Below are 113,200 nucleotides of genomic sequence, written 5' to 3'. Positions count from 1 at the left end.
CCACCAGTTCCTGGGCCGTGGGCGACGCCTGCTCCACGCGCACGCCCGCCTCGCGCAGATACGGCAGCTGCGGATGCGTCGCGTCGGCGCACAGGACCGCGTCCGCCCCGTGCAGGGCCTGCCAGGCGGGCCAGGAGAGCAGGCCGGGGGCCACCCGGTGGCTGGTGGTGAGGAGGATGACGCGGCCGGGGGCGTCGGCCGGGGGCGTGGTTTCGTTCACCCGTCGAACGTAACCCACGCCACTGACAGCCCCCTCCTCACGCCTTGACGGGCTCCGCTCACACCTGCTCGGGCCCCGCCGCCCCGTCCCCGGACACATCGCGCACCCACGGCGTCTTGGTGTCGGCGCGCTTGGACTTCTCGACGTCCCACGTGCCGTACCGCGGGTTCAGGTCGATGTCCAGCTTCTTGGAGGCGGCGGACAGTGCCTTCCAGAAGGCCGCCTGGCCCTCGGGGGAGTTCATGTCCGCGCCCAGGGTCTTCGCCAGCTTCTGCGCCTCGATCTCCGTACGGAGGCTGTCCTCCAGGCGGGACGGGGCGACGCTGTACTGCTGCAGCCAGCCCTGTTCGAGGGCCTTCTTGCCGCCCGCCTGCTGTTCGAGGCCGGCTCTCATCGTCTGGATCTCGCGGCGGGACACGTCCACGCCCGCGTCGGTCGCCGCCTGGTGCAGGACCTTGTCCAGGACCATCGTGTGCAGCGTGCTGCGGGTGAGGCCGCCGGACTTGGCGATGGCCTGCTCGTACTGCTGGTCGTCCGGGACGGCGGCGCGCTGCGCGTCGCGCACCTCGTTCACCCGGCCCTCCAGCTGCGCCACCGTGATGCGGTCGTCGCCCACGACGGCCGCGGCACCGGGGTGGGCTTCGCTGCCGCAGGCGGTCAGGAGCGGGGCCGCGGCGATGGCGGCTACGGAGAGGGCGAGCGCGGTGCGACGGCGGCGGTGCAAGTGAGCCTCCCGGTCGAGAGATTGTGCGACGGTGCACAAAGTCTTGCGGTGATCGATGTTAGGCAGTGGCCGGTCTATCGGCCACCTATTCGACCAACGATTCCGCAAGAGTTCGGGCACCCACGCCCGTCAGCCCGTCACTACCCGCGCACTTGTCCGAGCCACTGCAACGTACGCCGGATCTCCGCCGGGAACGGATGACCGACCCCGTGCATCCGCTCGGCGTCCAGGAGCAGCCGCGCCAGGGTGTCGTGCGCGGCGGGGCGGTCGCCGAGGGCGAGCAGCAGGTGGCCGATGCGGCGGCGGATCTCCAGGGGGCGTTCGCGGTCGTCGGAGGCGTAGCGGTTCTCGTAGTACGGGAGGAGCGCGCGGTACTCGGCGAGGGCAGCCGCCGGTTCGCCGAGCTGCTCAAGGCACTGCGCCGCCTCGTAGCGGAACTGGAGGGAGTGCGGGTCGGCCTGGCCCGACTCGGCGGCGCGTTCGTCGGCGAGGCGGCGCAGTTCGGGCAGGGCGCGGCGGTACTGGCCGTCGTCCATCAGCGTCGCCGCGTACTGCTTGCGCAGGGAGCGGACCACCGGGGAGTGCTCGCCGTGCTTGGCGGCGGCCGCGGGCAGGATCGAGCCGAGGATGTCGACCGCCTGCGTGATGCGGCCCTCGCCGAGCAGCCGCTTGACCTCGTCGACCGCGTGCACGACGTCCGTCTGGCTGCCGGGACTGCCGTGGCCCTGGCGCTGGTCGGGCCGGTCCGGCTGGATGGCGGGGGCCGACGCCGGTGTCGCCGCGCGGTCGGGCCACGGGGCCTGCGGGCGCAGGAAGGGGCGGGTGGGGTCGAGCGGGCCGCCGGTGGGGATGGAGCGCGCGGGGAGCAGCGGGGCCAGTTCCTCGTAGACCTCCTGGGCGCTGCCGTGGCGGTGCTGGGGATCCTTGGCGAGGAGTCGCAGGACCAGGTTCTCCAGGGCCTCGGGGACCTCGGCGCGCAGCCGGCGGACCGGGAGCGGCGGTTCGTAGAGGTGGCGGTGGAGCACGCCGAGCGCGGTGGAGCCGGAGAACGGGACGTCGCCGCTGAGGAGTTCGTGGAGGAGGACGCCCAGGGCGTAAAGGTCGGTGTACGGGCCCACCGCGCCGCCCATCGCCTGCTCGGGGGCCATGTACGCGGGGCTGCCGATGGGGGAGCCGGTGTGGGTGAGGCGGGTGGTGTCGGTGTCCATCACCGAGGCGATGCCCAGGTCGAGGATGGAGACCGTGCCGTCCTGCTTGACCATCACGTTCCGCGGCTTCAGGTCGCGGTGCACGATCGGCACGGCGTGCACCGCGGAGAGCACGGCGCACAGCTGCGCGGCGATCGCGACGGCCCACTGCCACGGGTAGGGGTCGTGTTCGGCGAGGTGGTCGCCGAGGTCGGCCCCGTCGACGTACTGCATGACGAGGTAGAGGTCCTCGCCCTCGGTGCCCGCGTCATGGACGGTGACAAGGCCCGGGTGGTCGACCTGTGCGGTGACGCGGCACTCGCGCACGAAGCGGCGGCGCAGCTCCTCGGCCTCGGCGCCCGCGACCCGGTCGGGGCGCAGGAGCTTGACCGCGACGCGGCGGTCGAGGCGTTGGTCGTACGCCGTCCAGACCTGGCCCATGCCGCCCTGGCCGATGAGCGTGGAGAGTTCGTAGCGTCCGGCTACGACGCGGCCCCCGATCCCCAGTGTCACGGTCAGCTGCCGCCTTCCTGCTTGCGCAGGTAGTCACTGAGCTCGTCGAGCTCGGCCTGTACTTGGTGGATGCGGGCCGGTGCGGGACGCGTGGGCGGCGGCGGTGTCTGCTGGGCCGGCGGCTGGTGCAGCTGCGTGGGCTGGAGGTGGACGGGGGCGGGACCCTGCTGCTGCGGATAGCCGTAGGCGGTCTGCGGCTGCTGCGGTACGTAGCCCGTGAACTGCGGTCGGCGGTACGGGCTGAAGTGGCGTATGTCCGCGAACAGGTAGTAGGCGACGGCCGCCACCAGCGTGCTCAGGAGGATCACCATGCCCGCGTTGCCCGGGCCCTGGAACTCGTCGGCGCCCGGGTCGACGCCGATCAGCACGACCGCCGTCACGTCGAGCGCGGCCACGATCCCGAACAGGACCCAGTCGTAGGACTTGCGGGTCACGATCGCGAGCCGCAGCAGCGCGCCCCACGCCGCCAGGCCGCACGTCACGACGGCGAGGACCACGAACAGCACGCGCAGCGTCACATGGGTGCCGCCGGAGGGCGGCGGCGGTTGCTGCGGCGCGTAGCCGTGGCCGTGCATGGCTGCTCCTGGTGCCTGATGCAGCCGTACGTGCCCACGGGCGAACGCACGGCCGGAAGTCGAAATACGAACGGATGCAGATTCGAGCGTATAGGCCGACAAGGAGAACCGGTCCCGGGTTGTACCGAACCGTTGCCGTACTGGTCACGTCCTGATCGCGGCCCGGTCCGGAACCTGGTCGCCTCACTCCGGCGGAAGCGTCCCGTCCGTCAGCCCGTCGTGCAGCCCCCGCACCAACTGCTCGCCCAGGCGGCCCGCGAGACGCAGGCTGTCCTCGAAGGCGGCGAGCGCGCGGAACCGCTCTCCGTAGCCGTGCTGTCCGTCGAGCGGCAGGCGGGGCACCTGGAGGCGGCGGACGTCGAGCCGGGCGGCGGTGGAGGCGTAGCTGCTGGCCTGGCGGTTGTTGGCGGTGCCGCGCAGGAATCCGGCGAGGAACCAGGGGTCGATGGCGGCCGGGTCGGGCCGCAGGAGGGTGAGGCCGCGGCCGAGCACGGCGCCCGCCGTCGCCTCGTCGACGACGCGGGCTGCGGTGCCGCCGCCGGACACCGGGATGACGACATCGCCGGTCTCGGTCACCACGGAGTCGCCGCCGACGCCCGTCTGGTCCTCCAGCTGGTCCGCCGCTCCGGAGGGTGCCGTTCCGGCGAGCACGTCGTGCTCGGTGAGCACCGGGACGCCGGGTGCGCCCGAGCCGGTCCCGGTACGCAGCAACAGGGCTCCCCCGCGGGCGAGTTCACCGACCGTGATGAGCGGCCACCGGACGGCATCGGCGGGCTCGGCCTGCGGCGGCAGCAGGTCGGCGGTCCGCCGCACCGCGTCGCCGAGCCGTTCGCGCACCGCCGTCAGCTGCTCGGCGCCGCCGCCCGCCGCCGGTGGCGGCAGGCGCCGGGCGGGGGCCAGGTCGACCTCGTCGTCGAGGAGTTCGAGCACCGGCACGGCGCGGGCGATGCCGGGCCGTTCGTCGAGGGTGCCGTGCCTCTCGAAGTGGCGCCAGACGTCGAGGACGGCGTCCTGCACGGGGCGCCAGGCCTGCCGGTCCCTGCCGTCGGCGGCGGCGAGCCCCGCCGTCTCGACCAGGAGCAGCTCGGGCGAGGCCGGTGTGTTCGGCACGGGGCGGCTCAGGACCCAGATGTGCAGCGGAATGTTGTACGGGGGCGCGGCGCCCGCGGGCAGCGCGATCACGGCGCGCAGGGCCCCGCGGCGCAGGAGATCGGCACGCACCCTGCGCCCCGATCGGCGGGACGCGGCGGCCGGCGGCATCAGGAGGACGGCGGTGCCGCCGTCCTTGACGCGGGCCAACGCGTGCTGGACCCAGGCGAGTTCGGACTCCGTGCGGGCCGGGAAGCCGTACTCCCATCGGGGGTCGTAGGCCAGTTCGTCGTGCCCCCAGTTGCGTTCGTTGAACGGCGGGTGGCACAGCACGGCGTCGGCCCGCTCGTCGGCGAAGGCGTCCGCGCGCAGGGTGTCGGCGGCGGCGCCGCGCACGGTGGCGTCGGAGTGCAGGGCGAGCCTGAGCGCGGTGAGGGCGGCGAGTTCGGGGGCGGCGTCCTGCCCGTACAGGCGCTGTTCGGGGCGGGGCGGGACGGCGCGCAGCAGGGCTCCGGTGCCACAGGCCGGGTCGAGGACGGTCCGCGCGGGGGCTGTGTTCGCGGCGAGCTCGGCGAGTGCGGCCATCAGCTCGGCGGGGCCTGCCGGAGTGAGCGTGTACTGGCGGGGGTTGGCGTCGATGTGCCGGCCGAGCAGGAACTCGTACGCCTGCCGTGCGCCCAGCTCGGCGGCGAGTTCCGCGGCGCCCCTCAACAGCGGGACGGAGGGCAGCAGTTCGGCGGCCCGCGGGATGCGCACGGCTCCAGGCCCGCCCCCGAAGCGCGGGGCGACGACTCCTTCCAGCTCCCCCGGGAGCAGCTCCGCCATCCGCTCGTCCGACACCGCGCTGACCTTGAGCCAGCCGGGATGACGATCGCGTACGAGAAGCAGGGCGCATCCCGCGTGCAGCAGGGCGGCGACCGGGCCCGCCGGGTGTCCCGCGAGCTGCTGCCAGACCTTCTCCCGGAGCGGGACCTCGCCGAGTTTGCCCTGGGTGCGCAGCCACTCCTCGACCGCGGTGAGCGCGAAGGAGGGGCTGGTCTCGGTGCCGCCGACGGGCTTGGGGAAGTCGGCGTGCCTGCGGCGCCAGTTGCTGACGGCGGCGCGGCCGACCCCGGCGAGCCGGGCGATCCCGGCGGCGGTCACCTCTGTCGCGTTGTCCCGCACCGAACCGGCTCCCCTCAGTCCCCTGCCCCACCGCGCGTGGTCGCGTCGCGGCGCTGTGGCGCCGAGCATACCCGTGCATGCAGAACCGCCCGCTTCACGGCGTTAACCCACCATCCACTCAATCTCATGTTGACTCGGTTCACAGGCTCTGCTGAGATGGCGTCAGCACTTTGACGAGCTCCTGTGGGGGGACCATGCATCGCACCACTTTTGTCGCCGTCTGCCTGGCCGCAGCGGCGACGACCGTCGGCCTGACGGCCTGCGGCACCGAATCCGGCAACGCCGGGGACAAGGCCGGGGACAAGACCGAGAAGGCCGAGCCCAAGGGTCCCTTCGCCGGGATGTCCGGCGCCGAGATCGCCGAGAAGGCCGTCGAGACGACCTCCGACGCCAAGTCGCTCCGCATCGCGGGCAAGGTCACGGACGAGGAGACCGGCCTTGGCTCGCTGGACATGGCCCTCGACACCGGTGGCAAGTGCGCGGGCACGATCGGCACGACCGACGAGGGCTCGATCGAGCTGATCATCCCGGGCGACACCGTCTACATGAAGTACGACGAGAAGTTCCTGCGCGCACAGGGCAAGGGTGAGCCCGCCGCCGACACCCAGGCAGCCGTGGACATGCTCGCGGACCGCTGGGTGAAGACGAAGGCGACAAGCTCCGACGCGAAGGACATCGCCGGGTTCTGTGACCTGGACGTCCTGCTCGCCGACTTCCGGGACGTCAACTCCGCGGCGCGCAGGGGCGGCACGACCACGGTCGACGGCACCCCGGCGATCAAACTCACCGAGAACGACGGCAAGGAGAAGTACACGCTCTACGTCGCCACGGAGGGCAAGCCGTATCTGCTGAAGGTCGACCAGACGACCGGCGGGAAGCCCGAGTCCCTGACCTTCAGCGACTACGACAAGCCCGTGAAGACGACGCCGCCCACCGGCGACGTCCTCGACCTGGACGAGCTGGCGGGCTGAGCCTCACAGCACGTGCCGCACCCACACGTTGGGCTCGACGTACACCGCGTACCCGCGCTCGGGCTCGCAGTGCACCGGCACAAGGGCGCCCGGCACCTGGACCGTGCCTGCCGTGTCGAACGGCAGCCCCGTCCACGCCCGCCACTGGGCGGTCGACCCGGACACCGTCATCGACGCGTGCGCCACCTTCTCGATGGTGCCGCCGGCGCGGACGTGCACCCGCAGCCACGGGTCGGCGGGCAGCCCGTCGTCCCGCTTGCGCTGCGCGTACGTGTCGATCTGCGCGGCCGGTTCGAGGTGCTTGGCGTTCGGGCGGACCGGGGCGACGACCTCGGAGAAGCCACGCGAGCGGGCGTTCTCGCGCATCGCGGCGAGCATCCGCCCCGAGACGCCGTGACCGAGGTACTCCTTGGCCACGGTGATCTCGATCGCGCTCACCGTGTCGGGCTTCCTGCCATGCCGCAGGTCGGAGAACGCCCACAGCATGACCTGGTCCCAGCCGCCGTCCGGCAGCTCGCCGCGGCCGTCGGCACGCAGCGCGAACGGCACGCTGAACGCCTTGGCCACGACCGCGCCGCCCTCGTCCGTGGCGACCAGGACGTACTCGGGAAGGTCCTTGACGATCCGCCCGATCATCGACCAGGCGATCGGGTCGTTCCCGATGAACTCCGGCCAGGTGTCCTCCATCTGCCAGAGGGGCGCCGCGAGTTCGGGGCGCTCGGCCAGGGTCGTGATCTTCAGGTCCATGCGGTGGAACCTAGCGGGCATCGGCCGGTCTGTTAAGTGGGTTTATTCCGGCGCGGCGCCTGCAGGTTCGTCGTGGCTGGTCGCGCCCACGCGGCGGAGCCGCACATGTCACAGCCCCGCGCCCCTTCAGGGCGCCTCCGGCAACGCTCGCGGCGCCTCCTCAGCGCGCGTGGAAGCGCCCCGGTGCCGTCGTCGGATTGCCGCCGGACGGCAGCTTCTCCTCGGGGCAGTCCGAGAGGACCCGCTTCATCGCGTCGCGCTCGGCGCCCGTCACCCACACCCCGTACTTCTTCTTCACCGCGACCTGCCGGGCCACGTACGCGCACCGGTAGCCCTTGTCGGGCGGCAGCCAGGTGGCCGTGTCGCCGTCGCCCTTGCCCCGGTTGGGGCCCGCGTCGACGGCGAGGAGGTTGAGCGGATCGTTGGCGAAGGCGATGCGCTTGCTCGGCTCCCAGCCGCCCGCGCCCTTCTGCCAGGCGTCCGAGAGGGCGACGAGATGGTCGATGTCGACCTTGCTCCGGCCGCGTACGAAGCTGACGTCCTTGCCGGTGTACGGGTCGGGCGCGAGCGTCCCCGAGGCCACGTCGCAGTCACCGCCGTCCCGGAACTTCACGTCCTCCAGGTCGCGCTTGAGTATGTCGTCCCGGGTGCCGCAGCCGTTGGAGTCCGTGTCGGCCCAGGCGCTGCCGAACCGCTCCCGTTCGTAACCCGTCCTGGGCGCACGGCCCTTGACGGTGAGCGAGTCGACGGCGGCAAGCGCCGAGCCGGCCCTGGCGTCGGGGCCCGACGATCCGCCTTCGCCCTTCTCATCGGGGGTGCAGCCGGTGACGACGAGGAGCGCGAGCAGCGCGGTGGCCTGGATCCGGGTGGTACGGGTGGTGCGTGGGCTCACCGGGCGGCCACCGTGGCGCCGAGTGCGAGGGTGCCGGGGGTCACGACGTCCGCGTACACGCCGATGCACATGCCGCGCGTGGCGGTGAGGGTCTTCAGGACGCGGTTGTCGGCGGGCAGGCCGCGCTGGGCCTGGGTGGTCATCACGCAGCGCTCGATGCGCTCGGTGACCCGCAGCCGCAGCTCACCGCCGAAGTCGATCTCCCGGCCGACCCACTCCTCCTCCACCCACGGCTCGTCGGTCTCGACCACGATGTTCTTGCGCAGTCTGCGTACGTCGACGGGGTCGGCGTCGCCGAGCAGCTCGCCGAGCGCGCGCAGCGACGCGGTGCCGACGATCGAGACGGCGGCCGCGTCCTGATGACTGACGTCGCTCTCGCGCGCCAACTCCACGCCGGCGCCGAAGAGTTCCGCGGTCCGTGGATCACCGGGCCGCAACGTTTCTCCGTCCGGCGTGGTGACGACGGGACCCTCGTCGTCGTACGCGGCGACATGCTCCAGGAGCCCCGGCGTGCGCCGGAACCGCCGGCTGTTCTTGCCGCTCCCCAGCTTCCCGTCCTCGTAGCGCAGGGCCCACAGCCGGTCCCCGACCACACCGCGCTCGTCGAAGACGAGTCGCTCGTGCGCCTGACCCAGCATCGATTTCACCGGAAAACAGACGAGCCCCACAACGGCGCCGTGCACCATGCCGCTTCCCCTCCCCTGAGCCGAATCTCGGCCTCCGTCACGCTCCATCACGGCAACGGTAACGCGCGCGGGCAAGGGGCGGGGGCACCTGTGGCCACTTACACGCCGCCGATTCCCGGCGTCCGCGCCGCCCCTGGCGCCGCATTACCTCGGACGTAATCGCGCCCGTCCGGCTCTCCCGGCACCATCGTCAGCACACCGCAACGAACCGCCGACCGCGAGGAGTTCGACATGACCGCCGAGAACGCCGAGACCACCGCCGACGCCACCCGCGCCGCCGTCCAGGCCTTCCTCGGCCACCGGCTCGCGGGCGACACCGAGGGTCTCACCGCCCTCTTCGCCGACGAGGTCGACTGGCTGCTCGCCGAGAACCCGGCCGTGCCGTGGATCCGGCCGCGGACCACCGGCGCCCAGTGCGCCGCGCAGGCCGACGAGATGGCCGAACACGTGATCCCGGAGAAGGGCGGCGCCACCATGGACGCGCTGATCGTCGAGGGCACCGACGCCGTCATCTTCGGCAGGCTCTGGGGCACCGTACGCAGCACGGGCAAGTCCTTCGAGGGGCCGTTCGCCCTGCGCCTCACCGTCGAGGACGGGCGCATCACCCGCCACCACCTCTACGAGAACAGCCTGTCGATCGCCGAGGCCTGCACCCCCTGACCGCCCGCCGCACTTGACCTTGCCCCTAGCGGCAGGGTCCGACCATCACCGTCATGAGCCACCAAGAACCGCAGGACCACATCACCCGAACCGTGCTCGTCACCGGGGGCGGTACCGGCATCGGACGCGCCACCGCGCTCGCCTTCGCCGCCGAGGGAGCGCGGGTCGTCGTCGTGGGGCGGCGGGCCGAGCCACTCCACGAGACGGCGGCCGAGGGAGGCGGTCTCATCACGCCGCTCGTCGCCGACATCACCGCCGAAGGCGGACCCGAGCACATCGTCCGTACCGTCCTCGAGACCCACGGACGCCTGGACGTCCTGGTCAACAACGCCGGAGTCGTCCGCACCGCGAGCCTGGGCACCTACACCCGCGAGGTCATCGACCTCCGGCTCGCCACCAACCTCGTCGCCCGGCCCGGCGTGACCATGGCCGTTCCTCAGACCCGGACCGGATCAAGCTTCCAGCCGAGCGTTGCCGCGTAGGCCGTGAGGTCCTCGGGATCGGAGGTCACGACCGTGTCCGTGTGGTGCAGGACTGCTGTGAGGACCACCAGCGCATCGACTGCGTCGGGCTTCTTCTTCGGCGGCAGAACCGCCCGGCCGAGCATCCACCCCGCGCGCCGGTAGTCATCCTCGGCATAGCTCGCCAGGACCCGGCACTGCTTGAGGAACTCGGCCAGTCGGTACTGGCGCGCCCCGCCCCGCCACACCTGCGTCAGCACAGGTCCGGGCACCACCGGCGTGACCCCGGCGGCCCGCCAAGCCGTGTGCAGATACCGCAAGTCCGCGCTGCCTCGCTCCACGGCGATCAGCGCACCACTGTCGTAGACGACATGCGCCGTCATGTGCTGCGCCGCACCTTGCCGAGGAACCGCTCGAGCACCACATCCAGCTCGGCCTTGCGCTCGCTGGTCAGCGGCTCCGGCTCAGGCCAGATGGCCGCGTCCGCCGCCGCATACGCCGCGTTGGTCGCCGCGTCCGCGTCGCGGAACACCGACGCTATGGCCTCGTCCTGCTCGACCGAGGCGAGCACTCTCGACTCGATGTACGCAGACACCGTCATCCCGGCCTGCTTGGCAGCCTGGCGCAGCCGCTCGGCGTCTTCGGGGTCGATGGTGAACGTCACGCGGGTCTTCGTCACACCCCGAAGGTAACACCGCGTATGAACATCTGCCACCCGGTTCCTAGCCGCGCCCCTCCCGCCCCCGCTACGACCCCAGGATCGAGGTAAGGAACTCCCCCACCCAGCCAAGGAGTTCACGCCCGATCAACGGCTTCCCGCCGACCTTCGCCGTCTTCGGGCGCGGGACGAGGATCTGGTGGGTGTTCTCCTTGATGACCGTGCCGGGGTAGAGCCGCTTCAGACGCAGCTCCTGGGACTCGCGCAGTTCCACCGGCGCGAACCGGATGTTGTTGCCCTGCAGCACGATCTCGCCGACCCCGCACGCGCGGGCCAGCATGCGCAGGCCCGCCACCAGGAGGAGATTCTCCACCGGCTCGGGCAACTTGCCGTAGCGGTCGGTGAGTTCCTCGCGCACCGCCTTGACGTCCTGCTCGCTGCTCGCGGAGGCGATCGAGCGGTAGGCCGCAAGGCGAAGCCGCTCGCCGGGTGCGTAGTCGTGCGGGACGTGCGCGTCGACCGGCAGCTCGATCTTGACCTCCAGCGGCGGCTCCTCCTCGACCCCGCCCTCCAGCGACGCGCGGTAGTCGGCCACGGCCTCGCCGACCATGCGTACGTAGAGGTCGAAGCCGACGCCCGCGATGTGTCCCGACTGTTCGCCGCCCAGGAGGTTTCCGGCTCCCCGGATCTCCAGGTCCTTCATCGCCACGTACATGCCCGCGCCCATCTCCGTGTGCTGGGCGATCGTGGCGAGGCGCTCGTGGGCGGTCTCGGTGAGGGGCTTCTCCGGCGGGTAGAGGAAGTAGGCGTAGCCGCGCTCGCGGCCACGGCCCACCCGGCCGCGCAGCTGGTGGAGCTGGGAGAGGCCGAAGTTGTCGCCGCGCTCGACGATCAGCGTGTTGGCGTTGGAGATGTCGATGCCGGACTCGACGATCGTCGTCGAGACGAGCACGTCGAACTTCTTCTCCCAGAAGTCCACCACGACCTGTTCCAGGGCCTGTTCGGACATCTGGCCGTGGGCGGTGGCGATACGGGCCTCCGGCACGATGTCGCGCAGGCGGGCCGCTGCCCTGTCGATCGACTCGACGCGGTTGTGGATGTAGAAGACCTGGCCCTCGCGCAGCAGTTCACGGCGGATCGCCGCGCCGATCTGCTTCTCCTCGTACGGGCCGACGAAGGTGAGCACCGGGTGGCGCTCCTCCGGCGGGGTGGTGATGGTCGACATCTCGCGGATGCCGGTCACGGCCATTTCCAACGTACGGGGAATCGGGGTCGCCGACATCGTCAGGACGTCCACGTTGGCCCGCAGCTTCTTCAGCTGCTCCTTGTGCTCGACGCCGAAGCGCTGCTCCTCGTCGACGATGACCAGGCCCAGGTCCTTGAACTTGGTCTCGGAGGAGAAGAGGCGGTGGGTGCCGATGACGATGTCGACCGAGCCCTCCCGCAGGCCCTCCAGGGTCGCCTTCGACTCCGTGTCCGTCTGGAAGCGGCTCAACGCCCGTGTCTTCACCGGGAATTGGGAGTAGCGCTCGGAGAACGTACCGAAATGCTGCTGGACGAGGAGGGTCGTGGGGACCAGAACCGCCACCTGCTTGCCGTCCTGCACCGCCTTGAAGGCCGCGCGGACCGCGATCTCCGTCTTGCCGTAGCCGACGTCGCCGCAGATCAGGCGGTCCATCGGGACCGTCTTCTCCATGTCCTCCTTGACCTCGGCGATGGTGGTGAGCTGGTCGGGCGTCTCCACGTACGGGAAGGCGTCCTCCAGCTCGCGCTGCCAGGGGGTGTCGGGGGCGAAGGAGTGGCCGGGGGCCGCCATGCGGGCGCTGTACAGCTTGATCAGATCCGCGGCGATCTCCTTGACCGCCTTCTTCGCGCGAGCCTTCGTCTTCGTCCAGTCGGCGCCGCCCAGGCGGTGCAGCGTGGGGGCCTCGCCGCCCACGTACTTGGTGATCTGCTCCAGCTGGTCGGTGGGGATGTAGAGCCGGTCGCCGGGCTGGCCGCGCTTGGCGGGGGCGTACTCGACGACCAGGTACTCGCGGGTGGCGCCCTGGACGGTGCGCTGCACCATCTCGATGTAGCGGCCGACGCCGTGCTGCTCGTGGACGATGTAGTCGCCGGACTCCAGGGTCAGCGGGTCGATCGTCTTGCGGCGGCGGGCCGGCATCCGCTGGCCGTCCTTGCCGGCCGCCTTCTGCCCCGAGAGGTCGGTCTCGGTGAGGACGGCGAGCTTGAGCGCGGGGTCGATGAAACCGAAGTCGATGGAGCCGCAGGACACGTGCACGACGGACGGCGTGAGCTCGCTGAGGTCCGCGTCAAGGCGGGCCGCGATGCCCTCGCCGCCGAGGACCTCGACGGTGCGGGCGGCGGGGCCGTGGCCCTCGGTCACATAGATGGTGCGCCAGCCGTCGGCGAGCCAGCCCTTGGTGTCGGCGAGCGCCTTCGCGGTGTCGCCCCGGTAGGTCTCGGTGGCGTGCATGCCGAGCTTGAGGGTGTCCTCGTCAAGGTCCTCATCTGCCGCGAAGGGGGAGACCGACCACCACATCATGCCGAGGTCGCTCGCGTGGTCGCGGACATCCGCGATGCCCCACAGCGAGGCGGCGCCCACGTCGATGGGGGCCTCGCCGCCGCCGGCGGTCGCGGCCCAGCTGGCCTGGAGGAACTCCTGGGAGGTCGCCACCAGGTCGGCGGCCCGGGTCCGCACCCGCTCCGGATCGCAGACCACGGCCATGGAGTCCTTCGGCAGGACGTCGAGCAGCAGCTCCATGTCGTCGACCAGGACCGGCGCGAGTGACTCCATGCCCTCGACGGCGATGCCCTCGGCGATCTTGCCGAGCAGTTCGCCGAGCTCGGGGTGGGCCTCCGCGAGAGCGGCGGCCCGCTCCCGTACGTCGTCGGTGAGCAGCAGCTCACGGCAGGGCGGCGCCCACAGACCGTGCTCGGCGACTTCGAGGGAGCGCTGGTCGGCGACCTTGAAGTAGCGGATCTCCTCGACGTCGTCACCCCAGAATTCGACGCGGAGCGGGTGCTCCTCGGTCGGCGGGAAGACGTCGAGGATGCCGCCGCGCACGGCGAACTCGCCGCGCTTCTCGACCAGCTCGACACGGGAGTACGCGGCTGCGGCGAGCGCCTCGACGGTCTCGTTCAGGTCGGTGGTCTGCCCCTGGCGCAGGGCGACGGGCTCCAGGTCTCCCAGGCCCTTGACCTGCGGCTGGAGGACAGAGCGCACGGGGGCGACGATGACGGAGACGGGCCCGGTCTCGGGGTCGTCCGCCCGGGGGTGCGCGAGGCGGCGCAGGACCGCGAGGCGGCGGCCGACGGTGTCGGAGCGGGGCGAGAGGCGCTCGTGCGGGAGCGTCTCCCAGGAGGGGTACTCGACGACTCCGTCCGGCGGGATGATCGTGCGCAGGGCGGCCGCCAGGTCCTCGGCCTCGCGGCCGGTCGCCGTCACGGCGAGCACGGTGCGCGCCGTCTCACGGGCAAGGGCAGCCACAACGAACGGACGGGCAGCAGGCGGCCCGACCATATCGATGGCCATGCGGTTGCCGTCCTTGCCGGCCTTGACCGCTTCGGCGAGGGCCGCGTCCTTGACGACAGCGTCGAGCAGACCGTGCAGGCTCATGTGGGCTTTCGCTTTCCGTCCAGGTTCGGGGGCGCGCGGGAGGGCAACGCGAACCGCCCGGCACGTCGCACGGGCCGGGGGGCCTCCAGCGTACGACTCCCCGGTGACAGATGCTGGCTGTCGCCCTCAGGTGCCCCCTGGGGCTCCGCCCCAGACCCCGGTCCTCAAACGCCGGACGGCTGAAACAACCAGGCGGCCCCCGGCAGGCGCGCAAGCACCCGCCGGGGGCCGATTCCCCGCACCCCCGTAGCGGGAGCTATTCGGTCGCGATGGCGTTCAGGACGTTCATCCGGCCCGCCCTGAAGGCCGGGACCAGCGCCGCGAACAGGCCCACGAACGCCGAGCCGATGAAGACCGTGATGATCGTCGGCCAGGGGATCTCCAGGACCTTCAGGCCCTCCAGGGCGAGCAGCTGCTGCGCCGTGGCGCCCCAGCCCATGCCAAGGCCCAGGCCGAGCAGCGCGCCGAAGAGGGCGATGACCACCGACTCCATGCGGATCATGCGGCGCAGCTGGCGGCGCGAGAGGCCGATCGCCCGCATCAGGCCGATCTCCCTGGTCCGCTCGACGACCGAGAGGGCCAGCGTGTTCACGACACCCAGGACGGCGACGATGATCGCGAGGGCGAGCAGGCCGTAGACCATGTTCAGCATCTGGCCGACCTGGTCCTTCAGCGTCTGCTTGAAGTCGGTCTGGTCCATGACCTTGTACTGCGGGTAGTCGGACATGGACGCCTTCAGCGACTTGTACGCCGCGTCCTGCTGCCCCTTGTCCGCCTTGGCGAACATGATCTCGTTCGGCGGCATCCGGTCGGCGGGCACGTATTGCTCGGCGGTCGAGATGTTCACGTACATCGCGCCCGAGTCGATCGTGGCGTCGCTCGAGGTGATGGCCCGGACCGTGATCTCGCCCGTCCGGCCGTGGTCGAAGGCGAGCTTCACCTTGTCGCCGACGGTGATGCCGTGGTCCTTGGCGAAGTCCTCGCCGACCGACATGGAGTCCGGCTTGTAGGCGTCGGCGAGCTTGCCCGCGACCGTCTCGCTGCGCACATCCTGCGCGTACGTCGCGTCGGCGGCGCTCAGGCCGACTTCCTTGGCGACCTTGCCGTTCGGGGGCGTCAGGTCGGCCTTGATGTCCTTGTACCGGGTGATGTGGGCGACGTGGTCGGCCTTCTCCAGGGACTTCGCGGCCTTCGGGGTGATCGCCTGGTCGTTGTCGGACTGGATGATGAAGTCCGCGCCGACCGACTTGTCGAGCTCGTCCGTGGCGGAGGCGACCATCGAGGAGCCGACCACGGAGAGGCAGGCGACAAGCGCGAGGCCGATCATCAGGGCCGCGCCGGTGGCGCCGGTGCGGCGCGGGTTGCGCAGCGCGTTGCGCTCGGCCATCCGCCCGATGGGGCCGAACATCCGCAGGAGTACGGCGCTGATGACGCGGACCACGCCGTTGGCGAGGACCGGGCCGATGACGACGAAGCCGATGAGGGTGAGGACGACGCCGCCGCCGAGGAAGAGCGAGCCGTCGCTCGCCTTGTCCGCCTGGGACGCGGTGTAGAGGCCGTAGCCGCCGGCGCCGGTGAGGACGAGGCCGATGACCGCACGCAGCGCGCTCGCCCTGCCGTCGGCCGGGGTTCCGGCGTCGCGCAGCGCGGCCATCGGGGAGACCTTGGCCGCTCGCCGGGCCGGAAGGTAGGCGGCAAGGACCGTGACGACGATGCCAAGGACCATTCCCACCACGGGAGTTGTCCACTTGACCGTGAGGTCCTGCGTCGACAGCTCCATGCCCATGCCGGACATCAGCTGCATCAGGCCGACGGCGAGCCCGACGCCCGCGCCGACGCCGAGGACCGAGCCGAAGACGCCGAGCAGCAGCGCCTCGACGAGCACGGAGCGGTTGACCTGCTTGCGGCTCGATCCGATGGCGCGCATCAGGCCGATCTCGCGGGTGCGCTGGGCGACCAGCATCGAGAAGGTGTTGATGATGAGGAAGATGCCGACGAGGAAGGCGATCCCGGCGAAGCCGAGCATCGCGTACTTCATCACGTTCAGGAAGCCGCTGACGCTCTCGCGGTTGTCGTCCGCGCTCTCCTTCTGCGTCTTGACCTTGTACGCGGAGGCGTCCGCGCCCATCGTGTCGGTGACGTTCCGCTTGAGTGCCGCGTCGCTGACGCCGGCCTCGGCGGAGACGTTGACGTGCGTGAACCGGCCGGTGGTGCCGAGCAGTTCGCGCTGCGCGGTGGCGGTGTCGAAGTAGACGATCGCGGCACCGGGGTTGGTCACCTTGAAGGTGGCTATGCCGGAGATCCTGGCGGTGTGGTCGCCGGAGACGGCGATCGTGCGCAGTTCGTCGCCGATCTTCAGGTCGTGCTTGTCGGCGGTGTCGGCGTCGATCATCACGTCGGTGGGGCCGCGCGGGGCGTGCCCGGAGGTGATGTCCATCGAACGCAGGTCGTTGCGCGTCCAGTTGCCCGCGATGGTCGGGCCGCCGTTGGTGGGACCGACGTTCTCCTTCTCGGAGTTGACGACGGTCACGCTCTCGCTGCTGACCGCGCCCTCGGCGGACTTCACGCCGTCCGCCTTCTTCGCCTGGCCGACGACCGATGCGGGCATCGACTCGGGCTTGCCCGTGTCGGGCCGGTCACCGGGGTCCGTCGCGGACTTGGAGGTGACGGTGACGTCGGCGGACGTCGCGGCGAAGAGCTTGTCGAACGTCGTGTTCATCGTGTCGGAGAAGACGAGCGTGCCGCAGACGAACGCCACCGAAAGGACCACGGCCACCGCGGAGAGCGCCATGCGGCCCTTGTGCGCGAAGAAGTTGCGCATCGAGGTCTTGAGGACGGTCATGACGTACGCCCCCGCGCGTCGAAGTCCTTCATGCGGTCGAGGACGGTCTCGGCGGTCGGCGCGTACATCTCGTCGACGATCCGTCCGTCGGCGAGATAGAGCACCCGGTCCGCGTACGAGGCGGCCACCGGGTCGTGCGTGACCATCACGATGGTCTGGCCGAGCTCGGTCACCGAGCGGCGCAGGAAGCCCAACACCTCTGCCCCGGCACGGGAGTCGAGGTTTCCGGTCGGCTCGTCGCCGAAGATGATCTCGGGCCGGGAGGCGAGCGCGCGGGCCACGGCGACACGCTGCTGCTGGCCGCCGGAGAGCTCGGTCGGGCGGTGCTTGAGGCGTCCCGCGAGGCCCACCGTCTCGACGACCTGGTCGAGCCAGCCGCGGTCGGGCTTGCGGCCCGCTATGTCCATCGGGAGCGTGATGTTCTCGATGGCGTTGAGCGTCGGAAGCAGGTTGAACGCCTGGAAGATGAAGCCGATCCGGTCCCGGCGCAGCTGCGTGAGCTTCTTGTCCTTCAGGCCGGTGATCTCGGTCTCGTCGAGGTAGATCTGCCCGGAGGACACGGTGTCGAGGCCCGCGAGGCAGTGCATCAGGGTCGACTTTCCGGAGCCGGAGGGGCCCATGATCGCGGTGAACTGCCCGCGGGCGATGTCCACGTCGATGTGGTCGAGCGCCACGACCCGGGTCTCCCCGGATCCGTACGCCTTCACGACCTGGCGCGCCCGTGCCGCCACGGCCGTACGCCCTCCAGTGCCCCCGTGCCTGGGAATGGTTACAGCCGATGTCACGGTAAGTCTCCTAAGTCGGTTACGCGGTAGGTCAGGCGTGTTCGCTACGCATAAAGAGTCTGGTCGGCCAAGGGGGTCTTGCGCGCTGGTGCCCGGCGCAGTCTTTTACTGGGGAAAACCCCACCCCCGGAGCTGTGGTTCTTCCGCCCCCGAGGGCGATTGGTCCGCCCCCGTCGGCATAAAGCCAATCTAAGGACGGGTCCTGGCCTTCTCGTCCTCCAGCGGTACGAACGACCCCCGGTCCGCAGTACGGAGGTTCCCCTAGGGGATCTCCACCCGCCGGTGGAGCCGACCTCGGGGATCACTCCACCCTCGTACCGACCGGACACCGCCCCACCTGCCGAGAAGGTCTCCACCCCCTGCCCCCACCGCGCATCGGGTGAGAAGGTGGCCCGGAGCAATTACGTGCAGGGGGAAGGAATCTCGGTGGGCACTGACGACATACGACGCCGCGGCCCCGTCGTCGCCGCGCTGATGCTCGCCATGGCCCTCGCGGCCCTGGACTCCACGATCGTCTCGACCGCCATCCCGCAGATCGTCGGCGACCTCGGCGGCTTCTCCGTCTTCTCCTGGCTCTTCTCCGGCTATCTGCTCGCCGTCACGGTCACCCTGCCCATCTACGGCAAGCTCTCCGACACCTTCGGCCGCAAGCCCGTCCTCATCGCGGGCAGCATCCTCTTCCTGATCGGCTCCGCCCTCTGCGCGAGCGCCTGGAACATGGGCGCGCTGATCGCCTTCCGCGTCGTACAGGGCCTGGGCGGCGGCGCGCTGCAGGGCACGGTGCAGACACTGGCCGCCGACCTCTATCCGCTGGAGGAACGCCCCAAGATCCAGGCCAAGTTGTCCACCGTGTGGGCCGCCTCGTCGATCGCGGGACCGGCCCTGGGCGGCCTGATCGCCGCGTACGCCGACTGGCGCTGGATCTTCCTGATCAATCTGCCCATCGGGGCGGTGGCCCTGTGGCTGATCGTGCGCCATCTGCACGAGCCGGAGCGCGCGGCGGCCGGCGCCCGGGGGCGCACCGACTGGGCGGGCGCGCTCGCCGTCTTCGCCTGCGGCGGCGTCCTGCTCACCGCGCTCGTGCAGGGCGGCGTCGCCTGGGGCTGGCTGTCCGCGCCCTCGCTCGCGCTCTTCGCGGCGGGCCTCGCGCTCGCGGCCGCCGTCGTGGTCATCGAGCGGCGGGCGGCCGAGCCGATCCTGCCGGGCTGGGTCTGGCGGCGCCGCACCATCGCCGCCGTCAATCTCGCCCTGGGCGCGCTCGGCCTCCTGATGATCGCCCCGACGGTCTTCCTGCCGACGTACGCGCAGTCCGTGCTCGGCCTCGCGCCGATCGCCGCCGGGTTCGTGCTCTCCGTGATGACGCTGAGCTGGCCGGTGTCAGCCGCCATGAGCCAGCACGCCTACCGCAGGATCGGCTTCCGCAACACCGCAATCGTCGGCATCGGCGCGGCCGCTCTCCTCCTCTTCGCCTTCCCGCTGCTCCCCTATCCGGGGCAGGCCTGGCAGCCCGCCCTGATCATGCTGCTGCTCGGCGCGGCGCTCGGCCTCTTCCAACTCCCGCTGATCGTCGGGGTGCAGTCCACCGTCGGCTGGTCCGAGCGCGGCACGGCGACCGCGTCCATCCTCTTCTGCCGGCAGATCGGCCAGACCCTGGGCGCCGCCCTCTTCGGCGCGGTCGCCAACGCGGTGCTCACCTCGCGGCTCGGCGGTGCGGGCTCCCTGGACTCGGTCGCCCACGCCCTGGAGGACCCGACGTCCGTCGCCGACCCCGAACGGCTGCGCCGCGCGGTCGACTCCGCCGTCGACACGGTGTACGTGGGGGCCGGGTGCGCGGCGGTAATCGCCCTGCTCGTACTGGTATTCCTCGCGCCCCGACGGTTTCCGGTAATCGGCGCGAAGACCCCGGAGAACGGGGAGAAAACCGGCCCTACGCCGCGTGAACGCCCCGTGAATAAACCGGCCGAATAAACCGACCCAGCAGTATGTCCAAACCCCTTCGCAGCCCCACTACTTACAAGTAACGTGCTCGGTTCTCACCTCTCGCTCCCTGCGGTCCCGCACCGGACCGACGCCGCGCAAGGAGAACCGGGATGCCGCACCGTCACCACCCTCAGCACCCTCAGCAGCCCCATCCGTCTCAACAGCCGTATGAATCAAGCCAGTTGCAGCAACCGCAACAACCGAAAGGGCAGACACAGCAGCCATATCCGGCAGGGCAGCCGCGGCACGCTCAACAACCGCAGCAGACACAGCAGCCGCGCCGCGCTCAGCAATGGCAGCAACCGCAGCAGCCCTATGAGCCGGAGCAGCGGGAACAGCCGGAGCGGCCAGAGCCCCAACGGCCGTACCAGCCGCAGCAGCCGCAGCAGCCGCAGCAGCCGCGCCACGCTCAACCGCCGCGGCAGGCACAGGAGTCAGAGCCGCAGCCCCAGCCCCAGCGGCCGTACCAGTCACCGCCCATGCGTCTCCCCCGCCACCCGCACCTCCCGCCGCACGACTCGTCCCCGTCCTACCCCACCTATCCCTGGCAGCCGGTCGCACCACCACCCCCACCGCCGCCGCGACCCCGCCGCCACCCGGCGCTCGGCCGCCACAGCGACCTGCGCTTCCTGCGCAGCGCCTACCGCTGGCAGCGCCGCGTCGCCACCCTCACCGCGCTCGGCTACTTCACGCTCTTCCTGGTCCTCTCCGCCTACGCGCCGTCCCTGATGACGGACACCGTCACCGGCGGGCTCTCCGTCGGTCTGCTGCTCGGCCTGTGTCAGCTCCCCGTCACGCTGCTCGCCATAGCGCTGTACGAGTTCACGGCCCGCCGCCTCCTCGACCCACTGGCCCAACGGCTGCGCAAGCTGGCCGAGTTGGAGGCGAACCGATCATGAACACTTCTGTCGTCCTCGCCACCGATTCCGCACAAGCCATGTCCCTGGTGGCCTTCACCGCCGTCGTCACCCTCACCCTGCTCCTTTGCGTCCTGACCGGACCCGACCGCGACGACCTCGGCGAGTTCTACACCGGCTACGGCGCGCTCTCGCCGATGCGCAACGGCCTGGCCATCGCCGGCGACTACATCTCCGCGGCGACCGTCCTCGGCACCGGCGGCGTGATCGCGCTCGTCGGGTACGACGGTGTCGTCCTGGCCCTGAGCACGGCGCTGTCCCTGATGCTGCTGATGTTCCTGCTGGCCGAACCCCTGCGCAACGCGGGGCAGTTCACCATGGGCGACGTGCTGGCCCGCCGGATGCCGGGCCGCGCCGTACGCATCACCGCATGCGCGGCGACACTGGCCGCGCTGATCCCGCTGATGCTGGTCCAGCTGGCGGGCGCGGGCGATCTGCTCGCCTTCATCCTCGGGTTCTCCAGCGAGGGCCTGAAGACGGGCTGCGTCGTCGCACTCGGCGCCCTCATGATCAGCTATGCGGCGATCGGCGGCATGAAGGGCACCGCCCTCATCCAGATCCTGAAGATCGTGATCCTGCTCGGCTCCGGCCTCGTCATCGCCGCACTGATCCTGCGCCGCTTCGACTGGGACCTCGGGGCACTGCTCGCCGCCGCCGAGCGGGGCAGCGGCATCGGGCCCGCCTTCCTCCAGTCGGGACTGCAGTTCGCGGGCGGCCCCAACCCCGGCCTGGACATGATCAGTTCGGAGCTCACGGTGGTGCTCGGCGGTGCCTGCCTGCCGCACGTCACCATGCGCATGTACACGGCGCGCAGCGCACCCGAGATACGGCGCTCGATGTCCTGGGCGGTGTCCTCGGTAGCCCTCTTCGTGCTCATCATCTCCATCGTCGGCTTCGGCGCGACGGCGATGATCGGGCGGGCGGCGATCGCCCAGGCGGACCCGCAGGGCAACACGGCGTATCTGCTCGGCTCCAAGGCGGTGTTCGGCGCGAACGCGTCGACGGCGGAGACCCTCGTCTTCACGACGGTCACCACGGCGATCTTCCTCACGCTGCTCGCCTCGGTCGCGGGAATGATCCTGGCCTGCGCCAACTCGCTGGCCCACGACGTCTTCGCGCACGGCCGCCGCGGCATCACACCGCGTCGGGAGATGACGCTCGCCCGCCTGTCGGCGTTCGCCGTCGGCGGCCTGGCGATCTTCCTCGCGGTCCTGGTGCAGCACCACAATCTGCAGCCGCTGGTGACGCTCTCGTTCTGCCTGGGCGCGTCCGCCCTCGCGCCCGCGCTGGTCTACAGCCTCTTCTGGCGCCGCTTCACCCGCAGGGGCCTGCTGTGGACGCTGATCGGCGGCACGCTGGGCTCCGTCATCCTGATGACGGGCACCAACCTGGTCTCGGGCTCCCCGGTTTCGGCCTTCCCCGACCTGGACTTCAACTGGTTCCCGTTCACCACGACCGGCATCGTCTCCATCCCCCTCGGCTTCCTCCTCGGCTGGCTGGGCACGGTGTCCTCGGGCCGCAGGGAGTCGGAGGAGCAGCGGAGGCAGTACGAGGCGGTGGAGGGCTGGATCCTGGCGGGCATCAAGCGAGGCTGAGGCTGGAGGTCGTTACCCACCCACCCACCCCAACAGCCCACCGGAGCACTCACGCCCACCTGTCCGCCGCGGGGTGCTCGGGTGGGCGGGCAGGAAAAATCGGCGCGAAGCGGCGTCTAGACCGCCCGCCCGGTCAGCGCAGCGAGACTGCTCCGCACATGCTCCATGTGCGCCCGAACCTCCTCCCACTCCTCACCGTGCTCCCGCAGAACCCGCTCGGTCTCCCGGGCAACCCCCTCCTCCCGCACCGCCGCGGCAGCGACCAGCTCCGCGGCACGCGCCTCCGCGTCCTCCTGCCCGTGGCGGGCGGACTCCTCAGCCTCGGCGAAGGCCCGCTCGGCCTCGGACAGGCGGGCCTCCGCCGCGGCCACGAGCGAGGCCTCCTGCGCCTCGGCCGCCGCCTCCCGCAGGGCGATCTCCCGCTCGGCCGCCTCCCACCGCTCGGCGTGCTCCTTCTCCTGCTCCTCCAGGAGCGCGGCACTGCGCTGCCGCATCTCCCGCAGCGCGGCGAGCGCCTCGCCGCGCCACTCCTTCACATCACGGCGGGCCGCGATCCGCGCCTCGTCCGCCGCGGCGCGGGCCGCGAGCAGCCGCTTCCCGGCCCGCTCATCGGCCTCGGCGAGCAGCCCGTCGGCGTACGCACCTGCGGCCTCGCGCACCTCCCGCGCCGCCGCGCCGGCGGCCTCACCCACCCGCAGCGCGTCGGCCTCCGCGGCGGCCCGCAGCGCGGCGGCCTCCTCCTCGCTGACCGCCAGGATCTGCTGAGCGCGCTCGCCGAGCTGCTCGTACGTCTGCGGGGCGAGCCGCGCGACCGCGTCCCGCAGCCGCGCCGCTTCCGCCTCCATGTCCTTGGCGAGGACGGTGAGCCGCGCCGCGCGCTCCCACGCGCCGTCACGTTCCTGGGAAAGACCGGAGGCGTACGCGTCCACCTGCCCGGGCCGGTAGCCGCGCCCGCGCACGGCGACGAAGCCGTACGGCGAGGCCGTTGCACCGCTGCTCATCCTTGAATCCCCTCTCCGAGGCACCACCACGCGCGTATTACGCGATTGGCGCACATCTTGATGGATCAAGCGGATTCGCTCATAACGCGACACTCCACTCATCTCACCCGGTCAAGGATGCGCTATTTCCCGTCAAAGGCCGTAGTCACTCCTGGCGAGCCGCTGCCCCGACGCGCGAAACACCGCAGCGCCGTACGCCTCGACACCTGAGCCACCGCTTCGCGCCGGATCTCTCCCACCCACCCGATACCCCGGGGCAATCGGGTGGGTGGGCGGGAAAGATTCGCCGCGAAGCGGCGGCTCGAAACACGAACGAGGCGCCCGCCCCCAAACAGGGCCGAGCGCCTCGTGTCACCAACCGCCGGGGGCTACAGCAAGCCGTCCCACATCTGCTCGAGCAGCACCGACCACCAGCTCTCCGGAGACGCAAGCGCCGCCGGGTCGAGCGCGGCAAGCTGGCTCTGGAAGTCGACGGTCCAGCGGCCCGCCTGCTCCTGGTTGAGCCCGAACCGCAGCCGCCACATCCGGCCGAGCAGCGCCAGGCAGCGGGTGAACTCGGGCAGCCCCGTGTTCACGAACTGCGGCGGCACCGAAGCCCCGCCGGGACCCGCCTCCACCGGCACGGCCACGATGTTCGCCGTGCCGTACTGGACACAGATCGCCCGGCCGAAGTCACTGCCCATGACGAGGTACGAACCGGCGTCCGACGCCGGCTGCACGCCACGCTCCTGCGCCGTCTCGGCAAGCGTCGGCACCGGACGCCCCGGCTGGGCCTGCGCCCAGAAGAACGGCCCGAAGTCGACGGGCAGACCCGCCACGACGAGCGTGTGCGCCACGATGTCCGGCACGCCCTGCCGGGACACCGCCCGCTGGTCGAAGCGGAAGATGCCGGGCCCGAACGCGCCCGCCAGCTCCTGCGCCACGCCCTCCGGCGGAATCGGCGGCGCGGGCTGCACCTGCGGCAGCGGCGCCCGCACCGGCGCGGGGCGCGCAGGGCCGTCCGCGACCTGGTGCAACTCACCCTGGTGCGCGATCAGTTGCTGCATGCCGCCCTGCCGGGACGCGTGGTCCTTGCCGTACGGGGCGATGGACGTGATCCGCGCCTGCGGCCACGTCTCGCGGATCATGCGGGCACAGTACGCACCGGGCAGCTCGCAGGACTCCAGCTCGGTGTGGAGTTCGAGCACCTGCTGCGGCGGCACGTTCATGCCGCGCAGCTCGTGCAGGATCTGCCACTCCGGGTGCGGCGTGCCGGGCGCCGAGCGGCGGATGAGCTGCTGCTCGGAGCCGTCGGCCGCGCGGTAGCGCAGTACGGCCTGGTAGCCGGGGCCGACGGTCGGCTGACCTGCGGGCGGCTGCGGATAGCCGTACGGCTGGCCCGGCGCGGGCAGCGGCATGCCGGGAGCACCGGGGCCCTGCGGCGGCAACGGCGCACCGGGACCGCCGACCGCGGGTCCGGCCAGCATCGTCGCGGCGTGGTGGACACCGCCGCCGGGGGGCGGGGTGCCGGGAGCGCCCGGGGCACCGGGAGCGCCGGGAGCGCCAGGGGGCTGGGGAGCGCCCGGCGGCTTGATCCCACCGGGGCCACCCATGCTCGGGTCGGCCAGCATCGTTGCGGCATGGTGCACCCCACCCGGAGGCGTACCCGGCGTACCGGGAGGCCCAGGAGGCTGCGGCGCACCAGGAGCCGCGGGAGCACCAGGGGCACCAGGCGCACCCGGAGCTCCAGGAGGACCGGGAGGCTGCGGCGCACCGGGAGCGCCCGGCGGCTTGATCCCACCGGGACCGCCCATGCTCGGGTCCGCAAACATCGTCGCCGCATGGTGCACCCCACCCGCAGGCGTACCCGGCGTACCGGGAGGCCCAGGAGGCTGCGGCGCACCAGGAGCACCAGGAGCACCCGGCGCCGCGGGAGCCGCAGGAGCCCCCGGAGCCCCAGGCGGCTGAGGCCCGTCCGGGCCCAGCGCCGAGACGAGCTGCGTCGGGACATAACCGCCCGCCGGCGTACCCGGAGCACCGGGCCCGGACGGCGGCGGCGTACTCCCCTGAGCCACACCGGGAGTCCCCGGCGCGCTCGGAGGCGGCGGCGTCCCCGCACCGCCCCCACGGGCGGAACGCGGCGGCGCCTCCGCCTTGCTGGTCGCGGCATCGGCGATGTCCCCGGCACCGGGCGGCACGGGACCCGCGGGCCCCTGCGGATAGCCGTACGCGGAAGCGTCCGGCACGCCCGCGCCCGGAGGCGGCGGCATGTTCACCGCGCCACCGGCGGGCGGCGGAGGCAGGTTCGGTCCGGGAGCCGCCGGGGCCTGCGGCGCACCCGCGCCCGGAACGTCAAGGGCGGGCGCCACCGTCGTCGACGGAAGCCGGCTGCCGCCGTGCATCAGCGCGGTCTTGGCCTCCGGCGAAACACCGGGCGGCGGGGTGTCGTCGTCGTCACCGCCGACCAGCGGCGGCGCGAAGACCGTCGCGGGCGCGGGCACCGAACCCTCGTCGCCCGACTGCCCGTTGGTGTCGGTGCCGTCCCACGGAGCGGCACCGGCCGGCGCACCACCGCCGACCCCGGCCGCGGGCCACGGCGTACCGCCACCGGGCGCCTCGGGCGCACCCGGAGCCGAAGCCGCAGCAGCAGGCGGCTGCGTGGAAGCGACCGGCTCGGGAGCGACAGGAGCTGCGGGAGCCGCAGGCGCGGCCGGAGCAGCCGGAGTCGGAGCCGCAGCCGGCGAACTCCCCGCCACACCCGCCCCGTTGGACGCATCCGCCCGCCGATCCGGGATGCCCAGCTTGTCCGCCGCCTCCTGGAGCCACTCCGGAGGGCTCAACAGGAACGACGTCTGATTCAGGTCCACCCGCTCCGGCGGCGCCGGCGCCGGATCCTCCGGAGCCGCGTCCGCGACGCCGTACTCCTCCTCGTACCGGCGAATCACCTCACCGACCGGAAGACCCGGCCAGAGCGTGGCCTCACCGCTGTCCCGCGCGATGACGAGCCGCTGCCTGGCGCCGTCGGACACCGGACCGTTCTCCCGGTCCTCCGCCCACACGACAAAGCCGAGGTCGAACTCCCGGACCCGCACCTCACGATGCTGGTAGCCCGGCACATCGCCGTTGATCCACTCCTCGGCGCGCTCCTGCGCCTGCGCGAAGGTCACCATCGCCAAGTCACTCCCCCACCGGAACGGCGCGCGCGAAGCCGCCGTCCACCATCAGGTTCGCCACGGTCTCCAGCTCCGGCGGATTCCCCGCCAGCCGGGACAAGAACGCGTCGAAATCGTCGCCGCACGGCAGCAGCAGCCGCTCCACCCGCTCGGCCGGCTGCCACCCGGCAGCTTCCGAGACGTCCCGGGCGTCGTCGTACGCGCAGAACCACACCGAACCGATCCGGTCGCCCTTGACCTTCACGGCGAGCAGCCCACCCTGCACGAAGCCCACGCCCAGATAGTCCTTGGTGAGATGGTCGCGCAGACACTTGTTCACGTACACCAGGTCGTTGACCGCGGCCTCGTCCCGCACCGTGAAGAACGGCTGGTCGACCAGGAGACCGAGCTCCGCGTCCAGCGCGGCGCCGACCGGCGCGCAGCCGCCCGCCGCCTTCAGGAACGAGCGGTAGGCGCCGGGCAGCCGGTAGCCAAGGTCCTCCTCGACCCCGAGGATCTCCTGCTCCGACACCGCGACCGCCGACTTCGGCAGCGCCAGATGCGCGGGACGGGTCTCCTGGAGCGGGCGCGTACCCCTCTTGTTCTGGTCCACGGCCGTCGTCGCGATGCCGCCGTGATGGCGAAGGAGTGCCTTCACCTCGACCGGCACCAGCTCCAGGCGGCGGCCGCCCGGCACGTGATGCCAGGTCCAGCCGTGCGGGGTCGCCACCGGCGGGATCGTGTCCCACAGGTCATGCCCCGACGCCGCGAGGGCCGCGTTCGCGGAGACATAGTCCGTGAGACGCAGCTCGTCGACACCGAAGCCCTCCGGGGGCTCGGCGATCTCGGCCGCGGCACGCGCGTAGGCAGAGAAGTCCGGATAGCCGTGCTCGTCCACGCGCACCCCTCTGGGGTGGCGCGAGGCCCGGACCGGATCCGGGAAGTGCACGTTCTGCCCGGCGTAGGCCGCGTTCGGCGGCGCGGCCTGCTGCCCCAGCCGACCTGTCGTCATGGCGGTTGCCCCCTGCGGCACTGTTAATGGTTCTGCGGATCACTGTTGTGCGTACTGCGACGCGTACTGCTCTGTGCACTCTTTCGCGCACTCTTCTGCGTACTACGAATGTCGACAGCCTATGCGTAAGGACGACACCGGTCACCGGGCCTCCGGTTCCATGACCAGCAGCCACCGCGCCGTCACCGTGCGACGAAAGCCAGGCGTGTCGCGCCGCCCCAGCTTCCGCACCACCCGCCCCATTTGGCAGGCTGTCCCCGCAACGCGGGGGCGTGGCACACGCGGTCACTGCCGCGAGTTGCGGGGAGGGAAGCACCACCATGCACACGGCACAAACCGGTCGGTCAAGCCACACACTGTCCACGACAGCGGCTCCCGGCACCGACGAGAGCGGCACCACCGGCTCGGGGGACCCCCGCGTCGGCTGGAGCAGCGCCTCCGCCCACGCGCCCGTACTGCGCCAGCGCCGCGACGGCATCCTGCCCACCGTCGCCGCCGCGCTGTCCGTCCGCGGCGCGACCCTCACCTGCACCGCGGGCCGCGGCGAGGAACCCCCCGCGCTGCACCCGCTCGTACAGGACTTTCTCGACACCCTCACAAGCGGCCAGCGCGAACGCTTCACCGGGCGCTGTGCCGAGGCCATCCTCATCTCCCGGCACCTCAGCGCCGCCGACGGCAGCCGCTCCAAACGCGCGGCACGAAAACCCATGACCAACGGCGAGGCCCGCAAAGCCCTCAAACACGCCAAACTCACCACCCGCCGCATCCGCGAGGACGGCGACCCCCTGCACGGCGGCTTCGCCCGCCCCTGCCGCTCCTGCACCGCGCTCACAGCACACTTCGGCGTACGAGTCGTGGACCCGACCACCCCCGAAGACTGACCCCCCACCGAGCCGCGCTACCGCAACGAGGGCCCATGCACACCGAACAGCAGCACCCCAGCACTGCCGCCAACCCCCGCTTCCCCGTCCCCGTCGACGCCGCCCTGCGCGCGGCCGGCTGGCGCCCCGGACGCTGGGACATAAAGCAGGCGGAGATCTGGGCCGACGTACTGCGCAGCCACACCTCACCCGCGGGCCACCGGCACGCCGTCTTCCCCGCGGCCGTCGAGGCCTGGGCCGAATTCGGCGGACTGCACATCACCCCGCAGGGCCCCGGCCGCCAGATAGCCCCCGCCGCCATGCACCTCGACCCGCTGTACGGCCTCCACATGGCCCGCACCCTGGGCGACCTGGGCCGCGCCCTGGACTCCGAGGTCTGCCCCATCGGCGAGGAGCCCGAGACGCAGGCCCTGCTCGCCATCGACGCGGAGGGCCGCGTGTACTCCCTCGACCACAGCGGCGACTGGTACCTCGGCGCGCATATCGACCAGGCGCTGGCCACCCTCCTGTCGGGCACCCAGCCGGACCGCCTCACGGCGGGCTGAGCCGGCCGCTCCGCGGGGAGTACCGATATTCGCCTGCGACGCCGTCGTAGCTGGTCGCGCCCACGCGGCAGAGCCGCAAATGTCACAGCCCCGCGCCCTACGGGACGCTAGGCAGCACCGCCGACACGCGGAAGCCGCCCGCGTCCGTCGGTCCCGACACGAACACCCCGCCCAGCGCGGTGACCCGTTCCTTCATCCCCACGAGCCCGTTGCCACCACTCGGCAGCCGGGCGTCCGCGGGACCCGCCTCCGGCGGCGGCTCGTTCTCGACCTGCATCGCGATCTCCGCGCCGCGATGCGCGAGCCGCACATACGTCTTCGCGCCCGCCGCGTGCTTGTGCACGTTCGTCAACGCCTCCTGGACCACCCGATACGCGGTCTGCTCCACCTCGGCGGCATACGCACGCGACTCCCCCTCCACGGACAGATCCACCGCCATCCCCGCCGCACGGGACTGCCCCACCAACTCGTCGAGCTCCGCCAGACACGGCCCGTCCTCATCGACCGCACGCGAGGCGGCAGCCGCCGCGGCGAACCCCACCGCGGCGAGCGGCACGGCCTCGGACACCGCCCCTCGCCGCACACCCGCCCCGGAGGCCGCCCCCGACTCCCCGGCGGTCCGCAGCACCCCGAGCATCTCCCGCAGCTCCGTCAACGCCTGCCGCCCCATGTCACCGACCAGGGCGGCATTCTTCACAGCCTTCTCAGGATCCTTACGGGCAACAGCCTGCAAGGCAGCCGCATGCACCACCATCAAGCTCACCCGATGCGCGACAACGTCATGCATCTCCCGCGCGATCCGCGTCCGCTCCTCATTACGCGCCCACTCGGCCCGCTCCTCGGCCCGCTCGGCAAGGAGCTGCAACTCCCGCTCCAGGCTGTCGGCACGCTCCCGCAGACTCTCCATCAGCCGCCGCCGAGCCCCCACGTACATACCGAGCAGAATCGGCGGCGCGGTGACACCAATAGACGTCGTAATCGCAATAAACGGTATGAACCCCTCGGCGAACGCCAGCTCCCCGCTCGCCATGTCCTGCCGCGTCCGCACCAACGTGACGATGAGCGTCCCCAGCAGCGACATCCCCGCGAGCGACCCGATGATCCGCCGCGGCAGCTCGGAGGCCGCCAGCGAATACAGCCCCACGATGGTCAGCACAATCCCCATCTGAGCAGGCGTGATCGCGATCGAGACCAGCACCACCGCGATCGGCCACCGCCGCCGCAGCACCAACGACGCCCCGGCCACGGCCCCGAAGGCCACACCGACCGGCGCCGGAATCCCCGTATCCCCCGAAAACGTGATCCCCTCGGCCCCGCACTCCGCCGCCGAAACCAGCGCGAGCCCCACATCAAGCGCGGCACTGCGCCGCCGCTCCCACCACCACGGCCCGCCCCCGGCCGCCCTGTGGCTCTCCCCCGTCGTGGTCATGCCTTCCAGCCTACGGGCGCGAAGCCCTCCTTTTCCGGCGAGTTTTACGCGCGGTGATCCAGCACACCACTCGCTCGAGAAGAAGCCGCACCATCGCATCGAGGGCCCTCGGTACGGCATAGTGTTGTCCGCGCGCCAAGCCGATCAACAGAATCGGACATAGTGCGCAACCCATCCCGGGTCGTCTAATGGCAGGACAAATGGTTTTGGTCCATTGAATGAGGGTTCGATTCCTTCCCCGGGAGCCGCACAGTTCGGGTCCTGACCGCCCAGGTCAGGACCCGCCCTCATTTCCGCCCCACAACGCCCCGGTATCCTGCGGATGTCCACCCCCCGCACTTTCGAAGCCGAAGGGCACCCCCGTGAGCGCCAACAGCCCGGCAGCCGTCGTCGTCCTCGCAGCGGGTGAGGGCACCCGTATGAAGTCGGCCACCCCCAAGGTCCTGCATGAGATCTGTGGGCGTTCCCTCATCGGGCATGTGCTCGAAGCCGCGTACGCGTTGAGCCCGCAGCGGCTCGTCACCGTCGTCGGGTTCGCCAGGGAGCAGGTCACCAGCCACCTCGGGGTGATCGCGCCCGACGTCCGCACCGCTTACCAGAGTGAGCAGAAGGGCACCGGGCACGCGGTCCGTATCGGGCTCGAGGAGCTCGGTGGTTCCGTGGACGGGACCGTGATCGTGGTCTGTGGGGACACTCCGCTGCTGACCGGTGCGACGCTCCAGCAGCTCGCCGAGACGCACTCCGCCGACGGGAACGCCGTCACCGTGCTGACCGCCGAGGTGCCGGACGCGACCGGTTACGGGCGGATCGTGCGGGACGGCGAGAGCGGCGCGGTGACCGCCATCGTCGAGCACAAGGACGCGACCGATGCGCAGCGCGCGATCCGGGAGATCAACTCCGGGGTGTTCGCCTTCGACGGTGCGCTGCTCGCGGACGCGCTGGGCAAGGTGCGTACGGACAACAGTCAGGGCGAGGAGTACCTGACGGATGTGCTGGGGATTCTGCGCGAGGCCGGGCATCGGGTGGGCGCTTCCGTCACCGCCGATCACCAGGAGATCGCGGGGATCAACAACCGCGTACAACTGGCGGAGGCCCGGCGCACGTTGAACGAGCGGCTGCTGACCGAGGCCATGCTGGCCGGTGTGACGGTGGTCGACCCCGCGTCGACGTGGATGGATGCCACGGTGACGTACGAACGGGACGCGCTGGTGCATCCGGGGACGCAGCTCCAGGGCGCCACGCATGTGGGCGAGGGTGCCGAGGTCGGCCCCAACTGCCGTCTGAAGGACACCCGTGTCGGCGCCGGTGCGCGCGTCGACAACACGGTCGCCGACAGCGCCGAGATCGGGGAGCAGGCGAGCGTCGGCCCGTTCGCGTATCTGCGGCCGGGGACGCGGCTTGGCGTGAAGGCCAAGGCGGGTACGTATGTGGAGATGAAGAACGCGACGATCGGTGACGGTTCGAAGGTGCCGCATCTGTCGTACGTGGGTGACGCGACGATCGGTGAGTGCTCCAACATCGGTGCGGCGAGCGTCTTTGTGAATTACGACGGTGAGGCGAAGCACCACACGACGGTGGGGTCGCACTGCCGCACCGGTTCGGACAACATGTTTGTGGCTCCTGTCACGGTCGGGGACGGTGCCTACACGGCGGCCGGCTCGGTGATCACGAAGGATGTGCCGGCGGGTTCGTTGGCCGTCGCGCGGGGCCAGCAGCGGAATATCGAGGGCTGGGTCGCTCGTAAGCGTCCGGGGAGCGCGGCTGCGAAGGCGGCCGAGGCGGCGTCCCGGAAGCCGGAAGGCGAAAGCTGACCGGAAACAGGTGCGTCTGACACGGCGTACCGTGATAGGTGCACACAAATTCGGCCGACTCGACGCACCGGGACGCGTGAGTACGGCAGCGGGAAGAACTCTCTGAGGAGACAGTGCTGTGACCGGGATCAAGACGACCGGCGAGAAGAAGTTGATGCTCTTCTCCGGCCGCGCCCACCCCGAGTTGGCCGAGGAGGTCGCACACAAGCTGGGTGTCGGCATCGTGCCGACGAAGGCTTTTGATTTCGCCAATGGCGAGATCTACGTGCGGTACCAGGAGTCGGCTCGTGGCGCGGACTGCTTCTTGATCCAGAGCCACACGGCTCCGATCAACAAGTGGATCATGGAGCAGCTGATCATGATCGACGCGCTGAAGCGTGCGTCGGCCCGCTCCATCACGGTGATCGTGCCGTTCTACGGCTACGCCCGTCAGGACAAGAAGCACCGCGGTCGTGAGCCGATCTCGGCCCGTCTGGTCGCGGACCTGATGAAGACCGCGGGTGCGGACCGCATTCTCACGGTCGACCTGCACACGGACCAGATCCAGGGCTTCTTCGACGGCCCGGTCGACCACCTCTTCGCGCTGCCGGTCCTCGCGGACTACGTGGGTGCGAAGGTCGACCGCTCGAAGCTGACGGTGGTCTCCCCGGACGCCGGCCGCGTGCGCGTCGCCGACCGCTGGTGCGACCGTCTGGGCGCGCCGCTGGCGATCGTCCACAAGCGCCGCGACAAGGACGTCGCGAACCAGGTCACCGTGCACGAGGTGGTCGGTGACGTGAAGGGCCGCGTCTGCGTCCTGGTCGACGACATGATCGACACGGGTGGCACGATCTGCGCCGCCGCCGACGCGCTGTTCGCGCACGGCGCGGAGGACGTCATCGTGACGGCGACGCACGGTGTGCTCTCCGGTCCGGCCGCGGACCGTCTGAAGAACTCCAAGGTGAGCGAGTTCGTCTTCACGGACACCCTGCCCGACCCGGGTGACCTGGAGCTCGACAAGATCACGGTGCTTTCGATCGCGCCGACGATCGCGAACGCGGTGCGTGAGGTCTTCGAGGACGGTTCGGTGACGAGCCTCTTCGACGAGCAGGCGTAAGGCTCAAGAGCCTTGAGGATCTTGCTGTAGAGATCCACTTTGGGTGCGGCCTTCCCGCCGGGTAGACTCACTGAGTTGCTCGGCGAGGGAGGCCGCACACGCTTCTGATGAAGCACAGTGTGTGGCTGTCCGTTATCGACGCGCTCTTCGTAGCAGGCCAGTAGTCGTATGGCCGGGTAACCGACCCCCATTCGACATTTCTGACACGAGGAGTGCACATGGCTGAGATCAAGCTCGCCGCCGAGACCCGCACCGAGTTCGGCAAGGGCGCCGCCCGCCGCATCCGCCGTGAGTCCAAGGTTCCGGCCGTCGTCTACGGCCACGGCGCCGACCCGGTCCACGTCACCCTTCCGGGCCACGAGCTGCACCTCGCGCTGCGTCAGGCGAACGTCCTGCTCTCCCTGGACATCGACGGCAAGACCCAGCTCGCGATCCCGAAGGCCGTCCAGCGCGACGCCATCAAGGGCTTCCTCGAGCACGTCGACCTGCTGCTCGTCCGTCAGGGCGAGAAGGTCAACGTCGACATCTACGTGCACACCGAGGGCGAGCTCGCCCCGGGCGGCAACCTGCTCGAGCACGTGCTGAACGCGCTGCCCGTCGAGGCCGAGGCCACGCACATCCCGGAGTCGGTCACCGTCTCCATCGCCGGTCTCGAGGCCGGTGCGACCATCCTCGCCAAGGACATCCCGCTGCCCGCCGGCACCACCCTGAACGTCGACGGTGAGACCGTCGTCCTGCAGGTCCTGGCCGCGCAGGCCGAGGAGGCCCCGGCCGAGGGTGCCGAGGGCGAGGGCGAAGAGGCCGCCGAGGCCTGAGTCGCCCCCCGGCGCTCGACCGAGCTCGACTGACAACCGCCGCCCCGCGCTCCGTGCGCGGGGCGGCGGTTGGGTTATGCGGAGGGCTTATGAAGAGAGCTATGAAGGAGACATGCAGATGACGACGGACCCCGGCGCCCCTTGGCTGATCGTGGGCCTGGGCAATCCAGGCCCCGGTTACGCGATGAACCGGCACAACGTGGGTTTCATGGTGGCCGACCTGCTCGCGGACCGGATCGGCGGCACGTTCAAGCGTGCGGGCCGGGCGCAGGCGCAGGTCCTTGAGGGGCGGATCGGTCCGGTGGGCCCGGCGAACCGCCGTGTGGTGCTCGCGAAGCCGATGTCGTACATGAACGTCTCGGGCGCTCCGGTGACGGCGCTGCGTGACTTCTACAAGGTGCCGGTGGCGAACATCGTCGCGGTCCACGACGAGCTGGACATCGACTACGGCACGCTGCGGCTGAAGCTGGGCGGTGGCGACAACGGCCACAACGGTCTGAAGTCGATGACGAAGGCGATGAGCTCGGACTACCACCGGGTGCGGTTCGGGATCGGGCGTCCGCCGGGGCGGATGCAGGTCGCCGATTTCGTCCTGAAGGATTTCTCGGCGGCGGAGCGCAAGGAGTTGGACTACTTCGTGGACCGGGCGGCCGATGCGGTGGAGGCGCTGGTCATCGAGGGTCTCGAGCGGGCGCAGAGCGCGTACAACTCCTGAGGCACCTTCCGGCGAGTGTTGACTGAGCGCAGTCATATGGCCAAGGATCGCCGCCATGAACGCGCTGCTTCTCGGACGCCGTACGGCTATGGGCGGGCTCGCGGTGCTGCTTCTCGTCGCCGGGATCTGGGCGTCCTGGGGCACCGCGCAGCACGTGATGCTCACGGGTGAGCGGGAGCGCGGGACGATGACGGTCTCGCGCTGCGGTGAGGACGAATGCGTGGGTCGGTACGAGCCCGGCTCGTCCGGCTCCAAGAAGCGCGAGCGGGTCGTGATCGACCGCTCGATCGCGGAGAAGAAGGGCGCGCGGATCCCGGTGGCCGTGAAGCCGGGCACCACGGAGGTGGTCCGCGCGGGCGGCCCCGGCTTCCTCCACGCCTGGCTCCCGCTGGGGGGTGCGTTGCTTCTTTCGGCGGTGGTGGTGGCGGGTGGCCTGCGGCTGCGGCGCACGGCGTGGGCACTGGCCTTGGCGGGCGGCGCGCTGCTGACGGCGTCGTACGTGACGCTGGTCTTCTAGCCGACCGCCCACGTTGTGGGCAGGCGTTCCGCACGGCGGAACGGGTGGGCACAACGCCAACGCCGCCGGGCCACCGATACAGCAAGGGGCCCAGCACCAACCAAAGTGCCGGGCCCCGAAGCAGATCGTCAGCCGGTGTTACGCAGCCCCGCCGCCACACCGTTGACGGTGAGAAGCAAGGCCCGACCCAGCAACGGGTCCGCCTCCTCGCCCGCGGCGGCCGCATCCCGCTGCCGCTTCAACAGCGCCACCTGAAGGTACGAGATCGGGTCCAGGTAGGCGTCACGGATGGCGAACGTCTGCTGAAGCGCCGGCTGCGAATCCAGCAGCTCCTCGCCGCCGGTGACCCGCAGGACCTCCGCCACCGTCAGCGCATGCTCCGCCTCGATCGCCTCGAAGACATGCTTCAGCTCGTCGGGGACGAGCGTGTCCACGTAATGGCGGGCGATCCGCAGATCCGTCTTCGCCAGCGTCATCTCCACGTTCGAGATGAAGTTCTGGAAGAAGTGCCAGTGCTCCTGCATCTCGGAGAGCACCGTGTCCAGACCGGCCTCTCGCAGCGCCTTCAGGCCCGAGCCGACCCCGAACCAGCCCGGCACGATCTGCCGCGACTGGGTCCAGCCGAAGACCCACGGGATCGCGCGCAGGCCGTCGAGCGAGACGCCCGAGCCGGGGCGGCGGGAGGGCCGGGAGCCGAGGTGCAGGTCGGCGAGCTGGTCGACCGGCGTCGACGCGAGGAAGTACGTCGGCAGGTCCGGGTCCTCGACCAGCTTGCGGTACGCGGAGTGCGCGGCGTCCGAGACGACGTCCATCGCCGCGTCCCAGCGGGCGAGCGCCTCGTCGGACTGACGGGGGGCGGTGTGCAGCGCGGAGGCCTGCAGCGTCGCGGCCACGGTCAGCTCGAGGTTCTCCCGCGCCAGCGAAGGCACCAGGTACTTGTCGGAGATGACCTCGCCCTGCTCGGTCACCTTGATCTCGCCCTCGAGCGTGCCCCACGGCTGCGCGAGGATCGCGTCGTGCGACGGGCCGCCGCCACGGCCGACGGTGCCGCCGCGGCCGTGGAAGAGCCGAAGACGTACGCCGTAGCGGTGCGCGACATCACGCAGCCTGCGCTGGGCGCGGTGGATCTCCCACTGCGAGGTGGTGATGCCGCCGAACTTGGAGGAGTCCGAGTAGCCGAGCATGACCTCCTGGACGTCACCGCGGAGGGCGACCAGGCGGCGGTACGACGGGTCGGCCAGCATCTCGTCCAGGATGACGTCGGCGGCGCGCAGCTCGTCCGTGGTCTCCAGGAGCGGCACGATGCCGATCTTCGCCCAGCCGGCGTGCAGGTCGATGAGGCCCGCCTCGCGCGCGAGGACGGCAGCCGCGAAGACGTCGTCGGCGCCCTGGCACATCGAGATGATGTACGACTCGATGACCTCGGGCCCGAAGACTTCGAGGGCCTTCTTGACCGTGAGGAAGACGCCGAGGGTCTTCTCGCCGGCCGCGTCGAGCGGCGCCGGGGACGGGGCGAGCGGACGCCGCGACCTGAGTTCCTTGGCGAGCAGCTTCTGCCGGTACTCGCGCGGCATGTCCGTGTACCGCCAGGACTCCTCGCCGAGCCGGTCGAAGAGCTGCCCGAGCGCGTGGTGGTGGGCGTCGGCGTGCTCGCGTACGTCCATGGTGGCGAGCTGCAGGCCGAACGCGGCGAGCGTACGGATGGTGCGGTTCATCCGGCCGTCGGCGAAGAGTCCGCCCTTGTGCTCGCGCAGCGAGGTCTGGACGAGGGTGAGGTCGTGAAGGAGCTCGCCGGTGCCCAGATAGTCGCGCCCCGGCTCGTGGGCGGTGCCGCGGGCCAGGCGCTGCTTGGTGTTCTCCAGCTTCTGCCGGATGCAGGTGGCCTTGAGCCGGTAGGGCTCCTCGGCGTTGAGCCGCTTGTAGCGGGGGCTGATCTCGGGCAGCAGCTCCAGGTCGAGCTGGAGGGAGGACTTCAGCTCCTCGGTGGCTCCGGTGTAGCGGATGGAGTTGGAGAGGAAGCCGCGCAGCTCGTCGACGAGCTCGAGGGCGTCGTTGATGCCGTGCTCGTGCTGGAGGATCAGGACGTCCCAGGTGACCTGGGGAGTCACGTTCGGGTTGCCGTCGCGGTCACCGCCGATCCACGTGCCGAAGGTCAGCGGCCGGGTGCCCTCGGGCAGCTCGACGCCGACGCGCTCGAGCTCGGCCGTCAGGTCTTCCAGTACGTCCCCGACGGCGCCGGCGTGCAGCTCGTCCAGGTAGTAGATGGCGTTGCGCGCCTCGTCGGCGGGCTCGGGGCGGACCACCCGCAGCTCGTCGGTCTGCCACACCAGGTCGATGTTCTCGGCGAGCCGCGTGTCGTGGCGGCGCCGGTCGGCCTCGATGACCGGGGTCTCAAGGAGCGCGGCGACGCGGCGCAACTTGTTGAGGACGGAGCGGCGGGCGGCCTCGGTGGGGTGCGCGGTGAAGACGGGCCGCACGTTCAGGTGCTGCACGGTCTGGCGCAGGTGGTCGGGGTCGGCGTCCTTGAGCCGGTCGGCCGTACGGGACAGGAGCCCGCCCTCGGCGGCCCGGCGGGCGCGCAGCTCGCGGCCGCGGTGGACCTGCTCGGTCACGTTCGCCAGATGGAAGTACGTGGAGAAGGCGCGGACCAGCTTGGCCGCGGTCTCCAGTTCCGTACCACCCAGAAGGCGGGCGGCTGCCTCGCCGTCCTCGCGGGTCAGGCGGCGGACCTTCTCGACCAGTTCGAGGAGCTCGGGACCCTCCTGACGGACGAGGGTCTCGCCCAGCAGATCGCCGAGGCGCCGGATGTCGGCACGCAGCTCGGTGCTGGCTGTGGTGTTCGTCTGGTCGTCGGCACTGCTCACAGGTGCGGCTCCTTGCAGTGTTGAAGCACGTCAGTTCTGGGAGGGGTACCCGGCCGGATAGGAATCCGTGTTCCGGGGGAAATAGAGAGCGGACCGCGCTGTCCGACCGATTCCAAGGATAAGTGTCACTTCGCGGCACGGGCTCGCGGCCTCTTGCCGCCAGGTTCCGCACTGCCATACTTACGACGCCGTAGGTTACGGGACCGTAGGAACCACGGGAGCGCACGGCTGTGTGCACCCGGCGCCCGCTGTGACCGTTGTAACCCTCAACCCTCGACCCCACAGGGGACGTGCCCATGACCCCATCTTCCGATGCGTACTCCGACACCGATGTGATCGAAGACGCTCCCCGGGCGGCCTCGGACGCCCCTCTGCCATCGGCGACACTCGGCGGCGAGAAGAAGCGCTCGCTGGAGCAGCTCGCGCTGCTCCTGTTCATCACCGTCCCGTTCCTCGCTCTGGTCGCGGCGGTGCCGCTGGCCTGGGGCTGGGGTGTGAGCTGGCTGGACCTCGGCCTTCTCGTCTTCATGTACTACCTGGGGTGCCACGGGATCACGATCGGATTCCACCGCTACTTCACGCACGGCTCCTTCAAGGCGAAGCGCCCGCTGCGGATCGCGCTGGCCGTCGCGGGGTCGATGGCGGTGGAGGGTCCCCTTGTCCGCTGGGTGGCCGACCACCGCAAGCACCACAAGTTCTCGGACGCGGAGGGCGACCCGCACTCCCCCTGGCGCTTCGGCGAGACGGTCCCGGCGCTGATGAAGGGCCTGTGGTGGGCGCACATCGGCTGGATGTTCGATGAGGAGCAGACGCCGCAGGACAAGTACGCACCGGATCTGATCAAGGACCCGGCACTGCGCCGCATCTCACGCCAGTTCTTGTTGTGGACGATCATCTCGCTGGCCATCCCGCCGCTGGTCGGGGGCCTGGTGACGATGTCCTGGTGGGGCGCGTTCACGGCCTTCTTCTGGGGTTCGCTGGTGCGAGTGGCCCTCCTCCACCACGTCACGTGGTCGATCAACTCGATCTGCCACGCGGTGGGCAAGCGGCCGTTCAAGTCGCGCGACCGTTCGGGCAACGTGTGGTGGCTGGCGGTCCTGTCCTGCGGTGAGTCCTGGCACAACCTGCACCACGCGGACCCGACGTCGGCGCGGCACGGCGTGATGAAGGGCCAGCTGGACTCGTCGGCGCGGATCATCCGCTGGTGCGAGCAGCTGGGCTGGGCGACGGATGTGCGCTGGCCGTCGCAGTCCCGCATCGAGTCCCGCCGCAAGCCGAAGACCGTCGACGCGGCATGATTGACGACGTGGCGACCGACTCCAGCAATTCCAGCCCTTCCAGCAAAGAGAAGCAGCCCCGGCGCGCCCGCCGGACCCGGATGACGGGTGCCGAGCGCCGGGAGCAGTTGCTGGACATCGGCCGTACGCTCTTCGCCGCCAAGGGCTTCGAGGGCACGTCGGTGGAGGAGATCGCCGCGAAGGCGGGCGTCTCCAAGCCGGTCGTGTACGAGCACTTCGGGGGCAAGGAAGGTCTGTACGCGGTGGTGGTGGACCGCGAGATGCGGGCGCTGCTCGACGGTGTGACGGGGGCGCTGACGGCGGGGCATCCGAGGGAGCTGCTGGAGCAGGCGGCGTTCGCCCTCCTCGACTACATCGAGACGTACACGGACGGCTTCCGCATCCTGGTCCGAGACTCCCCCGTGGCGCAGTCGACAGGTACGTTCGCGTCTCTCATCTCCGACATCGCGACGCAGGTGGAGGACATCCTCGGGCAGGAGTTCAAGACCCGGGGCTTCGACCAGAAACTGGCCCCTCTCTACGCCCAGGCGCTGGTCGGCATGGTGGCGCTGACGGGCCAGTGGTGGCTGGACGTCCGCAAGCCGAAGAAGGCGGAGGTGGCGGCGCACCTGGTCAACCTGGCGTGGCACGGCCTCGACGGCCTGGAGCCGAAGCCCCGCCTGATAGGCCACCGCAAGGCCTAGCGGCCGCGGGCGGGAGGGCCGGGGGCGCACACCCCCGCCCCTCGTGCCACCGCCGTGCCGCCGTGCCGCCGTGCCGCCGCAACGACACCGCCGCTCCGCGGCGGATGGTCCCGCCCGCCCACCCGATCACCCAGCGGCACAAGACGCCCCCACCCGCCGCTGCGGGGTAATCGGGTGGGCGGGCGGGAAAGATCCGCCGCGGAGCGGCGGGACAGGCGCGAGCCAGGGCACCACCACTCGACGCCGCTGGGCAGGCCCACCCCGGAGTCACCGCGCTAAGCCGCACCGCGGAACCAGCAGCCGCCCCGCGCCGCGAGCACCGGCGGTTTGGGGAGCTCCGTCATGCCGAGTACGTCGGTGTAGTACGCCCGCAGCGCCGCCTCGCTGCCGGGCGGTGCGGCGAGCTGGACGTGATCGACCGCCACCAGCATCAGGCGCGCTTCCGGGCCACCGCGAAGACCCTGCGGAAGGGGAAGACCGTGCCGCCCGCCCCCGCCGGGTACGCCTTGCGGAGCAGTTCGGCGTACTCGTACAAGAACGCCTCCCTCGCCTCCGTGTCGTCCTCCAGCGCCGTCAGGACCGGCCGCAGGCCCGTCCCCTTCACCCAGTCCAGGACCGGGTCGTCGCCCTCCAGGAGGTGGAGGTATGTCGTCTCCCAGGCGTCCACCTCGCAGCCCAGCGGGACGAGCCGCTCCAGGTATGCCGTGGGCGAGAGCACCGCGTCCGCGTGGCGGAGGGTGTCGCCGAGGCGGTCCCGCCAGCGCTCCGATTCGCTCAGCTCCCGCATCAGGACGTGGCTGGGTGCGTCGAAGTTGCCGGGGACCTGGAAGGCGAACGTGCCGCCGGGGGCGAGCGCGGCCACCCAGGCGGGGAAGGAGTCCGGGTGGCCCGGCACCCACTGGAGGGTGGCGTTGGAGAGGATCAGGTCGTACGTGCCTTCGGGCGGCGTCCAGTCCGTCGCGTCCGCCGGGGCGAAGTCGAGGCGGCCGCCGCCCGGCGTGGGTCCAGCGAGCGCATCGGCTCGCTCCAGCATCTGCGGGGAGTTGTCGAATCCGGTGATGTGCGCCGCGGGCCACCGCTCGGCAAGGAGCCGGGTGACATTGCCGGGTCCGCAGCCCAGGTCCGCGATGCGGAGCGGGCGGCCAGGAGCCGACGGGAGTTCCGGAACCCGGGCCAGCAGATCGACGAAAGGGCGGGCGCGGTGGTCGGCGTGGCGCAGATACTGCCCCGGGTCCCAGGTGGGAGCGGCTGCGGCAGCAGGGGTGTTGGCGGCTGCGGACATCGGCGGGGCCTCCTGGATTCACGTACCTCGGCGTCGTACCGCCATCCTCGACCCGAAGTATCTTGACGTCAAGAGACTTCATGTCGACAGACCCCCTACACTGATCGTCATGGAGGACGAGGTCGATCGGCTGGTCGCAGCGTGGCGCCGGGAGCGCCCTGACCTCGACGTGGAACCGCTCGAGGTGCTCAGCCGCGTCAGCAGGCTCGCGCGGCATCTGGACCGGGCCCGGCGGCTCGCCTTCTCCGAGCACAGCCTGGAGCCGTGGGAGTTCGACGTACTGACATCGCTGCGGCGCGCGGGCGCGCCCTATCAGCTCTCCCCCGGGCAACTGCTCACGCAGACTCTGGTGACCTCCGGCACGATGACCAACCGCATCGACCGCCTCGCCAAGAAGGGTCTCGTCGAGCGGCTGCCCGACCCCAGCGACCGGCGCGGCGTGCTCGTGCGGCTCACCGAGGAAGGGCAGGACAGGGCCGACCAGGCGCTCGCCGGGCTGCTTGAGCAGGAGCGGGCCATCCTCGCCGAACTCTCGCGCGCACAGCGGGGCGAACTGGCCGCGCTGCTACGCCAGTTGACCGCCCCGTTCGACAACATCCCCGGCTAGGTCGACCGGCCCGACGCCCGCCCTGCGGGCCAGCGCGACGGCCGCGAGCGTGGAGTGCACGCCCAGCTTCCCCAGCACGTTCTGCATGTGCGTACGCACCGTGTGCGGGGAGAGGAAGAGACGTTCGGCGACCGCCTTGCGGCCCAGGCCCGCCACCATGCAGCGAAGGACCTCGCGCTCGCGCGGGGTCAGGGACTCCACCAGGCGCTCGGACTCCGTGCGGTGCTTGCGCGCGGCGGTCAACTCCCGCAGGACACCGGTGAGCAGCGCCGGCGGCAGATGCGTCTCCTCCCGCAGCACCCCCCGGATGACGGTGAGCAGCCGGGACAGGGAGCAGTCCTTGGCGACCCAGCCCGACGCCCCCGCCTGCAGCGCGAGGGCGGCCCTGCGCGGGTCGTCCTTCTCCGCGAGCACGACCGTACGGACCATCGGCTGGCCGGAACGGACCCCGGCCACAAGCGAGATGCCGTCCACCAGACCGTCCGCGTTGCCCTCCTGGACCGAAGGCGCGGGGCGGACACCCTGCATGGCGCTCGCGGACGCGCCGAGGTCGGCGTCGACGAGCAGCACGTCGTATCTGCGCCCCTCGGCGATCGCCCGCTCAAGGCAGCGCAGCGCGGCCGGGCCACTGCCCGCCGCGGACACGTCGACATCCGGCTCCGCCGCCAGAGCCGCTGCGAGCGACTCGGCGAAGATGCGGTGGTCGTCGACGACCAGGACTCGGATACGAACCACTGAAACCCCCTTCCCCAGGCCCTCGTCGGAGAGCAGGGGATACCCCATCGTCTGAAGACGCACGGTGCGGGTACGACGCACGGAACGGGGGTCGCCGCAGCAGGCACGGCCGCCGCCGTGCTGTGACTGCTACCCCCACGCCGGGCGTCGTACCCGACTGTCTCGCCCCCTGAACGGTGCCGGCCCCCACCGGCACTGCCCTCAGAGTAGGGCCGGAGGGCAGGAGCGGAAGGTGATTTACAGAACTGATTGGCCAGCGCGTTTATGGTGAGCCGTATGTTTCGTATTGAGACAGGAGTCGACAAGGCGCGGTTCGCTCTCCTCCTGAACGGGCTCGAGGACGCGAACGCGGCGGCTTCCCCGGCGCTGCGCGCGATGCGCGGCACCACCCAGGATCGTGAAGTGCCGCTGGCCGTCTGGGTCCTTGACCACACGGACGCACTGGCCGGCGGTCTCGCCGGGCACACCTGGGGGCGCTGGCTCCATGTGAACTACCTCTGGGTCGCCGAGGGTCACCGGGGCGCGGGCCTGGGCGCGCGGCTGCTCGGCGAGGCGGAGCAGATCGCTCGCAAGGAGCGGGACTGCCTCAACTCCCGTGTCGAGACATGGGACTTCCAGGCTCCCGGGTTCTACCGGGGGCAGGGATACGAGGTGGTGTCGGTGATCCCCGACTACCCGGAGGGGGCAAAGGAGTTCACGCTGACGAAGAAGCTGTCCGTCACAGCTCCTTGAGCGCCTTCACGCTGATGTCGACGTCGATGTCGTACGGGACGGCGATCTTGAGCTGGTCGTGGTGGATGCCCGTGAGGACGTACGTCTTGGACAGCGGATCGAGTTCGTAGACCCGCACCACGGGGTGCTGGTTCGCATCCGTCATCTCGACCAGCCAGAAGTTAGGGATCCCGGCGGCGGCATATTTGCGGGGCTTGGTGTCGCGATCGCGGGACTCCGAGTCGGGCGAGACGACCTCGACCGCGAGCAGGACGTCGGTGGCCGCGAACCCCGTCTGCTCCAAACCGGTGACGGCTTCGGCGCGGACGAGGCTGATGTCGGGCTCGGGACCGTTGCGCGGGTCCAGTTCGACGGTCATCTCCCGCACGACCTTGAGGGCTCCGGGCACGGTGCGACACAGGCCGGCCACCAGAAGATCGATCATCTTGCTGTGGAAATATCGCTGCGGACTCACGAAGACAAGGCTCCCGTCGATCAGCTCGGTGTGCGGCGGGAGGCCGGGCAGAGTGAACAGGTCGTTCACGGTGTACCCGTCCTGCGGCGGCACCGGCCAGCGGCAGCCCTGCTCAGGCTCGGGCTCGTGCGCTGCGATCGGCTCGGCGGTCATGGTTCCTCCCATGGACGGGATTCTCGGCCTGCCCCACAACGGTAACGGCCGGTTCCGCTGATCGTCATCACAACGGGTGACCGGCTGCGGGCGCCGCGCAAGGAACCCACGGCCGGATCCGCACGGACCGATCACGCCACGCGCCGCGCCCCCGCCGATGGCACCGCCGGGAACACCCTCGGAGCCGTGAAGCCCGCCGTGGCGAACGCCTCCTGGACGGACTTCGTGACCGACTCCGCGTCCGGCTCCTCCACCAGGACGATCGCCGAGCCGCCGAAGCCGCCGCCCGTCATCCGGGCGCCGATCGCTCCGGAGGCGTTCGCGGTGGCGACCACCAGGTCCAACTCCTCGCAGGAGATGCGCAGGTCGTCGCGGAGCGAGGCGTGGCCCTCGGTCAGGACGGGGCCGATCGCGCGTACGTCGCCGGCGTCGAGCAGGGCGATGACCTGCTCGACGCGGTGGTCGTCCGAGACGATGTGGCGGACGTAGCGGCCGATCTTTTCGTCCGTCAGCCGGGCCAGCGCGGAAGGGAGTTCGGCGTACGCGACATCGCGGAGGTGGGACACCCCGAGGATGGCCGCACCCTCCTCGCAGCCCGCCCGCCGCTCGGCGTACGCACCGTCTCCCAGCTCGTGCTTGACCCGTGTGTCGACCACCAGGAGCTGCAGGCCCTGTGCGGCGAGGTCGAAGGGGATCTGACGTATCGACAGGTCCCGGCAGTCCAGGTGCAGGGCGTGTCCTGCCGTGGCGCACGCCGATGCCATCTGGTCCATGACACCGCAGGGGACGCCGACGAAGGCGTTCTCGGCGCGCTGGGCGAGGACCGCCAACTCGGGGCGGGGCAGGCCGAGTTCGTACAGGTCGTTCAGGGCGAGGGCCGTGACGACCTCCAGCGCTGCGGACGAGGAGAGGCCCGCACCCGTCGGCACCGTCGAGGCCAGGTGGATGTCCGCGCCGCCGGACACCGCGTGACCCGCGTCCCGCAGCGCCCACACCACGCCCGCCGGGTAGGCGGCCCAGCCGCCCTGCCCGTATTTCGAGAGTGGGGTCAGCTCGTCGACGCGCAGTTCGGCCACCGGGGCGTCGATGTCCGCCGAGTGGAGCCGCAGGACGCCGTCGGTGCGGCGCGCCACCGCCGCCACCGCGGTGTGCGGCAGCGCGAGCGGCATCACGAAGCCCTCGTTGAAGTCGGTGTACTCGCCGATCAGGTTGACCCGCCCCGGCGCCGACCAGACCCCGTCGGGCGCGTACCCGTAAAGCTCCGTGAACTGCCCCGCTACGTCCATGAGTTACCCCTTGTCCCCAGTTACCGCTGAGCGAACGCCCACGCGTCCGCGACGATGCCCGCGAGGTCCGCGCGGGTCGGATTCCAGCCGAGCCGCTGCCGCGCGGTGGCCGCGGATGCGACGAGGACCGCCGGGTCGCCGCCGCGGCGCGGGGCCATGACCTCGGGGATCGGGTGGCCGGTGACCTGGCGGACGGTTTCGATGACTTCGCGTACGGAGAAGCCGTTGCCGTTGCCGAGGTTGCAGATCAGGTGCTCGCCGGGGGTGGCAGCGTCGACCGCGAGGAGGTGCGCCTGGGCGAGGTCAGCGACGTGGATGTAGTCGCGCACACACGTCCCGTCCGGGGTCGGGTAGTCGTCGCCGAAGACGGAGATCGCCTCGCGCTTGCCCTGGGCGACCTGGAGAACCAGCGGGATGAGGTGCGACTCGGGGTCGTGCCGCTCGCCGTGGGCGCCGTACGCGCCCGCCACGTTGAAGTAGCGCAGCGAGACAGCTCCCAGGCCGTGCGCCACGGCCTCACCCGTGATCATGTGGTCGACGGCGAGCTTGGACGCACCGTACGGAGAAGTGGGCGCCGTCGGGTCGGTCTCCGTGATGGGGGTGCTGACCGGCTCGCCGTACGTCGCGGCGGTGGAGGAGAACACCAGCTTGCGGACATCGGAGGAACGCATCGCGGCGAGCAGCGCCATCGTGCCGCCGACGTTGTTGTCCCAGTACTTCTCGGGCTTCACGACGGACTCGCCGACCTGCGAGAACGCGGCGAAGTGCAGCACCGCGTCGTAGGAGGAGTCCAGCCACTTGGCGGCATCGCGGATGTCGCCCTCGATGAAGTTCGCGCCCGCCGGGACGCCCTCGCGGAAGCCGGTCGAGAGGTTGTCGAGGACCGTCACCTCGTGGCCGGCTTCGAGCAGGTGCTGGGCCACCACACTGCCCACATAGCCCGCACCGCCGGTGACCAGGTACTTACCGCTCATGAACTCGCTACCTCTCGCAGTCGCTGGGCCGCGGCTTCCGGCGGCACGTCGTTGATGAACACGCTCATGCCGGATTCGGAACCCGCGAGGAACTTCAGCTTGCCCGAAGTGCGGCGAATGGTGAAAAGCTCGAGGTGGAGGGCGAAGTCGTCCCGGTTGACCCCGACATGTCCCTCCAGCGGGCCGAAGGGCGCCTGGTGCCAGGCCGCGATGTACGGAGTCGGCTGTTCACCTTCGCCGAAGATCCGGTCGAAGCGCCTCAAGAGTTCCAGATAGACCTGGGGGAATTCTGTGCGCGCGGCCTCGTCGAGCCCGAGCAGGTCGGGCACCCGGCGCTTGGGGTAGAGGTGCACCTCGTACGGCCAGTGCGCGCTGTGGGGGACGAACGCGACCCAGTGTTCGGCATCCAGGACCACCCGCTCGCCGGCCTGCTCGTCGGCGACGACGTCGTCGAAGAGATTGCGGCCCGTCGCCTCCTTGTGCGCGGCGAGCGACGTCAGCATCAGTGACGTACGCGGAGTGGTGAAGGGATAGGCGTAGATCTGGCCGTGCGGGTGGCCGAGGGTCACGCCGATCTCGGCGCCGCGGTTCTCGAAGCAGAACACCTGCTCGACGGAGGGCAGGTGGGAGAGCTCGGCGGTGCGGTCGGTCCAGGCCTCAAGGACGAGTCCGGCCTGCACCTCGGTGAGGTCGGCGAAGGACGCGTCGTGGTCGGAGGTGAAGCAGACGACCTCGCAGCGGCCCGCGTCGCCGGCGAGCGAGGGGAAGCGGTTCTCGAAGACCACGACGTCGTACGAGGAGTCGGGGACCTCGCTCAGCCGCTCGCCCCGGGAGGGGCAGAGCGGGCATTCGTCGGCCGGCGGGTGGTAGGTGCGGCCCTGGCGGTGCGAGGCGATGGCGACGGCGTCGCCGAGCAGCGGGTCGCGCCGGATCTCCGAGGTGGTGGAGATGGGGTCCAGGGGCCTGCGGTCGATGGCATCGCGCACCGCGTCGTCGCGCGAGTCGTAGTAGATGAGCTCACGACCGTCTGCGAGACGGGTCGAGGTCTTCTTCACGTCCGGGGCTCCTCACCAACACCCATCAAACATAACCGCACACAACAAACCACAAGGCAACAGCAACGTCAATGCCGCGGCGTGACCGTTCCAGCACGGGCTGGAACGGGTGGGTACGGGCCGGAACTGGGCGCAGCCTATGCGTCCGATCACAATCCAACAAAGAACACCAACAGAACTGTTCAGTTATTGAAGCGAGAGGCGTAGGTTCCGGTCTGATCCGTTCGCGCAACGAAGCGAGTTCACCTATGCAGTCCCCCACACAAACCCTGGCCGAGGGGCTTCGGCTGCCCACCAACGGCCTCGACTACGCGATCCTCGCGATCTACTTCGCCGTGGTCCTCGGGATCGGCTTCGCCGCCCGGCGCTCCGTGAAGACCAGCCTCGACTTCTTCCTCTCGGGCCGCTCGCTGCCCGCCTGGGTCACCGGCCTCGCCTTCGTCGCAGCGAACCTCGGCGCCACCGAGATCCTGGGCATGGCGGCCACCGGCGCCCAGTACGGCGTCGCCGTCGTGCACTGGTACTGGATCGGCGCCATCCCCGCGATGGTCTTCCTCGGCCTCGTGATGATGCCGTTCTACTACCGGTCGAAGGTCCGCTCGGTCCCGGAGTTCCTGCTCCAGCGCTTCGACAAGTCGGCGCACCTGCTCAGCTCGGTGCTCTTCGCGTTCGCGGCGATACTCATCGCGGGCGTGAACCTCTACGCCCTGTCGATCGTCGTCGAGGCACTGCTCGGCTGGCCGCAGTGGGTGGCGATCGTCGTCGCCGGGTTCTTCGTCCTGGCGTACATCACCATCGGCGGCCTCTCCTCGGCGATCTACAACGAGGTGCTCCAGTTCTTCGTGATCCTCGCCGCGCTGATCCCGATCTGCGTCATCGGCCTGAAGAAGGTCGGCGGCTGGGACGGTCTGAGCTCATCGCTCGAGGAGTCGCACGGCGAGAACTTCATGACCGCATGGGGCGGCACCGGCATCGGTGACCCCAACCCGCTCGGCGCGAACTGGCTCACGATCATCCTCGGCCTCGGCTTCGTGCTCTCCTTCGGCTACTGGACGACCAACTTCGCCGAGGTGCAGCGCGCCCTGTCCGCGAAGAACCTCTCCGCCGCCCAGCGCACCCCGCTGATCGCCGCCTTCCCGAAGATCTTCATCGTCTTCCTGGTGATGATCCCGGGCCTGGTCGCCGCCGTACTCGTCCCGAAGATCGGCACGGCGGGCTCGGATCTGACGTACAACGACGCGATCCCGTACCTGATGCAGGAGTTGCTGCCCAACGGCGTGCTCGGCATCGCGGTGACCGGACTGCTCGCCGCGTTCATGGCGGGCATGGCGGCGAACGTGTCGTCCTTCAACACCGTGTTCACGTACGACATCTGGGCCAAGTACGTGGTCAAGGGCCGCGAGGACGGCTACTACCTGAAGTTCGGCCGGGTCATCACGGCGATCGGTGTCATCGCCTCCATCGGCACGGCCTTCATCGCCTCCTCGTTCTCGAACATCATGGGATACCTGCAGACGCTGTTCTCCTTCTTCAACGTCCCGATGTTCGTGGTCTTCATCATCGGCATGTTCTGGAAGCGCGCCTCGATGAAGTCCGGTGTGTGGGGCCTGGTCGCGGGCACCACCGCCGCGATGGTCAACTACTTCTGGATCTACAAGCAGGGGGTCATCGACATCCCGACCGACCAGGGCGCCAACTTCGTCTCTGCGATCGTCGGCTTCGTCGCCGGCGCCGTGGTGATGGTCGTCGTCACGCTCTTCACCGCGCCCAAGCCGGAGGCCGAACTGGCCGGTCTGGTGTACGGGACGACCGCGCCGGGCATCGAGGAGCCGCCCGCCGAGGGCGACGACGCCTGGTACCGCAAGCCCGCGCTGCTCGGCTGGGGCGCCATCGTGCTCGCGGCGGCCTGCTACCTGCCGTACTCGCTCTAATCCCGATCGGAGGTCTGGAAGATCATGTCTGAACTGCAGAACGAAGTCTCCGAGCTGGAGCGCAAGTCCGCCACGGCGGCCCGTCTCTTCGACATCCGGCGCATCATCGGCGGCCTGTTCGTCGTGTACGGCGTCATCGTGACGATCGCCGGGATATCACCGTCCGACGCCGACATGGACAAGGCCGAGGGCATCAGCATCAACCTGTGGACGGGCCTGGCCATGCTGGCGCTCGGGCTCTTCTTCCTCGGCTGGCTCTGGCTGCGCCCCGCGGTGCATCCCGCCCAGGAGCCGGAGGACGAGTAACACCCCTGACCGGGGCCCGGGTTCACTGTGACGGTGACTCGGGCTCCGTCGGCTTCTCCACATCGTCGGCGTAGGCCGACACCGGCCGTTCCGCGCGGTCGAGGAGGCCGGTCCGCGCGGCGAGCGCCGCGGCCTCAAGACGTGACCCGACGCCCAGTTTCATCAGGACCCGCTGCACATGCGTCCGCGCGGTGCTCGGCGCGATGCCCATCCCGGCGGCGATCAGGCGGGTGTCCTCGCCGTCCGCGACCCGCACCAGGACCTCGACCTCGCGCGGCGTCAGCATCTGAAGCAGGCGCTGCCCCTCGTCGTCGGGCTGCGCCGCCGGATTGAGCAGCTCGCTGAAGGCGCCCTGGAGCAGCTGCGGCGCGACGGCCGCCTCGCCCGCTCTCGCCTTCATGATGGCCCGTTCGACGCCCTCGATGCGCTCGTCATGACGTACGTAACCGGAGGCGCCCGCGGCGAACGCCGCCGCGATGCCGCGCGGGCTCGGCACCGGGCCGAGCACCACCACCGCGACCTGCGGACGCTCCCGCTTGATCTTCACCACCGGGTCGAACATGCCGGCCTCCGCGGGCGTCGCCGTGCCGAGGAGGCAGACCTCTGGGGCCCGGCTGATGACCAGTTCCGCCGCGCCGGCGGCGGGCGCCGCCGCGGCGAGCACCCGGTGCCCGCGCAGTTTCAGCGCCGAGGCGAGCGCCTCGGCGAGCAGTCGGTGATCGTCGACCACCATGAGCCGCACACCCATAGAGCAACCCCCCACTTATCCCCACTGATCCCCCACGGATCGAGAGCCCCCCGGCCCCGCACCCACTCATCCCCCGGAAGCTACACGCTTGTTCGACGTTGCGCGCCCCCTACCGGCGAGAAGCGGCCCGGAATGCGGAAATCCCGGCCATGAGTGGGTGATTCGGGGTACGTGCGTACGGAAGCCGCGCACGGGAATACGGAACGGCCCCGCTCCACAAGGGGAACGGGGCCGTCCGGTGTCACACGCGCGGCGCGGGCCTGCGGATCCGGTCCGCCTACTCGGCGACGAAGCCGAGCGCCGTGTACTCCTTCTCGTCCTTCGAGTACGGCTTGCTGATCAGTTCCTTGCCGAGGAACAACTTGCCGTCGCCGTAAAGGAGTTCGTTCGACTTCGGGACCATGCTGCTGATCGCGCTGCCGACGGCCTCGGCCGCCGGGGTCTCCAGGAGCTTGGTCTCCTTCATCGTCTTGCCGTCGATGGAGACGACCTGGGAGCCCTTGTTGTAGCCGCCGTCCTTGTACGCCAGGATGTTGCCGCCGTCCATCCGGATCGGGAACATCTCGCCGTCCTCGCCCGCGTCGGCGCGGTCGCCGGTGGTCTTGCCGGTGGCCAGAGAGAAGGCGATGATCTCGTTGGTCTGGCTGTAGCCGTCACCGCCGCCGTCGTGCTGGCGGGTCGGGACGTACAGCTTGTCGTTGCCGACGGCGATCGAGGTGCAGTCGTGTACGACGTTGACCTCGCAGTTGTGGTCGTACTTGCCGTCGGGCAGCGAGATCTTGGCGCGCAGCTTGCCTCCGTCGTCGAGCGAGAAGACGTCCGTGGCACCGCTGGAGGTGATCTCCTGGGTGTCCTGGCCGTAGACCACCGGGTTCGTCGAGATGATCTTGGCGTTGTCGACGCCCGGCGTCACCGGGTAGGTCCACTCGGCATCGCCGGACTTCGAGTTGAGCAGCTCGATGCTCAGCTTCTCGTCGTCGTAGTCACCGCACTTGCGCACCGCGACCAGCTGCTCGCCGCCCGCGTAGCCCTCGTCCTGGCACTTGCTGCCCACCTCCGGCTCCCACAGGTGGTCGCCGTTCGCGGCGCCGAAGGCCGCGCCGCCCGCGCTGGTGCCGACCGCGACGGTGCTGCCGCTGATGGTGAGCTCCTCGACGCGCGCCGCCGAGCTGCCCTCCTTGACCTCCTCCGTCCAGAGCAGCTCGCCGTTCTTCAGGTCGATCCCGGAGATCTGCGAGCAGGTCTCGTGGTCGCCCGACTTGTTCCGCTTGGCCTCTTCGTACGCGACGGCGGCGACGCCGTCCTTGGTGATCTCGGGCGAGGCGGCGCACGTCTGGCCCTTGAGCGGACGCGTCCACAGCTCCTTGCCGGTGGCCGAGTCATAGCCGACGATCTTGTTGACGCCCGCCTTGGCGTAGACGCCTTCGGTGAGCCAGGAGCCCTTGATGCTCCAGACGTCGTCCTTGGGCACCTCGGGCTGCGGGAGCTGCATGACGATCTTGCCCGCGGTGTTGGCCGGGACCTTCTCCTTGCCCGGGCCGCCCTGGGCCGAGCCGCCGCCGCCCTTCTTCTCCCCGTCGCCGCCCTTGCCGCCGGACGAGCCCTCGGAGCTGGCCTCGGTGTCGTCCTTGCCGGACGTCGTGGCGTAGAAGACACCGCCGCCGACGATCAGGGCGATCGCGACCACCGCGCCGATGATGATCTTCATCTGGCCGCTGAGCCCGCCACCGCCGGACCCGCCGGGAGAGCCCGGCTGCGGGGCCATCGGCATGGTCGGGGGCTGCTGCTGGTAGGCGCCGTACGGAGGCTGCTGGCCGTACGGCTGACCCGGCTGGCCGGGCTGCCCCGGGTAGCCGTAGCCCTGGGGCTGGCCGGGGGGCGGGGTGCCGGGGGCCTGCGGGTAGCCGTAGTTGGGCTGGCCCTGCGGCGGCTGGCCCTGCGGCGGCGGGGGCGGCGTCGGCGGCTGGGCGGGCGGCGGGGTGCCGGGCGCCTGCGGGTAGCCGTAACCCGGGTTCGGGTTCGGCTCGGGGGCCTTGCCGAAACCGGCGGGCGGCGGGTCCTGGGGGGCGCCGAACCCGCCCTGCGGGGGCTCGTTGGGCGGTGGGGGCTGCGTCATGACGTCTTTTCCTTGAGGCGAGAAGCTTGCGGCGTGAGGCGTGGGCGGGAGGATGACCGGACGGCGGAGAGGACTACTTTCCGTAGGCCAGCATCAGCTTCTCCTGGCCCTGAGTGCTGCCCGAGAGCCGCGTGGTGGAGATGTAGAAGCGTCCGTCCACGTAGTCGACGTCCTTCGAGAAGAAGCCGTTCTCGATCTCCGAGGTCCCTTCCGGGTTCTTCAGGAGCGTCTTGGGCGTGTGCGAGCCCGACGTCGAGATCGAGACGATCTGACCACCGGCGTCGTACGACGGGTTGACGTAGGCGATGAGCGAACCGCCCTCGGCCTTCATCGGCAGCATCGATTCCTCCAGCGGAGACTTCGTGCGCCAGGCCTCCTTGCCGGTGGAGAGGCTGATCGCGACGACCTCGTTGGCACCGGAGCTCGCCTCGGTCGGCAGGTAGAGGTTCTTGTCGTCGACCGTCGCGCCCAGGCAGCCCTGCAGGCTGCCGCCGAGGAACGTCGAACCGCCGCACTCCGGTGCGAACTTCTCGTCGACGCTGACCTCAGAGCGGGTTTCGCTGCTGTTGGGCTTCAGCGTGGTGATGTTCCACTGCTTCTTGTCCTCGTTGGAGAGGTAGACGACCGTGGGGCTCTCGGAGTAGATCCGGCCGACCTTCCAGCCCTTGGGGAACTTCTTCGTCCAGACGGCCTTGCCGGTCTTCGGGTCGATCTGCTGCAGCTCGTCGTGCTCCGTGTCGGAGCCGGCGCCGCAGGACAGGGCGCGGAGCATCTTCTTGCCGCCGGCGAAGCCGCTCGGGAAGCAGGTGCCCTCGTCCTTCTTGTCGGAGACGAAGAGCTTCTTGCCGTCGCTCATCCGCAGGGCCGTGCCGGACTGGGAGCGGCCGACCATCAGCGTGTCACCGGTGATGGAGAGGTCGGCGTTGCTGGCGAAGTCGAAGAGACCTTCCTCCTCGACCGGCTTCTGCCAGCCCTTGTCACCCGTCTTCAGGTCGACGACCTGCATCTGGCTGCACTTGGCGTTGTCCTTGATCCCGTCCTTGTACGCGACGACGATCTTGCCGTCGGCCGTGGGCGTCGGGGTCGTGCCACAGATCTTCTGCGGGAACTTGATCGTGGGCCACGCGGCCTTGCCCGTCTCGACGTTGTAGGCGTTGAGCTCCTTGAACGCGGCCTTGACGGCGATGTCGTCCTTGACCCACATGCCGTTGGCGTCGGCGCCCGAACCGGGCACCTTGGGCGCTTCCTTGTACCAGAGCACCTTCGACTCGCCGGGCTGGCGGCCCGCGTTGAGGTCTTCCTGCTCCTCGCCGCCGTCGCCGTCGCCGGTGCCGGGGTTGACGGGGGCCGAGCCGGTGGGCTTGGGGTCGTCGCTCTTGCCGGCCGTCGGCTTCTTCTTCTTGCCGTCGTCGTCACCGCCGACAACCGCCCAGGCGACACCGCCGATGACGAGCGCCGCGGCGGCAACTGCGGCCACGATCAGACCCGGCTTGCCCTTGAAGGGGTTCTTGCTTCCGCCGTCGGGCGGGGTGCCGGGAGCACCCGGGGCGCCGGGGAACTGCGGCTGCGTCTGCGGGTATCCGTAGGGGCCCGACTGCTGCGGCGGGCTGTAGGGGCCCGGCTGCGTGGGCTGGCCGTAAGGGCCCGGCTGGTTGTACGGTCCGGGCTGGCCGGGCTGTTGCGGATAGCCGTAGCCGGGCTGGGTCGCGGGCGGCGTCTGCGGATAGCCGTAACCGGGCTGCCCCGCGGGCGGAGTCGGCGGGGCCTGCGGCGGCTGGCCGGGCGCCTGCGGCGGCTGGCCCGGTGGCTGCGGAGCGGCTCCCTGCTGCGGATCCTGCGGAGCTCCGAAACCGCCGGACGGCGGCTGGTTGGGCGGCTGAGTCATCAGCGCTTCCCCCTTCACTGATTTTTCGGCACGCCAAGTGGTGCTCAGGCCGACCTTTCTATCACCCTGCACCACTAGCACACCTGACCGGTCCGCCCCCTGTTCCCAAGGGAGGACCGGCCCGTGATGCGTCTGTTACGAGACCTCTACGCGTCCTCCGCCAGCTCGAGCCAGCGCATCTCCAACTCGTCGCGCTCGCCGATGAGTTCACGAAGCTGGGCGTCCAGTTCAGCCACCTTTTCGAAGTTCGTGGCGTTATCTGCGATCTGCGCGTGCAGCCAAGTCTCCTTCGTGGACATCTTGTCCAGCTGCCGCTCGATCTTCTGGAGTTCCTTCTTGGCGGCGCGGGCGTCCGCGGAGGAGACGGTCTTCTGCGCGGCGGCCGGTGCGGCGGACGCGGCGGCGGGGGCCGCGGGGACGGCGGCGTCCGCCATCCGCTTGCGGCGCTCCAGATACTCGTCGATGCCGCGCGGCAGCATCCGCATCGTGGCGTCACCCAGAAGTGCGAACACCTTGTCGGTGGTGCGCTCCAGGAAGAACCGGTCGTGGGAGATCACGACCATCGACCCCGGCCACCCGTCGAGAACATCCTCAAGCTGAGTCAGCGTCTCGATGTCGAGGTCGTTGGTCGGCTCGTCGAGGAAGAGGACGTTCGGCTCGTCCATCAGGAGGCGAAGCAGCTGAAGCCTGCGCCGCTCGCCACCGGACAGATCACCGACCGGCGTCCACTGCTTCTCCTTGTTGAAGCCGAACGTCTCGCAGAGCTGCCCCGCGGTCATCTCCCGGCCCTTGCCGAGGTCGACGCGCTCGCGCACCTGCTGCACGGCCTGAAGGACCCGCAGCGTCGGGCTGAGCTCGGCCACCTCCTGTGAGAGATAGGCCAGCTTCACGGTCTTGCCGACCACGACCCGGCCGCCCTCGGGCTGCACATCGCCGTCGGAGGTCGAGGCCTGGGCCATCGCCCGCAGCAGCGAGGTCTTGCCCGCGCCGTTCACGCCGACCAGACCGATACGGTCGCCCGGACCGAGCTGCCAGGTCAGATGCTTCAGCAGCACCTTCGGCCCGGCCTGGACGGTCACGTCCTCCAGGTCGAAGACGGTCTTGCCGAGCCGCGTCGTCGCGAACTTCATCAGCTCGCTGGTGTCGCGCGGCGGCGGCACATCGGCGATCAGCTCATTGGCGGCCTCGATGCGGAACCGCGGCTTGCTGGTGCGGGCGGGCGCCCCGCGCCGCAGCCAGGCCAGCTCCTTGCGCATCAGGTTCTTCCGCTTGGTCTCCTCGGTGGCCGCGATGCGCTCACGCTCGGCACGCGCGAAGACATAGTCGGAGTACCCGCCCTCGTACTCATAGACGGACCCGCTCTGTACGTCCCACATGCGCGTGCACACCTGGTCGAGGAACCAGCGGTCGTGCGTGACGCAGACGAGCGCCGAGCGCCGCGTCCGCAGATGCTCGGCGAGCCAGGCGATGCCCTCGACGTCCAGGTGGTTGGTCGGCTCGTCGAGCACGATCAGGTCGGGCTCGCCGATGAGCAGCTTCGCGAGCGCGATGCGCCGCCGCTCGCCACCGGAGAGCGGCCCGATGACGGTGTCGAGCCCCTGCGGGAAGCCAGGCATCTCAAGGCCGCCGAAGAGGCCGGTCAGTACGTCACGGATCTTGGCGTTGCCCGCCCACTCGTGATCGGCGAGGTCACCGATGACCTCGTGCCGCACGGTGGCCTCGGGGTCCAGCGAGTCGTGCTGGGTCAGCACGCCCAGCTGAAGCCCGCCGTTGTGCGTGACCCGCCCGGTGTCGGCCTCCTCCAGCTTGGCGAGCATCCGGATGAGGGTCGTCTTCCCGTCTCCGTTGCGCCCCACGACGCCGATCCGGTCCCCCTCGGACACGCCGAGGGAGACACCGTCGAGCAGGGCACGGGTGCCGTACACCTTGCTGACTGCCTCGACATTGACCAGATTGACGGCCATTAACGCTCCAGGTAAGGGGGATCGATCGATCTCCCAGCGTAGTCGGAGACAGCGGCTACCAGCCCGGCGGCCGGTGCGGAGGCATCGGCGTACCCGGCATTCCGGGGCGGGCGAATCCCAGCCGTACGTCCTGCGCGGTGCTGATCAGGCGGACCGCCATGAGGCCGCAGATCCCGGCGGCGATCAGGGTCAGGTCGGAGAGGACGAACATCAGCACGGCGGTCCTTGCCTGCCCGACATCGCCGTCGTCCGCGGCGGAGAGCAGCATCCAGCCGAGCGCGCTGGTGACGCTGGACGCGACCCAGGTGATCCACCAGGCGGTGACGGTGCCGTTTCCGGGTCGATAGGGCTGCGGGCCGTAGCCGTACGGTCCCGCCGGCGGATGCGGCGTGCCCGGCGGCTCGCTCGCCGCGATGATGTCGTCGGTGATCTGCTTGGGGATCCACCAGTTGGCCACCGGGATGAACCACGCGCCGATCGCCATGCCGGGCGACTGCCGGTGCCGTCCCGGCGCGAGCACCTCCGCGTTCATCCGCACCCGGTGGAACCAGGTCAGGAAGACGGGGATGGCGGCGAGGAAGCCGATGCCGAGCAGGATGACGGTGACGCCCCAGAACTCCCCGAAGTCGTCGTCGTAGTAGAGCAGCCAGGCGCGGCCGAGGTCCCCGTAGAGATCGAAGTCGGCGACGAGCCGCAGCAGGGCGAGCCCCGCGACACCGCCGAGAAGTATCGAGGCGGCGGTACCGAGGCCTCCGGCCGGGGTGGGACGGGGCGGGATCGGGACGTAGTAGCCGGGGTACGGGGTGCCGGGCGGAGGCGGGTATCCGGGGTGGCCCGGGTGGCTTCCGGGCGGGCCGGGCGGTGCGGCCGGCGGGGGTGGGGATGCGGCGGGCGGGGGCGGAGTGGCGGCGGCCGGGGTTTCCGGGACCGTGTCCGGCGCTTCCCACGGTTTACGCGCCGGGGCTCCATCGCACTGCGGGCAGCGCCCGTCGGTGCCAAGCGGTGTCGTTTGGCAGCGCGTGCAGTTCATTTCCCCCGCCCCCCGATCTCAACTCGGCTGTGCGGAACGGGTGTTCCGTGCGCTCGTCGAGCGATCAGGTTAGGCGATCAGCGCCGTGAGATTTAGCCCGTCCGGCGTTTGAGGACGAACTCGGCGGAGCCGGTGATCAGCGGTCACCCCGGCCGGCGGAGCCGGAAAGTTCGGGAAGGGGCGGGGTAGGGGAAAGAGAACGCCCCGCCCGCTCCACCAGCACCCACCCCGCCAACGCCATCCCCACCGCCACCGGCGCCGTCACCCGCACCGCGACCAGCATCGCCGTACGCCCCTCCAGAAGCCCCCCGAAGCCGACCATCGAGAGGCCGAGGACCCCGAAGAGGCACAGCGTGACCCCCACGGCGGCCGCCGGGCCCGAACCCGGGGCCGGGGTCAACTCCCGGGGCGCTCCCGGCCGTTCGAAGCGGCGGAACGCGGCGACCAGGACCCCGGTCAGCACTCCCGCAGCAGCCATCCGCAAAGGAACCTGCGCCCACCACGCCCCCGTCGCCGGCTCCGGCAGCGGCACGTCGAGGGCGAGCAGCATCCCGTACACACCGAGCATCGCCGTGAGATGCCACAGGAAGGCCGTCATGGAGATGCCGTTCGCCGTCACCACGCCCCGCCACACCCGAGGCCGCGCGAGCCACCGCGTCGCGGGCCCCCGCAGCAGCTCCACCGCGCCGACCAGCCACATCCCGTGGCAGAGCAGGGCGAAGGTCGGCGGGGCCATGTTCGAGACGCGCTCGCCGGGCATGCCGACCATGGAGAGCGGATACGGGCCGAAGGCCACAAGCAGCGAGGCGCCCACGAGGCCCGCCCCTGCCAGCGCGGACGGCATCCGCAGCCTCCCGTCCGCCCGCAGGAAACCGAGCTGGTGCACCGCGAGCCAGACGAAGGCGAAGTTCAGGAACTCGACGTACGGCACGCCGAAGGCGAACCGCGCCGCGTCCACCGCGCCCGCGGCGAGCACGAGCCCGCCGAACGCGCCCCACCCGTACCGCTCATGGAGCCTCAGCAGCGGCGGGGTGAACGCGACCATCGCCAGGTAGATGCCGATGAACCACAGCGGCTGGGCGACGAGCCGCAGCGTCACGTCGAGCAACGCCCCGCCTTCGCCGACGAGTTGGAGAAGCAGCGCGGCCGCGCCCCACACACCTATGAACACCATCGTCGGCCGGAGCAGCCGCTGCAGGCGCGCCCGCAGGAACGCCGAGTAGACCGAACCGCCCTCCGGGGCCTTGCGGCTCAGCGAGCGGTACGACAGGGCGTGCGAGAAGCCGCCGACGAAGAAGAACACCGGCATGATCTGCAGCACCCAGGTGAGGATCTGCAGGTCCGGCACCACGGCGAGGAGGTTGCCGACCTCGGTCCCGCCGTCGTCGCCGACGGTCACGGCGGCCATCAGCCAGTGCCCGATGACGACCGTGCCGAGCGAGGCGACCCGCAGCAGGTCGATGTACCGGTCACGCCCGGCGGGCGTCTTCTCGGCCAGTTCGCGAACGCTTGATCCCATACGGGTACGGTCGCGCGCGGCGACCGCCCCGCATCAGGGTGCCCGTACTCAGATCCGCGTCTGAGTACCTCAGACCAGCACGGCACCCTGCGCGGGCGAATCCGCGACCCGCGCCGCCCGGCAGGTGCCGGACGCCAGCAGGGCGTCGGCGACGCGCCGCGCCGCGTCCGCGTCATCGGCGAGGAACGCCGTCGTCGGCCCGGAGCCGGAGACAAGCGCCGCGAGCGCGCCCGCGGCGGTGCCTGCCGCGAGGGTGTCCTTGAGGGACGGGAAGAGCGAAAGGGCCGCGGGCTGAAGGTCGTTGACCATGCTCGCGGCGAGCCCCGCCACATCGCCCGTACGCAGTGCGTCGAGCAGCACCGGGGACGCCTCGGGGTCCGGCGCGACCGGGGTCAGCCGGTCGAACTCGCGGTACACGGCCGGGGTCGAGAGCCCTCCGTCGGCGACGGCGAACACCCAGTGGAAGGCGCCCCCGACCTCGAGCGGCTCCAGCTTCTCCCCGCGCCCCGTCCCGAGCGCCGCCCCGCCCACCAGGCTGAACGGCACGTCGCTGCCCAACTCGGCGCAGATGTCGAGGAGTTCACCCCGCGGGGCACCCGTACCCCACAGCGCGTCGCACGCCACGAGCGCGCCCGCGCCGTCCGCGCTGCCGCCCGCCATGCCGCCGGCGACGGGGATGTCCTTGGCGATGTGGATGTGCACGTCGGGCGCGATCCCGTACCGGGCGGCGAGCAGTTCCGCCGCCCGCGCCGCCAAGTTCGTACGATCCAACGGCACTTGATCGGAGCCGGGGCCCTCGCACGTCACCCGCAGCTCGTCCGCGGGCGTGACCGTGACCTCGTCGTAGAGGCCGACGGCGAGGAAGACATTGGCGAGGTCGTGGAAGCCGTCCGCGCGCGCGGCGCCCACCGCGAGCTGGACGTTGACCTTCGCGGGAACCCGTACGGTCACGCTCACGCGCCGGCCTCCTTGTGCTCGGCGATGCGCGCGAACTCCTCCACCGTGAGCGCCTCGCCGCGCGCCTGCGGGGAGACCCCGGCGGCGACGAGCGCGGCCTCCGCGGCGGCCGCGGAACCGGCCCAGCCGGACAGCGCGGCCCGCAGCGTCTTCCTGCGCTGGGCGAAGGCGGCGTCGACGACGGCGAACACCTCGCGCTTCGATGCCGTGGTCTTGACCGGCTCGGCCCGCCGCACCAGCGAGACGAGCCCGGAGTCGACGTTCGGCGCGGGCCAGAAGACATTGCGGCCGATGGACCCGGCGCGCTTCACGTCGGCGTACCAGTTGGCCTTCACGGACGGCACTCCGTACACCTTCGAGCCGGGGGCGGCGGCGAGGCGGTCGGCGACCTCGGCCTGCACCATGACGAGCGTGCGCTCGATGGTCGGGAAGGTGTCGAGCATGTGCAGCAGTACGGGGACGGCCACGTTGTACGGGAGGTTCGCGACCAGTGCGGTCGGGGCGGGGCCCGGCAGCTCGCGCACCAGCATGGCGTCGCTGTGCACCAGCGCGAAGGAGTTCGCCTTCGCGGGGAGGCGGGCCTCGATGGTGGCGGGCAGGGCGCCGGCCAGGACGTCGTCGATCTCCACCGCGGTGACGTGCGCGGCGGTGTCCAGGAGAGCGAGGGTCAGGGAGCCGAGTCCGGGGCCGACCTCTACGACGTTGTCCTCGGGGCCGACATCCGCGGTGCGGACGATGCGGCGGACGGTGTTGGCGTCGATGACGAAGTTCTGGCCGCGCTGCTTTGTCGGGCGTACGCCCAAAGCTGCGGCCAGCTCGCGGATGTCGGCGGCGCCGAGGAGGCTGCTGGGGTCTGTGCTCACCTTCCCAGGTTACGGGGCCCGCAGCGTCGGGCTGACGAACAGGCCTTTCCCGCCCACCCACCCGATTGCCCTGCGGAACGCCTGCCCACAGCGAGGGTGGCTACAGGCGCGAGCCGCAATGTGGCCACGGGCTCGCCCCGCGCTGGACGTACAGCTTCTTCGCTCGGTACGTCTGTTCCTTCGCCGGAGCGTCCTGAGGGCGGCCCTTGCCGCCGAGGCTCTGCCAGGTCCGGGTGTCGAACTGGTAGAGGCCGCCGTAGTTGCCGGAGCCGTCCACCGCGTTCGGGCGGCCGCCCGACTCGCACTGGGCGAGCCTGCCCCAGTTCAGGCCGTCCGCGCCCGACACCGAGTCCGGCGGCGGCTTGGTGCCGACCTTCACGATCCGTGTCTGGGGCTCGCGCACCACCTCGGACTTCACCCGGCGCGGCTTCTGCTTGACGCCGTTGACGGTCCGCAGGGCGTAGGTGGCCCGCCGGGTGCCCTGATGCCCCGGGCGCTCGACGACCTCCGTACCGCTGAAGAGCGTCGGGTCCTCGGTGCGCTGCACGTCGAAGGGGATCGGCTCCTCGCGCACCTCCTTGCGCCCGGAGATCCGCATCACGGTGATCGTCTGGCCGTCGCGCGGAAAGCTGTCGGGCGCGACGGAGGTGGTGTCCTGGCCGTGCAGGCTGACGCCGGACTCCTCGACCGCCTCGCGCACGGTCGCCGCGTTCGTACGGATGGTGCGCTCGCGCCCGTCCGCCATGACCGTCACGGTGCGCTCGGTCCGTACGTCGAGGTCGAGGCCGCCCCGGTCGATGCGCTTGCTGCGCGATGCCGACAGATAGGAGCCCTCTGCGCGCACGCCGAGCTGGCGCAGCGCGCCGTCCACCGTGCGCGCCGTCGTCCACACCTCGCGCCGCTCGCCGTCGAGGGTGAGCTCGACGGGCCGGCCGTAGCGGATGGCGATCTCGTCGCCGCTGGCCAGGGTGGCGTTCGCGTTCGGCGCCACGATGTCGTGGGCGCCGAAGTCCACGCCCTCGTCCTCCAGGAGCTCGCCCACGTCGTCGGCGAAGGTGTGCAGGGTGCGCGCCTTGCCGTCGACGGTGAGCTGCACGGCCTTGTCGTTGGCGACGAACGCGGAGGTGCCGCCGGCGAGGAAGGCCACCACGAGGGCCTGCGGCAGCAGCCGCCGCAGCGAGTCGGGCAGCTCCGGGCCGCTCTTCCTGCGCCGTGCGGCCCGCCGGGCCTGGGCCCGGCCGCCGACGGGGCGCGGAGAGTCATCGGGGCGCAGGAAGTCATCGGGGCGCGGGGCGTCGACGGGCTCGGGCCCGGTGGACTGCCGGGGGAAGTGAGACGTCCCGTACTGCGCTTGACTCACGACGACGCTCCACGGTTCTGGTCCGGATCGGGCGAGGCGGACAGAACCTAGCGGAGCGATCGTCACTCTCCAAAGCACCATGGCTACGCAGTGTCGCCACACTGCCCTGAACTATGGGGCTTTGGGCGTTATCGATCAGTAATCAAAGGCGCGCGCGGTGTTCGCGGAGATCGCCTCGGCCATGGCGTCCTCGCCGATGCCCCGCACCTCGGCCATGGCCCGCAATGTGACCGGAATGAGATACGGAGCGTTAGGCCGTCCGCGGTAGGGGGCGGGCGTCAGGAACGGGGCGTCGGTCTCCACCAGGACGAGTTCCAGCGGGGCGACGGCCAGGGCGTCCCGCAGACCCTGCGCGTTCTTGAAGGTCATGTTGCCTGCGAAGGACATGAAGTAGCCGTGCTCCGCGCACACTTGGGCCATCTCCGCGTCGCCGGAGTAGCAGTGGAAGACGGTGCGCTCGGGGGCGCCCTCCTCCTTCAGGACGCGCAGCACATCGTCGTGGGCCTCGCGATCGTGGATGACCAGGGCCTTGCCGTGCCGCTTGGCGATCTCGATGTGGGCGCGGAAGGACCGCTCCTGGGCCGCCTTGCCCTCGGGCCCCGTGCGGAAGTAGTCGAGGCCGGTCTCGCCCACGCCCTTGACGTGCTCCAGTGCGGCCAGGCGGTCGATCTCGGCGAGGGCGGCGTCGAGCGCCGCCTCGCCGCCCGCCTCGCGCGCGCCCTGCCGCGACCATCCGTCGGGGTCTCCGTGCACGATGCGGGGCGCCTCGTTGGGGTGCAGGGCGACCGTGGCGTGCACGGCGGCGTATGCGGCGGCCGTCTCGGCGGCCCAGCGCGACCCCGCCACGTCGCAGCCGACCTGCACCACCGTCGTCACGCCGACCGCCGCGGCCTTGGCGAGCCCCTCGTCCACCGTGCCCGACTGCATGTCGAGGTGGGTGTGGGAGTCGGCGACCGGTACCCGCAGCGGTTCGGGCAGCGGCGGCGCGGCGTTCTTGGAGTCGGCGTCGTTGGAAGGCATGCCCCGATCCTACGAAGGGCCCGATCCTGTGCAGCGGGGTGTCATCCCGCCTTGCGGTGGTGGAAGGGGTGAAGGAGCGCCGACAGGTGCCAGTGGTGGTGGTGCTTGGGCTCACCGGCCGCCTCCGCCGCGTCCGGCTCCTCCGGCTCCTTGTGCGCCGCCCTCGGCGCGTGAGACCGCTGGATCAGATCGAGCACCGACGAAACCTGCCCGGCCCGCATGATCCGCACCACATGACCGCCGCAGTTCAGGCAGGTCGGCCTGGACAGCGGCGACGGCACATGCCGGCCGTCCGCCACGTAAAGGACGAACTCCTTGCCCTTGGCGTCGACGTGATGCTCGATCTCGTACGACTGTTCCCAGCCGTGCCCGCAGCGCATGCAGGCGAATGCGTACGACTCGTGGGCAACGCCAGTCGCCGTCGTGTGGTGGCCGGTACCTGCGATCTCACTCATGCCAGCTCCTCTTGTCGGCTGGACACGTCTTGCTGTCCACCTCCAGTGGACACCTGGGAGCGTCGTAACGCACGATCCCTTTGCCGGAAACTGGACGGGATTTTCGGGTTTGCCCGCGCCACTCGACCCGTGCCACCTATATTCGTCGTCACAGCGTGTGAGCCGTAAAGGCACGAAGCGGATTTCCGTGGAGACGGTTTCCATCGGCCGTGACCGCGCTGGAGTCGTCGCGGCCCTGGCTGCGGCGTGGGCCCGTGTCAGCGTGCCCGTACCAGCACCATCGGTAGATGCGACGGCCATGTCACAGCCAGTGGCGATGGGCGAGCGCGATCCCGGCGCGCGAGCGGCCGGGAGGCTGACGATAGTCCTTTGCCCTCTATGGACGGGCAGAGCCCAACTGTGAGGTCTTCTTTGCCGCCACGACGGCATCGAAGACCTCGCGCTTGGGTACCCCCGCCTCGGCGGCGACGGCGGCGATCGCCTCCTTGCGCCGCTCCCCCGCCTCCTCGCGCACCCGCACCCTGCGCACCAGCTCGTCGGGGCCGAGTTCTCCGGGGCTCTTCTCCGGGGCTCCCTCGACGACGACGGTGATCTCACCGCGCACTCCGTCGGCGGCCCACTCCGCGAGCTCCTTCAGCGAACCGCGCTTGACCTCTTCGTACGTCTTGGTCAGCTCGCGGCAGACCGCGGCCCTGCGCTCGTCGCCGAACGCCTCGGCCATCGCGGCCAGGGTGTCGTCGATGCGGTGCGGTGCCTCGAAGTAGACGAGGGTGCGCCGGTCGTCGGCGACCTCCTTCAGGCGCGAGAGGCGCTCGCCCGCCTTGCGCGGCAGGAACCCCTCGAAGCAGAAGCGGTCCACGGGAAGCCCGGAGAGCGCGAGCGCCGTGAGCACGGCGGACGGGCCCGGCACGGCGGTCACCTTGATGTCGCGCTCCACGGCGGCCGCGACCAGGCGGTAGCCGGGGTCGGACACCGAGGGCATCCCGGCGTCGGTCACGAGCAGCACCCGCGCACCGCCCACCAGGGCGTCGACAAGCTCGGGCGTACGGGCGGTCTCATTGCCCTCGAAGTACGAGACGACCCGCCCGCCCACCTGCACGCCGAGCGCCTGGGTGAGCCTGCGCAGGCGCCTGGTGTCCTCGGCGGCGACGACGTCGGCCGACTCCAGCTCGGCGGCGAGCCGCGGCGGCGCGTCCGCCACATCGCCGATGGGCGTGCCTGCCAGCACAAGGGTTCCGGGGGAATCAGCGCTTCCTGTCACGGAACCATCCTCGCAGGGGCCGGGAGGGCCCAGGAGCGGGACTCACACAGCCGGGTTCCCTACGATGGCGCGGTGACCAGTACCGCGTCTTCCCCGGACACCCGCCAGGGCCAGGCAGCCGAGGAGCAGCAGCCGTCGTGGCAGCGCAGGCTGCGCCGCTTCGGCTATGTGGCGCGGCCCAGAGGCAGCGACGACGTCCGGGCCCGCCTCGTCCCCGCGTACACCGAGCCGAGCCCACGGCTGTGGGTGACGCTCGGGGTGCCGAAGGCGACGGCGGAGCTGCTGGTCAAGCGGATGGGCTGGATCGGCCCGCTGCTGATCACGCTGGTCGCGGGCGTCACGCGGTTCTGGAATCTCGGCAGCCCGAAGGCCGTGATATTCGACGAGACGTACTACGCCAAGGACGCCTGGGCGCTGATCCACCGGGGCTTCGAGGTCAACTGGCCCGAGAAGGTCAACGACACCGTGCTCGCGCAGGGCAGCGGCGTCAAGATCCCCACGGACGCCGCGTACGTCGTGCATCCGCCGGTCGGCAAGTACGTCATCGGCATCGGCGAGTGGATGTTCGGCTTCGATCCGTTCGGCTGGCGCTTCATGACGGCGGTGCTCGGCACCCTGTCCGTCCTGATGCTGTGCCGGATCGGGCGGCGGCTCTTCCGCTCCACGTTCCTGGGCTGCCTGGCGGGCGCGCTGCTCGCGGTGGACGGCCTGCACTTCGTGATGAGCCGCACGGCACTGCTCGACCAGGTCCTGATGTTCTTCGTGCTCGCCGCGTTCGGCTGCTTCCTGATCGACCGGGACAAGGCGCGGGAGCGGCTATCGGCCGCGCTGCCGACCGACGAGGACGGTGTCGTACGTCCCGACGCGTACGTAGCGGAAACGGTGCGCCTGGGGTGGCGGCCGTGGCGCTGGGCGGCCGGGCTCTGCCTGGGTCTCGCCTTCGGCACCAAGTGGAACGGCCTGTACATCATGGTCTTCTTCTGCTTGATGACCGTGCTGTGGGACGTCGGCGGCCGCCGGGTCGCCGGGGCGGTGCGCCCCTACCGCGCGGTCCTGAAGCGGGACGTGTTCCCGGCGTTCGTCTCGACGGTGCCGGTCGCGCTCGGCACGTACGTCCTGTCCTGGCTCGGCTGGATCCTCTCCCCGACCGACGGCAGCGGCGGCTACTACCGCAACTGGGCGGCGACGGCCGGCAAGGGCGGCGACTGGACGTGGCTGCCGGACTGGCTGCGCAGCCTGTGGCACTACGAACACGCGGTGTACGAGTTCCACGTGGGGCTCTCGTCGCCGCACACCTACCAGTCCAACCCGTGGAGCTGGATCGTCGACGGCCGCCCCGTCTCCTACTTCTACGAGTCCCCGCTGCCCGGCAAGGAGGGCTGCCCGTCCGACACCGCCGAGAAGTGCGCCCGCGAGGTCCTCGCGCTCGGCACCCCGATGCTGTGGTGGGCGGCGGGCTTCGCGCTGCTCTACGTCCTGTGGCGGTGGGCGTTCCGCAGGGACTGGCGGGCCGGGGCGATCGTGTGCGGGATCGCGGCGGGCTATCTGCCCTGGTTCATGTACCAGGAGCGGACCATCTTCTTCTTCTACGCCGTCGTCTTCGTGCCGTTCCTCTGTCTGGCCGTGGCGATGATGATCGGCGCGATCATCGGTCCCGCGGGCTCCAGTGAACGGCGGCGGGTGGTGGGCGCCGCGAGCGCGGGCGTGCTCGTGCTCCTGATCGTGTGGAACTTCATCTGGTTCTGGCCCATTTACACCGGCCAGGCGATTCCCATCGATTCCTGGCGGGCCAGAATGCTGCTCGACACATGGGTGTAGGGCGCACGTTGGACACCTTCGGATAACAGCCCGCTCATCTGTCACCTCCTCCCCTTAAAGTGGCGAACGACTTTCCGTGTTCATTCGGATACGGGAGGGCTCCTGGGGAGGGGAAGCGCGTCATGCGCAAAGGGGTAAAAGTCGCCCTGGTGGGCGGGGTGTTCGCCGTCATGGTCGGGGGTGCCGGATACGGCGCGTACAACTTGGTGAACGGCGTGACCGGGGGTGGCAGTGCGTCCTCGTCGGGCCCCGAGGCCGTGAAGACGGGGCCGCCCACGGACAAGGAGACCGCGGAGACCGCCGGAAAGTTCCTCGCCGCGTGGGCGAAGGGCGACGCCGATGAGGCCTCCACGTACACGAACAACGCGGAAGTGGCCTCGCTCCTCCTGACCGGCTACCGCGAGGACGCGCACCTGACGAAGGTGAAGCTCACGCCCGGCAAGGCGACCGGAGCGCGGGTGCCGTTCTCGGTCGAGGCGACCGTCTCGTACGAGGGGAAGACCAAGCCTTTCGCGTACGAATCCGAACTCACCGTCGTCCGGGGCGTCACCACCGGCCGTGCGCTCGTCGACTGGGACGCGTCCGTCGTCCACCCGGACCTGGAGGACGGCGACACCCTGCAGACCGGTGAGGCCGCCGCGCCGCCCATCGAGGCGGTCGACCGGCACGGCGAGGTCCTGGACAAGAAGGACCACCCGTCGCTCGGCCCGGTCCTCGACCAGCTGCGGGCGAAGTACGGCGACACGGCGGGCGGCACACCCGGCGTCGAGCTCTACGTCCAGCACGAGACCGAGGAGGAGGGCACCGAGACGCTGCTCACGCTCGCCAAGGGCAAGGCGGGACAGCTGGAGACGACGCTGAGCGCGCCCGCGCAGAAGGCGGCCGAGAAGGCGGTGGCCGCGTACCCGGAGTCGTCGGTGGTCGCCGTGCAGCCGAGCTCCGGCGAGATCCTGGCGGTCGCCAACCACCGGGCGGACCAGTTCAACGCGGCGTTCGAGGGCAAGATGGCCCCCGGCTCCACGATGAAGATCGTCTCGGCGGCGATGCTCATCGACAAGGGCGTGACGAGGGCGAGCGGCCCCGCGCCCTGCCCGAAGACCGCGGTCTGGCAGAGCCACCGCATCGAGAACCTGCCGGGCCTGGCCCCGAACGAGAACGCGACCCTGGCGGACAGCTTCGCGCGCTCCTGCAACACCGCGTTCGTGAAGCTGGTCGACGAGGAGGGCATCACGGACGAGTCCCTCACCGAGGAGGCGCAGAACCGCTTCGGCCTGGGGCTCGACTGGAAGGCCGGCGTCCGGACGGTCGACGGCACGGTCCCGGCCTCCCCGGGACCCGACCGCGCGTCGAACATGATCGGCCAGGGCCAGGTGCAGCTGAACCCGCTCAACCTCGCCTCGGTCACGGCGACGGCGATCACGGGCACCTTCCGGCAGCCGGTCGTCGTCGCCCAGGGCATGGACGACCGCGAACTTGCGCGGGCGGACGGCCTGCCCGCGTCCACCGTCCAGCAGCTGCGGCAGATGATGAACCGCACGGCGGTCAGCGGCAGCGGCGCCCGCGCCATGTCGAAGCTCAGCGGGAACATCGGCGCGAAGACAGGATCGGCGGAGGTCGACGGCCAGGCGAAGCCCAACAGCTGGTTCACCGGCTACCGGGGCGACGTGGCGGCCGCCGCGGTGGCCGAGGAGGGCGGCCACGGCGGCGACACGGCGGGGCCGATCGTGGCGGCGGTGCTTGCCGCGGGCAGCTGAGAGACGCGTGGTCGGGGGCTTCATGAAAGCCCCCTAGTGTGGGGCCGTCCGGTGCGGAGCTCGGACGCTCTGGGGATCTGCGGAGGGGTTTGTGGGCAAGCGAGGGCGCGCCAGCGAGCGCAAGGGCATCAACAGCATCACGGGTACCACCGGCGCGAAGAAGGTGCACCCGGGCGTGCTCGGCGGCGCCGCCGCTGTGGTCGTGTGCGGTCTTGGCTTCGCCGCGTACAGCCTGATCGGCGGCGGCTCGTCCCGTGAGGGCGGCGGCCCGACGGTCGACGAGAAGCCGGTGGCCGCGGGCCCGCCGACGGCGGCCGAGATCCGCGCCACCACCCAGGGTTTCCTCACCGCGTGGGAGAAGGGCGACGTGGCGGGTGCCGCCGCGCTCACCGACGACCGGGCGGCGGCGAAGACCGCGCTCACCGCGTACGCCAAGGACTCCCACCTCACGAAGGTGAAGCTGACGCCGGGCAAGCGGGCGGGCGCGAAGCTGCCGTTCTCGGTCACGTCCACGGTCTCGTACGAGGGAAAGACCAAGCCCTTCGCGTACGGCTCCGAGCTCACCGTCGTGCGAAGAAAGCACGACGGCAAGACACTCATCGGCTGGCAGCCCTCCGTCGTCCACCCCGAGCTGAAGGAGGGCGACCGCCTGGTCACCGGCGAGGCCGGCGACCCGCCGATCAAGGCGGTCGACCGGGACGGCGCGGAGCTGACGGCGAAGAAGTACCCCTCCCTCGGCACGGTGCTCGACTCCCTGCGCGAGAAGTACGGCGAGAAGGCGGGCGGCACTGCGGGCGTCGAGCTGCGCGTCGTACGCAAGGGCAGCGCGAAGGCGGCCGAGAAGTCGGCGACGACGAAGGACGACGCGAAGGCGACCCCCGACAAGACGCTGCTCACGCTCTCGCCGGGCACGCCGGGCACGCTGAAGACGACGATCGACGCGTCGCTCCAGTCGGCGGCCGAGAAGGAGACCGCGAAGCGGAAGCAGGCGTCGGTGGTCCTGGTGAAGCCCAGCACGGGCGAGATCCTGGCGGCGGCGAACTCGAAGCCGGCCGGCTTCAACATCGCCTTCCAGGGGTCGCTGGCCCCCGGCTCGACGATGAAGGTGGTGACGTCCTCGCTCCTCCTGGAGAAGAAGCTCGCGGGAGTGGACAAGAAGCACCCCTGCCCGAAGTACGTGACGTACGGCGGCTGGAAGTTCCAGAACGACGACAAGTTCGAGATCAAGGACGGCACGTTCCGCGCGAGCTTCGCCCGTTCCTGCAACACGGCTTTCATCAGCCAGGCCAAGAAGCTTCAGAACGACTCCCTGACCAAGCAGGCCCAGGAGGTCTTCGGGCTCGGCCGCGACAACTGGTCGATCGGCGTCCCGTCCTTCGACGGCGGCATCCCGGTGCAGAGCGACGCGCAGATGGGGGCGTCGCTGATCGGTCAGGGCGGGGTCCGCATGAACCCGCTCAACATGGCGTCGGTGGCGGCCACGGTGAAGTCGGGCACCTTCAAGCAGCCGTACCTGGTCTCGCCGGACGTCGACAACCGCACGCTGGCGACGGCACCGCGCAAGATGTCGGGCGCGACGGTGGGGGCGCTGCGTGACCTGATGCACTACACGGCGGTGGCCGGGACCGCGGTCGAGCCCATGTCCGGGCTCGGCTCCGACACGGGCGCGAAGACCGGCTCCGCGGAGGTCGACGGCCAGAAGAAGCCGAACGGCTGGTTCACGGCGTACCGCGGGGACCTGGCCGCGGGCGCGGTGGTCCAGGAGGGCGGCCACGGCGGCGAATCGGCGGGACCGCTGGTGCGGGCGATGTTCTTGGCGGGGCAGTAGCCGAGCTCTCTCCGGGGCCTGCCGTCCGGTATGCGGATACCTGGTCGCGTGCCCCGTACACCGACCGCTAGCGTGCCGGGCATGAGCGCTACCGAATCCCCCGCACACCCCCGTTTCGCCGCGGCCCTGAGCGAGCTGGGCCTCGCCGACCTCGTCGGCGACATCCGCCGCTTCCCGGACCAGACCCGTACCGCGCAGGAGGCCGCAGCCGCGATCGGCTGCGAGCTGAGCCAGATCTGCAAGTCGCTGATCTTCGCGGCGGACGGCGTCCCGGTCCTGGTCCTGATGGACGGGGCGTCGCGCGTCGATCTGGAGCTCGTACGCCGGGAGTTGGGCGCGGAGAAGGTGACGCGCGCGAAGGCGGACATCGTCCGGGAGACGACGGGGTACGCGATCGGCGGCGTACCCCCCTTCGGCCACGTGACGAAGACCCGGGTCCTCGCCGACCGCTCGCTCCTCGGCCACGACGTGGTGTGGGCGGCGGCGGGCACCCCGTACGCGGTCTTCCCCATGGCGCCCAAGGATCTGATCGCCCACGCGAACGGCACCCTGGTGGACGTGCGCGAGCTCGGCGAATGACCCCGCTGGTCGCGGCGGCGGTCCTGCTGGCCGCCGTCACGCACGCCAGTTGGAACGCGATCGCCCACCACATCACGGACAAGCTGCTCGGCTTCACCCTGATATCCGGCGGCGGGATGCTGATCGGCCTGCTCCTGGCCCCGTTCGTCGCGATACCGGCGGCAGGGGCCTGGCCCTACCTCGTCCTCTCCGCGGCGATCCACGTCGGCTACATGGCCCTCCTGATGCGGTCGTTCAAGCTCGGCGACTTCGGCCAGGCGTATCCGATCGCGCGCGGGACGGCGCCGCTGGTGGTGACCGTCCTCGCGGCGGTCTTCGCGGGCGAGATCCCGGACGGCTGGCAGGCGGCCGGGGTCGCGGTGTCGTGCGCGGGCCTGACGGGCCTCGCCCTGTGGGGCATCCGAGGCTCGGGCCGCCGTCCCAACTGGGCGGCGATAGGCGCGGCGCTGGCTACGGGGGTCTCCATCGCGGCGTACACGGTGGTGGACGGACTCGGCGTCCGGGCGTCCGGCTCCTCGATGGGTTACATCGCGTGGCTGATGATCCTTGAGGGCGTCGCGATTCCGGTGTACGCGGCGTATCGCTGGCGCGGTGAACTGCCGGGCCGCCTGCGCCCGTTCGCCGGGGTCGGCCTCCTGGGCGCTGCGCTGTCCGTCTCCGCGTACGGCCTGGTCCTCTGGGCCCAGACAAAGGCGGACCTGGCGCCGATTTCCGCGCTCCGGGAGTCGTCGATCATCGTGGGCGCGGCAATCGGGGCGGTGTTCTTCAAGGAACGCTTCGGGGCGCCTCGCCTTGTGGCGGCGGGCCTGATGGTGGCGGGGATCGGCTTGATGCTGCACGCGGGGTGAGGGGGGCGGGCTGGGGCTGCGCCTTCGGCGGCACTTTCCCCAATCCCGCCCCTTCACGAAATTCCGACTTCGTCGGGCTCATGGCTCGCTCGATCACCGGCTCCGCCGAGTTCGTCCTCAATCGCCGGACGGGCTGAAATACCTGCGGCGGGGCTGACAGACGCGCCGCTAAGGAGGTGATCCTCCATGCTCCGCAGACTCCGCCGACGCGATCTGTCCTCGGCTGCCCGACGGCCCAATCACCGAGACGTGAGCCATGCGGCGAGCCCGCTTCCTTGGGCTTTGCCATGAGCCCATCGAACGGCACACCCAGCGAAAAATCATTGCCGGTGTGCGCGATAAACATTGCCGTCTTCAGCAATGTTGCCGGATGCCCTGGCTGACGAGTGCTTGGAGGCGCCCTCATTCCCCGCAGACCCCGCCCCCTTGCTCCGTCCCCGGCTGCCCGAACTCACCACGAACGGACGCTGCCGGGCCCACGAGGGAATCCTCAAAGACCGCCGTCAAAGAGGGCGTGATCGTGCCTCGTGCGACGCTCGCCGAACCAGACTGGACGGTGGTGTTCGACGCATCGTGTGTGCGTCGCCCGCATCGACCAGGCAGCGCGCGACCTGTCCGAGCGCGGCTCACGGCGTCCGCCGAAAACATGACCGTGAAGCAGTGGGCTCAAGGACCGGTGCGGGTGGGGGAATAGGCTGCCCCCGGCCCAAGGAAGTGAGGGAGCAGGCTATGGCCCGACAAAATGGAGCCCGCAGTGGAATTGAACTCAACTGGACGCTGCGAACAGAGATCGACCTGCCGTGTCCGGGCGACGGCAGCGCTTACCGAGAACTGGCCGAACCCTGGTTCACGGCTGCGCTCACCGCACTCGCGGGGCCGCTGCAGGCGGAGTTCACGCCTGACGCGGACTTCTCCGGCCGTGCTGTCGCGCTCAGCCGCGGAGAAGCAGCGCCCGGACAACTGTGGGCGACCCTGGTGGTGCTGGAACCGACCAAGCGGCGGCAGAAACCATACGAGGTCCCCTGGTCCCCGAAGAACTGGAGCGCCTTTCTGCGGGATCTGGAAAGCATGCCCGGTCAAGCGACGGTGGTCCTCAGGGCCATCGGCTCCGACGGCCATCCCGACTGGCCGTGCCTCGACGTGTCCGTGGTCAGGGACCGCGACACCCCGGAAGTTGTCTCACTCGTCGCTTCTCGCACCACGGAGGAATTCGCCGACCCGGGCGCCCGGAGCGAGGCACAGGCCCGCTGGATCGATTTCTTCCGTACTCAGGTGCACCGGCACGAGGACATCCTGTACGGAAGCATCGCGGACGACGCCGAAGATGTGACAGGAAGGACCGCACTCGAGGTCGACCTCGGACTGCTGCTCGAGGACACTTTCCCTGGCTTGGGCACCGTCCTGCGGGGATACGCGTGGTGGACGGTCTGTCCCCCGGGTGTTGTGTCGGCACTCGGCGGTGTCGAAGCCCTCCGAGCCAGCGGGGCCTTCCACGAGGTGGAGCCGCTGCCTGGCGGAGGGGCCTCGCTACGGGCGACTCAAAACGTGTGGGACTACGGTGAGGAACGGGTACGGGCGGTCTTCCGCACGTTGGCGCCCGCCCTGCCCGAGGGGAAACCGGTCAAGGGGTTCTCCTCGGACACTCCCAGGCTGGTCTACGAGGACGCGGCAGACCACCGAGGAGTGAGCCGCTGCTGAGGTTCTCGATTCTGGGTGACGTCATGGAGGGCCGGGATGAGTCCGGCCTCGGTGCTGAAGCCATCGAGCAGGTCGGGCTGGTACTGCATGCGTTTCAAGCGGGTGCGGGCCGGCGCAGCGAGTTCGTCGATGCTGCGCGGGGCGAGGTTGCCCAGGCTGTTCTTCAGATGTGCCCAGACGCCCTCGGCCGGGTTGAGGTCGGGTGCGTAGGCGGGGAAGCAGAAGACGGGCAGCCATTGTCGGGCGGCGATCAGCTCGCGCATCGCGGCGGCCGTGGTGCACCAGCATCCGGAAGATGAGCCGGTAGCGATGGCCGGGCCTGCGGCAGACCAGACCGGCCAGCGAGATCCGTCCCGATCCCGCGGCCCGAACGGTGACACGGGGCGTGTGGCCGCGCCGGGACCAGGTCCGTGCCTTCGGCGGCGTGGACTACCTATAAAGCTACCCAGGGGCCCCCTTCGGCCCGTCCACGTTCGCCGCTGTCGGGGTGCCTGCGTGACGAGCGAGGGACTGGCTGGCGCAGCGCCTGTCGTGACGGTGGCGATGCGCATCAAGTGCAAGAAGAACACCAGCGCGCCTGTGGCTGTCCGCTGGATTCAAAGCACGAGCGGACCCGGAACCACGCTGTACGCCTGCCCCGAGTGCGCCCCTGAGCTCGGAGCCGGACCAACCCCCCGACGACGAGATCCCCACCCCGTAGTCAGAGACGCAGGTAAGAGCACGTCCCGCCTGGTCAGATGCCGGGCGGGACAGACCATCTGCTTACGAACAGCGGGAAGGGGCGGGGTTGGGGAAGGAAAACGCCCCTACACCAGCCCCCGCAGGGCCCGCACAAGCCCCTGTGCCCGGGGATCCGCCGTAACCCCCTTGTTCATCCCGTTCGTCACGTACCCGAACGCCACCCCCGACTCCGGGTCCGCGAAGCCCAGCGCGCCACCCCGCCCGGGGTGCCCGAACGAACCGGGACCCAGCAGCGGCGACGCCCCGCCATGGAGCATGTAGCCAAGGCCGAAGCGGGTGTTGACGACGAGGACTCGGTCCGCCCCCGCGGACTCCTCCGCGCGCGCCAGCGCCACCGTCGAGGGAGTGAACAGCCGCTCCCCGCCCTCGACTTCACCGATCAGGGAGGCGTAGAAGCGCGCCAGGGACGACGCCGTGGCGATGCCGTTGGACGCGGGAAGGACCGCCGCCCGGTACGCCGGGTCGTTCTCGTCCGGGGACGGGTCGATCGCGCCGAACGCCCGCTGGGTGAGGGAATCCGGATCCGCGTACGCCTCGGCGACGTTCCGCCGCGGGCGGACGCGAAGACCACCGGGAGCCTCAGGCGGCGAGATGCGGCCGACCCGGCCGACCCGTTCCGCTTCCCCTTCGGGGAGGCCTATCCAGAGGTCGAGGCCCAGCGGCCGGGATATCTCGGAGGCCACCCACTCCCCGATCGACCGCCCCGTCACCCGCCGCACCAGCTCACCGGTCAGCCAGCTGTACGTCTGCGCGTGATAGCCGTGGTCGGTCCCCGGCTCCCACGCGGGCGCCTGCGCGGCGACCGCGTCCGCCGCGGCGTCGGGGTCCGCCGCCTCCGCAGGAGTCAGCGGGCGGTCGAGGACCGGCACCCCCGCCCGGTGCGACAGCAGGTGCCTGACCAGCGTCCGCTCCTTGCCGTGCGCCTTGAACTCGGGCCAGTAGGAGCCGACCGGCGCGTCCAGGTCAAGCTCGCCGCGCTGGTGGAGCAGGAGCAGGACGGCGGCCGCGACCCCCTTCGTCGCCGAGCGGACGATCTGCGCGGTGCCCCGCTCCCAGGGAGCACCCGTCGCTCCCCCGTCGACGTCCTTCGTGCCGCCCCAGAGGGCCACGACCGGCCGCCCGTCGCGGTAGACCGTGACCGCCGCCCCCTGCTCACCGAGCTCGGCGAAGTTGCGCACGAAGGCGTCCCGCACCGGCTCGAAGCCCTCGGCCACCGTGCCCTCGATCACCACGTCGCTCTCCTCATCCACATAGTGCGTCCGTGGATGCAACAGAGACACGGCCCGCCGGATTCCGGCTAGCTCAGCACGATGGAGACGTCGATGTTCCCGCGCGTCGCGTTCGAGTACGGGCAGACCTGGTGCGCCGCCCCCACCAGGCGCCCCGCGAGCTCCTGGTCGACCAGCGGCAGCGAGACGTTGAGCGCGACCGCGAGGCCGTAGCCCTGCTGCCGGTTGGGGCCGATGCCGACCTTCGCGGCGACGGTGGAGCCGGTCAGGTCGTAGCCCGCGCGGCGGCCCACCAGGACGAGCGCATTGTGGAAGCAGGCGCTGTAGCCCGCCGCGAAGAGCTGCTCGGGATTGGTGCCGCGGCCGTCGCCGCCGAGCGCCGGCGGCATCGCGACCTGCAGGTCGAGCTGCCCGTCCTGGCTGGTGACGTAGCCGTCACGGCCGCCGTGCGCGGTGGCCTCGGCAACGTACATGATCTTCGTCGGACGGCTGTCGGCGATGGTGCCTTCGGTCATCGTGCCGTCGGTCATGGTTCGACCTCACCCGGGGAGAGAGAAGCAGGAGGAAGGAAAAAGGAACGTGGACGAGTACATCGTGCACAACCTATCGACCACGCGAACGCCCTTATTACCCGGGGGTAGCAACCGCGGGTAACCCCGCCCGGCTCACGGCCGACGCGCCGCGAGACCCTCGGCCCGCTCCACGAGCCGCCACAACTCGCCCCGCAGCCGCGCCACTTCGTCCCCCTTGAGCCCGGCCCCCGAAAGCAGCGCCTGCGGCACGGCCGCAGCCCGTGACCGCAGGTCGGCGCCCTGCTCGGTCACGTGCACAAGCACCGAGCGCTCGTCGTGCGCCGCCCGCTCGCGCCGCAGCAGCCCCGCGGCCTCAAGCCGTTTCAGGAGCGGCGAGACCGTCCCGTAGTCGAGGTGCAGCGCGGCGGCGAGTTCCTTGACGGGGATCTCGCCGCGCTCCCAGAGCACCAGCATGACCAGGTACTGGGGGTAGGTGAGCCCCAGCTCGTCGAGGACCGGACGGTACGCGGACGTCACCGCGCGCTGTGCCGCGTACAGCGCGAAGCACAGCTGGTCGTCGATGAGCAGCGATCCGGCCGCAGCGGCGCCGGTCCCCTCGGGGGCCTGGTTCGTCACGCCTCCATTGTCACGGACCGGAGGTCGCCGAATTGTCACGGACCGGAGGTCGCCGACGGCACGGACTTCGGGTCGAACCCGAAGGGCAGCTCCAGGCGGTGCGCGCCCATCAGGGCCTCGTCGCCGAGCAGCTCGCCCGTCGGGCCGTCCGCCGCGATCACGCCGTCGCTGAGGATGAGGGCGCGGGGGCAGAGTTCGAGGGCGTACGGAAGATCGTGCGTCACCATCAGGACCGTCACGTCCAACGACCGCAGGATGTCGGCCAGTTCGCGGCGCGATGCCGGGTCCAGGTTGGAGGAGGGCTCGTCCAGGACCAGGATCTCCGGCTCCATCGCGAGGACCGTCGCCACCGCGACCCGCCTGCGCTGGCCGAAGGAGAGGTGGTGCGGCGGGCGGTCGGCGAACTCCGCCATGCCGACCTGGGACAGGGCCTTCTGTACGCGGGCCTCGAGCTCGGGGCCGCGCATCCCGGCCGCCGCGGGGCCGAACGCCACGTCCTCCCGCACCGTCGGCATGAACAGCTGGTCGTCCGGGTCCTGGAAGACGATGCCGACCCGGCGCCTGATCTCCGCCATGTGCTTCTTGCCGACGGGCAGGCCGGCCACGGCGACCGTGCCCGCGCCGCCGGTCAGGATGCCGTTCAGGTGCAGGACGAGGGTCGTCTTGCCCGCGCCGTTCGGGCCGAGCAGGGCGACCCGCTCGCCGCGGCCGATCGTCATGTCGACGCCGAAGAGCGCCTGGTGCCCGTCGGGGTAGGCGAAGGCGAGGCCGGAGACCTCAAGAGAAGGGGCCTGAGAAGAAGGGACCTCAGGAGAAGGGGCAGTGCTCACAGCGTCCATCCCAACAGACATACGACAAGTGCGGAGAACGGAAGGGCCAGCGCGTACGTCCACTGCGTGCGCGAGGCGGTCACCTCGTCGATGACCGGCATCGAACCGGCGTACCCCCTGCTGACCATCGCCAGATGCACCCGCTCGCCCCGCTCGTAGGAGCGGATGAAGAGCGCGCCCGCGGATTTGGCCAGGACCCCCCACTGGCGTACGCCCCGCGCCTCGAAGCCGCGCGACTCGCGGGCGATCTTCATGCGGCGCATCTCGTCCGTGATCACGTCCCCGTACCGGATCATGAACGAGGCGATCTGGACGAGCAGCGGCGGCAGCTTCAGGCGCTGGAGGCCGAGCAGGAGTTCGCGCAGTTCGGTGGTGGAGGCGAGGATCACGGAAGCCGCGACGCCGAGGGTGCCCTTGGCCAGGACATTCCAGGCACCCCACAGCCCGTTCACGCTCAGCGAGAGACCCAGTACGTCGATGCGCTCGCCCTCCGCCACGAACGGCATGAGCACCGCGAACGCCACGAACGGCACCTCGATGAGCAGCCGCTTCAGGAGGAACCCCGCAGGGATGCGGGCCGCGTACGCCACCACGCCGAGCAGCACCGCGTACAGCGCGAACGCCCACATCGCCTCGCGCGGCGTGGAGACGACCACGACCACGAAGGCGAAGACCGCCGCCAGCTTGGTGTGCGGCGGCAGCGCGTGCACCGGCGAGTGGCCGTGCCGGTAGAGCCGGTGGGCGTGGCCCGCGCCCATGTCAGGCCTTCTCGGTGACGGAGGCGGTGGATGCGGGGTCGGTGTCCGACGTACGACGACGCCGCAGCGTCCAGAAGACCGCCGAGCCCGCGACGACGGTGGCGCCGACGCCGATCACGCCCGCGAGGCCGCCGGAGAGGCGGGCGTCGGCGATGTCCTTGACGCCGTAGTCGGCGAGCGGCGATTCGGCGGTGGCGTGCTCTTCGGTCTTCTTGTCGATGCCCTTGTCGGCGGCGACCTTCTCCAGGCCGTCGGGGTTCGCGGAGGCGTAGAAGCTGACGAAGCCGGCGAGGACGAGGGACGTGACGAGGCCGGCGATCCACACCTTGCGGTGGGAGCGGGCGGCCACCGGGACGGCGGCCGGTTCGGCGTCGACGAGTTCGCCGCCGACGCGGAGCTTGAGCTTCTGCGTCAGGCCTCGGGCGCCGTACACCAGGTCGGGGCGTACGGCGATGACGGCGCCGACGGTGAGCGCGGTGATCGCGGCCTCGCCGATGCCGATGAGGACGTGCACGCCGACCATGGCGGTGGCGACCTTGCCGATGGAGACGTCGGTTGTGCCGCCGATGGCGTAGAGGAACGTGAAGGCGAGCGCGGCCGCGGGCACGGAGAGCAGCGCGGCGATGAACGACGAGACGGTGACGGAGCGGCGGGTGCGCGGGAGCACCTTCACCAGGCCCCGGAAGACGAGATAGGCGACGACGGTCGTGACGATCGCCATGTCCGTGATGTTCACGCCGAGCGCGGTCAGGCCGCCGTCCGCGAAAAGGACCCCCTGCATGAGGAGTACGACGGACACACACAGGACACCCGTGAAGGGGCCGACGAGTATCGCGGCGAGCGCGCCGCCGAGGAGGTGTCCGCTGGTGCCGGCGGCCACGGGAAAGTTCAGCATCTGCACGGCGAAGATGAAGGCCGCGACAAGGCCCGCGAGCGGGGCGGTCCGCTCGTCCAGCTCACGCCGGGCGCCCTTGAGGCTGACGGCGACCGCGCCGGCGGCGACGACCCCGGTGACCGCGGAGACGGGGGCGTCGATGAATCCGTCGGGGACATGCATGCGGGCGCTCCTGGGCAGGACACGGGGGAGGAGGACGGAAGGCAGAGCGGATCGCTCGTGAACCGTTCAATGATAGTGCCCTGTTGCGAACGCTTTGCAAGAGCGCTGAATACCCAACTATCCCGGAGCATCCTGGAGCAATAGCCAGAAAATATGGGACATTAGAGGGCATAAAGGAAGCAGAAGTGAAGGCGAGGAGTCTGACGATGTCCGCAGTCGAGCAGTACGCACGGGCCCACATCGTCACGGACTCGGCCGACGGCCACCGCGCAGTGCCCGCCATCCTCCACTACGACCCGGAGGCCGACCCGCAGGCGATGCGGATCGACCTCCCTGGCGGCCACGCGTGGACCTTCGAGCGCCGGCTCGTCGAAGAGGGCCTGCTTGCCCCGGTCACCGACGGTGACGTACGCGTCTGGCCCTGCGGCCGGGTGCAAGTGGTCGTGGAGTTCCACTCGCCGGAGGGGGTGGAAGTCGTGCAGTTCGACTCGGTGGTGCTGCTCCGCTTCCTGCGCCGCACCTACGCCGCCGCTCCCGTCCCGCACTGAGCACTGAGCACTGAGCACTGAGCGGGCTCAGGCGCGGGCAAGCTCCCGGTCACCGTCCGCGGCCTTGTCCGCCACGTCGCGCAGCCCCTCGCCCTCCACATCCACATTCGGCAGCGCCCGGTCCAGCCACCTCGGCAGCCACCACGCCTTCCTGCCAAGGAGCGCGAGCACCGCCGGGACCAGGGCCATCCGCACGATGAACGCGTCGAAGAAGACCGCGATCGCCAGGCCGAAGCCGATCATCTTCACCATCTGCTCGCTCGAACCGATGAAGCCGGCGAAGACCGCGATCATGATGACTGCTGCCGCCGAGACCACCCTCGCCCCGTGCCGGAAGCCCGTCACGATCGCCTCGCCGGGGCGCTCCCCGTGGACGTACGCCTCTCGCATGCGGGTCACGAGGAAGACCTCGTAGTCCATCGCGAGGCCGAAGACGACGCCCACCATGAAGATCGGCATCATCGACATGATCGGGCCCGTCTGCTCCACGCCGAAGAGCGAGCCGAGCCAGCCCCACTGGAAGACCGCGACGACCGCGCCCAGGGCCGCGAGGACCGAGAGCAGGAAGCCGATGGCCGCCTTGAGCGGGACCAGGATCGAGCGGAAGACGACGATCAGGAGGAGGAAGGCGAGGCCGACGACCAGGGCCAGGTAGGGCAGCAGGGCGTCGTTCAGCTTCTCCGAGACGTCGATGTTCATGGCCGTCGTGCCCGTGACCATGACGTCGGCGCCGGTGTCGGACCTGATCTCGCCGCCCGCGTCACGGATCGAGTGCACGAGGCCCTCGGTCTCGGTGCCGCTCGGCTTGGAGGACGGGACGACGCTGATGATCGCCGTGTCGCCCGCCTTGTTGATCATGGGTGGAGCGACGGTCAGGACGTCGTCGAGGCCCGAGATCTTCTGGGTGATCTGCTGGGCCGCCGCCTTCGGGTCGTCCGCGCCCTTGAGGTCGGCGACCGTCATCAGCGGGCCGTTGAAGCCGGGGCCGAACCCGTCGGAGACCAGGTCGTACGCCTTGCGCTGGGTCGTGGACGTCGGCTGCGCGCCGTCGTCCGGGAGCCCGAGTTCGAGCGAGGAGACCGGGAGCGCGGCGGCGCCCAGCCCGATGATGCCGACGAGCAGCACGGCGAGCGGGCGGCGCGTGACGAAGCGGGCCCAGCGGGTGCCGAGGTTGGCCTTGGGCTCCTTGTCCAGGTCGGCGGCCTTCTTCTTGCCGCCGCCCAGCAGCCTGCTCTTCTCTCCGGTCGGCTTGACCTTCTTGCCCGCGTACCCGAGCAGCGCCGGTATCAGGGTCAGCGCGATGAGGACGGCGATGACCACCGTGCCGGCCGCCGCGAAGCCCATCTTGGTCAGCATCGGGATGTTGACGACGGCGAGGCCGACCAGGGCGATGACCACGGTGAGCCCGGCGAAGACCACGGCCGAACCAGCCGTCCCCACGGCGCGGCCCGCCGCCTCCTCGCGGTCCCGGCCGTCGGCGAGTTCGCCCCGGTAGCGGGAGACGATGAAGAGCGCGTAGTCGATGCCGACCGCGAGGCCGATCATCATGGCCAGCGTCGAAGTGGTCGTACCCAGGTCGAGCGCGTTGGCGAGCGCGGTGATCGAGGAGACGCCGATGCCCACGCCGATCAGTGCGGTCAGCAGCGGAAGCCCCGCCGCGACCAGCGAACCGAAGGTGATCACGAGGACGACGGCCGCGACCGCGATGCCGATGATCTCGGTGGCCCCGGTCTCGGGCATCGCCTGCAGCGCGTCGCCGCCGACCTCGACCGTGAGCCCGGACTCGCGGGCGTCGTCGGTGGTCTTCTCAAGGGCGTCACGGCTCTCGTCGGTCAGCTCCATCGAGGTGACCTTGTACGAGACGGACGAGTACGCCGTGGAGCCGTCCTTGCTGACGGTCTTGGCCCGGAACGGATCGGCGGCCGAAGCGACCTCGTCCGAGCCGGACTTGAGGGCGGCGACGGTCTTCTGGACCTCGGCCTTGTTGGCCGGGTCGGTGACCTTCTCGCCGTCCGGCGCCTTGAAGACGACCCGGGCGCTCGCGCCGTCGGCGCTGGCCTCGGGCACCCGCTCGTCGAGCAGGTCGAAGGCCTTCTGGGCCTCCGTGCCGGGGATGGAGAAGGAACTGGAGGCGGCGGTCGGCGCGGACGCCGCGCCGACTCCGGCGAGGGTCAGGAGCGCCACCCAGATCAGGGCGACGAAGTGCCGTCGCCTGAAGGCGAGTCGGCCGAGTTTATAGAGGAACGTGGCCACGAGGGCGTACTCCCGGTCAGTCGTGGGGTCAGCAGGGCAGGGGGGATCAGCCCGACGACGTAGGGGGCACCTCCCATGCCCTTAAGGCAATGGGGGAGGTGACGTCAGGAAGGGGGCTGTGAAAGGGAGTTGGTCAGACGCCGAGGGCGGGGAGGATCACGGCGTCGACATAGGAGGTGAGGAAGGCACGGTCGACCGTGCGGTCCTCGATCAGGTCACGGGCGACGAAACCGCCGACCAGCATGTGGATGACGTAGTCCAACGCCGGGTTGTCCGCGGCCACTTCGCCGCGGTCCACCGCTCTGCGCAGCATCGCGTTCAGGCCGGTGATCTCCGGCTCGATGAGCAACTGCCGCATCGCCTGGTGGAGTTCGGGGTTGTCGTGGACGGCGTGGAACAGGCCCCGCATCAGCGCGGCGTCCCGCTCCATCTGACAGTCGTCCGAGCGGGCCGTCATCGCGCGGAAGTCGCCGCGCAGGGACCCCGTGTCGATGTCCTCGATGGACACCGGCTTGTTGTGCCGCAGCGCCCTGGCGATCAGCTCCGGCTTGCTCCCCCACTGGCGGTAGAGGGTGGCCTTGCTGGACCGGGTGCGGGCGGCGATGGCGTCCATGGTGAGCGCCTCGTACCCGACTTCGCGGAGCAGATCGAGCACGGCCGCGTACAGCTCGGCCTCGCGCTCGGGCGTGATCCGGCTGCGCCGCGCCGTTGCCGCCTCAACCATGATCCCTCCACTCCTTATCGAAACTGTTTCGTACGCCATGACTGTACCCCCAGCCTTAGCGAAACGAAACCGTTTCGTACGTGTGCTGGGTCACGCGCGCCCTCCGCCGGGCCGCGTGTACGAGTTGCCGCGCCCTGCGCACCGGAAAAGCATGGTGAGGTGACCGACGCGCGCGACGACACCCATGCCGACCCCGCCTACCTGCGGTTTCCGCACCTCAGCGGCGACCGTCTCTGTTTCGCGACCGAGGACGACCTCTGGGTGGCCCCACTGGCCACGGACGGCGCCCCGGCCGGCCGCGCCTGGCGGGTCACCGCCGACCGCACCAAGGTGAGCCACCCGCGCTTCTCGCCGGACGGCCGCCACATCGCGTACACGACATGGCGCAGCCTCGACCCGGAGATCCATCTCGCCCCGGTGGACGGCGGTCCTTCGCGCAGACTCACCTATTGGGGGAGCACCGACACCCGCGTCTGCGGCTGGTCCCCCGACGGCGACATCCTCGCCGTCTCCTCGCACGGCCAGCCCTTCTCCTACTTCTGCTGGGCCTACAGCGTGCCGACCGACGGCTCGCCCGGCCGCCGGCTGCCCTGGGGGCCCGTCCACGACATCGCGGTCACCGACATCGACGGCGAGCGCAAGACGCTGCTCCTGACCGGGCGGCCGCCGCACGAACCGGCCGCGTGGAAGCGCTACCGGGGCGGCGCGACGGGCCGCATGTGGATGCACGGCGAGCACATCCTCGCCGACATCGACGGGCAGCTCGACACCCCGATGTTCGTCGGGGGCCGGATCGCCTTCCTCTCCGACCACGAGGGCGTGGGCAACCTCTACTCCTGCCTGCCCGACGGCTCCGGCCTGCGGCGGCACACCGACCACGACGCGTTCTACGCCCGGCACGCGTCCAGCGACGGCACCCGCGTCGTCTACCAGTGCGCGGGCGACATCTGGCTGGTCGACGACCTCTCGGCGGACTCCGAGCCGCGCCGCCTGGACGTACGGCTCGGCGGGCCGCGCACCGGGCGGCGGGTCTACCAGGTCCCGGCCGCGCAGAACGTCGACGCGCTCTCCGTGGACACGACAGGCCGGGCCAGCGCCGTCGTCGTACGCGGCAGCCTGTACTGGCTCACCCACCGGGACGGGCCCGCCCGCACCATCATCGACACCCCCGGCGTACGCGTCCGGCTCCCGGAGATGCTCGGCACCGGCGGGCAGGTCGCGTACGTCACCGACGCCGATGGCGAGGACGCCGTCGAGATCGCCTATCTGCCGCGCGCCAGCGGCGACCGCGAGCCGCGCAGGCTGGCGAGCGGGGAGCTCGGCCGCGTCCAGGAGATGGTGTCCGACCCGGACGGGGAGCGGCTGGCCATCGCGTCGAACGACGGGCGGCTCCTCCTCATTGACGCCACCGAGGAATCCAACGGCGAGGTCACCGAGCTGATCCGCTCCGTCAACGGGCCCGTGCGCGATCTCGCCTTCTCCCCCGACGGCGCCTGGCTGACCTGGTCCCACCCCGGCATCGGCCGCACCCTGCGGCAGATCAAGATGGCCCGTATCGAAGGTCCGGGCGCCCGCGCGATCGTCGACGTCACCAACGGCCGCTTCGAGGACGAGAACCCCGTCTTCACGCGCGACGGCCGCTATCTCGCATTCCTCTCCTGGCGCGGCTTCGACCCCGTCTACGACGTGCACACCGGCGACCTCTCCTTCCCGCTCGGCTGCCGCCCCTACCTCGTCCCGCTGTCGTCGGCGACCCCGTCCCCCTTCGCGCTCTCCCCCGACGGCCGTCCCGCCGCGGGCGGGCTCGACCCGGCCGAGGAAGGCGAGGGGGAGGGCACCACCACCGTGGAGGTCGAGGGCCTGGAGAACAGGGTCACGCCGTTCCCCGTCACGGCATCCAAGTACTCCGCGCTCCAGCCCGTCAGCGGCGGCGGCCTCGTCTGGCTACGCTGGCCGATCTCGGGTGCGCTCGGCGAGACCTTCGCCAACCCGGCCGACACCTCGGGGCGCCCCACCCTCGAATACTTCAACATCTCCAAGGCCAAGAAGTCCCAACTCGTCGAGCATCTCGACTGGTTCGCGGTCAGCGCCGACGGAACGCGTCTCGTCGTGGTCGACGAGGGCGACCTCAGCGCCGTGCCCTCCACCGAATCCGGGGACAGCGACACCACCGTCTGGATCGACCTGCGCCGCATCCTGCACGAGGTCGACCCGCCCGCCGAGTGGCGCCAGGCCTACGACGAGGCGGGCCGCATCATCCGCTCCTACTTCTGGGAGCCGGACATGTGCGGGATCGACTGGGACGGGGTGCTCGCGCAATACCGCCCCCTCGTCCAACGCGTGGCGTCGCCCGACGAGTTCGCCGATCTGCTCCGCGAGGTCCTTGGCGAGCTGGGCACTTCTCACGCGTACGTCACCGCGGCGCGCCGCAACGAGGGGCCGCCGCACTATCAGCGCGCGATGGGCCTGCTGGGCGCCAATCTGGTCTGCCGGGACGGCAGTTGGACGGTCAAGCGGATCCTGCCCGGCGACTCGTCCGACTCCAAGGCGCGCTCGCCGCTGGCCGGTGCGGGGATCCGCGCGGGCGCCGTCCTCACGCACATCGACGGCCGCCCGGTCGACCCGGTCGCCGGGCCCTGGCCGCTGCTCGCGGCCGCGGGCGGCACGACCGTGGAGCTGACGTTCCAGCCGGCGGAGGGCGAGGGGCGCGCGCGGCGCGTCGCGATCGTCCCGCTGGTCAACGAACGGCCCCTGCGCTACCAGGACTGGGTGGCCAAACGGCGCGAAGTCGTACGGGAGTTGAGCGGCGGCAAGTGCGGCTATCTGCACATCCCCGACATGGGCGGCTCAGGCTGGGCACAGTTCAACAGGGACCTGCGCCTGGAGGTGTCCCGGCCCGCCCTGATCGTGGACGTACGCGGCAACGCGGGCGGCCACATCAGCGAACTGGTCATCGAGAATCTGACACGCAAGATCCTGGGCTGGGACCTGACGCGGAACGCCCAGCCGGTGTCGTACGCGTCGAACGCGCCGCGCGGCCCCGTGGTGGCCCTGGCCGACGAAGCGACATCCTCCGACGGCGACATGATCACGGCGGCGTTCAAGCTGCTCGGCCTCGGCCCCGTGGTGGGGCAGCGCACCTGGGGCGGTGTGGTGGGCATGACCGGGCGGCACCGGCTCGGTGACGGGACGGTCATCACGGTGCCGATGAACGCGGGCTGGTTCGACGCGTACGGCTGGTCCGTGGAGAACCACGGCGTCGAGCCGGACCTGGACGTCCTGCGCACCCCCCTGGACTGGGCGGAGGGGCGGCACGCCCAGCTCGACGACGCGGTCGGCCTCGCGCTCGACCTCCTCGACCGGCAGCCGGCGGCGACTCCGCCGGGCTACGAGGACGTGCCGGACCGACGCCGTCCGAAGCTGCCGCCGCGGGAGTAGCGGGGCTGGCGGGGCTCTTCTCCGGTGTGGTCACTGTCCGTTGTTGATCGAAATGCGTGCAATGTTCCACCGTGTCAGTCTGGTCGAGGCCCTTCCAACCTCACCCTCTAGGAGTGAACCGCATGGGCATCAAGGACCAGTTCCAGGACAAGGCTCAGGACCTCGCCGACAAGGCGAAGGGCGCCATGGGAGGCGAGCAGGACGAGGCGAGCGAGCGAGCGTCGCAGGCGCGGGAGCAGTCGAGGGAGCGCGGCCAGCAGGACCTTGACGAGACGCAGCGGGCGGCGCAGGAGCAACAGGACAAGTTCAACCAGGACTACGACGCCTGACGCTGCGGACGCTTGAACGGCAGGGCCCACCCGGAGGCACCGGGTGGGCCCTGCCGCGTACGCCATGTGCCGCGACACGTGACGCGGCATGGCGGAATACGGGGCACGTACCTGACAATGGCGCGGCAACGGCCCAACTTTCCGTCACGTGGGGGACTTCATGTCCGGGATGCCGTCTCGTCGGGGTGTGCTGCTAGGTGCCGTGGGTGCCGGGATCGGTGTCGGCCTCGGGGTGGACACGGGGGCCGCCGTCACGGCCGATGGGGGCGACGCGCCCAGAGGCACGCCGCCCGTCCTGCTGACCGAGCAGGCGAGCAGGCGGATCCTCGTGCTCGACCCGAAGCGGCAGGTCTGGGACCCGGCCACCGATCCGTCTTCCGTGCTGTGGGCGTTCTCGCCGCTGGGTGACGCGCACTACAAGGACCTGCGGCCCGACGCCAGTTGGGTGTATCCGAGCGAGTCGAAGGTACGGCGCGTGGGCGGGCGCACCTACGTCCTGACGACCGCGTCCTTCGGGTTCATCGCCGTCGTCGACTACCCCTCGGGGCGCCGCTACTGGGGCACGGCGATCGGCCCCGGCGACGATCTCTTCAATCCGCACAGCGCGGAGATCCTGCCGGACGGCAATGTCGCGGTGGCGTGCAGCACGGGGGCACTGGTGCGGCTGTACGCGGCGTCGCAGGGCCCGCGGGCCTCGCGGTACGCCGAGGCGGAGCTCAAGGGCGCGCACGGGCTGCACTGGGACGGTGCGCGTGAGGTGCTGTGGGCCATCGGGGACGACGAGTTGGTGACGTATGCCGTGGGCGGGACGCGGTCCAGGCCCACGCTGACGCGGCAGCTGACGGTCGGACTTCCGGTGGGTACGCCGGGGAAGACGCCGGGCGGGCATGATCTGTTCCCCGTGGCAGGGCGGCCGGGGCGGCTCTGGGTGACGACGAACGCGTCCGTCTTTCAGTACGACATCGCCGGGCGGGCCTTTGTGCAGGACTTTCCGGGGGCCGCGGAGATCGCCCGGAAGTCGGTGAAGGGGGTCGGCGATGATCCGCGGACCGGGCAGGTCGTCAGCACCGTCCCCGAGAGCGGGCTCGGGGAGACGTGGTGGACGACGAAGGTGACTGTGCATCAGCCTTCGAGTTCGTACACCTTGGTCAACGGCGGTATTTACAAGGCGCGTTGGTTCCTGCCGCGGTAGGCAAGTGGGCTGGTGTCAGTCCGGCTTCTCTGAGGCCAGGCGGCGGTCCATGGCCATCGACAGTTCCGCCTCCACCACGCTCTTCGCCAGCGGGCGCAACCGGTCGATGTTCTTGTCGCCCGCCTCGGGCGGTGTGTTGTCGCGGATGATCGTCACGAACAACTCCGCGAGCGCGTCCGCGTGTTCGCGTACCCGCTGGCCCGCCTCCAGGACCGTGGCCAGCGGGATGCCCTCGCGGACCAGGGCCGATGACACGTCCAGGAGGCGGCGGCTGACGTGCACGAGTTCGTCGCCGTCGGTGGCCAGATAGCCGAGGTCCAGGGCCGCGGCCAGGTTCTCGGGGGTGACTTCGCCGGCGAAGTGGTCGGCCAGATCCTCGGGGGTGAGGCGGACCGGGGTCTCCTCGGTGGGGGCGCCCATGCCGAGGAGTTCGCCGACGTCGCGGCCGTTCTCGAAGGCCTCCGCCAGTTCCGCGATGCCGCTCAGGGTGTGGCCGCGGTCCAGGAGTGCTGCGATCGTGCGGAGCCTGGCCAGGTGGTGGTCGTCGTACCAGGCGATACGGCCCTCGCGGCGGGGCGGTGGGATAAGGCCGCGCTCACGGTAGAAGCGCACGGTGCGCACTGTGATGCCGGCCGCCCTGGCCAGCTCCTCCATGCGGTACTCGCGTGTCTCTGCCACGGCAGCAGCCTATGCCGTGTGGATCGGGCGGGTGTTCTACCGGCGGTAACTCCTCCCGTCCAACCCCTACCCATGAGTACGTCACTGTTCTAGTCTCCCCATTGCGCCAGTGGTCACTGGCAGAGTCAGCGGCAGTTCGGGAGGCGGCGGCATGGCCGAGCACGAGCGCGCGCGGGAGCGCGAACACGAGCATGTGAGGGTGGCGGTCATCGGGTCCGGCTTCGGCGGCCTGGGCGCGGCCGTCCGGCTGCGCCGCGAGGGCATCACCGACTTCGTCGTCCTGGAGCGGGCCGGCGCGGTCGGCGGCACCTGGCGGGACAACAGCTATCCGGGCTGCGCGTGCGACGTGCCCTCGCATCTGTACTCGTTCTCCTTCGCTCCCAACCCCGACTGGCCGCGGACCTTCTCCGGCCAGGAGCACATCTGGGAATACCTGGAACGGGTCGCCGACACCTTCCGGCTGCGCTCGCACATCCGCCTCAACACCGAGGTGGAGCTGCTCCGTTGGGATGCCGAACAGCTTTGGTGGGTGATCGAGACCAGCAACGGGACGCTCACCGCCGACGTCGTCGTCTCCGCCACCGGGCCGCTCTCCGACCCCAAGCTGCCGGACATCCCCGGCCTCGACACCTTCGAGGGCAAGGTCTTCCACTCCGCGCGCTGGGACCACGACTACGACCTGCGCGGCAAGCGCGTCGCGATGGTCGGCACCGGCGCGTCCGCCATCCAGATCGTGCCCGCCATCCAGCGCGAGGTCGGCAGGCTGACCCTCTTCCAGCGCACCCCGCCGTGGGTGATGCCGCGCATGGACCGCGCCATCACCGGCGCCGAGCGCTGGCTGCACCGCCAGCTGCCGTTCACCACGCACGCCAGGCGCGGCATCCTGTGGGGGATCAGGGAGCTGCAGGTCCAGGCGTTCACCAAGCGGCCGAACGAGCTCGGCGCGGTCGAGCAGCTCGCCAAGCGGAACATCCGCCGGGCGATCAAGGACCCGGAGCTGCGGGCCAGGCTGACACCGACGTACCGCATCGGCTGCAAGCGGATCCTGCTGTCCAACACGTACTACCCGGCGCTCGCACGGCCCAACGTCGACGTCGTCGCCAGCGGTCTGAGCGAGGTGCGCGGCAACACCGTCGTCGCCGCCGACGGCACCGAGGCCGAGGTCGACGCGATCATCTTCGGTACGGGATTCCATGTGACGGACATGCCGATCGCCGACCGCGTGGTCGGCGCCGACGGCGGGACGATGATGGAGTCCTGGAAGGACGGGATGAAGTCGCTGCGCGGCGCGACCGCGGCGGGATTCCCCAACTTCATGACGATCATCGGCCCGAACACCGGTCTCGGGAACTCCTCGATGATCCTGATGATCGAGTCCCAGCTGAACTATCTCGCCGACTACATGCGGCAGTTGACTCTGCTTTCTTCCTCTGGTCCCGGAGGCCGCGCCGCGCTCGCCGCGCGGACCGGCGCCGTGCAGGCCTGGAACGACAAGGTGCAGCGGCGGATGGAGCGCACCGTGTGGAACACCGGCGGCTGCAACAGCTGGTACCTCGACGCGAACGGCGTGAACACGACGATCTGGCCGGGGACGACGACCGAGTTCCGCAATGCCACGCGGCAGGTGGATCTCGCGGAGTACGAGGTGCTGCGGCTGCCCAGGGCGGACGCGGTGCCGGAGCCGCGTACGGGGACGGCGACGGGCAAGGGCGAGGGCAAGGGCGAGGGCAAGGGCGAGGGCAAGGGCGAGGGCAAGGGCGAGGGCAAGGCGCGTACGAGCAAGAAGGTCGAGGTGGCCGGGGCATGAGCCGACTCACGCATGTGACGAGCGGGCCGTTCGCGCCGCCTCCCGCGGCGCGGGAACTGACCGCCGTGTCGGCGGACGGCGCGCGGCTGCACGTCGAGGTGCACGGGCCCGACAGTGCGCCCGCCGTGGTGCTCGCGCACGGGTGGACCTGCTCGACCGCCTTCTGGGCGGCGCAGATACGTGACCTGGCGGTCGACCACCGGGTGATCGCGTACGACCAGCGGGGACACGGGCGCAGTGCCGCGCCGGCCGGCCTGGAGGGGTACAGCACGACGGCGCTCGCCGACGACCTGGAGGCGGTGCTCGCGGCGACGCTGGAACCGGGGGAGCGGGCGCTGCTCGCCGGGCACTCCATGGGCGGCATGACGATGATGGCCGCCAGTACGCGGCCCGGGTTCCGGGAGCACGCGGGGGCCGTTCTGCTGTGCAGCACCGGCAGTTCGCGGCTCGTCGCCGAGTCGACGGTGGTGCCGATGAGGGCCGGGCGGGTGCGGACGCGGGTGACGCGGTCGGTGCTCGGGGCGAAGGCGCCGCTCGGTCCTGTCACCGGGATGGCCCGGCGGATCCTCAAGTACGCCACGATGGGCGCCGGTTCGTCGCCGGACCGGGTGGACGCGTGCGCGCGGATCGTGCACGCCTGCCCGCGGGTCGTGCGCTACCGCTGGTCGCATGTGCTAGCCGAGCTGCAACTAGACGCGGGGATCCTTGAGTTGACGGCGCCCACCGCCGTCATCGCGGGCACGTCCGACCGTCTGACGCCGGTCGCGCACGCGCGGCGTATCGCGGCGATGCTGCCGGACTCGCTCGGGCTGACCGAGCTGGCGGGGATAGGCCATATGACGCCGATCGAGGCGCCGGAGGCGGTGACGGCGCGGATACGGGAACTTGTGGAGACGTACGTGGTGCAGGTGGACGAGCCGCAGGTCGGGACCGGGGTCGAGGCCGGGGCCGGGACCGGGGCCGAGATCGCGATCGAGATCGAGGGGAGCAGCGCATGAGCAAGGTCAGCCTGGAGGGACAGGTCGCGGTCGTCACGGGAGCGGCGCGGGGCGTGGGTGAACTGCTCGCCCGCAAGCTGTCGGCGCGGGGCGCGAAGATCGCCCTTGTCGGCCTCGAGCCGGACGAGCTGAAGCAGGTCGCGGGGCGGCTGCACACCGAGGCCGAGGCGTGGCACGTGGATGTGACGGACCACGTCGCGATGGCGCGGGTGGCCGGGGAGGTCAAGGAGCGGTTCGGGAAGGTCGACATCGTCGTCGCCAACGCGGGGGTCGCGAGCGGCGGACCGTTCGTCGGGTCCGACCCCGACGCGTGGCGTCGCGTGATCGAAGTCAATCTCATCGGGAGCGCGGTGACGGGGCGTGCGTTCCTGCCCGTCCTGATGGAGAGCCGGGGCTATCTGCTGCAGATCGCCTCGCTGGCTGCGATCACGCCGGCGCCGATGATGACGGCGTACTGCGCGTCGAAGTCGGGAGTCGAGGCGTATGCGCATTCGCTGCGGGCGGAGGTCGGGTACAAGGGCGTGAAGGTGGGCGTCGGTTATCTGTCCTGGACGGACACGGACATGGTGCGGGGGGCCGATCAGGACGACGTGATGCGGGAGTTGCGGCAGCGGCTGCCGTGGCCGTCCAACAAGACGTACCCGCTGGGGCCTGCCGTCGACCGGATCGTCGCCGGGATCGAGCGGCGCTCCAGCCATGTGTACGCGCAGTGGTGGCTGCGGGGCATGCAGGGCATCCGTGGGTATCTGCCGGCGGTGATCGGCTCTGTCGGGCAGCGGGAGATGCGGCGCTTTGAGCCGCGGCTGGGGAGTGTTTCGACGGGGCTCGTGGGGGCGGGGGGGTCGGCGGACGAGGAGGCCCGGGGGCGGTAGCGGTTCAGCGCCCTCGCACACCCGGGGGCTCAACACCCTGCACCTGTACGGGCATTCACCCCATCGAGGCATGTTCCAGAGATCGGCGGACGCAAGCACTTTCGCAATCCGAAGGTGAGACCGAGAAGACCCCGGCGGCTGTCTCACCAGCCCCGGGGCACGGCCGACACCTCTGGAGCGTCGACATGCCCGAGCGTAGCCTTCCACCAGCGCGGGAGGCATTGCCCTCCCCGCCCGTCACCGAACAGCCGCGAGCCATCGCCGCCTTGCGTCTCAGCTGCCTCACGAGTGTCACCACATCCCCCGAGCGGCAGCGCACGGCGATTCGGCTCAGCGCCGAGCAGTTGGGCCTCACCCTGGCCGCCGAAGCCGTGGACTTCGGCGTCTCGGCCCGCAGAACGTCGCCGTTCGAGCGTCCTTCCCTGTCGGCCTGGCTCAGCCGCCCCGCCGAGTACGACGCCGTCGTCTGGTCACACGTCGACCGCGCCGTGCGTTCCGTGACGCACATGACCGAGTTGCTCAGTTGGAGTCAGCGGCACGCCCGGACACTCGTATTCGCGAACGCCGAAGCGGACCACCCCCTTGTCGTGACGCCACAGGCGGACGGCTCCACCATCCGTCGATGCCTGGACCTGGCGTACATCGCGGAGCAGGAGACCCTCACCATCTCCACTCGCCTCACCGGAAGCCACGAAGCACTGCGCGCTGCCGGTCGTTACGGAGGTGGCCTAGTCCCCTTCGGCTACCGCAAGGCACCGCACTCATCGGGCAGCGGGTGGCAACTGGCCCCCGACCCCGAGACCGCCGGTCTCGTTCGCATGATCGTGGAAGATGCGCACGCGGGTCTGTCCCTGGTCGCGATCGCACGCAAACTCAACGAGGCGGGTGTCCTGGTGCCGCGCGACCGGCACGCGCAACTGCAGGGCCGCCCGACGGGCGGGCGGCGGCACGGTCGCGACTTCGACAGGTTCCGCTGGACGTCCAGCACTCTCTGCAAAGTACTGCGCAGCCCCTCGCTGATGGGGCACCGCGTACACCGAGGGGAGACCGTACGCGACGCCGAAGGCGCTCCCGTTCTCATCGGCCCGCCCTTGCTCGGTGAGGGCGATTTCGACGCACTGCAGAGCCTGCTCCGCACACGTTCCCGGGGCAGTCACACCAGGACCCGGTCAACCGCTCTGCTCACGGGCGTCGCGCACTGCGCCGGATGCGGCGGGCGCATGTACTTCGCAGCGCGAAAGGACTCCCCGCACGGCGACTACGTATGCCGCGCGGCCTCCCGAGCCGAAACCTGTCCCGCACCCGCGGCAATGCGTTCGGACTGGCTCGATGCCTATGCGACCAACCGTTTCAGTCGGATGACAGCGACGAGCGGCAACGTGACGCGCGAGCAGCTCCTGAGCCACGGCGTTCGCGTCACCGTCGCGAAAGGCCGCCGCGGCGGCGACAGGACCAGGCTGGCCGGGCCGGCCTCGTCCCGCCTGACCTTCACTCTCGAGGAACGCCCACCGCGGGAAGGCTGAGCCCGAGCGGGGCGGTGCCGAATCGACCGGAGCGCCCCGCATGCTCTCTCACATCTCGAAGACGACCGTCACGGGAGCGTGATCCGACCACCGTTCCTCGTGACTGGCCGCCCGCTCCACGAACCCCTTGACCGCACGGTCGGCGAGCCCGGGGGTCGCGGCGACGAGATCGATCCTCCACCCTGTGTCATTGTCGAAGGCCCGCCCCCGGTACGACCACCACGAGTACGGCCCCTCGACATCCGGGTGCAGCGCGCGGACGACGTCGACATAGCCGCCGGACTCCGCGTCGAAGACCTCACCGAGCCAGGCACGCTCCTCGGGCAGGAAGCCCGAGTTCTTCTTGTTGCCCTTCCAGTTCTTGAGGTCGGCCTCCTGGTGCGCGATGTTCCAGTCGCCGCAGACGACGACCTGGCGCCCTTCGGCGGCGGCCCGCGCCTTCAGCCCCTTCAGATACGTGAGGAACTCCCCCATGAAGCGGATCTTCTCGTCCTGCCGCTCCGTGCCGACCTCGCCGGAGGGCAGATACAGGCTCGCGACCGTGACCCCGGGCAGATCGGCCTCGACGTACCGCCCGCTGCCGTCGAACTCCTGCGACCCGAATCCGATCTGCACCCGCTCCGGCTCACGGCGCGTATAGAGGGAGACACCCGCGCGCCCCTTGGCGGCGGCCGGCGCGTGCACGACATGCCAGCCCTCGGGGTCCCGCACCTCGTCCGGCAGCTGCTGCGGCTCGGCGCGCACCTCCTGCAGGCAGAGCACGTCGGCCGAGGTACCGGCGAGCCACTCGACGAAGCCCTTCTTCGCGGCGGCGCGCAGCCCGTTCACATTCACGCTGGTCACTGTGTACAAAACCCTCGCCTAACCCCTTCATGCCTTTCTCGGCCTCTTCACCCTTGGGCCAGGGGTCAGGCTCCCACACCGGATGCACCTTCACCGTGACGCCCTCGACGCCCCGGATGAATACGACGCGTCGTACGAGCTGCTTGAGCAGCGCGTTCTTCTCCCTCACGGTGAGCGTTGGCCATTCCTCGACGGTGCCGATGATCAGCGACTCATAGTCGGCGCGATGCGGTGTGGTTACGACCGCCGCGACCCGCTCAAGCGCGGCCGTCGTAGTGGCCTGCTGCTTCCGAATTCGGTCCCGTGCCTGCTCGTACTCGCCGGGCTTGAATTCGTCCGGGTCCATGGCTCGCTGCGTCCGAAGGTTCACCAACGCGGTGTCATACCTGCCCAGCTCCTCTTGCAATCGGGCTCGGTCGCGCGCTGCGTCGACTCGGGGGTCTTGCTGCTTGGGTAGCACCGGTGTGGACGGTGCTGCGTCGATACCTGGGGCTGCCTCATTGGTCAGCCACTCAAACACCTCTCGTTCGGCATCTTCTCGCTTGATCCAAACGCCCTCGCATCCGTGCGTGGCGGTGACGCCCCGCCGTCCGCATGCGTAGGAGTAACCGGGGATGGTGACATCTTCACCGTCGAGTTTGCGCACTGCTGAGTTGGCAGGTGTAGTGCCTCTACATCCGCCGCAGCGTGGGAGCCCGGTCAGCGTGTAGGTCGCCCGCCGGGCGCGTGGCGCGGTAGCGCGTACGGCTTCGCGTCGCTCGCGGTAGAGCTGCCACAGTTCGTCGTCGATCAGGTTCTCTTGCGCTCCGGGAATGAACAGAGCGTTTTGGCAGTTGCCTCGGGTTTCAGTTGCGCAGTGGCATTGCGGATTGTGCACTCGGAGCAGGGCCGCGCTGAATCCGGAGTCCATGTACCGGATGAGGGTCTGTTCTGACCACAGGCCGCCGCGGACAGTGCGGTACCCGGCGGAGTTGAGATCGGCGACCAGGCCGTAAAAGGGGTCGCCGTCGATGTACTGGCGGTATCTGTCGGCCATGACTGGGCCGGTGATCTTGTCGGCGGTGTAGCGCTCTTCTTGGACGGTCCAGCCGCCGCGGCCGTCTGGGACGCGGCGGGGGTGCCAGAGGTAGCCGAATCGAGGGCGCCCTGTGGCTGGCAGTCGGAGTTTGTAGCGGCGGTGGTCGTGGGTCTCCTTCCACTGCTCACCGCGTACGTCTGATTCGTAGGCGGCGAACTCGAACAGGATGCCCCGCTGGAGTCTGCCTGTGGCTGTTCGGGCGTCGGCCTCTTCTGTGGCGGATTCGAGCTGACCGCTTGCGTCTTCCAGGCGCTTTAGGTTGAGGGCGACACCGTCGCGGCTGCGTCCGAATCGCGAGTACTTCCAGACGGCTATGCCGCGTGCCTCGCCTTGCTCGACGCGCTTGATGGCTCCCATGATCTTGCGTTTGAAGTTGCGGCCAGTCATGTCGAGGTCCGTGATCAGCGGTTCGAGGAGGCGCCGCCCGGTGCGAGCGGCCCACTGGCGTAAGGCGGCTTCTTGCAGTTCCGGGCTGATCTTCTCCTCCTTCCACGTAGACACGCGGATGTATCCCAACCAGGGCTCAAGCTCGCCGTCTGGGCTGCGGAACGTCGCAGGTATCTGCGGTGAGGTCACAGCGCTTTCCGTTCCTGTCGGCTGTACGGAAGCGGGCGGATGTGGATCACGTTGCCCGCTACCTGCTCGGCGGTGGCGCGGTCGCCCCCTTGGGGGGTGGGCGCGGTGTGCTGGTCGAGCAGGCCGCGGGCGACGTGGTCCAGGGCGCGGCGGTATCCGGCGTTGTCGGCGTCGGCGAGTTGGTGGGCGCTGACGTTTTGGGAGTCGCGCAGGGTGCGGAGGATGAGCAGAGGCAGTGAGGTGACGGTTACGAAGATGCCGCACCGGAAGACGTCGATGTTCTGGCCGAGTAGGCCGAGGACACCTGCGGCGAGCCCTGTTCCGAGCAGGATGAGGGCGAGGGTGGGCATGTACCGGCTGTTCACTGTGCCTCCGTGCGGTTAGCGCTCTGCTGCGCGGTCACCTCCGTTGTGGGGGTCCGGGGTGCGTTGCAGGGTCTGTGTCATGGAGATGAAGAGAGCCCGGGATTGGGGATCTTCGATACCGAGTTCGTCGGCGGCCTGCTCGGGTGTGAGGTGGCCGGCGCCGCGTTCGGGGTTGCGGACGGCGTGAAGTTCGTCCGCGTCGAGGATTCCGGCGATGACCAGTACCTCGCTGAGGGGCACTTGCAGGGCTGCGGCGAGGGTGGCGAGTACGCCGGTGTCTGTGGCGCCGTTGCCAGCCAGGATGCGGCTGATCGTGGCGCGGCCGATTCCTGAGTCTTCGGCGAACTTGGTCTGTCCGCCGCCCCTAGGTCGTAGGTCGTACCCGCGGCGGTCTAGCTGGTCTCGGAGCCAGCGGGCGAAGTGCTGGGGCGCGTCCGGGTTCGTTCGTTCCATGGATGGAACATACCGCGCGTGGACCATGCGAGCCATGGCGGACAAGTGGCAAGGCTAGATCTCGCCTGCGGCTTCCCATATCTCCCCCCTCACCTGCGGAAACAGTTCGAACTGTCGTTCGAGTTACCGAGTGTCCGCAATCCTACACCGTGCGTCAAGCGTGGGGCTTCTGTGAATTTCCGACATCTCGTGTGGCGCATGCGCTCGATCATCATGTTAACGTTCCACTCGTGGACGGAACGGTCCACCCGTGGAAGGACGACGCATGTACGACCGCACTTCTTTTGTCGCCGCTGCTGTCGGCCAGGGCGACCGCAACCCGTCAGACACCGCACGTCGGTTGAAGGTTGCACGTAACACTGCGTGGCGTTTGTGGCACGGCCACACCGCTCCCTCGGCCTCTCTGGCCGCCGCGGTGGAGCACCACTACGGCGTTTCCGCCCGGCAGTTGATCAAGCGAGATGCCGCATGAGTAGCGCCGTGATCTCCCGCGAGCGGGCATTCGCCAACGCCCGTGCCGTCCTCGACCAGGCCCGCGCCCGTCGGGATGCCGACCGCGCCGCGGGGCGTCTCGCCCCCGAGGTCGAGCTGATTTGCCGCCGTCTGGAGCGCCAACAGCGCGCCGACGAACAGCCCGCCGCCGCCCTGCGCGACGCCGCCTGACAACGCCAGGGGGCCGCCCGGATTGCGCCCGGAGCGGCCCCGTCACGACCGCTTGGAGCCCCGATCGTGAACCAGCCCGACACTACTCGCCGCCTCTCCCGGACCGCCCAGGCCGTCCAGGGAGGCCGCGCCGCCCGCCGTCACCTCGCCCGCACCGATGTCATCGCGCGACAGCTCGCCGACATCGCGCAGGGGACCGTTCGCGTGCGGACCGTCCCTGTGCGGACCGTCCAGGACGGGACCGAACGGCGCTCTACCCGCGTCATGCTCGCCGACGCCGAGGGGCGCCCGGTGGCCGCCGACCGCGAGGCCCACCGCGCCACCCTCGGCCTGCTCGCCCGCATGCTCCCCGGCGTCGACCGCTCGCGCCCTCTCACCTACGACGCACGCACCGGCCGCTTCACCGCCGACGAGCCGACCGCGCCCGTCGACCTCGGCCTCGACACCGCCGAGGAGCCGCGCCCGTGATCCGCCCTCAGCTCTCCGCCGACGGCCTCGCCGTCCGCCTCCCGCTCGCCGAGCACGTCGACCCGCTGCTCGACGAACTCGCCCTCGCCTACGGCCAGGACCCCGCCGCCGTCGGCCGCCTGCTCGCCGCCCACGCCGCGAGCGTCGTCGCTCTCGACTACGCGATGTGCAGCGACGACGCCACCGACTACGGCCGCGCCGTGCGCGCCGCCCAGGCCGACGCCACCCGCGAGGCCCTGCTCGACGACTCCCCGGCCGTCGTCGCCCTCGACCCCCTGCTCGACCCCGACGACGCGATCAGCCTCGCCACACGCATCACCCGGGCCGCCGCCCACATCCGCCACCGCACCGCACAGAACAGGAACGCCCGCCCGTGACCATGGCCACTCTTGCCACCACCCACGCGCCGACCGCCGTTGCCCCTGCCCGCGGGGGCGCCCTGTCCCTCTCTCACATGTCGCCCTACGAGGCGTGGCAGTTCTGCGAGTCCCTGGCCAACACCCCTCTACTGCCGGACGCCTACCGCAAGCAGCCCGCATCGGTCCTGTGGGCGATGGAGTACGGCCGCGCCCTTGGCCTCGACGTCGTGACCACCATCACGACCATTCACGTGATCAAGGGCAAGCCGTGCCAGTCCGCCGACCTCATGCTCGGCCGCACCCGGTCCGCCGGGCACCGCGTGCGCATCAAGTCCGAGCGCACCCGGTGCGAGGTGCGCATTCAGCGGCACGACGACCCCGACGACGAAACCGTGATCGAGTGGACCCTCGACGACGCGGTGATCGCTGGTCTGTGCACGCTGCGGAACGACCGGCCGTACTCCCGCGACAAGAACAACCAGCCACAGCCGTGGGAGAAGTTCCCCCGGGCGATGCTGCGGGCCCGTGCGATCGCCGAGAGCGTGCGCATCGCGTGTCCCGAAGTGCTGCACGGCGCCATCTACACGCCCGAGGAACTGGGCGCCGTCGTCGACCAGGAAGGCAACCCGGTCACGGTCGAGCGGGCCGACACCCCGCCGGTGCAGCAGGGCGTGACCGTCGTGCAGTCGACGCCGAACACCCCGCCCGCACCGACGCGCGATTACCTCACCGAGGCCGCCGCGACGGCCGACGCCGACCAGCTCGCCGCGATCCTCGCCGACGCCGAGGCAGCCGGTGCCCCTCCGGAATACATGACGTGCCTCGCCGAACTCCGCGACGCGCACACCGCCGAGTCGGTCGAACCGGTCCGCGCCCTGCACACCGCAGCACAGGACCGGGGCGAGCACCCCGACCACCTGGCCCGCCTCGCCGCCATCGGCGCCACCAAGCCGGGCGCCAAGCAGCAGGACGCCGGGGGCGAGGAGCACCCGACGCCCGACGAGCAGGGCACCCCGGCCGGATCCGCGCCGCACTCGGTATCCGACGCCGTCGCCGCCGAGGCCGCCATACCCGCCAGCGTGGCAACCGCCGAACAGGCCGCCGCCGAGGCCGAGAACGCGCTCCGCCTCGCCGCGTCCCGCGCCAACCTGCCCACCCTCGACGCCGATTTCGAGCGTGTCTATGGCCTGCCCGTCACCGAGGCGACCGCCGCCCAGCTCGACGCGTTCCGGCAGATGATCGAGGCCGCCGCCGGGGGCGCCCAGTGACCGAACAGGCTCAGAAGCGGCCCGCGCCGGACCCGGCCGCCGTCCGCGACGCCGTCACCCGCAAAGCCGTCCTCGGCGCCCTGCTTGACGAAATCAAGACCGCGCACGCCGAGGCGAGCACGGACGTACAGCACCTGCTCGACCAGCAGTACAAGGCCACCGGCACGACCAAGGTTGACGCGACGTTGCCCAGCGGCATGAAGGTGGGCAGCGTCAGCCGAATCGGTGGTGAGATCGCCGCGCAGGTCGTCGACGATGAAGCGTTTCGCGTGTGGGTCCGCGACACCTTTCCGTCCGAGCACGTCGTCGAGGTGATTCCCGCCCAGGTGGTCACCCGCGTACAACCCGCCTTTGTGGCAAAGGTGTTGGCCGAGGTGAACGCCGCCGGTACGGCCCACTACGCCGATCCGACCACGGCCGAGGTTCACGAGGTGCCCGGCGTGGCGTTGAAGCCGCACCGTGCCGCGACCCACCGCATGACCTATACCCGACGCAGCGCCAAGAGCCCGGTAGAGGGACGCGAGTTGGTCGCCCAGGCGTGGCGCGAGGGTGCCCTCGCCGCACACGTTCTTCCCGCCCTCGCTCCCGCATCCGTCGGGCAGGCAGGGGGCAAGCAGTGACCGAGCGCGCCGCCCACACCGCTCCGGCTCAGACAGTGCCCGAAGGGCTGGCAAAGGTGTTCGCCGCCCGCACGCGCGCCGTGGGCGAACACCGCGAGTGGACGGGCCGACCCACCAGCGGTGGCGGTCGCTTCCGCCATCAGGGCCACGAATACACCGCCTATCAAGCCGCGTTCATCCTGCGCACCGGCCGCCACCCGCTCGGCACAGTCCGCCCGGTGTGCGAGCACCCCGGGTGCTGCGACCCGGGCCACGTCGACGACCAGGCCGCGCGCCAGCGCGACCGCGCGGCCCTCGCCGCGGTCAAGGGCATCGAGCACCGGCCGCCGTCCTGCGACCACGACCAGGCCGTACACGGCCGCCATCGCGAGAACGGCAAGCGGTACTGCAACGCGTGCAACAACCCTGCCGCCGCCGCTGATTGCGAGCACGGCAACCCCCGGTGCGGCGCACTGCCGGTGCGCCTCTACCCGTGCGGGCCGCGCTGCGCGGAGCACCAGCCCTCCCGCACCCGCCCGTATTACTCCGCCGCATAGACGGGCCCCCGGGGCGAGGGAGTGCCGCCGAGCCCCTCGCCCTGGGCGCCGACCCCTTTGAAGGAGCACAACCCCCGTGACTTGGTTCAAAGTCGACGACACGGCGTACGGCCACCCCAAGATGCTCAACGCCGGGAACGCCGCGCTCGGCCTGTGGATGCGCGCGGGCGCGTATGCCGCCCAGCACCTCACCGAGGGCATGGTGCCCGGCGTGGTCGCCCAGCTCTACGGCACCGCCCCGCAGGTGCGGAAGCTGGTCTCCGCCGGCCTGTGGCACCCGCACGGCCACAACTGCGCCCGGTGCGTCCAACCGCCCGCCGCCGACTACGTGATGCACGACTTTCTGATCTACAACCCGACCCGGGCGACCGTCGAGGACGGCCGCGCCAAGGCCGCCGGACGCCAGCAGCGGGCCCGCGAGAAGGCCGCCGAGCAGCGGAACCAGGAACGTAATCGCGCTGATTCGTCGGCGAATCGTCCGCGAATCGATGACAATTCGTCGCCGGGAAATCGAGAACGCGCCGCGAATCAGATCGTGTTTCCGGACGACATCGCAGGTCAGGCCGGTACGTCACAGCGTGACGGTATGGACCCGTCACGGTCCCCCCGACCCGACCCGTCCCCTACTACCTCCTACGGAGGTAGTAACCCCCCTTCCCCCCACCGGGGGGAGCAGGGGCCCGCGGCCGAGATGTTCACCGCGTGGTGGGCCAAGTACGGCCGCGGCACAGCGCAGGGCAAGGCCAGCATCCGCCGCGCCGTCGAGGAGGCCCTCGGCAACGGCATCGCCCCACCCGAGCTGTGGGGCGCCCTCGACCGCCTCGGCGCCACCTCGAAGCCCGTCACCGGCGGCACCCTGCAATTCGCCCTCGCCGACATCCGCAAGGCCCCCGCGTCCGGCGCCGACGTGATCCCCCTCGCCGCCGCCCGCCCCGGCCGCGTGCAGCGCGCCGCGGACCTCTTCGCCGCGGCCCTCGACGACCCCCAGGAGCAGGCCCAGTGAACCGCCGAGAAGTCGCCGTCCTGCTCGCCTACGCCGTGAAGCTCGACCCGCGCAGCGCACCCGCCGACCAGGGCGCCGCCGCCGAAGTCCTCGACCAGTGGGCCGACCTGCTCGCCGACGTCGCGGCCACCGCCGAACACCCAGGCGGCCGTCACTGGGACGCCTCACAGGTCGTACGCCACCACATCGCCACGTCGCCGTACCCGATCAAGCCCGCGGACGTCTCGCGCCCCTGGTGGGCGTTCAAGCGCGACATCCTCGACCGGCACACCGACCCCACCCCGCAGGCCGACCCGGACGACCCCGCGTCCTACCGGGCCGAACTGCTCGGCACCCGGCACGCCGTTGCCACCGGCGCAGTGCCCGCCACCACGTACCGCGAACTCACCGGCGGGCCCGCCCCCGACGTCGCCGCCCGTATCGCCCGCATTGGCGAGATGCCGCGCCACCTTCGCGAGCAGCTCGCCGAGCACGGCATCGGTGTCCGCCGCGTGCGCTTTCCCGAGCTGGCCGTCGACTGCCCGCGCACCAACTGCCGGGCACGCAAGGGCATGCCGTGCAAGCGCCCTTCCGGCGCCGAACTCCGCAGCCACACCCACGACCAACGGCAGGCCGCCCACGCCGCCGCCCTCACCCCGGAGCAGGCCGCATGAACCGCAACCGCAAGCACCCCGGCAAGGCGCCCTACCGGCGCCACGCCAGCACCGGCGACCGGACCAGGAACAGCAGCCGGTACCGCATCACCGGCACGTGGGCCGCCCGCCCGACCAGGCCCGCCGTCACCGTGACCCCGGACCGTAAGGCCGTGCGCCGGATTGCCCGCGAGATGGCCGACCAGGGCGCCCGCGTCACCGTCGAGAAGCACGCCGAGCACGGCAACTGGCGGACGCTGTACGAGGTCGACGGGCCCGCCCTGCTCGCCGAGCGCCACCAGGCAGAGCAGAGGAAGCGCGAGGCCGTCCTCGCCGCCGCGCGCGAGCAGCGCCTCGCCGACGAGTACGCCGCCCAGATCGCCCAGAACGAAGCTGCTCGCGAGCAGGACGCCGAGCGCGAACTCGCCGCCATGGCACGCCTGATGGTGCGCCCGCCCGTGGCCCGCGACGCTTGCGGACGCGCCGCCGTGCGGCACGTGTCCGGGCCGCGCCAGTGATCCCGGCCGCCGCCGTCGCCGTCATCCGGGCCGCCGTCGAGGACGCCCAGCAGTTCGGCCACAGCGAACCCCAGAACATCGCCGAGCAGGTCGCCGAGGCGCTCAACGCCCACGGGTGGACGCTCGCCCCCACCGGGGCTCAATTCGCCCTCCCAGCAGCCGCGTAGCCGCTCGACGGGGGGTGACCACAGAACGGCCAAGGCCGCCCCCCCGTCCGCTATCGTCCACTCATGGACGATCGTGACCGTCCACGGAAGAACATTCAGCGCAACTACATCCCACAGGAGGTACATCCGTGGAACGGCCCACCCCCGCACAGCGGTTCGCCGCCAAGGTGGACACCACCGGCCCTTGGTCGCTCCGCCGCAACTGCCCAGGCCCGTGCCACCTGTGGGACAGCAGCCTCAACAACAAGGGCTACGGCACGTTCTGGAACGGCCGCACCGTCAAAGCCCACCGCTTCGCATACGAGCAGGCCCACGGCCCGATACCCGACGGCCTCGAAGTCGACCACCAATGCCGCCGCCGCGCATGCGTGAACCCCGGCCACCTCCGCGCCATCACGCACCGCGAGAACATCCTCGCCAGCTCGAACCACGTCGCCGCCCGCGCCGCCGTCACGCACTGCCCCGCCAACCACGCCTACGACGAGGCGAACACCTACCGGGCGCCCGACAACACCCGGAAGTGCCGCGCGTGCAAGAACGCCCGCTCGCGCGCCGCCCGTGCCGCCCAGCGCGACGCCCGCCTCGCCCCCGTCGCTCCGCTCCGCCCCCGCACCACTCCCACCCTCGAAAGGGCCGCCTAGCCATGTCCGGCGAGACCACCATCACCATGACCGGCAACGTCGTAAACGATCCCGAGTTGCGATTCACCCCCGGCGGCGCCGCCGTCGCGAACTTCCGCATTGCCAGCACGCCCCGGAAGTTCAACAAGCAGTCCAACGCGTGGGAGGTTGGCGAGTCGCTGTTCCTCGGCGTGGCCGTCTGGCGTCAGCAGGCCGAGCACGTCGCCGAGTCCGTGCAGCGCGGCATGCGCGTGACCGTCACCGGCTACCTCACCCAACGCCAGTACGAGGCCGCCGACGGTTCCAAGCGCAGCAGCTACGAGATTCAGGCCGAGGAAGTCGCCCCCTCGCTGCTCCGCGCAACCGCCGTCGTGACCAAGGCCAACAGCAACGCCACGAGCGCCTCACGACAGCCCCAACAGGGATACGGCAGCCAGCAGACCCAGGGCTACGGCCAGCCGCCCACCGCCGACCAGTGGTCGACCCGCGGACGCAACAACGAGCCCCCGTTCTAGACCACTCACCGCGACCGGACGCGGGCCCGCCCACGCGCGGGCCCGCACGCGATACCGCCCACCACTGACATCAGAAGCCATCCCCACGACGGCCGCCGCCCGCTCCGCCGGTCTCTACGCCGTCCGTTGAATCTCACACGCGAAAGGGCCCCAGGTACTCAAAGCCCGCTGGCCGCCGACTGAAGGAGGGCTACCAATCCCCCCAAGAGCACCGCGATAAAGCCACCTGCCAACAACTTCGTGAGTGGCCACCTCTCCCCCGATGGCAACTTCCACAGCACCACGCATAAGAGCAGTAGCGCTGCCGCTATGACCCACAGCCCAAATTTGATGTTGTCCGCTTCCGACATTCCAATCTCCCCCGTTTGACGTCGAAACAACCGACGCCTGCCTTGCGAGAGTTTCGAAACACCGAACCTGCGTCAACTGCCATCCAGCCAAGTACTGCTACAAGTACGCGCGCCTGTAGGGAGACAAATCAGCATGCCGGCCCCCAAGCCGTACGCCACACAGTCCACCGACACCCACGGGTTCATCGACGAACCCGCCCCGCTCACCGCCGACGACGTGCGCCAGGCCCTCAATTTCAACCAGCCCGACCGCGACCCCGCCCTCGCCACACTCCGCGACGTCCTGCTCGACGAAGGACCGCGCAGCCCCGAGCAGGCCCTCGCCGCCGCCCGCATCATCCTGACCGCCCACGCCCATCACCTCGCCGCCCTGGTCGAGCGCGAGCACAACAACACCCAGAGCCGATGGGGACTCAACCGCTCAACTCGCGGCCTGCTCACCGGATTCAGCAGCGCCCGCCGATCCATACGGGCCTACGCCGCCCGCCTCGCCGACGAGCAGGCCCTCGACGAGGGCGCAGCAGCCGACCAGGTCGAGCCGTGACCCCGGCCTCAGCCGTCGCCGCCAACCTCGCCATCGCCGTTGCCCTGCTCGCCGCCAGTGCCCGCCTCATCACGTGGGCACTGGCCGACGAGCCCGGCCGCGTCCACCACGACCAGGAGCAGCCGCCCACATGACGACCACCCCCGGCCAGCGCGCCGCCGACGACCTCGCCGCAGTCCGCGAGCAGTGGGGCGACATGCTCGCCGCCATCGCCGAGCCGCCACGGGCCGCCGAGTGGATGCCGTACGAGCGCCGCGGATTCCTCGATCAACTCGCCGCCGACGACCGCACTGACGACGACCAGGCCCTCGACGAGGCCGCCGTCGGCCGTCTGCCGCTCATCCTTCGCGAGCACCCCGCGCCGGCGAACTTGCGGGCCCTCGACGCTGCCCACGACACCGAGCGCGAGGTGTTCGACATGTGCGACGCCGTCGCCGAGCGCGTGCAGCTCCCCGCCCGCGACCGCCACGGCCGATGGACCCTCGGCACCGACCCGAGCGACCCGCGCTTGTGGCACCTGCCCACGTACCGCGACGCAGGTCCGGCGAGCATCGCCTCGACCGGCTCACGCGTGTTCGGTCTGCACTGGGCCGCCGTCTGGCTTGAAGGCCGTGCCCTCGACGACGCGGCCGACCGCGCTCTGTTCGCCCCCACCCCCGCAACCCTGGTCGACCAGGTCGCCGAGGCCGCCCGTACCGCGCGTCGCCGCGTCGAGGCCGCCCTCGGCCGCACCGCCCGGACGATCACGCTCGACGATCCGTGTCCGTTCTGCCGCGCGGGCCGCATCACCGTGCACAACGGGGGAGGCGACCCACGCGCCGCCGTGGCGACCTGCTCGACCGGCCCGACGTGCCCGGCACCCGTCGACGCTGAGCACGGCCGCCGCTCGTGGCAAGGCACCGACCTGGTCGAGCTGTGGACTGCGCTCCATGCCGCCCGCAGGGAGCAGCCGACAGGAGTCTGAACACGGCGGCGCCGGGCGACTTCCGCAAGTTGATTCGCCCGGCGGACACTGAGCGGCCCCGCTCAGAGGTAGCCGTCATGCCGCGCGTCAGGAGGTTCTCCACCACCCGTGGAATCGGGCTCAGGCGGATCAGGAGAATCATCCTCACTGGGGTCAGTGGCTCGTTGCGCACGGCGGCTGTCTCTCCAGGTGCCATACGTTCCGATGCCGCCCAGCAGCCCGCCCACACCACCTGCTAGCGCGGCCACTGCCCCAACCACCAGAGACATGCCTTCAACCTTTCCTAGGCCTGTCTCGGGCTCGGGCTCAGGATCTGGCCCTGGATTCTCGGTTACTGGCGTCACCTCGCGCACCACGACGCCAGTTCCAGCAGTCGCCGCCACGCCGCCCATCAGGGTGGCAACCATGGCCGCGTAGACCGCAAGTCCGAACCTTCTCCCGTGAACTCTCGTCTCGATGCGTTCTGGGGCGCCTGGCCGAACACGGGAGTCTTCGAAGATTCCTGGCCGACTCGCGCGGTAGGCCATGAGCGCGACCTCTTCGCCTGCAAAGCGCTCATCGCTTGTGGACGCCAAGGGCAACAAATGTTGCTCTAGGGCCTCTGCATTCATCTGCACGTCGTTCTCGATCGCGGTCTGCGATCGCCGATATCGGCGAGCAAGCAGGAGCGACACGAGAGATAGAAGCGCCGCCGCAGCGGCGACATACATGAGGATCGGCACTCCTGCCCCTCACTCCAGGTCGTACCAACTACGTTACGCGGCCCAGCCTTTGGACTGCGCACTCATGCCGAACCCCACTCGGCGCCGGACATACCGCGCTGGCGGCTCGGCGCCCCGCCCCGGCCGCGTAGGGCGTAGCAGGCCCGCACACCCCTCGACGCGCGTTCGGGGGTGCCGTCGTTTCCGGCTCGGACCGGCCCGCATCACAGGCAGATAACGACTACTGTAACCATTGCTGTAATCATTACTGCAATGATTACTCTTAGAACTCCTGACGGCCCCTCACCCCGGCAGGACCGCCGGACCTCGCCCGGCACCCACACACCGCCCAAGGGAGCGACCCCATGGCCAGCACCAAGACCACCTACACCACCAAGCACCCCGAGACCGGCGCGACCTACACCGCCGAGCGCGGCGGCAAGCCGATCAAGTGGCTTACCTGGATCGACTTTGGCGGGGGCGAGGGCTTCGTGCACATCGGCTACAGCGCACAGGACGACTACGCCAAGGCCGTCAAGGCGCCCCGCGGCACCAACCCCTACGGCGAGCGCTACGAAGCTACCCCCGCGCAGACCGTCGCCGCAGAGCAGACCGTCGAGGCCGAGCAGACCGCACCGAGCGCGCCCGCCGCCCCGCGCTCCGGTGAGGTCACCATTCCCGGCGCCCTCGCCGACCACCTCGCCGACACCAACCTCGCCACCGGCGCCGACGACCACGACCCCGCCAGCAAGGCCACCCGCGAGGCCCTCGACGCCGGACGCCGCGGCCGAGGCCGCACCCTGATCATCAAGCCGGGGTCCACCGACGTCCTGAACGTCATCAGCGAGTACGCCGACACCCTGCTCGGCGCGGACGAGACCACCCCCGCCGAACGCAGGGCCGCACAGAAGTGGGTCGAGCAGGCCGGGCACGCCCGCAAGCAGCTCGCCGCCACCGCGAAGGAGGCCGCCGACGCCGAGGGCACGTGGCAGGGCGCATGGATCGGCGAGCAGTCCGTCGATGCCCTGTTCGACGTCGAGCGCCCGACCGAGCAGGGCGCATTGTTCGACGGCCGCGCCACCGCGCCCGGTACCGCCCGCGAGTAGCCCACCCGACCGGCCTGCCCTCACCCGAGGGCGGGCCCGCCCCGGACCGACAGGAGCACCCCAGATGAGCAACGAGCAGCCGCCCAGCAACGATGACCAAGACGCCGCCGAGCGGCGCCGTATCAGCGGCCGAAGCACGTTCGAGCGGATCGCCGACGACCTCAACCGCCGAGGCGTTCCCACTGACACCGCGGCTGGCGCCCTGGTCACGCAAATGGTGACCCTGTTCAACGAGTACGAGCGCGAGACGGCCGCCGCCCGCGCCGCCGACGGCGACACCAACCCGTACGACCTCGCCCCCTATCAGGACGTGCACGCCCTCACCAACGAGTACGAGGCCGCCCGCGCCAGCAAGGACCCCTGCCACCTCGACCAGTTCCTCGACAACCTCGCCGAAGACTTCCACCTCGACGACGTTCGGGCCCTACGGATGGCCGGCACCGCCGTACAGGCCGCCATGGGCCGAATCGCCCTCGCCGCCCGCAAGAAGGGCATGAGCCCCGACCGGATCGCCGCCGAGTCCGGATACACCGCGAGCCGGATCACTCAGTTCATCCGCGAGGAGAAGCAGCGCCGCGCCAACGGCGCCCAGTAGACCCACACATGCAGCAAGGGCCCGCCACGGTTCCTCACAAACCGTATGGGCGGGCCCTGCCTCACCACCGAGGAGCGACCCTCAGATGGCTACCGCACACCCTAACCAGCCCAAGAAGCAGGACCCGCCCAAGGCCGGTCAGCGGCCATCGGTCCGCATCGACGACCAGCTCGCCGCCGACCTCGCCGTCTTGATGAGCACGGGCGACAACTTCTCTGACGTCGTCCGACAGGCCGTCGGACAGCGCGCCGACATGTGCCGGACCGCGTGGGCCGAGGGTGTCGTGCCCGTCGGCACCGCACCGACCCTGCTCGCCTATCAGCTTGAGCAAGACCCCAACATGATGCCGACCCTTCCGACGCCCGCACCCGCCCCGACCAGTGCGTATGACGCCCGTCGGCAGCCGTCGCCGCTGCCCGGCGGACACCCGGCCGCATCCGTCGCGCGCCCGTCGACACCCGCCCCCGGCCGCGGGCCCCAACAGCGACGCCCCGGCCCCTACCGCGGCGTGCCCGTCCGACACGTCAACCAAGCCGTATGACGACGCTGCGCCCCGCTGTACGACACAGCGGGGCGCAGCCGCGCGACCGCCGCACCTGCGCGCATACGACGCACGGACCACACTTGTGCAGCGCCTACGGCAAAACGATCGGGCCCGTGGGCTACTGCGTCGCCTCGGGGCCTAGAACTTTCTTGAGTTCATTGGCCAGATCGACCGCGTCCTGAGTGAGTTTGGCGCCCACACCCGCATCTGAGACTTGGCCGCAAAGATCACGCGTCTTGGTTAGCGTGTCCATGTTCGTGAGGGCGCCTTCAGTGGTCACCCCAGGCACCCCGACACCGGTGGTTCCGTGTGTGTCTCCAGCCATTTCGTTCCCTCTCCACGTCGAGTTGTGCCTGAGTGCGACAAGAGGGGTCTCCCCGCCCTTTCCCTCCGGCCTCCTTTCCATTCAAGGGGCCGAACTCGGCCTCCGCTCCCGGCCGCGCCGATGATCACTTGAATGGCGGCATATCCATATGACCGGCTACCTCACGCCCCCGCGAGGGCGGCGGCGGCACCAGTTGCGCCGTGACCTTCCCGTGACCTAAAGTTGGCGGCGTCTCCCGCGTGCCCGAAAACGGATACACGCGCCACGCTCCGTCGCGAACTGCGATGGGGCGTTTTGCGATCCCGCACGACCGTGCGCAGGGGGTGAGCCATGGCCCGCCCCATCACGGCCGATGACCGTCGCCGCGTGCGCGAGCTGCACGCCCAGGACAAGAGCCGTAACGAGATCGCCCGCGCCCTCAACAGGTCACCGTCGACCGTGTCGAAGATCGCCGCAGCGTTCGAGCCGCCGCTCACCTTTGACCGTGCTCCGCAGGTCGAGGCCGCCACCCGCGCCCGTACAGCCGACCTCGCTGCACGCCGCGCAGCCCTCGCCCTCGCGCTTCAGGGCGACGCCGAGCGCCTACGCACCCAGCTATGGGCACCCACCATGCACGGCGAGTTCGCCGGCCGCGAGGGCGAGTGGCACGAGACCCACCTACCGCAACCCCGGTTCGGCGACCAACGCGCGATCGTCGCGTCGGTACAGACCGCCGTCGGCACCTCCCTACGCCTCGCACCCGTCGAGGGCGGAGAGAACGCCGAGCAGGTACGCAGCATGCTGGGGGCCCTCGGCGAGGCACTGACGCAGGCCACCAACGACGACCAGGCCCCCGACGACGGGGGAGCCGCCGGGGGGTGAGCCGCAGTGCTCGACCTCGGCCGACTGCCCCTGTCCCGCAAGCAGCTCCGCAGCATCGGGCAGGCGACCGCCCGCATCAACCTGTGGCACGGCAGCGTGCGCAGCGGCAAGACGATCGCCTCGCTACTCGCGTTCGTGATCGCCGTCGCCACGGCGGGCCCATCCGGTCTCATCATCGTGTGCGGCCGATCGCTGCAAACGATCGAGCGCAACGTCTTGGAACCCCTACAGGACCGCGCCCTGTTCGGTCCCCTCGCCCGGCACGTCGTGCACACCCGCGGGGCGACCACGGCGACGATCCTCGGCCGCACCGTCCACTTGATCGGCGCCGCAGACGCCCGCGCCGAGGGCCGACTACGCGGCCTCACCGCGCAGTTGGCGTACGTCGACGAGGCAACTCTCTTGCCCGAGGGTTTTTGGGTCCAGCTCCTTGCCCGACTGTCCGTGCCCGGCGCGCGCCTGTACGCCACGACCAACCCGGACAGCCCGCAGCACTGGCTCAAGACCGGCTATCTCGACCGCGCGAGCGAACTGAACTTGCGCGCCTGGCACTTCCGCCTCGCCGACAACCCGTCGTTGTCGCCCGAGTACGTCGCCAACCTCGCCGCCGAGTACGTCGGCCTGTGGCGCCGCCGCATGATCGACGGCGCATGGGTGGTCGCCGAGGGCGCCATCTACGATATGTGGGACGAGGCCCGCCACGTGGTGGCCGCGCTCCCCGACATGCGCCGGCACTGGTGCGGCGTGGACTACGGCACCACGAACCCGTTCTCGGCGGTCCTGCTCGGCGAGGGAGTCGACGGCCGCCTGTACGTCGCCGCTGAGTGGCGCCACGACTCCCGCGCCACGCACCGCAGCATGACCGACGCGCAGTACAGCCGCGCCGTCCGCGCGTGGCTCGACCGCCTCGGCATCACGCCTGAGTGGACGTTCATTGACCCGAGCGCCGCATCGTTCTCCACGCAGATGTGGCAGGACGGGCACCCTGGCCTCGCCCGCACCACCAACGACGTCACCGACGGCATCCGATCCGTGTCGAGCCTGCTCGCCGCCGACCGCCTGCTCGTGCACGACTCGTGCGAGGGCCTGCTCGCCGAACTCCCCGGCTACAGCTGGGACCCGAAAGCGACCGAGCGCGGCGACGACGCCCCGATCAAGGTCGACGACCACAGCGCCGACGCCCTGCGCTACGTCGTCCATTCCACCTCGCACGAGTGGCGCCATTTGCTCCAAAGCCCGTCACCTGAAGATGGCATCACTGGCTAGGGAAAGTCTCCAGAAGACGCCTTGCCTCCTCAACGAAACTCCCTCTCACCTGAGCTAGCTCGGTTGTTATGACCGAGTGCTTCCTGACTGACTCTAAGGTCAGCCGTGTTTCGTTGCGCACGTGGGCGTCGAGATACCCAAAGCTCCTTGTGGCAGCTGAGCGGAGTTTCGTAGCCAAATCCGCCATCGAACTAGGCCCAGAAATATCAACACGCTGGCATTGCCTGTAGACATCCGTAAGCCGATCGCCTGCGGTCTTCTGGGATTCAGTCACCAGCTCCGAGGAAGGTGTCGACTTGAGCGCCACAAGGAACTCCCCTGATTCGAACATGAAGTCCTCCAATGCGCTCAGAAGCGCCAAGTAGGTTTCCTTGCGTTCGTCCCGTAACTGCTGCCAGTGCTGCACCCTCCCGTGATCCATCGCCTGCCGACGTGTCGCCGCATAGGTCAACGCCGCCGTTCCCAAGGTTCCAAGAACACCAACGCCAGCCCCCAACACCGCTGCTAGCCCTTGATCCATGGCCGCATCCTGCCGGGGCGAATATCTCTCGTCACAGCGATTGGAGTATGAGCCGTGCCTCTGCCCGACAATGGCGCAGCGTGGCCGCCCCCGCAGTGGGCCCCGTACTACGCCGAGATGCGCGTCGACGATGCGTGGTACTCCGGTGATCGGCGCCGCCTCGCCCGCATCCACGGCGAGCAAGACGTCGCTCCGACGCGCCGGGGCCCGTGGAACCGGCGCCGCGCAGAGCCCACCCGACCGCGTCACCGACTGCACGTGCCGTTGGCGTCCGACATCGCCGCCGTCAGCGCGCACCTGCTGTTCAGCGACATGCCGTCCCTGCACGTCGAGGACAAGGCCACACAGGCACGCCTCGAAACCCTGGTCGACGAAGGCCAGATACAGCAGGCGTTGCACGCAGGCGCCGAGCAGGGAGCCGCCCTGTCCGGGGTGTACCTGCGCGCCACGTGGGACCGCGACCTAGTCGACCGGCCGATCTTCTCGGTTGTGCAGCCCGACAACGTCGCCCCCGAATTCCGGTGGGGGATGCTGCGGGCCGCCACCCTGTGGCGTGACCTCCCCGGCTCGACGCAGTCGACCGTGTTCCGGCACGTCGAGCGGCACGAGCCCGGCCGCATCCTGCACGGCCTGTACGAGGGCACCCCCGACAATCTCGGCCGCGCCGTCCCTCTGGCCGAGCACCCTGAGACCGCCGATCTTGCGGGCAGTCTCGGCGAGGACGGCGTCACCGTCACCACCGGCATCACCGACCTCACCATCGTCTACGTGCCGAACATCGGACCCAACAGGGTGCACCGGTCAAGCCCGATGGGGCGTAGCGACTTCCAGGGCATCCGGGACGTGTTCGAGGCCATCGACGACGTGTGGACGTCATGGATGCGCGACATCCGCCTCGCCCGCGCCCGGCTGATCGTTCCCGACGGGTACCTACGGGACTACGGACCCGGCAACGGCGCAGGGTTCGACGACGACCGCGAGGTCTGGCATTCGCTGAAGATGCCGCCCAACGACGGCGCGGCCATCACGCTCAGCCAGTTCGAGATCAGGGTAGAGGAGCACCAGCGGAGCACCGAGGCCCTGACTCGGCAGGCCGCCCAGTCGGCCGGATACAGCGCCCAGTCGTTCGGCCTCGACGCCAACGGCGCCCCGATCACCGCGACTGAAGTCGACAGCCGCGACGCCCTGTCCATGGTCACCCGGAAGAAGAAAACCGGGTACTGGCGTCAGCCCCTCGCGCACATCCTGCACGTCCTGTTGCAGCTCGACGCCGTGCATTTTGGCCGCCCGATCAAACCGGAGCGCCCCCGCGTC

General features: G+C 70.4%; 106 protein-coding genes, 1 tRNA gene and 3 pseudogenes (2 of these 110 cut by a window edge). 56 read left to right on the top strand and 54 right to left on the bottom strand.

The window, feature by feature from the left end:
• From AB0G47_RS18340 to AB0G47_RS18320, 5 genes are all read right to left on the bottom strand, one after another.
• On the bottom strand, window positions 1-220 hold the 5' end (the start) of the coding sequence (locus AB0G47_RS18340; RefSeq protein WP_360770541.1) for a nucleoside triphosphate pyrophosphohydrolase. The gene continues 761 nt to the left of window position 1, outside the view; 220 of the gene's 981 nt are visible here — the first part of the coding sequence; the start codon lies at window positions 218-220; its stop codon lies off the left edge, out of view.
• 58 nt (window positions 221-278) lie between these two features.
• Window positions 279-944: a SurA N-terminal domain-containing protein gene (locus AB0G47_RS18335; RefSeq protein WP_360770539.1), complete on the bottom strand. Its 666-nt coding sequence runs from the start codon at window positions 942-944 to the stop codon at window positions 279-281.
• A 140-nt stretch (window positions 945-1,084) separates the two neighbouring features.
• Window positions 1,085-2,644: a serine/threonine-protein kinase gene (locus AB0G47_RS18330; RefSeq protein ID WP_360770536.1), complete on the bottom strand. Its 1,560-nt coding sequence runs from the start codon at window positions 2,642-2,644 to the stop codon at window positions 1,085-1,087.
• 2 nt (window positions 2,645-2,646) lie between these two features.
• Window positions 2,647-3,219: a hypothetical protein gene (locus tag AB0G47_RS18325; protein WP_360770534.1), complete on the bottom strand. Its 573-nt coding sequence runs from the start codon at window positions 3,217-3,219 to the stop codon at window positions 2,647-2,649.
• A gap of 183 nt (window positions 3,220-3,402) precedes the next feature.
• The gene (locus tag AB0G47_RS18320) at window positions 3,403-5,472 is read right to left on the bottom strand and encodes an N-6 DNA methylase (protein WP_360770531.1); all 2,070 of its coding nucleotides are present in this window, start codon (window positions 5,470-5,472) and stop codon (window positions 3,403-3,405) included.
• 194 nt (window positions 5,473-5,666) lie between these two features.
• Here AB0G47_RS18320 and AB0G47_RS18315 point away from each other — a divergent pair, with 194 nt between their 5' ends.
• The gene (locus AB0G47_RS18315; protein ID WP_360770528.1) at window positions 5,667-6,443 is read left to right on the top strand and encodes a hypothetical protein; all 777 of its coding nucleotides are present in this window, start codon (window positions 5,667-5,669) and stop codon (window positions 6,441-6,443) included.
• A 3-nt stretch (window positions 6,444-6,446) separates the two neighbouring features.
• On the opposite strand, the gene AB0G47_RS18310 is transcribed toward AB0G47_RS18315, so the two are convergent.
• The 3 genes from AB0G47_RS18310 to AB0G47_RS18300 form a co-directional block, all read right to left on the bottom strand.
• Window positions 6,447-7,190, bottom strand: a complete 744-nt coding sequence (locus AB0G47_RS18310) for an N-acetyltransferase (RefSeq protein WP_360770525.1) — start codon at window positions 7,188-7,190, stop codon at window positions 6,447-6,449.
• Window positions 7,191-7,350: 160 nt separating this feature from the next.
• Window positions 7,351-8,037 carry an HNH endonuclease family protein gene (locus tag AB0G47_RS18305; protein ID WP_360770860.1) on the bottom strand — a complete coding sequence of 229 codons (687 nt, stop codon included), beginning with the start codon at window positions 8,035-8,037 and terminating at the stop codon, window positions 7,351-7,353.
• Between the two features lie 41 nt (window positions 8,038-8,078).
• Complete coding sequence (locus tag AB0G47_RS18300) at window positions 8,079-8,768, bottom strand: MOSC domain-containing protein (protein ID WP_360770522.1); 690 nt, start codon at window positions 8,766-8,768, stop codon at window positions 8,079-8,081.
• A 231-nt stretch (window positions 8,769-8,999) separates the two neighbouring features.
• Between AB0G47_RS18300 and AB0G47_RS18295 the strand changes: the two genes are divergently transcribed.
• On the top strand, window positions 9,000-9,428 hold the full coding sequence (locus AB0G47_RS18295; protein ID WP_360770518.1) for a nuclear transport factor 2 family protein: 429 nt from the start codon (window positions 9,000-9,002) through the stop codon (window positions 9,426-9,428).
• Window positions 9,429-9,481: 53 nt separating this feature from the next.
• A pseudogene (locus tag AB0G47_RS18290) lies at window positions 9,482-9,838 on the top strand (SDR family oxidoreductase); the annotation flags it as partial.
• Window positions 9,839-9,864: 26 nt separating this feature from the next.
• Here the strand turns inward: AB0G47_RS18290 and AB0G47_RS18285 are convergent.
• The 5 genes from AB0G47_RS18285 to AB0G47_RS18265 form a co-directional block, all read right to left on the bottom strand.
• Complete coding sequence (locus tag AB0G47_RS18285) at window positions 9,865-10,272, bottom strand: hypothetical protein (RefSeq protein WP_360770515.1); 408 nt, start codon at window positions 10,270-10,272, stop codon at window positions 9,865-9,867.
• On the bottom strand, window positions 10,269-10,568 hold the full coding sequence (locus AB0G47_RS18280) for a ribbon-helix-helix domain-containing protein (RefSeq protein ID WP_360770512.1): 300 nt from the start codon (window positions 10,566-10,568) through the stop codon (window positions 10,269-10,271). Before AB0G47_RS18280 ends, AB0G47_RS18285 begins: the two co-directional genes overlap by 4 nt.
• 67 nt (window positions 10,569-10,635) lie before the next feature.
• Window positions 10,636-14,166, bottom strand: coding sequence for a transcription-repair coupling factor (gene mfd / locus AB0G47_RS18275; protein WP_360770510.1), 3,531 nt, complete (start codon window positions 14,164-14,166; stop codon window positions 10,636-10,638).
• 256 nt (window positions 14,167-14,422) lie between these two features.
• Entirely contained in the window at window positions 14,423-17,008 is a 2,586-nt protein-coding gene (locus AB0G47_RS18270; RefSeq protein ID WP_360770507.1) for an FtsX-like permease family protein, read from the bottom strand.
• Window positions 17,005-17,793 (bottom strand): ABC transporter ATP-binding protein, encoded by a 789-nt coding sequence (locus AB0G47_RS18265; RefSeq protein ID WP_360770504.1) that lies wholly within the window; start codon window positions 17,791-17,793, stop codon window positions 17,005-17,007. Before AB0G47_RS18265 ends, AB0G47_RS18270 begins: the two co-directional genes overlap by 4 nt.
• Before the next feature lie 474 nt (window positions 17,794-18,267).
• Between AB0G47_RS18265 and AB0G47_RS18260 the strand changes: the two genes are divergently transcribed.
• Window positions 18,268-19,761: an MFS transporter gene (locus AB0G47_RS18260; RefSeq protein ID WP_360770857.1), complete on the top strand. Its 1,494-nt coding sequence runs from the start codon at window positions 18,268-18,270 to the stop codon at window positions 19,759-19,761.
• A 185-nt stretch (window positions 19,762-19,946) separates the two neighbouring features.
• On the opposite strand, the gene AB0G47_RS18255 is transcribed toward AB0G47_RS18260, so the two are convergent.
• Window positions 19,947-20,180, bottom strand: coding sequence for a hypothetical protein (locus tag AB0G47_RS18255; protein ID WP_360770501.1), 234 nt, complete (start codon window positions 20,178-20,180; stop codon window positions 19,947-19,949).
• A 72-nt stretch (window positions 20,181-20,252) separates the two neighbouring features.
• Here AB0G47_RS18255 and AB0G47_RS18250 point away from each other — a divergent pair, with 72 nt between their 5' ends.
• Both AB0G47_RS18250 and AB0G47_RS18245 read left to right on the top strand, forming a co-directional pair.
• Window positions 20,253-20,672, top strand: coding sequence for a DUF485 domain-containing protein (locus AB0G47_RS18250; RefSeq protein WP_360770498.1), 420 nt, complete (start codon window positions 20,253-20,255; stop codon window positions 20,670-20,672).
• Window positions 20,669-22,285: a cation acetate symporter gene (locus AB0G47_RS18245; RefSeq protein ID WP_360770494.1), complete on the top strand. Its 1,617-nt coding sequence runs from the start codon at window positions 20,669-20,671 to the stop codon at window positions 22,283-22,285. The genes AB0G47_RS18250 and AB0G47_RS18245 overlap by 4 nt, the downstream gene beginning before the upstream one ends.
• A gap of 116 nt (window positions 22,286-22,401) precedes the next feature.
• On the opposite strand, the gene AB0G47_RS18240 is transcribed toward AB0G47_RS18245, so the two are convergent.
• The 3 genes from AB0G47_RS18240 to AB0G47_RS18230 all read right to left on the bottom strand — a co-directional run bounded on the left by AB0G47_RS18240 (window position 22,402) and on the right by AB0G47_RS18230 (window position 27,429).
• A complete protein-coding gene (locus AB0G47_RS18240; RefSeq protein ID WP_360770492.1) occupies window positions 22,402-23,286 on the bottom strand; it encodes a cellulose-binding protein in 885 nt (294 codons plus the stop codon).
• A gap of 368 nt (window positions 23,287-23,654) precedes the next feature.
• Window positions 23,655-26,435, bottom strand: coding sequence for an SUKH-4 family immunity protein (locus AB0G47_RS18235; protein ID WP_360770489.1), 2,781 nt, complete (start codon window positions 26,433-26,435; stop codon window positions 23,655-23,657).
• 7 nt (window positions 26,436-26,442) lie between these two features.
• Window positions 26,443-27,429 (bottom strand): SMI1/KNR4 family protein, encoded by a 987-nt coding sequence (locus AB0G47_RS18230; RefSeq protein WP_360770486.1) that lies wholly within the window; start codon window positions 27,427-27,429, stop codon window positions 26,443-26,445.
• A gap of 320 nt (window positions 27,430-27,749) precedes the next feature.
• Here AB0G47_RS18230 and AB0G47_RS18225 point away from each other — a divergent pair, with 320 nt between their 5' ends.
• Window positions 27,750-28,310 (top strand): YwqJ-related putative deaminase, encoded by a 561-nt coding sequence (locus AB0G47_RS18225; RefSeq protein WP_360770483.1) that lies wholly within the window; start codon window positions 27,750-27,752, stop codon window positions 28,308-28,310.
• A gap of 35 nt (window positions 28,311-28,345) precedes the next feature.
• Window positions 28,346-28,855: an SUKH-3 domain-containing protein gene (locus tag AB0G47_RS18220; RefSeq protein WP_360770481.1), complete on the top strand. Its 510-nt coding sequence runs from the start codon at window positions 28,346-28,348 to the stop codon at window positions 28,853-28,855.
• A gap of 97 nt (window positions 28,856-28,952) precedes the next feature.
• On the opposite strand, the gene AB0G47_RS18215 is transcribed toward AB0G47_RS18220, so the two are convergent.
• The gene (locus AB0G47_RS18215) at window positions 28,953-30,284 is read right to left on the bottom strand and encodes a histidine kinase (protein ID WP_360770478.1); all 1,332 of its coding nucleotides are present in this window, start codon (window positions 30,282-30,284) and stop codon (window positions 28,953-28,955) included.
• 174 nt (window positions 30,285-30,458) lie between these two features.
• Here AB0G47_RS18215 and AB0G47_RS18210 point away from each other — a divergent pair.
• The 6 genes from AB0G47_RS18210 to AB0G47_RS18185 all read left to right on the top strand — a co-directional run bounded on the left by AB0G47_RS18210 (window position 30,459) and on the right by AB0G47_RS18185 (window position 35,238).
• Window positions 30,459-30,529 (top strand) — tRNA-Gln (locus AB0G47_RS18210).
• A 117-nt stretch (window positions 30,530-30,646) separates the two neighbouring features.
• Window positions 30,647-32,095, top strand: coding sequence for a bifunctional UDP-N-acetylglucosamine diphosphorylase/glucosamine-1-phosphate N-acetyltransferase GlmU (gene glmU / locus AB0G47_RS18205; protein ID WP_360770476.1), 1,449 nt, complete (start codon window positions 30,647-30,649; stop codon window positions 32,093-32,095).
• Window positions 32,096-32,213: 118 nt separating this feature from the next.
• Window positions 32,214-33,191: a ribose-phosphate diphosphokinase gene (locus AB0G47_RS18200; RefSeq protein ID WP_266866016.1), complete on the top strand. Its 978-nt coding sequence runs from the start codon at window positions 32,214-32,216 to the stop codon at window positions 33,189-33,191.
• A gap of 218 nt (window positions 33,192-33,409) precedes the next feature.
• Entirely contained in the window at window positions 33,410-34,006 is a 597-nt protein-coding gene (locus tag AB0G47_RS18195) for a 50S ribosomal protein L25/general stress protein Ctc (RefSeq protein ID WP_360770472.1), read from the top strand.
• A 118-nt stretch (window positions 34,007-34,124) separates the two neighbouring features.
• Window positions 34,125-34,721, top strand: coding sequence for an aminoacyl-tRNA hydrolase (pth, locus tag AB0G47_RS18190; protein ID WP_360770469.1), 597 nt, complete (start codon window positions 34,125-34,127; stop codon window positions 34,719-34,721).
• Between the two features lie 55 nt (window positions 34,722-34,776).
• Complete coding sequence (locus AB0G47_RS18185; protein WP_360770466.1) at window positions 34,777-35,238, top strand: hypothetical protein; 462 nt, start codon at window positions 34,777-34,779, stop codon at window positions 35,236-35,238.
• A 128-nt stretch (window positions 35,239-35,366) separates the two neighbouring features.
• Here the strand turns inward: AB0G47_RS18185 and ppc are convergent, their stop codons facing one another.
• Window positions 35,367-38,102, bottom strand: coding sequence for a phosphoenolpyruvate carboxylase (gene ppc / locus AB0G47_RS18180; RefSeq protein ID WP_360770464.1), 2,736 nt, complete (start codon window positions 38,100-38,102; stop codon window positions 35,367-35,369).
• A 296-nt stretch (window positions 38,103-38,398) separates the two neighbouring features.
• On the opposite strand from ppc, the gene AB0G47_RS18175 reads away from it, so the two are divergent.
• Both AB0G47_RS18175 and AB0G47_RS18170 read left to right on the top strand, forming a co-directional pair.
• Window positions 38,399-39,400, top strand: a complete 1,002-nt coding sequence (locus tag AB0G47_RS18175) for a fatty acid desaturase (RefSeq protein ID WP_360770462.1) — start codon at window positions 38,399-38,401, stop codon at window positions 39,398-39,400.
• The gene (locus AB0G47_RS18170) at window positions 39,397-40,083 is read left to right on the top strand and encodes a TetR/AcrR family transcriptional regulator (protein ID WP_360770459.1); all 687 of its coding nucleotides are present in this window, start codon (window positions 39,397-39,399) and stop codon (window positions 40,081-40,083) included. Before AB0G47_RS18175 ends, AB0G47_RS18170 begins: the two co-directional genes overlap by 4 nt.
• Before the next feature lie 287 nt (window positions 40,084-40,370).
• Here the strand turns inward: AB0G47_RS18170 and AB0G47_RS18165 are convergent.
• Together AB0G47_RS18165 and AB0G47_RS18160 are read right to left on the bottom strand one after the other, a co-directional pair.
• Window positions 40,371-40,514 (bottom strand): annotated as a pseudogene (locus AB0G47_RS18165) (glyoxalase); the annotation flags it as partial.
• Complete coding sequence (locus tag AB0G47_RS18160) at window positions 40,514-41,365, bottom strand: trans-aconitate 2-methyltransferase (protein ID WP_360770456.1); 852 nt, start codon at window positions 41,363-41,365, stop codon at window positions 40,514-40,516. The pseudogene AB0G47_RS18165 and the gene AB0G47_RS18160, both read right to left, overlap by 1 nt.
• A gap of 109 nt (window positions 41,366-41,474) precedes the next feature.
• Between AB0G47_RS18160 and tamR the strand changes: the two genes are divergently transcribed.
• On the top strand, window positions 41,475-41,972 hold the full coding sequence (gene tamR / locus AB0G47_RS18155; RefSeq protein ID WP_135333034.1) for a MarR family transcriptional regulator TamR: 498 nt from the start codon (window positions 41,475-41,477) through the stop codon (window positions 41,970-41,972).
• Here the strand turns inward: tamR and AB0G47_RS18150 are convergent.
• Window positions 41,931-42,707: a response regulator transcription factor gene (locus AB0G47_RS18150; protein ID WP_360770453.1), complete on the bottom strand. Its 777-nt coding sequence runs from the start codon at window positions 42,705-42,707 to the stop codon at window positions 41,931-41,933. The genes tamR and AB0G47_RS18150 overlap by 42 nt on opposite strands.
• Before the next feature lie 264 nt (window positions 42,708-42,971).
• Here AB0G47_RS18150 and AB0G47_RS18145 point away from each other — a divergent pair, with 264 nt between their 5' ends.
• Window positions 42,972-43,439: a GNAT family N-acetyltransferase gene (locus AB0G47_RS18145; protein WP_360770855.1), complete on the top strand. Its 468-nt coding sequence runs from the start codon at window positions 42,972-42,974 to the stop codon at window positions 43,437-43,439.
• On the opposite strand, the gene AB0G47_RS18140 is transcribed toward AB0G47_RS18145, so the two are convergent.
• The 4 genes from AB0G47_RS18140 to galT all read right to left on the bottom strand — a co-directional run bounded on the left by AB0G47_RS18140 (window position 43,426) and on the right by galT (window position 47,361).
• The gene (locus AB0G47_RS18140; protein ID WP_360770852.1) at window positions 43,426-44,046 is read right to left on the bottom strand and encodes a Uma2 family endonuclease; all 621 of its coding nucleotides are present in this window, start codon (window positions 44,044-44,046) and stop codon (window positions 43,426-43,428) included. The genes AB0G47_RS18145 and AB0G47_RS18140 overlap by 14 nt on opposite strands.
• 131 nt (window positions 44,047-44,177) lie before the next feature.
• A complete protein-coding gene (gene galK / locus AB0G47_RS18135) occupies window positions 44,178-45,332 on the bottom strand; it encodes a galactokinase (protein ID WP_360770451.1) in 1,155 nt (384 codons plus the stop codon).
• A gap of 20 nt (window positions 45,333-45,352) precedes the next feature.
• Window positions 45,353-46,306 (bottom strand): UDP-glucose 4-epimerase GalE, encoded by a 954-nt coding sequence (galE, locus tag AB0G47_RS18130; RefSeq protein WP_360770447.1) that lies wholly within the window; start codon window positions 46,304-46,306, stop codon window positions 45,353-45,355.
• Window positions 46,303-47,361 carry a galactose-1-phosphate uridylyltransferase gene (galT, locus tag AB0G47_RS18125; RefSeq protein WP_360770444.1) on the bottom strand — a complete coding sequence of 353 codons (1,059 nt, stop codon included), beginning with the start codon at window positions 47,359-47,361 and terminating at the stop codon, window positions 46,303-46,305. The genes galE and galT overlap by 4 nt, the downstream gene beginning before the upstream one ends.
• A gap of 248 nt (window positions 47,362-47,609) precedes the next feature.
• Between galT and AB0G47_RS18120 the strand changes: the two genes are divergently transcribed.
• Together AB0G47_RS18120 and AB0G47_RS18115 are read left to right on the top strand one after the other, a co-directional pair.
• Window positions 47,610-49,292 carry a sodium:solute symporter family protein gene (locus tag AB0G47_RS18120; RefSeq protein WP_360770441.1) on the top strand — a complete coding sequence of 561 codons (1,683 nt, stop codon included), beginning with the start codon at window positions 47,610-47,612 and terminating at the stop codon, window positions 49,290-49,292.
• 24 nt (window positions 49,293-49,316) lie between these two features.
• Window positions 49,317-49,598, top strand: coding sequence for a hypothetical protein (locus tag AB0G47_RS18115; protein ID WP_360770439.1), 282 nt, complete (start codon window positions 49,317-49,319; stop codon window positions 49,596-49,598).
• A 22-nt stretch (window positions 49,599-49,620) separates the two neighbouring features.
• Here the strand turns inward: AB0G47_RS18115 and AB0G47_RS18110 are convergent, their stop codons facing one another.
• The 12 genes from AB0G47_RS18110 to rsmI form a co-directional block, all read right to left on the bottom strand.
• Complete coding sequence (locus AB0G47_RS18110) at window positions 49,621-50,346, bottom strand: LuxR C-terminal-related transcriptional regulator (RefSeq protein ID WP_360770437.1); 726 nt, start codon at window positions 50,344-50,346, stop codon at window positions 49,621-49,623.
• A 277-nt stretch (window positions 50,347-50,623) separates the two neighbouring features.
• Window positions 50,624-52,462: a PQQ-binding-like beta-propeller repeat protein gene (locus tag AB0G47_RS18105; protein WP_360770434.1), complete on the bottom strand. Its 1,839-nt coding sequence runs from the start codon at window positions 52,460-52,462 to the stop codon at window positions 50,624-50,626.
• 73 nt (window positions 52,463-52,535) lie between these two features.
• Window positions 52,536-54,347 carry a PQQ-binding-like beta-propeller repeat protein gene (locus tag AB0G47_RS18100; protein ID WP_360770431.1) on the bottom strand — a complete coding sequence of 604 codons (1,812 nt, stop codon included), beginning with the start codon at window positions 54,345-54,347 and terminating at the stop codon, window positions 52,536-52,538.
• 146 nt (window positions 54,348-54,493) lie between these two features.
• A complete protein-coding gene (locus AB0G47_RS18095; RefSeq protein ID WP_360770428.1) occupies window positions 54,494-56,311 on the bottom strand; it encodes an ABC-F family ATP-binding cassette domain-containing protein in 1,818 nt (605 codons plus the stop codon).
• A gap of 55 nt (window positions 56,312-56,366) precedes the next feature.
• Entirely contained in the window at window positions 56,367-57,341 is a 975-nt protein-coding gene (locus AB0G47_RS18090; protein WP_360770426.1) for a DUF4328 domain-containing protein, read from the bottom strand.
• Window positions 57,342-57,477: 136 nt separating this feature from the next.
• Complete coding sequence (locus AB0G47_RS18085) at window positions 57,478-58,860, bottom strand: acyltransferase (RefSeq protein ID WP_360770423.1); 1,383 nt, start codon at window positions 58,858-58,860, stop codon at window positions 57,478-57,480.
• A gap of 69 nt (window positions 58,861-58,929) precedes the next feature.
• The gene (locus AB0G47_RS18080; protein ID WP_360770420.1) at window positions 58,930-59,817 is read right to left on the bottom strand and encodes a 4-(cytidine 5'-diphospho)-2-C-methyl-D-erythritol kinase; all 888 of its coding nucleotides are present in this window, start codon (window positions 59,815-59,817) and stop codon (window positions 58,930-58,932) included.
• Window positions 59,814-60,680, bottom strand: a complete 867-nt coding sequence (gene rsmA / locus AB0G47_RS18075) for a 16S rRNA (adenine(1518)-N(6)/adenine(1519)-N(6))-dimethyltransferase RsmA (protein WP_360770417.1) — start codon at window positions 60,678-60,680, stop codon at window positions 59,814-59,816. The genes AB0G47_RS18080 and rsmA overlap by 4 nt, the downstream gene beginning before the upstream one ends.
• A 100-nt stretch (window positions 60,681-60,780) precedes the next feature.
• Complete coding sequence (locus tag AB0G47_RS18070) at window positions 60,781-62,040, bottom strand: ubiquitin-like domain-containing protein (protein WP_360770415.1); 1,260 nt, start codon at window positions 62,038-62,040, stop codon at window positions 60,781-60,783.
• Between the two features lie 135 nt (window positions 62,041-62,175).
• The gene (locus AB0G47_RS18065) at window positions 62,176-63,060 is read right to left on the bottom strand and encodes a TatD family hydrolase (protein ID WP_360770412.1); all 885 of its coding nucleotides are present in this window, start codon (window positions 63,058-63,060) and stop codon (window positions 62,176-62,178) included.
• Window positions 63,061-63,101: 41 nt separating this feature from the next.
• The gene (locus tag AB0G47_RS18060) at window positions 63,102-63,515 is read right to left on the bottom strand and encodes a hypothetical protein (protein WP_360770409.1); all 414 of its coding nucleotides are present in this window, start codon (window positions 63,513-63,515) and stop codon (window positions 63,102-63,104) included.
• Window positions 63,516-63,891: 376 nt separating this feature from the next.
• Window positions 63,892-64,776, bottom strand: coding sequence for a 16S rRNA (cytidine(1402)-2'-O)-methyltransferase (gene rsmI / locus AB0G47_RS18055; protein ID WP_360770407.1), 885 nt, complete (start codon window positions 64,774-64,776; stop codon window positions 63,892-63,894).
• A 72-nt stretch (window positions 64,777-64,848) separates the two neighbouring features.
• Between rsmI and AB0G47_RS18050 the strand changes: the two genes are divergently transcribed.
• From AB0G47_RS18050 to AB0G47_RS18025, 6 genes are all read left to right on the top strand, one after another.
• Window positions 64,849-66,594, top strand: coding sequence for a phospholipid carrier-dependent glycosyltransferase (locus AB0G47_RS18050; protein WP_360770405.1), 1,746 nt, complete (start codon window positions 64,849-64,851; stop codon window positions 66,592-66,594).
• A gap of 122 nt (window positions 66,595-66,716) precedes the next feature.
• A complete protein-coding gene (locus tag AB0G47_RS18045) occupies window positions 66,717-68,348 on the top strand; it encodes a penicillin-binding transpeptidase domain-containing protein (protein WP_360770403.1) in 1,632 nt (543 codons plus the stop codon).
• Between the two features lie 175 nt (window positions 68,349-68,523).
• On the top strand, window positions 68,524-70,176 hold the full coding sequence (locus AB0G47_RS18040; RefSeq protein WP_360770850.1) for a penicillin-binding transpeptidase domain-containing protein: 1,653 nt from the start codon (window positions 68,524-68,526) through the stop codon (window positions 70,174-70,176).
• Between the two features lie 81 nt (window positions 70,177-70,257).
• Window positions 70,258-70,755, top strand: a complete 498-nt coding sequence (locus AB0G47_RS18035) for a YbaK/EbsC family protein (protein ID WP_360770401.1) — start codon at window positions 70,258-70,260, stop codon at window positions 70,753-70,755.
• Window positions 70,752-71,603 (top strand): DMT family transporter, encoded by an 852-nt coding sequence (locus tag AB0G47_RS18030; RefSeq protein ID WP_360770398.1) that lies wholly within the window; start codon window positions 70,752-70,754, stop codon window positions 71,601-71,603. The genes AB0G47_RS18035 and AB0G47_RS18030 overlap by 4 nt, the downstream gene beginning before the upstream one ends.
• 660 nt (window positions 71,604-72,263) lie before the next feature.
• On the top strand, window positions 72,264-73,301 hold the full coding sequence (locus tag AB0G47_RS18025; protein WP_360770395.1) for a hypothetical protein: 1,038 nt from the start codon (window positions 72,264-72,266) through the stop codon (window positions 73,299-73,301).
• Here AB0G47_RS18025 and AB0G47_RS18020 read toward each other — a convergent pair.
• The 7 genes from AB0G47_RS18020 to AB0G47_RS17990 form a co-directional block, all read right to left on the bottom strand.
• Window positions 73,259-73,564, bottom strand: coding sequence for a transposase (locus AB0G47_RS18020; protein WP_360770392.1), 306 nt, complete (start codon window positions 73,562-73,564; stop codon window positions 73,259-73,261). The two genes, AB0G47_RS18025 and AB0G47_RS18020, sit on opposite strands and share 43 nt — an antisense overlap.
• A 543-nt stretch (window positions 73,565-74,107) precedes the next feature.
• Window positions 74,108-75,274, bottom strand: a complete 1,167-nt coding sequence (locus AB0G47_RS18015) for a serine hydrolase domain-containing protein (protein ID WP_360770847.1) — start codon at window positions 75,272-75,274, stop codon at window positions 74,108-74,110.
• 65 nt (window positions 75,275-75,339) lie between these two features.
• A complete protein-coding gene (locus tag AB0G47_RS18010; RefSeq protein WP_360770844.1) occupies window positions 75,340-75,786 on the bottom strand; it encodes an organic hydroperoxide resistance protein in 447 nt (148 codons plus the stop codon).
• A gap of 150 nt (window positions 75,787-75,936) precedes the next feature.
• Window positions 75,937-76,419, bottom strand: a complete 483-nt coding sequence (locus AB0G47_RS18005; protein WP_360770389.1) for a MarR family transcriptional regulator — start codon at window positions 76,417-76,419, stop codon at window positions 75,937-75,939.
• Between the two features lie 35 nt (window positions 76,420-76,454).
• On the bottom strand, window positions 76,455-77,258 hold the full coding sequence (locus AB0G47_RS18000; protein ID WP_360770386.1) for an ABC transporter ATP-binding protein: 804 nt from the start codon (window positions 77,256-77,258) through the stop codon (window positions 76,455-76,457).
• Window positions 77,246-78,007, bottom strand: coding sequence for a cobalt ECF transporter T component CbiQ (gene cbiQ / locus AB0G47_RS17995; protein WP_360770383.1), 762 nt, complete (start codon window positions 78,005-78,007; stop codon window positions 77,246-77,248). The genes AB0G47_RS18000 and cbiQ overlap by 13 nt, the downstream gene beginning before the upstream one ends.
• 1 nt (window position 78,008) lies before the next feature.
• Window positions 78,009-79,064: an energy-coupling factor ABC transporter permease gene (locus AB0G47_RS17990; protein ID WP_360770380.1), complete on the bottom strand. Its 1,056-nt coding sequence runs from the start codon at window positions 79,062-79,064 to the stop codon at window positions 78,009-78,011.
• A 206-nt stretch (window positions 79,065-79,270) separates the two neighbouring features.
• Between AB0G47_RS17990 and AB0G47_RS17985 the strand changes: the two genes are divergently transcribed.
• The gene (locus tag AB0G47_RS17985; protein WP_360770377.1) at window positions 79,271-79,612 is read left to right on the top strand and encodes an SsgA family sporulation/cell division regulator; all 342 of its coding nucleotides are present in this window, start codon (window positions 79,271-79,273) and stop codon (window positions 79,610-79,612) included.
• Between the two features lie 27 nt (window positions 79,613-79,639).
• Here AB0G47_RS17985 and AB0G47_RS17980 read toward each other — a convergent pair whose 3' ends face one another.
• Together AB0G47_RS17980 and AB0G47_RS17975 are read right to left on the bottom strand one after the other, a co-directional pair.
• Window positions 79,640-81,865, bottom strand: coding sequence for an MMPL family transporter (locus AB0G47_RS17980; protein WP_360770375.1), 2,226 nt, complete (start codon window positions 81,863-81,865; stop codon window positions 79,640-79,642).
• Window positions 81,866-81,998: 133 nt separating this feature from the next.
• The gene (locus AB0G47_RS17975) at window positions 81,999-82,589 is read right to left on the bottom strand and encodes a TetR/AcrR family transcriptional regulator (RefSeq protein ID WP_360770372.1); all 591 of its coding nucleotides are present in this window, start codon (window positions 82,587-82,589) and stop codon (window positions 81,999-82,001) included.
• A gap of 159 nt (window positions 82,590-82,748) precedes the next feature.
• On the opposite strand from AB0G47_RS17975, the gene AB0G47_RS17970 reads away from it, so the two are divergent.
• From AB0G47_RS17970 to AB0G47_RS17960, 3 genes are all read left to right on the top strand, one after another.
• Window positions 82,749-86,027 (top strand): S41 family peptidase, encoded by a 3,279-nt coding sequence (locus AB0G47_RS17970; protein WP_360770369.1) that lies wholly within the window; start codon window positions 82,749-82,751, stop codon window positions 86,025-86,027.
• 122 nt (window positions 86,028-86,149) lie between these two features.
• A complete protein-coding gene (locus AB0G47_RS17965) occupies window positions 86,150-86,356 on the top strand; it encodes a hypothetical protein (protein ID WP_360770366.1) in 207 nt (68 codons plus the stop codon).
• Window positions 86,357-86,525: 169 nt separating this feature from the next.
• Complete coding sequence (locus tag AB0G47_RS17960) at window positions 86,526-87,548, top strand: DUF6528 family protein (protein ID WP_360770363.1); 1,023 nt, start codon at window positions 86,526-86,528, stop codon at window positions 87,546-87,548.
• A gap of 15 nt (window positions 87,549-87,563) precedes the next feature.
• Here the strand turns inward: AB0G47_RS17960 and AB0G47_RS17955 are convergent, their stop codons facing one another.
• Entirely contained in the window at window positions 87,564-88,202 is a 639-nt protein-coding gene (locus AB0G47_RS17955) for a MerR family transcriptional regulator (RefSeq protein WP_360770843.1), read from the bottom strand.
• A 175-nt stretch (window positions 88,203-88,377) separates the two neighbouring features.
• Between AB0G47_RS17955 and AB0G47_RS17950 the strand changes: the two genes are divergently transcribed.
• The 4 genes from AB0G47_RS17950 to AB0G47_RS17935 all read left to right on the top strand — a co-directional run bounded on the left by AB0G47_RS17950 (window position 88,378) and on the right by AB0G47_RS17935 (window position 93,426).
• Window positions 88,378-90,033, top strand: coding sequence for an NAD(P)/FAD-dependent oxidoreductase (locus AB0G47_RS17950; RefSeq protein WP_360770360.1), 1,656 nt, complete (start codon window positions 88,378-88,380; stop codon window positions 90,031-90,033).
• Window positions 90,030-91,031: an alpha/beta hydrolase gene (locus AB0G47_RS17945; RefSeq protein WP_360770358.1), complete on the top strand. Its 1,002-nt coding sequence runs from the start codon at window positions 90,030-90,032 to the stop codon at window positions 91,029-91,031. The genes AB0G47_RS17950 and AB0G47_RS17945 overlap by 4 nt, the downstream gene beginning before the upstream one ends.
• Complete coding sequence (locus AB0G47_RS17940) at window positions 91,028-91,903, top strand: SDR family oxidoreductase (RefSeq protein ID WP_360770355.1); 876 nt, start codon at window positions 91,028-91,030, stop codon at window positions 91,901-91,903. Before AB0G47_RS17945 ends, AB0G47_RS17940 begins: the two co-directional genes overlap by 4 nt.
• A 185-nt stretch (window positions 91,904-92,088) precedes the next feature.
• Window positions 92,089-93,426, top strand: a complete 1,338-nt coding sequence (locus AB0G47_RS17935; protein WP_360770353.1) for a recombinase family protein — start codon at window positions 92,089-92,091, stop codon at window positions 93,424-93,426.
• Between the two features lie 48 nt (window positions 93,427-93,474).
• On the opposite strand, the gene AB0G47_RS17930 is transcribed toward AB0G47_RS17935, so the two are convergent.
• The 4 genes and pseudogenes from AB0G47_RS17930 to AB0G47_RS17915 form a co-directional block, all read right to left on the bottom strand.
• A complete protein-coding gene (locus AB0G47_RS17930) occupies window positions 93,475-94,278 on the bottom strand; it encodes an exodeoxyribonuclease III (RefSeq protein WP_360770351.1) in 804 nt (267 codons plus the stop codon).
• Between the two features lie 1,222 nt (window positions 94,279-95,500).
• A pseudogene (locus AB0G47_RS17925) lies at window positions 95,501-95,848 on the bottom strand (recombinase family protein); the annotation flags it as partial.
• A gap of 71 nt (window positions 95,849-95,919) precedes the next feature.
• The gene (locus tag AB0G47_RS17920) at window positions 95,920-96,288 is read right to left on the bottom strand and encodes a hypothetical protein (protein ID WP_360770348.1); all 369 of its coding nucleotides are present in this window, start codon (window positions 96,286-96,288) and stop codon (window positions 95,920-95,922) included.
• A gap of 15 nt (window positions 96,289-96,303) precedes the next feature.
• The gene (locus AB0G47_RS17915) at window positions 96,304-96,741 is read right to left on the bottom strand and encodes a helix-turn-helix domain-containing protein (RefSeq protein ID WP_360770345.1); all 438 of its coding nucleotides are present in this window, start codon (window positions 96,739-96,741) and stop codon (window positions 96,304-96,306) included.
• A gap of 265 nt (window positions 96,742-97,006) precedes the next feature.
• Between AB0G47_RS17915 and AB0G47_RS17910 the strand changes: the two genes are divergently transcribed.
• From AB0G47_RS17910 to AB0G47_RS17835, 16 genes are all read left to right on the top strand, one after another.
• Complete coding sequence (locus tag AB0G47_RS17910; protein WP_360770342.1) at window positions 97,007-97,213, top strand: hypothetical protein; 207 nt, start codon at window positions 97,007-97,009, stop codon at window positions 97,211-97,213.
• Window positions 97,210-97,404, top strand: coding sequence for a hypothetical protein (locus AB0G47_RS17905; protein WP_360770340.1), 195 nt, complete (start codon window positions 97,210-97,212; stop codon window positions 97,402-97,404). Before AB0G47_RS17910 ends, AB0G47_RS17905 begins: the two co-directional genes overlap by 4 nt.
• Window positions 97,405-97,470: 66 nt before the next feature.
• Window positions 97,471-97,872, top strand: a complete 402-nt coding sequence (locus AB0G47_RS17900; protein WP_360770338.1) for a hypothetical protein — start codon at window positions 97,471-97,473, stop codon at window positions 97,870-97,872.
• Window positions 97,869-98,249, top strand: coding sequence for a hypothetical protein (locus AB0G47_RS17895; protein ID WP_360770335.1), 381 nt, complete (start codon window positions 97,869-97,871; stop codon window positions 98,247-98,249). Before AB0G47_RS17900 ends, AB0G47_RS17895 begins: the two co-directional genes overlap by 4 nt.
• A gap of 2 nt (window positions 98,250-98,251) precedes the next feature.
• Window positions 98,252-99,499 (top strand): recombinase RecT, encoded by a 1,248-nt coding sequence (locus tag AB0G47_RS17890; RefSeq protein ID WP_360770840.1) that lies wholly within the window; start codon window positions 98,252-98,254, stop codon window positions 99,497-99,499.
• Entirely contained in the window at window positions 99,496-100,119 is a 624-nt protein-coding gene (locus tag AB0G47_RS17885; protein ID WP_360770332.1) for a hypothetical protein, read from the top strand. Before AB0G47_RS17890 ends, AB0G47_RS17885 begins: the two co-directional genes overlap by 4 nt.
• Window positions 100,116-100,655, top strand: coding sequence for a hypothetical protein (locus AB0G47_RS17880; protein WP_360770329.1), 540 nt, complete (start codon window positions 100,116-100,118; stop codon window positions 100,653-100,655). The genes AB0G47_RS17885 and AB0G47_RS17880 overlap by 4 nt, the downstream gene beginning before the upstream one ends.
• A 76-nt stretch (window positions 100,656-100,731) precedes the next feature.
• Window positions 100,732-101,658, top strand: coding sequence for a mucin-2 (locus tag AB0G47_RS17875; RefSeq protein WP_360770327.1), 927 nt, complete (start codon window positions 100,732-100,734; stop codon window positions 101,656-101,658).
• On the top strand, window positions 101,655-102,311 hold the full coding sequence (locus tag AB0G47_RS17870) for a cell surface glycoprotein (protein ID WP_360770323.1): 657 nt from the start codon (window positions 101,655-101,657) through the stop codon (window positions 102,309-102,311). The genes AB0G47_RS17875 and AB0G47_RS17870 overlap by 4 nt, the downstream gene beginning before the upstream one ends.
• Window positions 102,308-102,808: a hypothetical protein gene (locus AB0G47_RS17865; protein WP_360770321.1), complete on the top strand. Its 501-nt coding sequence runs from the start codon at window positions 102,308-102,310 to the stop codon at window positions 102,806-102,808. Before AB0G47_RS17870 ends, AB0G47_RS17865 begins: the two co-directional genes overlap by 4 nt.
• On the top strand, window positions 102,805-102,975 hold the full coding sequence (locus AB0G47_RS17860) for a hypothetical protein (RefSeq protein ID WP_360770319.1): 171 nt from the start codon (window positions 102,805-102,807) through the stop codon (window positions 102,973-102,975). Before AB0G47_RS17865 ends, AB0G47_RS17860 begins: the two co-directional genes overlap by 4 nt.
• A gap of 128 nt (window positions 102,976-103,103) precedes the next feature.
• The gene (locus AB0G47_RS17855) at window positions 103,104-103,616 is read left to right on the top strand and encodes an HNH endonuclease signature motif containing protein (RefSeq protein ID WP_360770317.1); all 513 of its coding nucleotides are present in this window, start codon (window positions 103,104-103,106) and stop codon (window positions 103,614-103,616) included.
• 2 nt (window positions 103,617-103,618) lie between these two features.
• Window positions 103,619-104,110 carry a single-stranded DNA-binding protein gene (gene ssb / locus AB0G47_RS17850; protein WP_360770314.1) on the top strand — a complete coding sequence of 164 codons (492 nt, stop codon included), beginning with the start codon at window positions 103,619-103,621 and terminating at the stop codon, window positions 104,108-104,110.
• A gap of 483 nt (window positions 104,111-104,593) precedes the next feature.
• Window positions 104,594-105,004 (top strand): hypothetical protein, encoded by a 411-nt coding sequence (locus tag AB0G47_RS17845; protein WP_360770311.1) that lies wholly within the window; start codon window positions 104,594-104,596, stop codon window positions 105,002-105,004.
• Complete coding sequence (locus AB0G47_RS17840; protein WP_360770310.1) at window positions 105,001-105,138, top strand: hypothetical protein; 138 nt, start codon at window positions 105,001-105,003, stop codon at window positions 105,136-105,138. Before AB0G47_RS17845 ends, AB0G47_RS17840 begins: the two co-directional genes overlap by 4 nt.
• Entirely contained in the window at window positions 105,135-105,968 is an 834-nt protein-coding gene (locus AB0G47_RS17835) for a hypothetical protein (protein ID WP_360770308.1), read from the top strand. Before AB0G47_RS17840 ends, AB0G47_RS17835 begins: the two co-directional genes overlap by 4 nt.
• 62 nt (window positions 105,969-106,030) lie before the next feature.
• Here the strand turns inward: AB0G47_RS17835 and AB0G47_RS17830 are convergent, their stop codons facing one another.
• Window positions 106,031-106,678 (bottom strand): hypothetical protein, encoded by a 648-nt coding sequence (locus tag AB0G47_RS17830; protein WP_360770305.1) that lies wholly within the window; start codon window positions 106,676-106,678, stop codon window positions 106,031-106,033.
• 356 nt (window positions 106,679-107,034) lie between these two features.
• Between AB0G47_RS17830 and AB0G47_RS17825 the strand changes: the two genes are divergently transcribed.
• The 5 genes from AB0G47_RS17825 (at window position 107,035) to AB0G47_RS17805 (ending at window position 111,366) form a co-directional block, all read left to right on the top strand.
• Complete coding sequence (locus AB0G47_RS17825; RefSeq protein WP_360770302.1) at window positions 107,035-107,775, top strand: hypothetical protein; 741 nt, start codon at window positions 107,035-107,037, stop codon at window positions 107,773-107,775.
• Between the two features lie 64 nt (window positions 107,776-107,839).
• Window positions 107,840-108,370, top strand: coding sequence for a hypothetical protein (locus tag AB0G47_RS17820; RefSeq protein ID WP_360770299.1), 531 nt, complete (start codon window positions 107,840-107,842; stop codon window positions 108,368-108,370).
• Between the two features lie 85 nt (window positions 108,371-108,455).
• Window positions 108,456-108,911, top strand: coding sequence for a hypothetical protein (locus tag AB0G47_RS17815; protein ID WP_360770296.1), 456 nt, complete (start codon window positions 108,456-108,458; stop codon window positions 108,909-108,911).
• 658 nt (window positions 108,912-109,569) lie between these two features.
• Window positions 109,570-110,100, top strand: a complete 531-nt coding sequence (locus AB0G47_RS17810) for a helix-turn-helix domain-containing protein (protein ID WP_360770294.1) — start codon at window positions 109,570-109,572, stop codon at window positions 110,098-110,100.
• Window positions 110,101-110,106: 6 nt separating this feature from the next.
• The gene (locus tag AB0G47_RS17805; RefSeq protein ID WP_360770292.1) at window positions 110,107-111,366 is read left to right on the top strand and encodes a PBSX family phage terminase large subunit; all 1,260 of its coding nucleotides are present in this window, start codon (window positions 110,107-110,109) and stop codon (window positions 111,364-111,366) included.
• Here the strand turns inward: AB0G47_RS17805 and AB0G47_RS17800 are convergent.
• Window positions 111,356-111,886, bottom strand: coding sequence for a hypothetical protein (locus AB0G47_RS17800; protein WP_360770289.1), 531 nt, complete (start codon window positions 111,884-111,886; stop codon window positions 111,356-111,358). The genes AB0G47_RS17805 and AB0G47_RS17800 overlap by 11 nt on opposite strands.
• A 54-nt stretch (window positions 111,887-111,940) precedes the next feature.
• Between AB0G47_RS17800 and AB0G47_RS17795 the strand changes: the two genes are divergently transcribed.
• On the top strand, window positions 111,941-113,200 hold the 5' portion of the coding sequence (locus AB0G47_RS17795) for a phage capsid protein (protein ID WP_360770286.1). 213 nt of this gene lie beyond the right edge of the window; only the first 1,260 of its 1,473 coding nucleotides appear in the window; the start codon lies at window positions 111,941-111,943; its stop codon lies beyond the right edge, outside the window.

The organism is Streptomyces sp. NPDC021622 (assembly GCF_040640795.1).
In the GTDB taxonomy this organism is placed as follows: Bacteria; Actinomycetota; Actinomycetes; order Streptomycetales; family Streptomycetaceae; genus Streptomyces.
Note: the sequence above shows the minus strand (reverse complement) of the source record. Positions and strands in the feature narration are given on the sequence as shown.

What these genes read in the sequence shown, in the direction of transcription:
- AB0G47_RS18325 (WP_360770534.1), bottom strand. Translation starts at nt 3,219, where the DNA reads ATGCACGGCCACGGCTACGCGCCGCAGCAACCGCCGCCGCCCTCCGGC.
- AB0G47_RS18315 (WP_360770528.1), top strand. Translation starts at nt 5,667, where the DNA reads ATGCATCGCACCACTTTTGTCGCCGTCTGCCTGGCCGCAGCGGCGACG.
- AB0G47_RS18310 (WP_360770525.1), bottom strand. Translation starts at nt 7,190, where the DNA reads ATGGACCTGAAGATCACGACCCTGGCCGAGCGCCCCGAACTCGCGGCG.
- AB0G47_RS18300 (WP_360770522.1), bottom strand. Translation starts at nt 8,768, where the DNA reads ATGGTGCACGGCGCCGTTGTGGGGCTCGTCTGTTTTCCGGTGAAATCG.
- AB0G47_RS18295 (WP_360770518.1), top strand. Translation starts at nt 9,000, where the DNA reads ATGACCGCCGAGAACGCCGAGACCACCGCCGACGCCACCCGCGCCGCC.
- AB0G47_RS18285 (WP_360770515.1), bottom strand. Translation starts at nt 10,272, where the DNA reads ATGACGGCGCATGTCGTCTACGACAGTGGTGCGCTGATCGCCGTGGAG.
- mfd (WP_360770510.1), bottom strand. Translation starts at nt 14,166, where the DNA reads ATGAGCCTGCACGGTCTGCTCGACGCTGTCGTCAAGGACGCGGCCCTC.
- AB0G47_RS18270 (WP_360770507.1), bottom strand. Translation starts at nt 17,008, where the DNA reads ATGACCGTCCTCAAGACCTCGATGCGCAACTTCTTCGCGCACAAGGGC.
- AB0G47_RS18260 (WP_360770857.1), top strand. Translation starts at nt 18,268, where the DNA reads ATGCTCGCCATGGCCCTCGCGGCCCTGGACTCCACGATCGTCTCGACC.
- AB0G47_RS18250 (WP_360770498.1), top strand. Translation starts at nt 20,253, where the DNA reads ATGCGTCTCCCCCGCCACCCGCACCTCCCGCCGCACGACTCGTCCCCG.
- AB0G47_RS18245 (WP_360770494.1), top strand. Translation starts at nt 20,669, where the DNA reads ATGAACACTTCTGTCGTCCTCGCCACCGATTCCGCACAAGCCATGTCC.
- AB0G47_RS18240 (WP_360770492.1), bottom strand. Translation starts at nt 23,286, where the DNA reads ATGAGCAGCGGTGCAACGGCCTCGCCGTACGGCTTCGTCGCCGTGCGC.
- AB0G47_RS18235 (WP_360770489.1), bottom strand. Translation starts at nt 26,435, where the DNA reads ATGGTGACCTTCGCGCAGGCGCAGGAGCGCGCCGAGGAGTGGATCAAC.
- AB0G47_RS18230 (WP_360770486.1), bottom strand. Translation starts at nt 27,429, where the DNA reads ATGACGACAGGTCGGCTGGGGCAGCAGGCCGCGCCGCCGAACGCGGCC.
- AB0G47_RS18225 (WP_360770483.1), top strand. Translation starts at nt 27,750, where the DNA reads ATGCACACGGCACAAACCGGTCGGTCAAGCCACACACTGTCCACGACA.
- AB0G47_RS18220 (WP_360770481.1), top strand. Translation starts at nt 28,346, where the DNA reads ATGCACACCGAACAGCAGCACCCCAGCACTGCCGCCAACCCCCGCTTC.
- AB0G47_RS18215 (WP_360770478.1), bottom strand. Translation starts at nt 30,284, where the DNA reads ATGACCACGACGGGGGAGAGCCACAGGGCGGCCGGGGGCGGGCCGTGG.
- AB0G47_RS18195 (WP_360770472.1), top strand. Translation starts at nt 33,410, where the DNA reads ATGGCTGAGATCAAGCTCGCCGCCGAGACCCGCACCGAGTTCGGCAAG.
- pth (WP_360770469.1), top strand. Translation starts at nt 34,125, where the DNA reads ATGACGACGGACCCCGGCGCCCCTTGGCTGATCGTGGGCCTGGGCAAT.
- AB0G47_RS18185 (WP_360770466.1), top strand. Translation starts at nt 34,777, where the DNA reads ATGAACGCGCTGCTTCTCGGACGCCGTACGGCTATGGGCGGGCTCGCG.
- AB0G47_RS18175 (WP_360770462.1), top strand. Translation starts at nt 38,399, where the DNA reads ATGACCCCATCTTCCGATGCGTACTCCGACACCGATGTGATCGAAGAC.
- AB0G47_RS18170 (WP_360770459.1), top strand. Translation starts at nt 39,397, where the DNA reads ATGATTGACGACGTGGCGACCGACTCCAGCAATTCCAGCCCTTCCAGC.
- AB0G47_RS18160 (WP_360770456.1), bottom strand. Translation starts at nt 41,365, where the DNA reads ATGTCCGCAGCCGCCAACACCCCTGCTGCCGCAGCCGCTCCCACCTGG.
- tamR (WP_135333034.1), top strand. Translation starts at nt 41,475, where the DNA reads ATGGAGGACGAGGTCGATCGGCTGGTCGCAGCGTGGCGCCGGGAGCGC.
- AB0G47_RS18145 (WP_360770855.1), top strand. Translation starts at nt 42,972, where the DNA reads ATGGTGAGCCGTATGTTTCGTATTGAGACAGGAGTCGACAAGGCGCGG.
- AB0G47_RS18140 (WP_360770852.1), bottom strand. Translation starts at nt 44,046, where the DNA reads ATGACCGCCGAGCCGATCGCAGCGCACGAGCCCGAGCCTGAGCAGGGC.
- galK (WP_360770451.1), bottom strand. Translation starts at nt 45,332, where the DNA reads ATGGACGTAGCGGGGCAGTTCACGGAGCTTTACGGGTACGCGCCCGAC.
- galE (WP_360770447.1), bottom strand. Translation starts at nt 46,306, where the DNA reads ATGAGCGGTAAGTACCTGGTCACCGGCGGTGCGGGCTATGTGGGCAGT.
- AB0G47_RS18120 (WP_360770441.1), top strand. Translation starts at nt 47,610, where the DNA reads ATGCAGTCCCCCACACAAACCCTGGCCGAGGGGCTTCGGCTGCCCACC.
- AB0G47_RS18115 (WP_360770439.1), top strand. Translation starts at nt 49,317, where the DNA reads ATGTCTGAACTGCAGAACGAAGTCTCCGAGCTGGAGCGCAAGTCCGCC.
- AB0G47_RS18110 (WP_360770437.1), bottom strand. Translation starts at nt 50,346, where the DNA reads ATGGGTGTGCGGCTCATGGTGGTCGACGATCACCGACTGCTCGCCGAG.
- AB0G47_RS18105 (WP_360770434.1), bottom strand. Translation starts at nt 52,462, where the DNA reads ATGACGCAGCCCCCACCGCCCAACGAGCCCCCGCAGGGCGGGTTCGGC.
- AB0G47_RS18100 (WP_360770431.1), bottom strand. Translation starts at nt 54,347, where the DNA reads ATGACTCAGCCGCCCAACCAGCCGCCGTCCGGCGGTTTCGGAGCTCCG.
- AB0G47_RS18095 (WP_360770428.1), bottom strand. Translation starts at nt 56,311, where the DNA reads ATGGCCGTCAATCTGGTCAATGTCGAGGCAGTCAGCAAGGTGTACGGC.
- AB0G47_RS18090 (WP_360770426.1), bottom strand. Translation starts at nt 57,341, where the DNA reads ATGAACTGCACGCGCTGCCAAACGACACCGCTTGGCACCGACGGGCGC.
- AB0G47_RS18085 (WP_360770423.1), bottom strand. Translation starts at nt 58,860, where the DNA reads ATGGGATCAAGCGTTCGCGAACTGGCCGAGAAGACGCCCGCCGGGCGT.
- AB0G47_RS18065 (WP_360770412.1), bottom strand. Translation starts at nt 63,060, where the DNA reads ATGCCTTCCAACGACGCCGACTCCAAGAACGCCGCGCCGCCGCTGCCC.
- AB0G47_RS18060 (WP_360770409.1), bottom strand. Translation starts at nt 63,515, where the DNA reads ATGAGTGAGATCGCAGGTACCGGCCACCACACGACGGCGACTGGCGTT.
- AB0G47_RS18045 (WP_360770403.1), top strand. Translation starts at nt 66,717, where the DNA reads ATGCGCAAAGGGGTAAAAGTCGCCCTGGTGGGCGGGGTGTTCGCCGTC.
- AB0G47_RS18035 (WP_360770401.1), top strand. Translation starts at nt 70,258, where the DNA reads ATGAGCGCTACCGAATCCCCCGCACACCCCCGTTTCGCCGCGGCCCTG.
- AB0G47_RS18030 (WP_360770398.1), top strand. Translation starts at nt 70,752, where the DNA reads ATGACCCCGCTGGTCGCGGCGGCGGTCCTGCTGGCCGCCGTCACGCAC.
- AB0G47_RS18020 (WP_360770392.1), bottom strand. Translation starts at nt 73,564, where the DNA reads ATGCGCGAGCTGATCGCCGCCCGACAATGGCTGCCCGTCTTCTGCTTC.
- AB0G47_RS18010 (WP_360770844.1), bottom strand. Translation starts at nt 75,786, where the DNA reads ATGACCGAAGGCACCATCGCCGACAGCCGTCCGACGAAGATCATGTAC.
- AB0G47_RS18000 (WP_360770386.1), bottom strand. Translation starts at nt 77,258, where the DNA reads ATGGACGCTGTGAGCACTGCCCCTTCTCCTGAGGTCCCTTCTTCTCAG.
- cbiQ (WP_360770383.1), bottom strand. Translation starts at nt 78,007, where the DNA reads ATGGGCGCGGGCCACGCCCACCGGCTCTACCGGCACGGCCACTCGCCG.
- AB0G47_RS17990 (WP_360770380.1), bottom strand. Translation starts at nt 79,064, where the DNA reads ATGCATGTCCCCGACGGATTCATCGACGCCCCCGTCTCCGCGGTCACC.
- AB0G47_RS17985 (WP_360770377.1), top strand. Translation starts at nt 79,271, where the DNA reads ATGTCCGCAGTCGAGCAGTACGCACGGGCCCACATCGTCACGGACTCG.
- AB0G47_RS17975 (WP_360770372.1), bottom strand. Translation starts at nt 82,589, where the DNA reads ATGGTTGAGGCGGCAACGGCGCGGCGCAGCCGGATCACGCCCGAGCGC.
- AB0G47_RS17965 (WP_360770366.1), top strand. Translation starts at nt 86,150, where the DNA reads ATGGGCATCAAGGACCAGTTCCAGGACAAGGCTCAGGACCTCGCCGAC.
- AB0G47_RS17960 (WP_360770363.1), top strand. Translation starts at nt 86,526, where the DNA reads ATGCCGTCTCGTCGGGGTGTGCTGCTAGGTGCCGTGGGTGCCGGGATC.
- AB0G47_RS17955 (WP_360770843.1), bottom strand. Translation starts at nt 88,202, where the DNA reads ATGGAGGAGCTGGCCAGGGCGGCCGGCATCACAGTGCGCACCGTGCGC.
- AB0G47_RS17950 (WP_360770360.1), top strand. Translation starts at nt 88,378, where the DNA reads ATGGCCGAGCACGAGCGCGCGCGGGAGCGCGAACACGAGCATGTGAGG.
- AB0G47_RS17945 (WP_360770358.1), top strand. Translation starts at nt 90,030, where the DNA reads ATGAGCCGACTCACGCATGTGACGAGCGGGCCGTTCGCGCCGCCTCCC.
- AB0G47_RS17940 (WP_360770355.1), top strand. Translation starts at nt 91,028, where the DNA reads ATGAGCAAGGTCAGCCTGGAGGGACAGGTCGCGGTCGTCACGGGAGCG.
- AB0G47_RS17935 (WP_360770353.1), top strand. Translation starts at nt 92,089, where the DNA reads ATGCCCGAGCGTAGCCTTCCACCAGCGCGGGAGGCATTGCCCTCCCCG.
- AB0G47_RS17915 (WP_360770345.1), bottom strand. Translation starts at nt 96,741, where the DNA reads ATGGAACGAACGAACCCGGACGCGCCCCAGCACTTCGCCCGCTGGCTC.
- AB0G47_RS17910 (WP_360770342.1), top strand. Translation starts at nt 97,007, where the DNA reads ATGTACGACCGCACTTCTTTTGTCGCCGCTGCTGTCGGCCAGGGCGAC.
- AB0G47_RS17905 (WP_360770340.1), top strand. Translation starts at nt 97,210, where the DNA reads ATGAGTAGCGCCGTGATCTCCCGCGAGCGGGCATTCGCCAACGCCCGT.
- AB0G47_RS17890 (WP_360770840.1), top strand. Translation starts at nt 98,252, where the DNA reads ATGGCCACTCTTGCCACCACCCACGCGCCGACCGCCGTTGCCCCTGCC.
- AB0G47_RS17865 (WP_360770321.1), top strand. Translation starts at nt 102,308, where the DNA reads ATGAACCGCAACCGCAAGCACCCCGGCAAGGCGCCCTACCGGCGCCAC.
- ssb (WP_360770314.1), top strand. Translation starts at nt 103,619, where the DNA reads ATGTCCGGCGAGACCACCATCACCATGACCGGCAACGTCGTAAACGAT.
- AB0G47_RS17845 (WP_360770311.1), top strand. Translation starts at nt 104,594, where the DNA reads ATGCCGGCCCCCAAGCCGTACGCCACACAGTCCACCGACACCCACGGG.
- AB0G47_RS17835 (WP_360770308.1), top strand. Translation starts at nt 105,135, where the DNA reads ATGACGACCACCCCCGGCCAGCGCGCCGCCGACGACCTCGCCGCAGTC.
- AB0G47_RS17830 (WP_360770305.1), bottom strand. Translation starts at nt 106,678, where the DNA reads ATGTATGTCGCCGCTGCGGCGGCGCTTCTATCTCTCGTGTCGCTCCTG.
- AB0G47_RS17825 (WP_360770302.1), top strand. Translation starts at nt 107,035, where the DNA reads ATGGCCAGCACCAAGACCACCTACACCACCAAGCACCCCGAGACCGGC.
- AB0G47_RS17820 (WP_360770299.1), top strand. Translation starts at nt 107,840, where the DNA reads ATGAGCAACGAGCAGCCGCCCAGCAACGATGACCAAGACGCCGCCGAG.
- AB0G47_RS17815 (WP_360770296.1), top strand. Translation starts at nt 108,456, where the DNA reads ATGGCTACCGCACACCCTAACCAGCCCAAGAAGCAGGACCCGCCCAAG.
- AB0G47_RS17810 (WP_360770294.1), top strand. Translation starts at nt 109,570, where the DNA reads ATGGCCCGCCCCATCACGGCCGATGACCGTCGCCGCGTGCGCGAGCTG.
- AB0G47_RS17800 (WP_360770289.1), bottom strand. Translation starts at nt 111,886, where the DNA reads ATGGATCAAGGGCTAGCAGCGGTGTTGGGGGCTGGCGTTGGTGTTCTT.